119 protein-coding genes and 3 tRNA genes (1 of these 122 only partly in view) are annotated in these 108450 nt (G+C 66.4%); 48 read left to right on the plus strand and 74 right to left on the minus strand.

Annotated elements, in window-relative coordinates:
- From CAP37_RS17830 to trpE, 11 genes are all read right to left on the minus strand, one after another.
- Positions 1–481, minus strand: a 481-nt coding sequence (locus tag CAP37_RS17830) for a GTP-binding protein (RefSeq protein ID WP_143435977.1), incomplete at its 3' end; no start/stop codon positions are given.
- Between the two features lie 52 nt (positions 482–533).
- Positions 534–608: transfer RNA gene (locus tag CAP37_RS17835), tRNA-Thr, on the minus strand.
- Positions 609–687: 79 nt separating this feature from the next.
- Positions 688–761 (minus strand) — tRNA-Gly (locus CAP37_RS17840).
- A gap of 75 nt (positions 762–836) precedes the next feature.
- Positions 837–922: transfer RNA gene (locus tag CAP37_RS17845), tRNA-Tyr, on the minus strand.
- Positions 923–973: 51 nt separating this feature from the next.
- On the minus strand, positions 974–1639 hold the full coding sequence (locus CAP37_RS17850; protein WP_086125601.1) for a uracil-DNA glycosylase: 666 nt from the start codon (positions 1637–1639) through the stop codon (positions 974–976).
- A complete protein-coding gene (trpC, locus tag CAP37_RS17855; protein WP_086125602.1) occupies positions 1636–2436 on the minus strand; it encodes an indole-3-glycerol phosphate synthase TrpC in 801 nt (266 codons plus the stop codon). The genes CAP37_RS17850 and trpC overlap by 4 nt, the downstream gene beginning before the upstream one ends.
- Before the next feature lie 12 nt (positions 2437–2448).
- Positions 2449–3504 (minus strand): anthranilate phosphoribosyltransferase, encoded by a 1056-nt coding sequence (trpD, locus tag CAP37_RS17860; protein WP_086125603.1) that lies wholly within the window; start codon positions 3502–3504, stop codon positions 2449–2451.
- A gap of 14 nt (positions 3505–3518) precedes the next feature.
- The gene (locus CAP37_RS17865) at positions 3519–4166 is read right to left on the minus strand and encodes a LysE family translocator (RefSeq protein ID WP_086125604.1); all 648 of its coding nucleotides are present in this window, start codon (positions 4164–4166) and stop codon (positions 3519–3521) included.
- Between the two features lie 15 nt (positions 4167–4181).
- Entirely contained in the window at positions 4182–5249 is a 1068-nt protein-coding gene (ltaE, locus tag CAP37_RS17870; protein WP_086125605.1) for a low-specificity L-threonine aldolase, read from the minus strand.
- Positions 5246–5839 (minus strand): aminodeoxychorismate/anthranilate synthase component II, encoded by a 594-nt coding sequence (locus CAP37_RS17875; protein WP_086125606.1) that lies wholly within the window; start codon positions 5837–5839, stop codon positions 5246–5248. Before CAP37_RS17875 ends, ltaE begins: the two co-directional genes overlap by 4 nt.
- Complete coding sequence (gene trpE, locus CAP37_RS17880; protein ID WP_086125607.1) at positions 5836–7335, minus strand: anthranilate synthase component I; 1500 nt, start codon at positions 7333–7335, stop codon at positions 5836–5838. The genes CAP37_RS17875 and trpE overlap by 4 nt, the downstream gene beginning before the upstream one ends.
- Before the next feature lie 392 nt (positions 7336–7727).
- Here trpE and CAP37_RS17885 point away from each other — a divergent pair, with 392 nt between their 5' ends.
- The gene (locus tag CAP37_RS17885; protein ID WP_086125608.1) at positions 7728–8309 is read left to right on the plus strand and encodes a chalcone isomerase family protein; all 582 of its coding nucleotides are present in this window, start codon (positions 7728–7730) and stop codon (positions 8307–8309) included.
- Here CAP37_RS17885 and gph read toward each other — a convergent pair.
- Positions 8301–8957 carry a phosphoglycolate phosphatase gene (gene gph, locus CAP37_RS17890; RefSeq protein WP_086125609.1) on the minus strand — a complete coding sequence of 219 codons (657 nt, stop codon included), beginning with the start codon at positions 8955–8957 and terminating at the stop codon, positions 8301–8303. The genes CAP37_RS17885 and gph overlap by 9 nt on opposite strands.
- Positions 8957–9631, minus strand: a complete 675-nt coding sequence (rpe, locus tag CAP37_RS17895; RefSeq protein WP_086125610.1) for a ribulose-phosphate 3-epimerase — start codon at positions 9629–9631, stop codon at positions 8957–8959. Before rpe ends, gph begins: the two co-directional genes overlap by 1 nt.
- Before the next feature lie 83 nt (positions 9632–9714).
- Between rpe and apaG the strand changes: the two genes are divergently transcribed.
- The 3 genes from apaG to thiL are packed head-to-tail and all read left to right on the plus strand — an operon-like array spanning position 9715 to position 13148.
- Entirely contained in the window at positions 9715–10110 is a 396-nt protein-coding gene (gene apaG, locus CAP37_RS17900) for a Co2+/Mg2+ efflux protein ApaG (protein ID WP_086127062.1), read from the plus strand.
- 40 nt (positions 10111–10150) lie between these two features.
- Positions 10151–12181 (plus strand): site-specific recombinase, encoded by a 2031-nt coding sequence (locus CAP37_RS17905; RefSeq protein WP_086125611.1) that lies wholly within the window; start codon positions 10151–10153, stop codon positions 12179–12181.
- On the plus strand, positions 12174–13148 hold the full coding sequence (gene thiL, locus CAP37_RS17910) for a thiamine-phosphate kinase (protein WP_086125612.1): 975 nt from the start codon (positions 12174–12176) through the stop codon (positions 13146–13148). The genes CAP37_RS17905 and thiL overlap by 8 nt, the downstream gene beginning before the upstream one ends.
- On the opposite strand, the gene CAP37_RS17915 is transcribed toward thiL, so the two are convergent.
- Complete coding sequence (locus tag CAP37_RS17915) at positions 13107–14642, minus strand: hypothetical protein (protein ID WP_086125613.1); 1536 nt, start codon at positions 14640–14642, stop codon at positions 13107–13109. The two genes, thiL and CAP37_RS17915, sit on opposite strands and share 42 nt — an antisense overlap.
- 94 nt (positions 14643–14736) lie before the next feature.
- On the opposite strand from CAP37_RS17915, the gene CAP37_RS17920 reads away from it, so the two are divergent.
- Genes CAP37_RS17920 through CAP37_RS17930 form a run of 3 tightly spaced genes read left to right on the plus strand, consistent with a single transcriptional unit; the run spans position 14737 to position 16890 of the window.
- Positions 14737–15252, plus strand: a complete 516-nt coding sequence (locus CAP37_RS17920; protein ID WP_256927049.1) for a phosphatidylglycerophosphatase A — start codon at positions 14737–14739, stop codon at positions 15250–15252.
- Positions 15253–15255: 3 nt separating this feature from the next.
- Positions 15256–15741 carry a CinA family protein gene (locus tag CAP37_RS17925; protein WP_086125614.1) on the plus strand — a complete coding sequence of 162 codons (486 nt, stop codon included), beginning with the start codon at positions 15256–15258 and terminating at the stop codon, positions 15739–15741.
- A 6-nt stretch (positions 15742–15747) separates the two neighbouring features.
- On the plus strand, positions 15748–16890 hold the full coding sequence (locus CAP37_RS17930; RefSeq protein ID WP_086125615.1) for a DNA alkylation repair protein: 1143 nt from the start codon (positions 15748–15750) through the stop codon (positions 16888–16890).
- A 22-nt stretch (positions 16891–16912) separates the two neighbouring features.
- Here CAP37_RS17930 and CAP37_RS17935 read toward each other — a convergent pair whose 3' ends face one another.
- The 3 genes from CAP37_RS17935 to CAP37_RS17945 all read right to left on the minus strand — a co-directional run bounded on the left by CAP37_RS17935 (position 16913) and on the right by CAP37_RS17945 (position 19493).
- A complete protein-coding gene (locus tag CAP37_RS17935) occupies positions 16913–17809 on the minus strand; it encodes an alpha/beta fold hydrolase (RefSeq protein WP_086125616.1) in 897 nt (298 codons plus the stop codon).
- Between the two features lie 55 nt (positions 17810–17864).
- Positions 17865–18461, minus strand: a complete 597-nt coding sequence (locus CAP37_RS17940) for a glutathione S-transferase family protein (protein ID WP_086125617.1) — start codon at positions 18459–18461, stop codon at positions 17865–17867.
- 90 nt (positions 18462–18551) lie between these two features.
- Entirely contained in the window at positions 18552–19493 is a 942-nt protein-coding gene (locus CAP37_RS17945; RefSeq protein WP_086125618.1) for a GlxA family transcriptional regulator, read from the minus strand.
- A 294-nt stretch (positions 19494–19787) separates the two neighbouring features.
- Here CAP37_RS17945 and CAP37_RS17950 point away from each other — a divergent pair, with 294 nt between their 5' ends.
- Positions 19788–20273 (plus strand): hypothetical protein, encoded by a 486-nt coding sequence (locus CAP37_RS17950; protein ID WP_086127068.1) that lies wholly within the window; start codon positions 19788–19790, stop codon positions 20271–20273.
- Positions 20270–20761 (plus strand): hypothetical protein, encoded by a 492-nt coding sequence (locus CAP37_RS21595; protein ID WP_143435978.1) that lies wholly within the window; start codon positions 20270–20272, stop codon positions 20759–20761. The genes CAP37_RS17950 and CAP37_RS21595 overlap by 4 nt, the downstream gene beginning before the upstream one ends.
- A 62-nt stretch (positions 20762–20823) precedes the next feature.
- Here the strand turns inward: CAP37_RS21595 and CAP37_RS17955 are convergent, their stop codons facing one another.
- Together CAP37_RS17955 and CAP37_RS17960 are read right to left on the minus strand one after the other, a co-directional pair.
- Entirely contained in the window at positions 20824–21987 is a 1164-nt protein-coding gene (locus CAP37_RS17955) for a twin-arginine translocation pathway signal protein (RefSeq protein WP_086125619.1), read from the minus strand.
- Positions 21988–22017: 30 nt separating this feature from the next.
- Positions 22018–23064, minus strand: a complete 1047-nt coding sequence (locus CAP37_RS17960) for an NAD-dependent epimerase/dehydratase family protein (protein WP_086125620.1) — start codon at positions 23062–23064, stop codon at positions 22018–22020.
- 103 nt (positions 23065–23167) lie between these two features.
- Here CAP37_RS17960 and CAP37_RS17965 point away from each other — a divergent pair, with 103 nt between their 5' ends.
- Positions 23168–24058, plus strand: coding sequence for a LysR family transcriptional regulator (locus tag CAP37_RS17965; RefSeq protein WP_086127071.1), 891 nt, complete (start codon positions 23168–23170; stop codon positions 24056–24058).
- A 30-nt stretch (positions 24059–24088) separates the two neighbouring features.
- Positions 24089–24760, plus strand: a complete 672-nt coding sequence (locus CAP37_RS17970) for a glutathione S-transferase family protein (RefSeq protein WP_086125621.1) — start codon at positions 24089–24091, stop codon at positions 24758–24760.
- On the opposite strand, the gene CAP37_RS17975 is transcribed toward CAP37_RS17970, so the two are convergent.
- The 5 genes from CAP37_RS17975 to CAP37_RS17995 all read right to left on the minus strand — a co-directional run bounded on the left by CAP37_RS17975 (position 24757) and on the right by CAP37_RS17995 (position 30070).
- Positions 24757–27018 (minus strand): xanthine dehydrogenase family protein molybdopterin-binding subunit, encoded by a 2262-nt coding sequence (locus CAP37_RS17975; protein WP_086125622.1) that lies wholly within the window; start codon positions 27016–27018, stop codon positions 24757–24759. The genes CAP37_RS17970 and CAP37_RS17975 overlap by 4 nt on opposite strands.
- An 11-nt stretch (positions 27019–27029) precedes the next feature.
- Positions 27030–27491 carry a (2Fe-2S)-binding protein gene (locus CAP37_RS17980; protein WP_086125623.1) on the minus strand — a complete coding sequence of 154 codons (462 nt, stop codon included), beginning with the start codon at positions 27489–27491 and terminating at the stop codon, positions 27030–27032.
- A 98-nt stretch (positions 27492–27589) separates the two neighbouring features.
- The gene (locus CAP37_RS17985; RefSeq protein WP_086125624.1) at positions 27590–28162 is read right to left on the minus strand and encodes a TetR/AcrR family transcriptional regulator; all 573 of its coding nucleotides are present in this window, start codon (positions 28160–28162) and stop codon (positions 27590–27592) included.
- A gap of 114 nt (positions 28163–28276) precedes the next feature.
- Positions 28277–28735: a GNAT family N-acetyltransferase gene (locus CAP37_RS17990; protein WP_086125625.1), complete on the minus strand. Its 459-nt coding sequence runs from the start codon at positions 28733–28735 to the stop codon at positions 28277–28279.
- 543 nt (positions 28736–29278) lie between these two features.
- A complete protein-coding gene (locus tag CAP37_RS17995) occupies positions 29279–30070 on the minus strand; it encodes a YecA family protein (protein ID WP_086125626.1) in 792 nt (263 codons plus the stop codon).
- A gap of 58 nt (positions 30071–30128) precedes the next feature.
- Between CAP37_RS17995 and CAP37_RS18000 the strand changes: the two genes are divergently transcribed.
- A complete protein-coding gene (locus CAP37_RS18000) occupies positions 30129–31748 on the plus strand; it encodes an FMN-binding glutamate synthase family protein (protein ID WP_086127073.1) in 1620 nt (539 codons plus the stop codon).
- 12 nt (positions 31749–31760) lie between these two features.
- On the opposite strand, the gene CAP37_RS18005 is transcribed toward CAP37_RS18000, so the two are convergent.
- The 12 genes from CAP37_RS18005 to argP form a co-directional block, all read right to left on the minus strand.
- Positions 31761–32399, minus strand: a complete 639-nt coding sequence (locus CAP37_RS18005; RefSeq protein WP_086125627.1) for a LysE family translocator — start codon at positions 32397–32399, stop codon at positions 31761–31763.
- A 26-nt stretch (positions 32400–32425) separates the two neighbouring features.
- Positions 32426–32824 carry a DUF488 domain-containing protein gene (locus CAP37_RS18010; RefSeq protein ID WP_086125628.1) on the minus strand — a complete coding sequence of 133 codons (399 nt, stop codon included), beginning with the start codon at positions 32822–32824 and terminating at the stop codon, positions 32426–32428.
- 36 nt (positions 32825–32860) lie between these two features.
- Positions 32861–33982, minus strand: coding sequence for a toxin-antitoxin system YwqK family antitoxin (locus tag CAP37_RS18015; RefSeq protein ID WP_086125629.1), 1122 nt, complete (start codon positions 33980–33982; stop codon positions 32861–32863).
- Complete coding sequence (locus tag CAP37_RS18020) at positions 33975–34415, minus strand: putative toxin-antitoxin system toxin component, PIN family (protein WP_086125630.1); 441 nt, start codon at positions 34413–34415, stop codon at positions 33975–33977. Before CAP37_RS18020 ends, CAP37_RS18015 begins: the two co-directional genes overlap by 8 nt.
- A 2-nt stretch (positions 34416–34417) precedes the next feature.
- Positions 34418–35719, minus strand: coding sequence for a class I SAM-dependent RNA methyltransferase (locus CAP37_RS18025; protein ID WP_086125631.1), 1302 nt, complete (start codon positions 35717–35719; stop codon positions 34418–34420).
- 166 nt (positions 35720–35885) lie between these two features.
- The gene (gene rpoN / locus CAP37_RS18030; protein WP_086125632.1) at positions 35886–37514 is read right to left on the minus strand and encodes an RNA polymerase factor sigma-54; all 1629 of its coding nucleotides are present in this window, start codon (positions 37512–37514) and stop codon (positions 35886–35888) included.
- A gap of 5 nt (positions 37515–37519) precedes the next feature.
- A complete protein-coding gene (lptB, locus tag CAP37_RS18035; RefSeq protein ID WP_086125633.1) occupies positions 37520–38299 on the minus strand; it encodes an LPS export ABC transporter ATP-binding protein in 780 nt (259 codons plus the stop codon).
- Positions 38300–38304: 5 nt separating this feature from the next.
- Complete coding sequence (lptA, locus tag CAP37_RS18040; protein ID WP_086125634.1) at positions 38305–38976, minus strand: lipopolysaccharide transport periplasmic protein LptA; 672 nt, start codon at positions 38974–38976, stop codon at positions 38305–38307.
- 191 nt (positions 38977–39167) lie between these two features.
- Positions 39168–39812: a thiol:disulfide interchange protein DsbA/DsbL gene (locus tag CAP37_RS18045; protein WP_086125635.1), complete on the minus strand. Its 645-nt coding sequence runs from the start codon at positions 39810–39812 to the stop codon at positions 39168–39170.
- A gap of 69 nt (positions 39813–39881) precedes the next feature.
- Complete coding sequence (locus tag CAP37_RS18050; RefSeq protein WP_086127076.1) at positions 39882–40550, minus strand: SPOR domain-containing protein; 669 nt, start codon at positions 40548–40550, stop codon at positions 39882–39884.
- A gap of 14 nt (positions 40551–40564) precedes the next feature.
- Positions 40565–42238 (minus strand): arginine--tRNA ligase, encoded by a 1674-nt coding sequence (gene argS / locus CAP37_RS18055; protein ID WP_086125636.1) that lies wholly within the window; start codon positions 42236–42238, stop codon positions 40565–40567.
- Positions 42239–42250: 12 nt separating this feature from the next.
- Complete coding sequence (gene argP, locus CAP37_RS18060) at positions 42251–43177, minus strand: HTH-type transcriptional regulator ArgP (RefSeq protein ID WP_086125637.1); 927 nt, start codon at positions 43175–43177, stop codon at positions 42251–42253.
- A gap of 101 nt (positions 43178–43278) precedes the next feature.
- Here argP and CAP37_RS18065 point away from each other — a divergent pair, with 101 nt between their 5' ends.
- From CAP37_RS18065 to CAP37_RS18095, 7 genes are all read left to right on the plus strand, one after another.
- A complete protein-coding gene (locus CAP37_RS18065) occupies positions 43279–43908 on the plus strand; it encodes a LysE/ArgO family amino acid transporter (RefSeq protein WP_086125638.1) in 630 nt (209 codons plus the stop codon).
- Positions 43909–43998: 90 nt separating this feature from the next.
- A complete protein-coding gene (locus CAP37_RS18070; RefSeq protein ID WP_256927051.1) occupies positions 43999–44928 on the plus strand; it encodes a GSU2403 family nucleotidyltransferase fold protein in 930 nt (309 codons plus the stop codon).
- 255 nt (positions 44929–45183) lie between these two features.
- Positions 45184–46521, plus strand: coding sequence for an NAD(P)/FAD-dependent oxidoreductase (locus tag CAP37_RS18075; RefSeq protein ID WP_086125640.1), 1338 nt, complete (start codon positions 45184–45186; stop codon positions 46519–46521).
- On the plus strand, positions 46518–47540 hold the full coding sequence (locus CAP37_RS18080; RefSeq protein WP_256927052.1) for a hypothetical protein: 1023 nt from the start codon (positions 46518–46520) through the stop codon (positions 47538–47540). Before CAP37_RS18075 ends, CAP37_RS18080 begins: the two co-directional genes overlap by 4 nt.
- Positions 47537–48310, plus strand: a complete 774-nt coding sequence (locus CAP37_RS18085) for a 1-acyl-sn-glycerol-3-phosphate acyltransferase (protein WP_086125641.1) — start codon at positions 47537–47539, stop codon at positions 48308–48310. The genes CAP37_RS18080 and CAP37_RS18085 overlap by 4 nt, the downstream gene beginning before the upstream one ends.
- Positions 48307–49068, plus strand: a complete 762-nt coding sequence (locus CAP37_RS18090; protein WP_086125642.1) for a glycosyltransferase family 2 protein — start codon at positions 48307–48309, stop codon at positions 49066–49068. Before CAP37_RS18085 ends, CAP37_RS18090 begins: the two co-directional genes overlap by 4 nt.
- A gap of 5 nt (positions 49069–49073) precedes the next feature.
- On the plus strand, positions 49074–50288 hold the full coding sequence (locus tag CAP37_RS18095) for a cation:proton antiporter (RefSeq protein WP_086127082.1): 1215 nt from the start codon (positions 49074–49076) through the stop codon (positions 50286–50288).
- On the opposite strand, the gene fabG is transcribed toward CAP37_RS18095, so the two are convergent.
- The 16 genes from fabG to CAP37_RS18175 all read right to left on the minus strand — a co-directional run bounded on the left by fabG (position 50260) and on the right by CAP37_RS18175 (position 63624).
- Positions 50260–50982: a 3-oxoacyl-ACP reductase FabG gene (gene fabG, locus CAP37_RS18100; protein WP_086125643.1), complete on the minus strand. Its 723-nt coding sequence runs from the start codon at positions 50980–50982 to the stop codon at positions 50260–50262. The genes CAP37_RS18095 and fabG overlap by 29 nt on opposite strands.
- Positions 50979–51428 (minus strand): hotdog family protein, encoded by a 450-nt coding sequence (locus tag CAP37_RS18105; protein ID WP_373271104.1) that lies wholly within the window; start codon positions 51426–51428, stop codon positions 50979–50981. The genes fabG and CAP37_RS18105 overlap by 4 nt, the downstream gene beginning before the upstream one ends.
- A 5-nt stretch (positions 51429–51433) precedes the next feature.
- Positions 51434–52228, minus strand: a complete 795-nt coding sequence (locus tag CAP37_RS18110) for a beta-ketoacyl synthase chain length factor (protein ID WP_086125645.1) — start codon at positions 52226–52228, stop codon at positions 51434–51436.
- Positions 52225–53421 (minus strand): beta-ketoacyl-[acyl-carrier-protein] synthase family protein, encoded by a 1197-nt coding sequence (locus tag CAP37_RS18115; RefSeq protein ID WP_086127084.1) that lies wholly within the window; start codon positions 53419–53421, stop codon positions 52225–52227. Before CAP37_RS18115 ends, CAP37_RS18110 begins: the two co-directional genes overlap by 4 nt.
- A 62-nt stretch (positions 53422–53483) precedes the next feature.
- Positions 53484–54206 (minus strand): class I SAM-dependent methyltransferase, encoded by a 723-nt coding sequence (locus CAP37_RS18120; protein ID WP_086125646.1) that lies wholly within the window; start codon positions 54204–54206, stop codon positions 53484–53486.
- Positions 54203–55003 (minus strand): polysaccharide deacetylase family protein, encoded by an 801-nt coding sequence (locus CAP37_RS18125; protein WP_086125647.1) that lies wholly within the window; start codon positions 55001–55003, stop codon positions 54203–54205. Before CAP37_RS18125 ends, CAP37_RS18120 begins: the two co-directional genes overlap by 4 nt.
- A 1-nt stretch (position 55004) precedes the next feature.
- Positions 55005–55649: an alpha/beta hydrolase gene (locus CAP37_RS18130; protein WP_218776879.1), complete on the minus strand. Its 645-nt coding sequence runs from the start codon at positions 55647–55649 to the stop codon at positions 55005–55007.
- Positions 55646–57976, minus strand: coding sequence for an MMPL family transporter (locus CAP37_RS18135; RefSeq protein WP_086125648.1), 2331 nt, complete (start codon positions 57974–57976; stop codon positions 55646–55648). The genes CAP37_RS18130 and CAP37_RS18135 overlap by 4 nt, the downstream gene beginning before the upstream one ends.
- Positions 57973–58542, minus strand: a complete 570-nt coding sequence (locus CAP37_RS18140; RefSeq protein ID WP_086125649.1) for a LolA-related protein — start codon at positions 58540–58542, stop codon at positions 57973–57975. Before CAP37_RS18140 ends, CAP37_RS18135 begins: the two co-directional genes overlap by 4 nt.
- Positions 58539–59444 carry an acyl-CoA synthetase gene (locus CAP37_RS18145; protein ID WP_218776880.1) on the minus strand — a complete coding sequence of 302 codons (906 nt, stop codon included), beginning with the start codon at positions 59442–59444 and terminating at the stop codon, positions 58539–58541. The genes CAP37_RS18140 and CAP37_RS18145 overlap by 4 nt, the downstream gene beginning before the upstream one ends.
- Entirely contained in the window at positions 59441–59749 is a 309-nt protein-coding gene (locus tag CAP37_RS18150; RefSeq protein ID WP_086125651.1) for a hypothetical protein, read from the minus strand. The genes CAP37_RS18145 and CAP37_RS18150 overlap by 4 nt, the downstream gene beginning before the upstream one ends.
- Entirely contained in the window at positions 59736–61151 is a 1416-nt protein-coding gene (locus CAP37_RS18155; protein WP_086125652.1) for an AMP-binding protein, read from the minus strand. Before CAP37_RS18155 ends, CAP37_RS18150 begins: the two co-directional genes overlap by 14 nt.
- The gene (locus tag CAP37_RS18160; protein WP_086125653.1) at positions 61148–61810 is read right to left on the minus strand and encodes a hypothetical protein; all 663 of its coding nucleotides are present in this window, start codon (positions 61808–61810) and stop codon (positions 61148–61150) included. The genes CAP37_RS18155 and CAP37_RS18160 overlap by 4 nt, the downstream gene beginning before the upstream one ends.
- A complete protein-coding gene (locus CAP37_RS18165) occupies positions 61807–62091 on the minus strand; it encodes a phosphopantetheine-binding protein (RefSeq protein ID WP_086127091.1) in 285 nt (94 codons plus the stop codon). Before CAP37_RS18165 ends, CAP37_RS18160 begins: the two co-directional genes overlap by 4 nt.
- 27 nt (positions 62092–62118) lie before the next feature.
- Positions 62119–63381, minus strand: coding sequence for a beta-ketoacyl synthase (locus CAP37_RS18170; protein ID WP_086125654.1), 1263 nt, complete (start codon positions 63379–63381; stop codon positions 62119–62121).
- A 3-nt stretch (positions 63382–63384) separates the two neighbouring features.
- A complete protein-coding gene (locus CAP37_RS18175; RefSeq protein ID WP_086125655.1) occupies positions 63385–63624 on the minus strand; it encodes an acyl carrier protein in 240 nt (79 codons plus the stop codon).
- Between the two features lie 198 nt (positions 63625–63822).
- Between CAP37_RS18175 and CAP37_RS18180 the strand changes: the two genes are divergently transcribed.
- A complete protein-coding gene (locus CAP37_RS18180; protein ID WP_218776882.1) occupies positions 63823–64494 on the plus strand; it encodes a phosphatase PAP2 family protein in 672 nt (223 codons plus the stop codon).
- On the opposite strand, the gene CAP37_RS18185 is transcribed toward CAP37_RS18180, so the two are convergent.
- From CAP37_RS18185 to CAP37_RS18200, 4 genes are all read right to left on the minus strand, one after another.
- Entirely contained in the window at positions 64484–64981 is a 498-nt protein-coding gene (locus CAP37_RS18185) for a GNAT family N-acetyltransferase (protein ID WP_179190277.1), read from the minus strand. The two genes, CAP37_RS18180 and CAP37_RS18185, sit on opposite strands and share 11 nt — an antisense overlap.
- Before the next feature lie 33 nt (positions 64982–65014).
- A complete protein-coding gene (locus tag CAP37_RS18190; protein WP_086125657.1) occupies positions 65015–65947 on the minus strand; it encodes a LysR family transcriptional regulator in 933 nt (310 codons plus the stop codon).
- 63 nt (positions 65948–66010) lie between these two features.
- Complete coding sequence (locus CAP37_RS18195) at positions 66011–67201, minus strand: CaiB/BaiF CoA-transferase family protein (RefSeq protein ID WP_086125658.1); 1191 nt, start codon at positions 67199–67201, stop codon at positions 66011–66013.
- Positions 67198–68118 (minus strand): hydroxymethylglutaryl-CoA lyase, encoded by a 921-nt coding sequence (locus CAP37_RS18200; RefSeq protein ID WP_086125659.1) that lies wholly within the window; start codon positions 68116–68118, stop codon positions 67198–67200. The genes CAP37_RS18195 and CAP37_RS18200 overlap by 4 nt, the downstream gene beginning before the upstream one ends.
- A gap of 100 nt (positions 68119–68218) precedes the next feature.
- Between CAP37_RS18200 and CAP37_RS18205 the strand changes: the two genes are divergently transcribed.
- The 5 genes from CAP37_RS18205 (at position 68219) to CAP37_RS18225 (ending at position 74390) form a co-directional block, all read left to right on the plus strand.
- Complete coding sequence (locus tag CAP37_RS18205; RefSeq protein WP_086125660.1) at positions 68219–68965, plus strand: IclR family transcriptional regulator; 747 nt, start codon at positions 68219–68221, stop codon at positions 68963–68965.
- Between the two features lie 477 nt (positions 68966–69442).
- On the plus strand, positions 69443–71668 hold the full coding sequence (locus tag CAP37_RS18210; protein ID WP_086125661.1) for a malate synthase G: 2226 nt from the start codon (positions 69443–69445) through the stop codon (positions 71666–71668).
- Between the two features lie 281 nt (positions 71669–71949).
- A complete protein-coding gene (locus CAP37_RS18215) occupies positions 71950–72870 on the plus strand; it encodes a LysR family transcriptional regulator (protein ID WP_086125662.1) in 921 nt (306 codons plus the stop codon).
- The gene (locus CAP37_RS18220) at positions 72867–73163 is read left to right on the plus strand and encodes a hypothetical protein (protein ID WP_086125663.1); all 297 of its coding nucleotides are present in this window, start codon (positions 72867–72869) and stop codon (positions 73161–73163) included. The genes CAP37_RS18215 and CAP37_RS18220 overlap by 4 nt, the downstream gene beginning before the upstream one ends.
- Before the next feature lie 60 nt (positions 73164–73223).
- Positions 73224–74390, plus strand: coding sequence for an ATP-binding protein (locus tag CAP37_RS18225; protein ID WP_086125664.1), 1167 nt, complete (start codon positions 73224–73226; stop codon positions 74388–74390).
- A 5-nt stretch (positions 74391–74395) separates the two neighbouring features.
- On the opposite strand, the gene CAP37_RS18230 is transcribed toward CAP37_RS18225, so the two are convergent.
- The gene (locus CAP37_RS18230) at positions 74396–75145 is read right to left on the minus strand and encodes a M48 family metalloprotease (RefSeq protein WP_086125665.1); all 750 of its coding nucleotides are present in this window, start codon (positions 75143–75145) and stop codon (positions 74396–74398) included.
- A 144-nt stretch (positions 75146–75289) separates the two neighbouring features.
- On the opposite strand from CAP37_RS18230, the gene CAP37_RS18235 reads away from it, so the two are divergent.
- From CAP37_RS18235 to CAP37_RS18260, 6 genes are all read left to right on the plus strand, one after another.
- Positions 75290–75775 (plus strand): Lrp/AsnC family transcriptional regulator, encoded by a 486-nt coding sequence (locus tag CAP37_RS18235; RefSeq protein ID WP_086125666.1) that lies wholly within the window; start codon positions 75290–75292, stop codon positions 75773–75775.
- A gap of 352 nt (positions 75776–76127) precedes the next feature.
- On the plus strand, positions 76128–77216 hold the full coding sequence (locus CAP37_RS18240) for a TRAP transporter substrate-binding protein (RefSeq protein WP_086125667.1): 1089 nt from the start codon (positions 76128–76130) through the stop codon (positions 77214–77216).
- Positions 77217–77232: 16 nt separating this feature from the next.
- Positions 77233–77760, plus strand: coding sequence for a TRAP transporter small permease subunit (locus tag CAP37_RS18245; protein WP_179190278.1), 528 nt, complete (start codon positions 77233–77235; stop codon positions 77758–77760).
- On the plus strand, positions 77753–79078 hold the full coding sequence (locus CAP37_RS18250) for a TRAP transporter large permease subunit (RefSeq protein ID WP_086125668.1): 1326 nt from the start codon (positions 77753–77755) through the stop codon (positions 79076–79078). Before CAP37_RS18245 ends, CAP37_RS18250 begins: the two co-directional genes overlap by 8 nt.
- A gap of 4 nt (positions 79079–79082) precedes the next feature.
- Positions 79083–79919, plus strand: a complete 837-nt coding sequence (locus CAP37_RS18255; protein WP_086125669.1) for a sulfite exporter TauE/SafE family protein — start codon at positions 79083–79085, stop codon at positions 79917–79919.
- Between the two features lie 16 nt (positions 79920–79935).
- Complete coding sequence (locus tag CAP37_RS18260) at positions 79936–81522, plus strand: gamma-glutamyltransferase family protein (protein ID WP_086125670.1); 1587 nt, start codon at positions 79936–79938, stop codon at positions 81520–81522.
- Here CAP37_RS18260 and CAP37_RS18265 read toward each other — a convergent pair.
- Entirely contained in the window at positions 81519–82328 is an 810-nt protein-coding gene (locus tag CAP37_RS18265) for a crotonase/enoyl-CoA hydratase family protein (protein ID WP_086125671.1), read from the minus strand. The genes CAP37_RS18260 and CAP37_RS18265 overlap by 4 nt on opposite strands.
- Before the next feature lie 32 nt (positions 82329–82360).
- Between CAP37_RS18265 and CAP37_RS18270 the strand changes: the two genes are divergently transcribed.
- Positions 82361–83500: an acyltransferase gene (locus tag CAP37_RS18270; protein ID WP_086125672.1), complete on the plus strand. Its 1140-nt coding sequence runs from the start codon at positions 82361–82363 to the stop codon at positions 83498–83500.
- Here CAP37_RS18270 and CAP37_RS18275 read toward each other — a convergent pair.
- Positions 83445–84188 (minus strand): GDSL-type esterase/lipase family protein, encoded by a 744-nt coding sequence (locus tag CAP37_RS18275; RefSeq protein WP_086125673.1) that lies wholly within the window; start codon positions 84186–84188, stop codon positions 83445–83447. The two genes, CAP37_RS18270 and CAP37_RS18275, sit on opposite strands and share 56 nt — an antisense overlap.
- Before the next feature lie 56 nt (positions 84189–84244).
- Here CAP37_RS18275 and CAP37_RS18280 point away from each other — a divergent pair, with 56 nt between their 5' ends.
- From CAP37_RS18280 to CAP37_RS18305, 6 genes are all read left to right on the plus strand, one after another.
- Positions 84245–84478, plus strand: coding sequence for a cysteine-rich CWC family protein (locus tag CAP37_RS18280; RefSeq protein ID WP_086125674.1), 234 nt, complete (start codon positions 84245–84247; stop codon positions 84476–84478).
- Entirely contained in the window at positions 84471–85967 is a 1497-nt protein-coding gene (locus CAP37_RS18285) for a DHA2 family efflux MFS transporter permease subunit (protein WP_086125675.1), read from the plus strand. The genes CAP37_RS18280 and CAP37_RS18285 overlap by 8 nt, the downstream gene beginning before the upstream one ends.
- Before the next feature lie 5 nt (positions 85968–85972).
- The gene (locus CAP37_RS18290) at positions 85973–86737 is read left to right on the plus strand and encodes a class II glutamine amidotransferase (protein ID WP_086125676.1); all 765 of its coding nucleotides are present in this window, start codon (positions 85973–85975) and stop codon (positions 86735–86737) included.
- A gap of 124 nt (positions 86738–86861) precedes the next feature.
- Complete coding sequence (locus CAP37_RS18295) at positions 86862–87887, plus strand: ABC transporter substrate-binding protein (protein ID WP_086125677.1); 1026 nt, start codon at positions 86862–86864, stop codon at positions 87885–87887.
- A gap of 4 nt (positions 87888–87891) precedes the next feature.
- Positions 87892–88713, plus strand: a complete 822-nt coding sequence (locus CAP37_RS18300; protein WP_086125678.1) for an ABC transporter ATP-binding protein — start codon at positions 87892–87894, stop codon at positions 88711–88713.
- A 5-nt stretch (positions 88714–88718) separates the two neighbouring features.
- The gene (locus tag CAP37_RS18305; RefSeq protein WP_086125679.1) at positions 88719–89546 is read left to right on the plus strand and encodes an ABC transporter permease; all 828 of its coding nucleotides are present in this window, start codon (positions 88719–88721) and stop codon (positions 89544–89546) included.
- A 25-nt stretch (positions 89547–89571) separates the two neighbouring features.
- Here the strand turns inward: CAP37_RS18305 and CAP37_RS18310 are convergent, their stop codons facing one another.
- Positions 89572–89859 (minus strand): hypothetical protein, encoded by a 288-nt coding sequence (locus tag CAP37_RS18310; protein WP_086125680.1) that lies wholly within the window; start codon positions 89857–89859, stop codon positions 89572–89574.
- 179 nt (positions 89860–90038) lie between these two features.
- Here CAP37_RS18310 and CAP37_RS18315 point away from each other — a divergent pair, with 179 nt between their 5' ends.
- Positions 90039–90437, plus strand: a complete 399-nt coding sequence (locus CAP37_RS18315; protein ID WP_086125681.1) for a hypothetical protein — start codon at positions 90039–90041, stop codon at positions 90435–90437.
- 42 nt (positions 90438–90479) lie between these two features.
- Here the strand turns inward: CAP37_RS18315 and CAP37_RS18320 are convergent, their stop codons facing one another.
- Positions 90480–91376, minus strand: a complete 897-nt coding sequence (locus tag CAP37_RS18320) for an NmrA family NAD(P)-binding protein (RefSeq protein ID WP_179190279.1) — start codon at positions 91374–91376, stop codon at positions 90480–90482.
- Positions 91377–91482: 106 nt separating this feature from the next.
- Between CAP37_RS18320 and CAP37_RS18325 the strand changes: the two genes are divergently transcribed.
- Entirely contained in the window at positions 91483–92364 is an 882-nt protein-coding gene (locus CAP37_RS18325; protein WP_086125683.1) for a LysR family transcriptional regulator, read from the plus strand.
- Between the two features lie 392 nt (positions 92365–92756).
- On the opposite strand, the gene CAP37_RS18330 is transcribed toward CAP37_RS18325, so the two are convergent.
- Together CAP37_RS18330 and CAP37_RS18335 are read right to left on the minus strand one after the other, a co-directional pair.
- A complete protein-coding gene (locus CAP37_RS18330; RefSeq protein ID WP_086125684.1) occupies positions 92757–93362 on the minus strand; it encodes a hypothetical protein in 606 nt (201 codons plus the stop codon).
- Positions 93363–93485: 123 nt separating this feature from the next.
- Positions 93486–93785: a hypothetical protein gene (locus CAP37_RS18335; protein ID WP_086125685.1), complete on the minus strand. Its 300-nt coding sequence runs from the start codon at positions 93783–93785 to the stop codon at positions 93486–93488.
- 321 nt (positions 93786–94106) lie between these two features.
- On the opposite strand from CAP37_RS18335, the gene CAP37_RS18340 reads away from it, so the two are divergent.
- Positions 94107–94802 (plus strand): extensin family protein, encoded by a 696-nt coding sequence (locus CAP37_RS18340; protein ID WP_086125686.1) that lies wholly within the window; start codon positions 94107–94109, stop codon positions 94800–94802.
- A gap of 9 nt (positions 94803–94811) precedes the next feature.
- Here the strand turns inward: CAP37_RS18340 and CAP37_RS18345 are convergent, their stop codons facing one another.
- The 5 genes from CAP37_RS18345 to gshA form a co-directional block, all read right to left on the minus strand.
- Positions 94812–95069 (minus strand): VF530 family DNA-binding protein, encoded by a 258-nt coding sequence (locus CAP37_RS18345; RefSeq protein WP_086125687.1) that lies wholly within the window; start codon positions 95067–95069, stop codon positions 94812–94814.
- Complete coding sequence (gene gshB / locus CAP37_RS18350) at positions 95066–96013, minus strand: glutathione synthase (protein WP_086125688.1); 948 nt, start codon at positions 96011–96013, stop codon at positions 95066–95068. Before gshB ends, CAP37_RS18345 begins: the two co-directional genes overlap by 4 nt.
- A complete protein-coding gene (locus CAP37_RS18355; protein WP_086125689.1) occupies positions 96010–97200 on the minus strand; it encodes a benzoate/H(+) symporter BenE family transporter in 1191 nt (396 codons plus the stop codon). The genes gshB and CAP37_RS18355 overlap by 4 nt, the downstream gene beginning before the upstream one ends.
- Before the next feature lie 31 nt (positions 97201–97231).
- A complete protein-coding gene (locus CAP37_RS18360; protein ID WP_086125690.1) occupies positions 97232–99100 on the minus strand; it encodes a potassium transporter Kup in 1869 nt (622 codons plus the stop codon).
- Positions 99101–99232: 132 nt separating this feature from the next.
- The gene (gshA, locus tag CAP37_RS18365; protein ID WP_086125691.1) at positions 99233–100525 is read right to left on the minus strand and encodes a glutamate--cysteine ligase; all 1293 of its coding nucleotides are present in this window, start codon (positions 100523–100525) and stop codon (positions 99233–99235) included.
- Between the two features lie 119 nt (positions 100526–100644).
- Between gshA and CAP37_RS18370 the strand changes: the two genes are divergently transcribed.
- Positions 100645–100932 (plus strand): hypothetical protein, encoded by a 288-nt coding sequence (locus CAP37_RS18370; protein ID WP_086125692.1) that lies wholly within the window; start codon positions 100645–100647, stop codon positions 100930–100932.
- 3 nt (positions 100933–100935) lie between these two features.
- Here CAP37_RS18370 and CAP37_RS18375 read toward each other — a convergent pair whose 3' ends face one another.
- From CAP37_RS18375 to CAP37_RS18385, 3 genes are read right to left on the minus strand one after another with little or no spacing between them, the layout of a single operon-like run.
- Complete coding sequence (locus CAP37_RS18375; protein ID WP_086125693.1) at positions 100936–101211, minus strand: DUF2277 domain-containing protein; 276 nt, start codon at positions 101209–101211, stop codon at positions 100936–100938.
- Positions 101212–101235: 24 nt separating this feature from the next.
- Positions 101236–102516, minus strand: a complete 1281-nt coding sequence (locus tag CAP37_RS18380; RefSeq protein WP_086125694.1) for a glutamate-5-semialdehyde dehydrogenase — start codon at positions 102514–102516, stop codon at positions 101236–101238.
- A 21-nt stretch (positions 102517–102537) separates the two neighbouring features.
- The gene (locus CAP37_RS18385) at positions 102538–103014 is read right to left on the minus strand and encodes a hypothetical protein (RefSeq protein ID WP_086125695.1); all 477 of its coding nucleotides are present in this window, start codon (positions 103012–103014) and stop codon (positions 102538–102540) included.
- A 51-nt stretch (positions 103015–103065) separates the two neighbouring features.
- On the opposite strand from CAP37_RS18385, the gene CAP37_RS18390 reads away from it, so the two are divergent.
- Entirely contained in the window at positions 103066–103728 is a 663-nt protein-coding gene (locus CAP37_RS18390; protein WP_086125696.1) for a glutathione S-transferase, read from the plus strand.
- Here CAP37_RS18390 and CAP37_RS18395 read toward each other — a convergent pair.
- Positions 103706–104173 (minus strand): CreA family protein, encoded by a 468-nt coding sequence (locus CAP37_RS18395; RefSeq protein ID WP_086125697.1) that lies wholly within the window; start codon positions 104171–104173, stop codon positions 103706–103708. The genes CAP37_RS18390 and CAP37_RS18395 overlap by 23 nt on opposite strands.
- A gap of 177 nt (positions 104174–104350) precedes the next feature.
- Here CAP37_RS18395 and CAP37_RS18400 point away from each other — a divergent pair, with 177 nt between their 5' ends.
- Positions 104351–105697, plus strand: coding sequence for an esterase-like activity of phytase family protein (locus tag CAP37_RS18400; protein WP_086125698.1), 1347 nt, complete (start codon positions 104351–104353; stop codon positions 105695–105697).
- A gap of 34 nt (positions 105698–105731) precedes the next feature.
- Here CAP37_RS18400 and CAP37_RS18405 read toward each other — a convergent pair whose 3' ends face one another.
- A complete protein-coding gene (locus CAP37_RS18405; protein WP_086125699.1) occupies positions 105732–106622 on the minus strand; it encodes a class I SAM-dependent methyltransferase in 891 nt (296 codons plus the stop codon).
- A gap of 129 nt (positions 106623–106751) precedes the next feature.
- Between CAP37_RS18405 and CAP37_RS18410 the strand changes: the two genes are divergently transcribed.
- Genes CAP37_RS18410 through CAP37_RS18420 form a run of 3 tightly spaced genes read left to right on the plus strand, consistent with a single transcriptional unit; the run spans position 106752 to position 108093 of the window.
- Complete coding sequence (locus CAP37_RS18410; protein WP_086125700.1) at positions 106752–107441, plus strand: helix-turn-helix domain-containing protein; 690 nt, start codon at positions 106752–106754, stop codon at positions 107439–107441.
- Between the two features lie 50 nt (positions 107442–107491).
- Positions 107492–107785 (plus strand): type II toxin-antitoxin system RelE/ParE family toxin, encoded by a 294-nt coding sequence (locus CAP37_RS18415; RefSeq protein ID WP_086125701.1) that lies wholly within the window; start codon positions 107492–107494, stop codon positions 107783–107785.
- Positions 107786–107790: 5 nt separating this feature from the next.
- Positions 107791–108093: an addiction module antidote protein gene (locus CAP37_RS18420; RefSeq protein ID WP_086125702.1), complete on the plus strand. Its 303-nt coding sequence runs from the start codon at positions 107791–107793 to the stop codon at positions 108091–108093.
- 22 nt (positions 108094–108115) lie between these two features.
- On the opposite strand, the gene CAP37_RS18425 is transcribed toward CAP37_RS18420, so the two are convergent.
- Positions 108116–108388, minus strand: a complete 273-nt coding sequence (locus tag CAP37_RS18425) for a 2Fe-2S iron-sulfur cluster binding domain-containing protein (RefSeq protein WP_086125703.1) — start codon at positions 108386–108388, stop codon at positions 108116–108118.
- Positions 108389–108428: 40 nt separating this feature from the next.
- On the opposite strand from CAP37_RS18425, the gene CAP37_RS18430 reads away from it, so the two are divergent.
- Positions 108429–108450: the beginning of a hypothetical protein gene (locus CAP37_RS18430; RefSeq protein ID WP_086125704.1), read on the plus strand. It continues 326 nt past the right edge of the window; only the first 22 of its 348 coding nucleotides appear in the window; it begins with the start codon at positions 108429–108431; its stop codon lies off the right edge, out of view.

The raw sequence follows: 108450 nt of genomic DNA on the forward strand, positions 1-108450 counted from the left end.
ACTTGTCCAGCAGCTCGCGCACTTCCATCTCGACCAGCTCAAGCAGCTCGGCGTCGTCCACCATGTCGCACTTGTTCAGGAACACGATGATGTAGGGCACGCCCACCTGACGGGCCAGCAGAATGTGCTCGCGGGTCTGGGGCATGGGGCCGTCAGCGGCCGAGCACACCAGAATGGCGCCGTCCATCTGCGCAGCACCCGTGATCATGTTCTTCACATAGTCGGCGTGGCCAGGGCAGTCCACGTGGGCGTAATGGCGGTTGGCCGTTTCGTATTCCACGTGTGCGGTGTTGATGGTGATGCCGCGGGCCTTCTCTTCGGGTGCCGCATCGATCTGGTCGTAGGCCTTGGCCGCGCCGCCAAACTTGGCCGCCAGCACCGTCGTGATCGCCGCCGTCAGCGTGGTCTTGCCGTGGTCAACGTGACCAATGGTGCCCACGTTCACGTGCGGCTTGGTCCGCTCAAATTTCTCTTTTGCCATTTTTCAGCTCCAAAATCAAAACTGCCGAAACACCAGAACACATGAAAATAACTGGTGCCCTTGGCGGGAATCGGACCCGCGACCTCTCCCTTACCAAGGGAGTGCTCTACCACTGAGCCACAAGGGCGAAGGCACCCAACAAACCGGATGCCGTTCAAAACTTCATTTCACTCACAAAACCAGGCAAGCCCGGCCACCAACAGACATGGAGCGGGAGACGGGAATCGAACCCGCGTCATCAGCTTGGAAGGCTGGGGTTCTACCATTGAACTACTCCCGCCTGAACAAACCGGCACCACACGGCACCAACCCATCCGGGCGCGATTTCCCATCGCAAACACATCACATCGGTCACTGGTGGAGGAGGCTGGATTCGAACCAGCGTACGCATAAGCGGGCAGATTTACAGTCTGCTGCCTTTAACCACTCGGCCACCCCTCCATAGCGCAGCCCGCGATTATGCCATGGAATTCGGGGTGCTTGCACCCTCCTTCAGAGGGCCCACCAGTCGATGAGGTCGGCGGTGGCGAGGAAGTGGCTGCCTTCTGCCATGAAACCCCGGCTGAAGTCGTTGGACGGGTGACGCGTCTCCAGAACCCTGGGCGCAATGCCCTCAGGGCGCGCAGAAGAGAAAAAGGCTTGCGCCTTGCTGCCCCACAGCATGAACACAGGCGGTCGCTCAAGATGGCACAGCGTCTTGACAATATCGGAAGTGAGTGATTGCCAACCACACTCCAGGTGGCTCCCGATACGACCCACCTCGATCGTCAGGGTGGGATTGAGCAACAGGACGCCCTGGCGCGCCCAGCCGTCGAGGCGCCAGGTGGCTGGCGGCACCCAGCCGGGCCGATCTGCAGCCAGGACCTGGGAAATACGGCGCAGGGACGCCGGTTTGCCGTGGCCGGCAGAGAATGCCAGCCCGTCGGCATGTCCTGGCCTCGGGTAGGGATCCTGGCCGAACACCACCACCTTGACGTCTTCAGGTCCGCCGAAGCGCAGCGCCCTGAACGGGTCAACCGGGGCAATAGGGCGGTCGGCAGACACCTCCCGCACCCGGCGAATGACCTCAGCTTTCCGCTCATCCGTCCATCCCGGCAGTGCCGCAACCCATGCCGGCGGCAGGCTGGCAAACGCCGCAGGCAGATCGTCGGCGGTCATGAGAACAAGTCGGCGAGCGCCAGGCCGGGCTCGGGCGCCCGCATGAAAGCCTCCCCCACGAGGAAGGCGTTGACGCCGGCCGCGCGCATGGTCTGCACGTCGCCACGGGAAAGAATGCCCGATTCGGTGATCAGCAGACGGTCGGCCGGCACGTCGGGCAGCATGTCCAGCGTGGTCTGAAGCGAGACCTCGAAGGTGCGCAGGTTGCGGTTGTTGATGCCCACCAGCCGGGTCTTGAGCTTCAGGGCGCGCTGCAATTCGGCGCGGTCGTGCACCTCCACCAGCACCGCCATGTTCAGATCCATGGCCAGCGCCTCCAGCTCTGCCATGCGCGCGTCGTCCAGGCAGGCAGCGATCAGCAAAATGGCGTCGGCACCCATGACGCGGGCTTCGTACACCTGGTAGGGGTCGACCATGAAGTCCTTGCGCAGCACCGGCAGATCGCAGCTGGCGCGGGCCTGCTTGAGGAAATCGGGCTCTCCCAGGAAAAACTGCCGGTCGGTGAGCACCGAGAGGCAGGCCGCACTCACCACGCCGTTGCCTTCGGCGTAACTTTGCGCGATGTCGGCAGGGATGAAGTCTTCGCGAAGCACGCCCTTGCTCGGGCTGGCTTTTTTCACCTCGGCGATCACGGCCGCCTGCCCAGCGGCGATCCTGGCGCGCAGTGCGCCTTCGAAATCGCGCGTGAGCACACGGCCCTCGGCGTCGAAACGCACCGCATCCAGCGGCTTCTTGCGCAGCGCGGCGGCGATTTCCTCGTGCTTGACGGCCACGATCTTCTGCAGGATGTCGCTCATGAATGTTTCCGGTCAGGCCACAAAGGCCTTGAGTTGTTCGAGCTTGGCCAGTGCCGCGCCGCTGGCCAGCGTGCGGCGCGCGAGCGCGATGCCCGCGCCCATGTCGGGCACGACGTTGGCCGCGTAGAGCGCCACGCCCGCGTTGAGCGCCACGATTTCGCTCGCAGCCTTGAATGCCGGGTCGTCGCGATTCTCCAGCACGCCCATGAGCATCTGACGCGACGCCTCTGGCGTTTCCACGCGCAGCGCGCGGCTGCTGGCCATGGTGATGCCGAAGTCTTCGGGATGAATCTCGTACTCGGTGATCTCGCCGCCCTTGAGTTCACCCACCAGCGTGGCGGCACCGAGCGAGACCTCATCCATGCCGTCGCGCCCGTACACCACCACGGCATGTTCGGCGCCCAGGCGTTGCAGCGCGCGCACCTGGATGCCGACCAGATCGGGGTGGAACACACCCATGAGGATGTTGGGCGCAGAAGCCGGGTTGGTCAGCGGCCCCAGGATATTGAAGATGGTCTTGATGCCGAGCTCGCGGCGCACCGGCGCCACATTCTTCATGGCGGGGTGGTGGTTGGGCGCAAACATGAAACCCACGCCGACCTGCTCGATGCAGCGCGCGATGGCCTCGGGCGACAGGTTGATGTTGACCCCCAGGCTCTCCAGCACGTCGGCGCTGCCGCTCTTGCTGGAGACACTGCGCCCGCCGTGCTTGCTCACCCGTGCGCCGGCCGCGGCGGCCACAAACATGGAGCAGGTGGAGATGTTGAAGGTGTGAGAACCGTCGCCACCGGTGCCCACGATGTCGACCAGATGGGTCTTGTCGGCAACCACCACCTTGGTCGAAAACTCGCGCATCACCTGTGCGGCTGCGGTGATTTCGCCGATGGTTTCTTTCTTCACGCGCAGGCCGGTGATGAATGCCGCCATCATGACCTGCGACATCTCGCCGCTCATGATGAGTCGCATGAGGTGAAGCATTTCGTCGTGGAAGATTTCGCGGTGCTCGATGGTGCGTTGCAGGGCTTCCTGCGGTGTGATCTTGTGGACTTGGGCTTGCGTGTGTGGCATGGGTGTCTCCTATCTTATGGCTGGGCGGGATTGTCGGTCATGGCAAGCTTCAAGCCGAAGCCAATGAAGAGCGCACCGGCGGCCCGATCGAGCCAGCGCATGCCGCGCTGCACCACGTTCACACGGCGCGCGAACCAGGCGGCAAGCCATGCGTAGCCGAAGTTGATGGGCAGCGAATTGAGGTTGAAGATCAACCCGAGCAGCAGAAAGACCAGCGCTTTGTTGGTCGCGTCGGGCGCGATGAATTGCGGCACGAAGGCGAGAAAGAACAGCGCCACCTTGGGGTTGAGCACGTTGGTGAGGAAGCCCCGGCGGAACACGCGCCACAGGTCCACTTCGGGGGCGGCCGCCTCAGTGGGGATCACCAGTGGCGCGGATTGGGAGAACAGCATGCGAACGCCCATCCACAGCAGGTAGGCCGCGCCGACCCACTTGAGCGCGGTGAATGCAGCGGCCGAGGTGGTGAGCAAGGCGCTCACGCCCACCGCAGCGGCGAACACATGCACGAAGCAACCGCTGACGATTCCCAGCGCCGCGACCATGCCGGCGCGCGCACCGCTCTTGAGCGCGTTCGACACGATGTAGAGCACGTCCGGACCCGGTGTGAGGTTGAGCAGCCAGCCGGCCGCCATGAAAAGCAGGAGCTGTGGCAGGTCGGGCATGGAGCGCCTCCGGCTTCAGTACACCGCCGTACCGCTGGACCTTCCGGCCGACGCAGAACCGCTCTGCGCAAAGAAGGCTTTCACGCTGGCGATGGCGTGCTCGATGCCGGCAGCATCCACGTCGAGGTGGGTGACGAATCGCAAGCCAATGAGCCCCGTGGCGAGCACGCCATCGCGCTCAAGGTGGGCCAGCAGATCGGGGCCGCGTCCGTTCGCCACGTCCACGAAAACGATGTTGGTTTGTGCGGATCGCACACTCAGGCCTTCGATACCGGCGAGTCCCTGAGCCAGGCGTTGCGCGAGTGCATGGTCGTCGGCCAGGCGCTTCACGTGGTGGTCCAGCGCGTGGTGCGCCGCCGCCGCCAGCAAGCCCGACTGGCGCAGCCCGCCGCCGAGCATCTTGCGCCAGCGCAGCGCACGGCGAATCAGCTCGTTCGAGCCGCACAAGGCCGAGCCCACCGGCGCGCCAAGCCCTTTGCTGAAGCACACCGAGACACTGTCGAAACGATCGACGATGGCGCGAGCCGCGGCGTACGGATCGCCACCCGCTGCCACCGCAGCGTTGAACACGCGCGCGCCGTCCAGGTGCACCGCCAGTCCATGTTCTCGCGCAAGCGCGGTGGCCGAGTCAAGATACTCAGCAGGCATGGGATGGCCGTTCCAGGTGTTTTCCAGGCACAGCAGGCGCGTGCGCGCGAAATGCGGGTCGTCAGGCTTGATGGCAGCGGCGATGTCGGCCAGTGCCATCTGCCCACCAGCGTTTTGCACCAGCGGTTGCGGCTGGATGCTGCCCAGCACCGCCGCACCACCGCCTTCGTAGCGGTAGGTGTGCGCGTTCTGGCCCACGATGTATTCGTCACCCCGCTCGCAATGCGACAGCATGGCGCACAGGTTGCTCTGCGTGCCGCTGGCCATGAAAAGCGCCGCTTCCTTGCCGGTGATGGCGGCAATGCGCGCCTGCAAGGCGTGCACGCTCGGGTCGTCGCCGAACACGTCGTCGCCCAGTGGCGCGGCCATCATGGCCTCGCGCATCGCCGGCGTGGGTTGCGTGACGGTGTCGCTTCTCAGATCGACCTTGTTCATGCTTGCTCCAGAAAATTCCTGAGCATGGCGTGGCCGTGCTCGGTCAGGATGCTCTCGGGGTGGAACTGCACGCCTTCGATGGCGAGCGTCGTGTGCTTCACGCCCATGATCTCGCCGTCGGGCGTCCAGGCCGTGACCTCCAGGCAGTCCGGGCAGCTCGCGCGCTCGATGGCAAGCGAGTGGTAGCGGTTCACGGTGAACTGCTCGGGCAGGTTCGCAAACACGCCTTGCCGCGTGGTGCTGATGACGCTGGTCTTGCCATGCATCAGCTCCTGCGCGCGGATGATCTTGCCGCCGAATGCCGCGCCGATGCTCTGGTGCCCGAGACACACGCCGAGGATGGGCAGCTTGCCGGCGAAGTGCTGGATGGCCGCCACGGAAATGCCGGCCTCGGCGGGGGAACACGGGCCGGGGGAAATGACCAGACGATCCATGCGGCCCTCATCGAACCGCGCCTGCAGCTCGGCGACCGTGACCTCGTCGTTGCGCAACACGGTCACGTCGGCACCAAGCTCACCCAGGTACTGCACGATGTTGAAGGTGAAGCTGTCGTAGTTGTCCACCATGAGGACTTGCAGCGGCTTGCTCATTCCAGTCCCTCCTCGACCAGTTCGGCCGCCCGCAACAGCGCGCGCGCCTTGTGCTCGGTTTCCCTCCATTCCATCTCGGGCACCGAATCGGCCACCACGCCGGCCGCGGCCTGCACGTAGAGCGTCTGGTCCTTGATGATGCCGGTGCGGATGGCGATGGCCACGTCCATGTCGCCGGCATAGCTCAGGTAGCCGCAGGCCCCGCCGTAGATGCCGCGCTTGGTGGGCTCGAGCTGGTCGATCACTTCCATGGCGTGCACCTTGGGCGCGCCAGTGAGCGTGCCGGCCGGGAAGGTGGCCTTCAGCACATCCATGCTGGTCATGCCGTCTACCAGCATGCCTTCGACGTTGCTCACGATGTGCATCACGTGGCTGTAGCGCTCCACCGCGAAAGCCTCGGTCACCTTGACGGTGCCGGTCTTGGCAATGCGGCCGATGTCGTTGCGCGCCAGGTCGATCAGCATCACATGCTCGGCGCGCTCCTTGGGATCGTTGACCAGCTCCAGCTCGGTGGCTTTGTCCTGCTCGGGCGTGGCACCGCGCGGCCGCGTACCGGCCAGCGGGCGGATCGTGATCTTGGTGCCCTCAGCCGTGTTTTCCTGCCGCACCAGGATTTCGGGCGATGCCCCCACCACGTGGAAATCCCCGAAGTGGTAGTAGTACATGTAGGGAGAAGGATTGAGCGAGCGCAGCGCGCGGTACAGCGAGAGCGGCGACTCGGTGTAGCGCTTCTTGATGCGCTGGCCCACCTGCACCTGCATGAAATCGCCCGCGGCAATGAGCTCCTTGGCGCGGTTCACGGCGGCGAGGTAGTCGGCTTTGGCGAAATCGCGCTCGGCCGGATAGCCCTGGGTGGGCTTGACCACGGGCGCGCTCACCGAATACTTCAGCGATTCGCGCAATTCGCGCAGCCGCTTCTTGGCGTTGGCGTACGCCTCAGGCTGGGCCGGGTCGGCGTAGACGATCAGATACAGCTTGCCGGAGAGGTTGTCGATCACCGCCAGCTCTTCGCACTGCAGCAGCAGGATGTCGGGACAGCCCAGGGTGTCGGGCGGGCAGGTGTTTTCCAGCTTTTTTTCGATGTGCCGCACCGCGTCGTAGCCGAAGTAGCCCGCCAGGCCACCGCAGAAGCGCGGCAGACCCGGGCGCAGCGCCACCTTGAAGCGCTGCTGGTAGGCGGCAATGAAGTCCAGTGGGTTGCCATGGTGGGTTTCCACCACGGCACCGTCGCGCACCACCTCGGTTTTCGCCTCGACCCCAAAGCCGGTAGCGCGCAGCAAGGTGCGGGCGGGCAGGCCGATGAAGCTGTAGCGCCCGAAGCGCTCCCCGCCCACCACGGATTCGAGCAGAAAGCTGTGCTTGCCGTCACCCCGCCCGTGGGCGAGCTTGAGGTACAGCGAAAGGGGAGTTTCCAGATCCGCGAAGGCCTCTGCCATCAACGGGATGCGGTTGTAGCCCTGCTGGGTCAGGCTCTTGAATTCCAGTTCGGTGATCATGTTCGTTTCTTGCTTCGGCCGCGCCTGCGGTCCATCGACACATCGGGCGGGGCTGGGGTCCATGCCATCCGGTCAGGCGCGCTGCCGGGCGAGGGGTGGGCGATGTGGCAACCAGGCTGGCCGCGACAACCCCCGGGGAGGGTGCACGTTTACGCTGGCTTGCGCCAGGGCCAGGCTCCCCGGCCATTGCGGCTCGGCAGACCACCTGAGAAGGTTGTGCATGGGTTGAACATGGTGGGCCAGTGTAGCAAACACGTAACCTCATGTGTCCCAAATCACGGCGGCGCGCACTGCGCTGTCGCCAACAGGCCTGCCTTCGGCTGTGGCCGCCTGAAAATAGCACGGTTGTTCCTTTTGGGCCGCACGCCCTTCATCACGGAGACGTTACATCCATGAGACTCAAGCTCTTCATTGGCGCCGCCGCGCTCTGCCTACCGGCGCTGGCCCTGAGCGCGACCATCGACGTCTCGGGCGTCAAGCTCGAAGACCGCATCACCCTGGCCGACAAGCCGCTGGTGCTCAACGGCGCGGGCGTGCGCTACAAGGCGGTGTTCAAGGTCTACACCGCCGGCCTGTACCTGAGCCAGAAGGCCGATTCGCCCGAAGCGGTGCTGGCCACGCCAGGCCCCAAGCGGCTGACCATCACCATGCTGCGCGACATCGATTCGGCCGAACTGGGCAAGCTGTTCTCGCGCGGCATGGAAGACAACATGGAGCGCGCGGCTTTCTCCAAGCTCATTCCGGGCGTGCTGCGCATGAGCCAGATCTTCAGCAACCACAAGAAGCTGCTGGCCGGCGAGACCTTTCTGGTTGACTGGATTCCCGGTACCGGCACGTTGATCACGGTCAAGGGCAAGGTTGAGGGCGAGGCGTTCAAGGAGCCCGAGTTCTTCGATGCGCTCATGCGCATCTGGCTGGGGCAGAAACCGGCGGACTGGATGCTGAAAGACGCCCTGCTGGGCAAGTCAAAGTAGTTCGGCGAGGGAATCGATCAGGCGATCGTGCGGCGCTTGCGCGATCGGATCGCCATGGTTGTATCCGTAGGTGACCAGCACCACCGGGCAGCCGGCCGCGCGAGCGGCGATGCCGTCGTTTTGCGAATCGCCCACCATCAGCGTGTGCGCCGGCGCCGTGCCCAGAGCTTCGCAAGTCTTCAGCAGGGGCAATGGGTCGGGCTTGGTGCGCTCAAAGCTGTCGCCGCCAAACACCAGGGAAAAGAAACCGTCCAGCCCCTTGGCCTGCAGCAGCGGGCGGGCAAAACCGAGCGGCTTGTTGGTGAGGCAGGCCAGCGGCAGGCCACGCTCGCGCAATGCGATGAGGCCTTCGAGCACGCCGGGGTAGACCGCGCTGTGCTCGCCATTGATGGCGAGGTAGTGCGCCTGGTAGCGCGTCCATGCTTCGGCCTGCCGTGCCGCCGCCTCTTCCAGGCCCAGTCCGACATGCAGCAAGGCCGACCGGATCAGGTGCGCCGAACCCTTGCCCACCATGCGCTCGATGTCGGCGCGGGCAACGGCCGCGAGCTTCAGGTCTTTCAGCGTCTGGTTCAGGGCCACATCGAAGTCGCCCAGCGTGTCCACCATCGTGCCGTCCAGGTCCACGATGACGGCACGCACGCCCTCCATCACGCCAGCGCTGCCCGCATCTGGTCGATCACCGCCTTGTAGTCCGGCTTGCCGAAAATCGCGCTGCCGGCCACGAAGGTGTCGGCGCCCGCGTCGGCCACGCGGCGGATGTTGTCGGGCTTGATGCCGCCGTCCACCTCCAGCCGGATGTCCTTGCCGCTGGCCTCGATGCGCCGGCGCGCGTCCTCGATCTTGCGCAGGGCGGAGTCGATGAAGCTCTGGCCGCCGAAGCCGGGGTTCACGCTCATGATGAGGATGAGGTCGATGTCGTCGATCAGCCAGTCCAGCACGTCCAGCGGCTGGGCAGGGTTGAAGGTGAGGCCCGCCTTGGCACCTTTGGCCTTGATGGCCTGTACGCTGCGGTGCACGTGGGCGCTCGCATCGGGATGGAAACTCACCAGATCGGCGCCGGCGTCGATGAAGGCGCCGGCCAGCGCGTCCACCGGCTGCACCATCAGGTGCACGTCGATCGGCACCGGCGTTCCGTCGGGCTTCTTCGCGTGGGGCTTGAGGGCCTGGCAGATCATCGGCCCGAAGGTGAGGTTGGGCACGTAGTGGTTGTCCATCACGTCGAAATGGATCCAGTCGGAACCGGCGGCGATGACGTTCTTCACTTCCTCGCCCAGGCGGGCGAAGTCGGCGGACAGGATGGACGGGGCGATTCGGTACGTCATGGTCGGTGGCCGGCTGGAGGATGTGGAGGCCGTATTCTCGCAGGCGCCGAGGGGCTTCAGGGTGGCGGGGTAACATGCCGGCCATGCCCCGATACCTGTTCACCTGCGAGGTCGAGCCCCAGTACCTGAGCGAGCAATCCTCGCCCGAAGAAGAGCAGTTCGCCTTCGCGTACACCATCACCATCACCAACGCCGGTGAGGTCACGGCACAGCTGATCTCGCGGCACTGGATCATCGACGACGCGCGCGGCCACACCGAGCAGGTCAAGGGTCTGGGCGTGGTGGGGCATCAGCCCTTGCTGCGCCCGGGCGAGTCGTTCCAGTACACCAGCGGCACGCGGCTGGCGACGCCCAGTGGCCGCATGCGCGGGAGCTTTTTCTGCGTGGCCGAGGATGGCGAGCGCTTCGAAGCCGAGGTGCCCGAATTCACCCTGCGCGCGCCGGGCGCGGGCGAAGCGCCTGCCAGGGTGCTGCACTGAGCAGCGGTTTTCAGCCAGCGGCCCTTCTGCCCACGATCGCATGAACACCGCCACCCCACTCGACACGCTCGATCCCGACGCACCGCTGGCGAGCCGCCACCTCTGGCTCATTGACGCCCTGAAATGGGTGCGGGGTGACGCCAGCGATGTGCAGGCCAGTGTGGCCCGCGTGCAGGCGTTTCTGGACGCCGTGCAATCGCAGCCAGGCGCGCAGGCACGCTGGCGTCTGTGGTGGGGTCGTTTCGTCCGCACGGTGGACCTCACGCCGCTGCTGGCCGACCATGGCTTTGCGCCGCGCACCGCCTTTCTCAGCGAGTTCGGCAACCGCCTGCGCAAGAAGGTGCTGCCCGGCACGCCCGAGACCACCGACATGGCCGAGCTGTACGACCTGCTGCTGTCCAGCCGGTTCGACGTGCGCTGGCTCAAGGCGCTGGACAGCGCCACGCTCAAGCGCGTGCACGACCTGTTGATCGAAACCCCGACGGACGCCGCCCCAGCGTCGGCGCCCTCTGCCGCCGGCTTCTGGCAAAGCGCGCTGATGGACGCGCTGACCTTTTGCGTGAGCCAGGTCTGCGCCACAGGTTTTGCGTCCGAAATCCGCGTGCGCATGTCGCCCGAAGCCCAGGCCGCGAGGCCGTTTCACGAACTGCCCACCGATTTCGAGGCGCTGCGCCTGGCGGTGCGCTCGCACGGCACGCACAGCGCTGAAGCGTTGGCCGCCGCCGACGGCCTTCGCCTGCGGCTGGACGCTTGCCGGCACGCGGCCTACTCCGTCTATTCGCACCTGGAAGAACATGGCGTTTCGGTCGGCATCGTGTTCCGGCTGCGGCAGTTGCGCGAGCGCATTGTGCGCATCAAGGAACTGCTGGACTGCCTTCAGTCCGAAAAGCCCGAGCGCGCCACCGTCGCCCTGCTGGCCGACCTGGCGCAGGTCGGCATTGACAACCGGAGCGTGCGCTCGCTGATCGCCGCCAGTTCGCACCTCACGGCGGCCAAGGTGGCCGAACGCAGCGCCGAGAGCGGCGAGCACTACATCACCCGCAATGGTGCCGAGTACCGCGAGATGCTGCGCAAGGCAGCGGGCGGCGGCGCCATCGTCGGCTTGACGGTGTGGGTGAAGTTCCTGATGGTCGGCTTGGGTCTCACCGCATTCTGGGGTGGTTTCGCCAATGGCGTGAACTACGCGACCTCGTTCGTGGTGATCATGCTGCTGCACCTCACGCTGGCCACCAAGCAGCCGGCCGTGACGGCACCTGCCATGGTGGCCAAGCTGCGCGACATCAAGCAGCCGGGCGCGGTGCGCGTCTTCGTCGATGAAGTGGCCAACCTGTTCCGCTCGCAGATTGCTTCGATCGTGGGCAACATCGGGCTGGTGGTTCCGGTGGTGGTGCTGATCAGCCTGGCCATGATGCTCATCACCGGCGAAGCCATGGTGAACGAGGCCAAGGCCCATCAGGTGCTGAAAGACATCAGCATCCTCGGGCCGCTGGTGTTGTTCGCGGCCTTCACCGGCGTGCTGCTGTTCGTCTCCAGCATCATCGCCGGCTGGGTGGAGAACTGGTACGTGTTTCACAACCTGGACTCGGCCATGCAGCACAACCCCCGCTTCACTGCGGTGCTGGGGCGCGAGCGCGCCGCGCGCTGGGCAGAATTCATGCGCCGCAACATCTCGGGTCTGGCGGCCAACATCTCGCTGGGTTTCATGCTCGGGCTGGTGCCGGCCTTCATGGCCTTCTTCGGCATCGGGCTGGACGTGCGACACGTCACCCTGTCGGCCGGACAGGTCGCCGCGGCGGCCGTGGCGCTGGGCTGGGACGTGTTCCGCGAGTCCGAATTCTGGTGGGCCATTGCCGGCGTGCTGGTGATCGGACCGCTCAACCTGGGCGTGAGTTTCTACCTCGCCTTCCGGCTCGCGCTGCAAGCCCAGAGCGTGAGCGAGGTGAACCGCCAGTTGATCCGGTCGGCCATCAAGCGCCGCATTCGCGCCGCACCGCTGAGCTTCCTGCTGCCGCCGCGACACGCCCCCGTGATCGACGACGCGCCGCCCCCGCAGCCCAAGCCGCATGGGTGAGTTCGAGCTCATCCGTCAACACTTCCTGCGTCCCGGCGTAAAGCTGCCGGACGACGTGGTGCTGGGCGTGGGCGACGACGGCGCGGCGCTGCGGCCCGCGCCGGGTCACGAACTGGTCATCTCCACCGACATGCTGGTGCAGGGCCGGCACTTCTTCGCCACGGTGGACGCCGCCGCGCTGGGGCACAAGGCCCTGGCCGTCAACCTGAGCGACCTCGCCGCCATGGGCGCGCGGCCCCTGGGCTTCACGCTTGCGCTGGCGCTGCCCGAGGCCGACGAAGCCTGGCTTGCGGCTTTTGCCCAGGGCCTTTTCGCGCTGGCCGACGCCCACCACTGCCCGCTGGTGGGCGGCGACACCACGCGCGGCCCGCTCAACATCTGCATCACCGTGTTCGGTCAGGTGCCCGCCGGCCGGGCGCTGCGGCGCAGCGCCGCGCGCGCCGGCGACGACCTGTATGTGAGCGGGCGCACCGGCGAAGCACGCCTGGCGCTGGAACACCAGCGCGGCACCGCCTGGGCCGGGGCCGCCACCAGCGCAGCGCTGCGCGCCCGGCTTGAGCGGCCAACACCGCGCAACGCGCTGGGCGTGGCCCTGGCGGCGGTCGAGGGTGCGCATGCGGCGATCGATCTGAGCGATGGTCTGGTGGGCGATCTGGGCCACATCCTGACCGCCAGCGGCGTGGGCGCCGACATCGAACTCAGCGCTCTGCCGGTGGCGCCCGAGCTGGCGGCCCTGCCCGATGCCGAGCGGCTCGAATGCCTGCTGGCGGGTGGCGACGACTACGAGCTGCTGTTCACCGCCGATCCGGCGGCTCGCGACGGGGTGCAGTCGGCCAGCGTCCTCAGCGGCACGCCGGTCACCCGCATCGGCCGCATCACCAGCGGCAACGGCGTGCGCCTGCTCGACGCCCAAGGCCAACCGCAGTCAGTGCGCGTGCAGGGCTTCGATCACTTCGCCCAGGGTTAGCACCCACACAAAGCGCCCGGCCGGCGCGCCGGCCACATCTGCCTCGGCCACAGCGCGCTGGGTGGAACCATCGTGCAGCAGCACCACCCGATGCAGGTGGGTCGCCTCGGCCAGCACGCGCAGCTCGTGGCGACAACCCAGCTTTCCCGCGTGAAAGCCGCGCAGGTCCATCAGCACCACATCGGTCTGCTGCACCAGCGCGGCCAGGGCGGCTTTCCAGGTGCTGTCAAAGCAGTAACACTCGTTCACGCGGTAGCGCCCATCCGGGTCCGGCGCCAGATCGAAGCCGCGCAGGCGTTCAGCCACTTGCGCCTCGCTGCCAATGAAGCGCGTTGCGAGACGCCCGTTGAGAAAGGTGAACAGGTCGTCCGGGTCGAGCGTGCGGCTGAGCAGGTCGGTGCCGGCGATGAGCACGGTGTTGCCGGTGAGGCGCCAGCGCTCGATCACGCGGTCAAACAGGGTCTGCACCGTGGCGTCTTGCTGGAACACCCGCAGCACCAGCAGCGTGGGCGGTGCGCTGCGGGGTGCCAGCCAGCCGCGCAGCGCCCAGCTGGCCAGCGGAATCCACAGCCAGGGCAGCAGCTGGGTGAGTGCCACCAGGCCCACGCCCTGCAAGGCGGGCAACGCCGTGGCGGCCAGCACCACCAGCCAGTAGGCGGCGAGCAGGTACCAGAGATCGGAGAAGCGCTTGTCGCGGTAGGCGCGAGCCAGCGTTCGTGCGATGGCCCAGGCCGGCCACGCCAGCAGCAACCACGGCGCCAGCGCCAGCAGCACGATGGCCGGCCAGGCGCCGACAATGCCCACGAGCACCACCAGCCAGCGCGGCGGATAGTTCACGCCCAGCACCATCAACTGCAGCGCAATCACCGAGGAGCCCGCAAGCAGCAGGAAGATCGGCAGCAGATAAGGCGCCACCGCCCGGATGCGGCCGCTCGCACCGATCAGCAGCGTGACCGTGACCGGAATCAGCACCAGGCCGCCGAGCCATGCGAACGACTCGGTGAGCGGCCGGGGCGAGATGGAGCGCCAGCTCACCAGCGCGAACATCACCAGCAGGTAGGCCAGGATGGCGAGCAACGTGCGCCACCACGGCCAGCGCCGCATGAGACCCCAGGTGAGCGCCATGGGCCAGGCGTACACCGCGCCCAGCGTGAGCGCGCGCCCGAGGCTGAGCAGGTCGTCGCCATAAATGAAGAGCAGGGCCAGCACCGACTGCGTGACGCCGATCAGCAGCGAAAGACCGGTGAGCACCGCGAGGTGGCGCCATTGGGCATGGCGGCTGGCGCGGGGGTCGGGTCGCAGCGGCGTGCGGGCTCGGGCCGGCGCTGCGTCTGCGGTGGATTCGCCGGCATGGCTGGCGTCGGGTGGCGGCGCGCTGCCCATCAGCGCCAGCATGCGGCGGCGGTACAGGCTGCTGACGATCCACGCGGCCAGCGCGGTCAGCACCACGCCCAGCATCAACGCCGTGAGGATCGCCCCGGTGTTCATGGCCATGCCCGCTCCCCTCTGCCGGGCGTCTGCCCGGCGAAGGCGCAGTATCGCGCCGGGCGTGCCGGGGAACAAGCATGGCTCGCCCGATAATCCGCGCATGACCGACACCGCCACCGCCCCGATGGTCCGCCCGACCTGGGGTTTTCTGTTCTCCCATCCGGCGCACTTCATTGCCCTGGGTGCGGGTTCGGGCCTGAGCCGGTTCGCCCCGGGCACCGCCGGCACACTCTGGGCCTGGGTGGCGTTTCTGGTGCTCGAACCCTTGCTGTCACCGCTGGACTGGGGCCTGCTGATCCTGGCCGCCACACTGATCGGCTGGTGGGCATGCACGGTGACCGCGCAGCACATGCGCATCGCCGATTCGGGCCACATCGTGTGGGACGAGGTGGTCGCGTTCTGGCTGGTGCTGTGGCTGATCCAGCCTGGCGGCTTCTGGGACCAGCTCGCCGCCTTCCTGATCTTCCGCGTGTTCGACATGGTGAAGGTCGGCCCCATGGCCTGGGCCGACCAGACCTTCAAGGGCTTCGGCCCGCGTGGCGGCTTCGGCATCCTGCTCGACGACTTCGCCGCCGCCTTCTGCACCCTCATCGTCATCGCGCTCTGGCGCGTCTGAACCATGGAACACATCCCTGCCCTGGTGGAAGCGCTGGCCCGCGAACTCAAGGCGCGCGGCCTGATGATGGCCACCGCCGAGAGCTGCACTGGCGGGCTGATTGCGGGCGCCTGCACGGAGGTTTCGGGTTCGAGCGAGTGGTTCGAGCGCGGCTTCGTGACCTATTCCAACGCCGCCAAGAGCGAACTGCTGGGTGTGCCCATGGCCCTGATCGACCAGCACGGTGCGGTGAGCGAACCTGTGGCGCGCGCCATGGCCGCCGGCGCCATGGCGCATTCACCCGCACAGCTCGCGGTGGCCGTCACGGGCGTGGCCGGCCCCACGGGTGGCAGCGCAGAAAAACCGGTCGGCACGGTGTGGTTCGGCTGGGCCACACCCGCAGGTGTGTTTACCGAACACCAGCGCTTCGATGGCGATCGTGCAGCCGTGCGCCAGGCCACGGTGCAGCATGCGCTCTCCGGTCTGCTGCAACGCATTTCCTCCTCCTGAGTTGTCATGGAACCGTTCAAGAACCTGATCAACCGCGACACCGTGGCCACCACCGGCGCGCACCTGCGGCGCGCCTGGCCGAAGTTCGACCGCAAGCGCTTCGAAGCGCAGGCGACGCAAGGACTCGAAGCGCTGGAGTTCAAGGCGCGCGCCATGCAGATGGCCGACGCATTGCAGGCCACGCTGCCCGAGGATTTCACGCACGCCTGCGAGGTGGTTCAGACGAGTCTGGCGCCGCCACTCGCGCTGGACGCCAGAGGTGAACCGGTGTCGCACAGCGCGGCGGTGGCAGCTTCGGGTGTGGGCGGCTGGGCGGTGTGGTCCATGGGCGAGTTCGTGGCGCGGCAGGGTGTGAACGATGTGCCCACCGCCCTCGCCTGTCTGCACGCGCTCACGCAACGCTTCACGGCCGAATTCGCCATCCGTCCACTGATCCAGCAGCACCCGGTTCAGGTGCTCGACACGTTGAACCACTGGGTGCACGACCCAAGCCCGCATGTGCGGCGCCTGGTGAGCGAAGGCAGCCGCCCCCGCCTGCCCTGGGGCCTCCGGCTGCAGGCGCTGGTGGCGGACCCCTCGCCCACCCTGCCGCTGTTGCGCGCCCTGCAGGACGACGCCAGCAGCTACGTGCGCCGCAGCGTGGCCAACCACCTGAATGACATCGCGAAGGACCACCCGGATCTGGTGGCAGGCTGGGTGCGGGACCACCTGATCGACGCGCCGGGAGAGCGCAGCGCGCTGCTGCGCCACGCCAGCCGAGGTCTCATCAAGTCGGGCCATGCGCCAACGCTGGCGGCGTGGGGGCTGGCGAGTGGGTTGAAGGGCGAGGCTTCACTGAAGCTGTCGGCGGCGCGTGCTTCCGTCGGTGGCGAGATCGGGCTGAACGTGGTGTTGCGCTCGACCGCGCGCAAGCCGCAGCTGCTGGAAGTGGACTACGCGGTGCACCACGTGCGCGCCAACGGTGGTTCTTCGCCCAAGGTGTTCAAGGGCTGGAAGCTTTCACTGGCGGCGGGTGAGGAACGCGTGCTCTCCAAGCGCCACAGTTTGCGACCGGTCACCACACGGACCTTGTATCCAGGGCGGCATGTGGTGGAAGTGCGGGTGAACGGGGTTTCCCTGGCGGAGGCTTCTTTCCTCTTGTCCGTCTAGGGCGTGTCAACACCAATAGCGATCATGTGGTTTGCGCCGGCCAATTTCGGGCATGGAGATCACGCCCGCACCATTCGCCACCATTTGTGTGCAGGACGATTTCCTCGACCATCTGCAGCCAGTCGCTTGGATGAAGTTCATGCCCACCGCCTTCAATCGCCGTCAGTCGCGAGCCTGCCACGGTGTCTGCGATCCTGCGGCCGTGCTCGATGGGATAGATCGGGTCATGTGTGCCGTGCAGGACGAGCAGAGGCGCGCGCAGCTTAGAGAGATGCCCGTGCCAGTTCCCACGGCTTTCCACGGTGAAGTGGTTGGTCGCGCTGGCGAAGCGCCGGGCCCTCGCCACGTCGCGCTCGACCAGGGCGCGGGCGGCTGCCGGGTCATGGGAATGTGCGGTGCCCGCAATCATCCGCATGTCCTTGACGACATGCTCGATCACCTGGGCATCCTGGGTCCAGTCGACCTGTTCAGCATCGGCGCAGTGAGCCAGGTACGCGGGCGACATGTCTGGCAGGCCTGCGGTGTCAGCGCCCACGGGTGTGGTGCTGATCAGAGTCAGCGTGGCCACCCGTTCCGGGCGGCTAAACGCGGCGATCTGAGCGACCATGCCGCCAAGCGACATGCCGATGAGGTGGGCGCGCGCGACGCCGTGACCATCCAGGACTGCGATCGCGTCGTCGGCCATGTCCTCCATGGCGTAAGGCGCCTCACCCGGTTCGAACGTCGTTGAAAGGCCGGTGTCGCGGTGGTCGAAACGGATCACGAAGCGGCCTGACGAGGCCAGCATGCGGCAGAACGCATCCGGCCACCACAGCATGGAGGCCATCACCCCCATGACGAGCAGCAAGGGTGGGGAGGCGGGATCGCCAAAGGTTTCCGTGGCAATGTCCACGTTTCCATTACGTACGATTTTTTTCATTGCGTGCTCCTGGTTGCCGCAAAGGTGCAGCAGGGTCGCTGTTCCTGGACGAGGGTCAGGCGGCGAACAGCGGGGTTTCTTTTTCGATCGCCAGAACCGCCTGGACCGCGGTCCTGCTTTCGACTCTTCTTGCGAGCGCGGTCAGGCCCGTCGGGACTTCGATGCCGTGCGTGGCGGCCCAGCGCAGCATGCCGTAGGCGAACGCATCCACCGCGCTGAACTCCGCGCCCAGCATGTGCTCCCCCTGCTGCTGAAGGCCCAGCCAGCCGAAGCGCTGCACCAGCGACGTCCGCAGCTCCGCCCGTTCGCCTTCGTCCGCGGCGAAGAACAGGCGGACAAAGGGCTTGTGAACCTCGGTGGACAGAAAGGCAAGCAATTGCAGTTGCCGCGTCCGGCCCGCTTCATCCGCCGGCGACAGCCCCGCACGTGACGCAATCCAGTCGAGCAGGGCAACGTTCTCGGTGAGAAGGCGTCCATCTGGAAACACCAGCGCGGGCACATAGCCATTGGGATTGACCTGCGCGTAGGGCTGGCCGTCCTCCATGGTTCCGGTAAAGATGTCGACGTGGTGGGCGACATGCGCCAAGGCGGTCTCGTGGAGCAGGATGTGCGCCGCCTGGCTGCTGCTTGTGGGGAAATAGTAGAAGTCCATGTGCATCTCCTTGGTTTGCGGCCTCGATGCTGAAGCTCAAGGCGCAGCCGCGGTAGAGGTATTCGGACCAAATTCGGGGCAAACGTGCCACTACGGCACCAGACCCCGGACGCGCGTGCGCTGGCGGTACTGGGCGGGCGTCACGCCCGCCAGGCGCTTGAAAAGCTTCCTGAAAAAGGTTGGGTCTTCATAGCCGACTGCCACCGCAATGTCCTCGATGGACGCGCCTTCGGTTTCGAGCATCTGCTTGGCTTCTTCAATCCGCAGGGTCTGCACATACCCGACCGGTGTGTAGCCGGTAGCCACCTTGAAGCGCCGCTTGAGACTGCGCTCCGACAGGCCCGATTGTTGGACCATCGCCAGAACTGGGTTGGGCCTTGCATGGTTGTCTACCAGCCAGGCCTGTACGCGGGCAACGACCGCATCGCTGTGTTGGCGGGGCCGTGCCATCGAAGCGAACGGCAACTGCCCGAAACCCCTGTCGCCCAGCAGAAACAGTCGCGCAATGCGCGCCGCCTCTTGGGCGCCGCAGAAGCGGCCGATCAGGTAAAGCGCCAGGTCCTGCCAGGCCGAGGCGCCGCCGGTGGTGATGAGCCGGCCCGCGTGGCCACTGTCACACAGGATCCGTTCAGGCCGGAAACGCACCGCCGGGTAACGATCTCTGAACAGTTCGGCCATGGTCCAGTGCGACGCGGCGTCGTGTCCGTCCAGCAGGCCTGCCTCGGCCAGCAGCACGGCACCGCTGCAGGTCGAACATACCAGCGCGCCGTCGCGGAGGTGACGGCGTACCCAGGCGATCTCTTCCTGCCAACGGCCCTCCGGTGCTTCGTCTGGCAACAGATGGATATCGCACACGATGACGATGTCCGCAAGTGCTCCCGTGAGGTTCTGCTGCGGTGTCACGCACAAGCCGGTGCTGGCCGTGAACGGGCGCGCGTCGCGGGCCACCAGGGTCACCTCCAGCGCGCCTGTTGCAGGGCCTGCCCCGGCACCGGCGGCGCCCAGCACCTCATGCAGCCCGAAGGCCGCCATGGTCCCGCTCTCGGGCAGAGACAGGATGGATATACGTGTGGTTGGTGGGGCTTCCATCGACGGCTTCCTTGATTCCCGTAGGCACATACGAAGCACCGAGAGGGGCGTCTGCATTGTCCGCTGCAAAGCCTTGTGATCGATGTTGCGCCCGACGCATTCAGGTTCGACGCGTGAGCAGTTCAGGGCAGCGCGAGTATTACGCGTCAGGTAATTGACGGGGCTGAGCAGATCCCAACAATTCAGTTCATATATCTGCGCTGAATCCACATGACCCCTGACCAGAAACAGACACCCATGATTCTTGCCTTGTCGCTGCTTGCGCTGCTCCTGGTCGCCGTAACCATGGGCTTGTCTTTCGCACACGCGCTGGAGTTTCCTGGAAAGCTTCGACTTGACGAGAAGACCTACCGGGCAGTTCAAGCAATCTACTACCCGGGCTTCACGATCGGAGGGTTGATCGGTGAGTTCGGTTCCATGCTGGTGCTTTCCGCATTGCTGTTCTTGCTTTCTCCTGGGACTCCACGCTTCTGGTGGGTGGCCGGGACCTTAGGCCTCATGGTCGGAGTTCATGCCATTTACTGGGTTGTCACCCATCCCGTCAATTCTCACTGGCTAAAAGGAACAGATCTTGACGGAGTGAGCAGCATGTTTTTCGGATGGTTTGCCTCCCCAGATGCAACCTGGACGCACATGCGCAACGTTTGGGAGTGGTCTCATGTTGCGAGGGCCATCGTCAGCTTTCTGGGTTTCCTTTCGATGACGCTAAGCATTGCTCGTTGAACGCATACCGGCGCATTGACGCGCAAGGATCGCGGCTCATCACAGGGCACATTGCTGCAGCTCTGCAGCCTCGAAGAAGTTTGGCGAATCCCAATGCAACGACGTTCTACCAGGCACTGCAAAAATGCGCTGCACCGGCAATCTCAGGCATGGTTCTTGGCAGCCTCATTGCATCTCTGCTGTTGGACATCTTCATGCTTCCACACAGTTTGCCCCGAGATGCCGCAGGCACGCTCACACGTACTCTCGTGTTCTTCTATTCTTCACTTCTTGTTGCCGTTCCAATAACGCTTCTCTACGGCTGGACGATCTATTCGTTCTGCCTGTACAAAGGTTGGAATCTTCTCTTGCCAACGATAGCGCTCCCGCTGCTACCCGCACTACTTGTCTATCCGTACGCTGAGACGGTTGGCGGAATAGTTTTGCTTTACGGACTTTGCATCGCCCTGGTTGGACATATCGCTCAAAAACGTACGAACAAATGTTGAACTGCAGAGGCTGCGTCCGAGTTTTCGATCGGTTCTTCTGATCTGGGTTAGCAGGCCCTGGTTCAAGTCTTGACAATGTGCGAAGCCAACCCCCGCCGAGGTGAAGGTTCGATCACCGGCGCGTACCCCAGCCGCGCCCACATCTGCACCGTGAAACGCGGCGCAGGCGCATCGACGAGTTGATGGATCTCGGTGTAGGGCACCACCTGCTCCGGGTACTCCTGCAACGCCTGCGACAAGGGGTGCATCGACAGGCCGGCCGCCGTGGCCGCCAGTTGCGCACGCGCATAGGCGCGGCCCGAGTTGATCTGCGTGATCCGGTCGTTGCCTTCCGTCACCAGCCAGAAGAACGCGGGCGTGGTGTCGATCTTCACGTTGAACTCGTCGAGCTGGCTGGTGGTGGCGAAGTCGTCGGGCGCGGGGGCGACGCTGCGGTCGAACAGGCCCACCGCGTCGAGCGCGCGCACCATCGGGTCGTTGAGTGAAATGCCGTCGCGGTGCTGGGCGATTTCCTTCGGACCCACGCGCAGCACCTTGAACGACTCCATCACTGTGCGCGGCGTCACGAGCTCGATGCGCCAGGCTTCCTTCGCAATGCGCCGGTGCCGTTGCAGTGCCTCGGCCTGCGTGCTGCCGACAAAGCCCACGCGCACCGGGTGCGGCTGCACGCTGGCGGTGATGGCCTGCAGCGCCGCCGCCTCGGGCTCCCGCGCTTCATAGGCTTCGCGGTTGGTGCGGCGGCGCAGTATCTGCGCGAACAATGGGTCGGGCTTTACTGAGGCGTCAGCCACCAGGCGGATGCGCGCCGTGGGCCGTGCGTCCACCTTGGTCGGCGAGAACACCCCTTGCGGGAACAGCGCGATCTCCGCTCGCAACCCCTTCTGCTTCGCCGCCAGATCCAGCAGCTCCAGAAACGTGCCCTGGCTCATCATCATCTGCCGCGAGAACGGATCCGTCTCCGGCAGCAGCCGCTTCTGGTCGATGAACAGCGTGATCTCGTCGGGCACACTCAGGTCCACCAGCCACGACTGCAGGTTGTGCGAGTGGGGCGCGAGGATGGCGTGCGAAAGGATCCAGCGGCGCGCATCGGACTGCCCCTCTCCGGGTGCTTGCCAGGCGGCAATGGCTTCGGGTGGCATGGCGCTGCTGCAGCCAGCCAGTGTGGTGGCAGTGGCGGCGGCGACCACGCCACCACCGGCCAGGCGAATGAAAAGACGGCGTTGCATGTCGGGCTCCTTGAACGTTGAATGGTTGGGTCAGGCCTGCGCGACCATGGGCTCGGGTTGAGCCGACACGGCGGGCAACAGCTCGAGGTGTTGAAGCGTGCGGGCCAGGGCCAGCGGCCATGGCGTGTGCGGCTCATGACCGATGAAACCCAGCAGCCGGCGGTTGTCCAGTTGGTGCGGCTGCATCCAGAGGTAGCGCAGTGCGGCCAGTGCGCCCCAGCTCGGCACCAGCGGGCCCACCAGGCGCAGCAATGGCCAGGGCAGGCCCGCCACGCGCAGGTCCTGCTCCTCGCGCAGCCAGCCCTGCTGCCGGGCCACACGCTGCAGCTCGCGCACCCAGTCGTGCCCGGCCAGTGTGTGGCCACTGAAATGCAGAGACTCGAACGGCGCCATGTCGGCGCGCACGCGCGCCAGCTCCACGAAGGTCTGGGCCAGGTCGGGCAGGTAGGCCCAGGGCGTGGCCACGTCCAGCGGACCGGGAAACACCAGCTTGCCACGGCGAATGTCTTTCAGCATCGCCAGGTCCAGCCAGGTGCCTTGCCCTTGCCCGTAAAAGTTGCCGGCGCGCACGATCACCGCGCGCAGTTCGCCGCGCTGCGTGGCCTGTTCCAGCTGTTCTTCCATACCGCTGCGGATGCGGCCCATGGCCATGCTCGGCCGATAAGGTGCGCCTTCCATCAACGCCGCTGGCATCGATTGGCCGAAGTTGTAGACGTTGCCCGGCAGCATGAGCGTGGCACCCAACGCCTTGGCCACCGCCATACCCGACTGCAGCAGCGGCCAGTTTTCCCGCTCCCAGGCCTGGCGCGTGTACTGGCGCGGGTTGAGCGCATGCACCACCACCGAAGCGCCCCCGGCTTCTGCGATCAAGGCCTGCACGCCGGCTGGCCTGTCCACCGCGTGGGCCAGCCACTGCACGCCGCTCACCTTCGGCGTGCTGGCGCCCGGGCGAACTTGAGCGAACACGCGCCAGCCATTGCGCGCAAAGGCCTGAACTGCTGCAAGACCAAATCGACCGCGACCGCCGAGCACGAGCACCGTGCCAGGTGAATTCGAGGAAGTGAGATGGGACGTCATGGAAGAACTCCTTGGCGCACCGAACGCCGGTGCCATGGACTGCATTGTGGAAACAGCCGCGCTCATACACAATTGCTTCAGATCAAACAACAGCTATTCAGGAATGCATACCGGCGATTTCAACTGGACACTGATCCGCTCCTTCCTCGCCGCGCTGGACCGGGGCAGCCTCATGGGCGCGGCGCGTGCGCTTTCCACCAGCCAGCCCACGGTAGGCCGCCATATCGGCGAACTCGAAACGCAGCTCGGCGTGGTCCTGTTCGAACGCACCGGTCGTGGCCTGCTGCCCACGCCGCACGCGCAGCGCCTGGCCGATGCCGCGCGCGCCATGTCGGCCGCCGCCGATCAATTGGCGCGCCAGGCCACCGGTGCGCAGGCGCTGGCGCGTGGCACGGTGCGCATTAGCGCCAGCCAGCCGGTGACCTGCATGCTGCTGCCACCGCTGCTGCGCCAGATGCGCGAGCTGCATCCAGACATCCAGATCGAACTGGTGTCCAGCAACGCGGTGAGCAACCTGCTGCAACGCGAGGCCGACATCGCCCTGCGCATGGTGCGGCCCGACCAGAGTTCGCTGGTGGCCAAACGCGTCGGGCAAGTGGCCATTGGCACCTTTGCTCACCGCGACTACCTGCGCCGGCGCGGCACGCCCCGCGCGCCGGCCGACCTGCTCACGCACGACGTGATCGGCAACGACCGGAACACCGACATCTTGCGCGGATTCGCCGGCATGGGCATGCCGATGCAGCGCGAGGATTTCGCCGTGCGCACCGACGACCTCAACGCCTACCAGGCCGCCGTGAGCGCCGGGATGGGCGTGGGTTTTCTGGCGCGCTACGCGGCGCGGCAGAATCCGGATCTGGTGCCGCTGCTGCCCATGCTCGACATTCCCGCCCTCCCCATGTGGCTCGCGGTGCACCGCGAGATTCGAAGCAACCCGCGGATCCGCCGCGTGTGGGACTTTCTTTCACAGACCCTGCCGCCCGCGCTGGCCTGATCGCCATCCTTCCTCTAAAGAAAGACACCGATGCTCACCGTTCACCACCTCAACAACTCGCGCTCGCAGCGCGTGCTCTGGATGCTCGAAGAACTCGGCGTGCCCTACCAGATCGAGCGCTACGAACGCAACCCCAAGACCATGCTGGCGCCACCCGCGCTGCAGAAGGTGCACCCGCTGGGCAAGTCGCCGGTGGTCACCGACGGCAAGGCCACACTGGCCGAGTCGGGCGCCATCCTCGAGTACCTGGTGGAAACGTACGGCGAAGGCAAGTTCTCACCCGAGCGGGGAACGCCTTCGTTTCTGCGCTACCGCTACTGGCTGCACTACGCCGAAGGCTCGCTGGCCACCCCGCTGCTGCTACAGCTGGTGTTCGACCAGATCGAGCGCAAGGCCCCCTTCATCGTGCGGCCGGTGGCCAAGGCGATCTCCACGCAGGTCAAGGGCATGTTGGTCACGCCCAACCTCAAGCGCCACTTCGACTACCTCGAAGGCGAGCTCACCGAGCACGGCCCTTGGTTTGCCGGACGCTCATTCAGCGCCGCCGACGTGCAGATGAGTTTTGGCATTGAAGCCGCCGACGCGCGCGGCCTGCTCAAGAACCGGCCAAAGCTGGCCGACTGGCTGCGCCGCATTCACGAGCGGCCCGCCTACCAGCGTGCGCTGGCGCAGGGCGGGCCGTACGACCTGTCGTCGTTCTAGACTTTGAACGGCAGCTCGCGCAGCGGCTTACCGGTCAGTTGCGCAATGGCATTGGCGAACGCAGGCGCCAGCGGCGGGAGACCCGGCTCGCCCACGCCAGTGGGGGCATCCGCGCTGGGCACGATATGCACGGCGATGGCCGGCATGTCGGTGATGCGCGGCACCGCGAAATCGCCAAAGTTGCTCTGCTCGACCACACCGTCCTTCAAGGTGATGGCCGCACCTGGAATGCACATGGACAGGCCCATCAGCGCCCCTCCCTGGATCTGCGCTTCCACGCTCTTCGGGTTCACCGCCAGGTTGCAGTGCACGCCGGCCGTGACCTGGTGCAGCCTGGGTGCACCGTCGACGACCGAGGCCTCGACCACATAAGCCACCACCGAGTCGAACGACTCGTGCACCGCCACGCCCCAGGCGCGACCAGCGCTCAGGGTCTTCTTGCCATAGCCGCTCTTGTCCACCGCCAGTTGCAGGGCCGCGCGGTGGCGCACGGCCTTGGCGTCCATCAGTTTCATGCGGTAGGCCACCGGGTCCTGTTTTGTGGCTCGTGCGATGTCGTCGATGAGTGTTTCCATGACGTAGCCGGTGTGCGTGGAGCCCACGCTGCGCCACCACAGCACCGGCACGTTGTGCTTCGGGTGGTGCGCCGAAAGCCGCATCGGCAGCGTGTACGGCTTGCCCATGCCCTCGACCATGGTTTCGTCAACGCCGTTCTTCACCATCATGGGTTCGAAGAACGTGCCCGCCATGATGGACTGGCCGACGATGACGTGGTCCCAGGCGAGCACCTTGCCCTGCGCATCGAAACCGATCTCGGCGCGGTGCACGTGCATGGGCCGGTAGTAGCCGCCGCGCACGTCGTCCTCGCGGCTCCACACGGTGCGCACCGGCGCGCTGATGCCAGCGGCCTGCGTGGCTTTGGCGATGGTGCAGGCCTCCACCACGAAGTCGCTGGTGAGCAGGCCGCGCCGGCCGAAGCCGCCGCCCGCCATCTGCACGTTCATCGTCACCTGCTCGGGCTTGATGCCCAGCGTGCGCGCGGCGGCTGCCGTGTCCAGCCCGGGCATCTGGGTGCCGGTCCACACCGTGGCTTTCGCGGCGGCGCCGCTGCCACTGAGCTGCACGGTGCAGTTCAGTGGCTCCATGGGCGCGTGCGCGAGGTAAGGAAACACGAACTCGGCGCTGATTTTCTGTGGCGCGCTGGCCAGCGGCGCCATGTCGGCGTCGTGCTTGATGTTGCCGGTCTTCGCGGCCAGTTCGCGGTAGCTCGCGAGCTGCTTCGCGCTGTCCACCTTCTCGCGGCCGGTGTCGTTCCACTGCACCTTCAGCGCGTCGCGGCCCTGCTTCGCAGCCCAGTAGCCTTCGCCCACCACCGCCACGCCTTCGCCACCGTCGTGCAAAGGCACGCGCAGCACGGCCTTCACGCCCGGCACGGCGCGCGCGGCGGCGTCATCGACCGATGCCACCTTGCTGCCGAACACCGGTGGGTGCTGCAGCACGGCGGTGAGCATGCCGGGCAGGCGCACGTCCATGCCGAAGCTCTGCTGGCCGCTGGCCTTGGCCTTGGCGTCCAGCCGCGTCGTGGGCTGGCCGATGATCCTGAAGCGCGACGGGTCCTTGAGCGTGACCTGTGCCGGCACGGGTTGCTGCATGGCGGCGTCGGCCAGTGCGCCGTAGGTGAGCTTCTTGCCACCGGGGCCGATCACCACGCCGCGCTCTGTGGCCAGCGAACTGGCGGGCACGCCCCACTGCTTCGCGGCCGCCGCCAACAACATGGCCCGCGTGCGTGCACCGAGTTCGCGGTACTGGGTGTACGAGTGCTTCACGGCCGTGGAGCCGCCGGTGATCTGCATGCCGAAGGCGGGGTCGTTGTAGGCCGGGTCGGCGTTGCCGTGCACGGCCTGCACGCGGCTCCAGTCGGCGTCCAGCTCTTCGGCCAGCACCATGGCCAGGCCGGTGTGCGTGCCCTGGCCGAATTCCAGGCGGTTGATGGTGACGGTGACCGTGCCGTCGCGCGCGATCTTCACAAAGGCGGCGGGTTGCTGGTCGGGCTTGAGGCCCGTGGCCGCTTGCGCTGCGCCTTGCTGAGCGTTCGCCATCAAGGGATACGCGCCCAGCGCGAAACCCGAGGCGGTGGCGATCTTCAGGAAGCTGCGGCGCGCGATGCCTTCGAGCGCTTCGGCGTCGCCCAGGCGGTGCGCCAGCGCGGGTGGCAGGTGGGCGCGAATCTGATCAGCGGTGTGGTGTTGGAGGTGCATGACAGTTCCTTTCAGGCCAGCGAGCGGGCCGCATCCTTGATGGCAACGCGCACACGCGCATAGGTACCGCAGCGGCAGATGTTGCCGGCCATGGCGGTGTCGATGTCGGCGTCGGTCGGATTCCTGTTGGCCTTGAGCAGCGCGGTGGCGCTCATGATCTGGCCGCTCTGGCAGTAACCGCACTGCGCCACGTCGGCCTTGACCCAGGCCTGGTGCACCGCCTTGCCCACGCGGTCGGTTTCAAGCGCTTCGATGGTGGTGATCTTCTGCCCCACCACCGCCGAGATCGGCGTGACGCAGGAGCGCGTGGCCGTGCCGTTGACGTGCACGGTGCAGGCACCGCAGAGCGCGGCGCCGCAGCCAAACTTGGTGCCGGTCATGCCCAGCGTGTCGCGCAGGGCCCAGAGGATGGGGGTAGAAGCGTCGGCGTCGACTCGCACGTCTTTGCCATTGATGTTGAGCGTGGTGGGCATCGTGGTTTTCTCCTGAGGGGTGTGAGGAAATCGGGGGGGTTATGAATGAATGTTCATTCGCTTTTAATGGGTGATTCAGGGATGGATGAACATGGCTTTCAGGCCTTGATGCCGTCCCAGCACATCGAGAATGCCTGCGCCAGCGCGGCTTCGGTATCGGGCAGGTCGCCGCTGCGCATCAGGCTGGCGGTGTCGCGAACGGAGCCAAAAAAATGCGCCGCCAGCATCATCGTCGGCACGTTCTTTACGATTTGCTGTTCCCGCGCTTCATCAAAAAAGCGCAGGCATCCGGCCGCGAACCGCGCCGAGAACTGGCGCGATGCCTCGCTGAACCAGGGTGAGTTGTAGTACTGGTCCATGAACACAGCCTCCGGGCCATGCGCCAGCCGGTGCCTCAGCAGCCGTGTCCAGTTCATCTGAAAGCGGGAGCGAAACGGGGTGCTGGGGTCGATGTCGACATCGATCAGCCCCACCAGTGCCCCCTTGACCTGCTCATACAGCACGTTGAGCAGTTCTTCCTTGGAGCGGTGGTACACATACAGCGTGCCGGTCGCCAGGCCAGCCTCGCGCGCAATGCCCGCCATGGTCAACCCGCTCAGGCCCACGCGCTCCACCAGCGCCAGGGTGGCGCGGGCAATGGCCTGCTGTTTGTCGTCGTCCTTGGGTTTCATGGCGACGCGATCTTAAGCGAATGAATATTCAGCCGTCAATCAAGAAATGTAAAAAATGTAGGAGCGCAATGGCAGGGCAAAACACCCGCGAGGCGGCGCTGGTGAAGCACGCGGTCAAGCTCCCACAGTCTTGCTGTAGGCATAGAAGATGTTGTCGCGGACCCACCCGAGCGATTCGTATGCGGCTTGCGCGGGCTTGTTGGTCTTGGCCGTGGTGAGGTCCAGTCTCGCCTTTCCCGTTTCCGCCGCAAGCTTCTCGGCCGCCCGCAGCAGCACCGTGCCAGCACCTGACCGGCGCGCTGCGGGGACAACGAACAAGTCGTAGAGCGTGTAGGTCGGCTTTGCTTCAACCGAGCAAAAGGTGGGGTAGAGCTGGCAGAAGCCCACGATGTGCCGCGCTCCGTTGAAGGCCAGGAGAACAACGGACTCGCTGTTTTTGAGACGCTCGCCGATGAACGCCCTGGCCATTGCAAGGTCGGGCGCTTGCTCATAGAACTGCCGATAGGCATCGAAAAGCGGAGCGATGCTGTCCAAGTCGGCAATCGTTGCGATGCGGGTTTGAATGGTGTTCATTTGCTCAGATATTCGAAGCTAAAGGCCAAGCGACTACGCTATTTCTCGCAAGGTTCCGATAGGCTCTGCACGTCAACTGCCCGCCAGCCGGAACGACCCAGTTTCGGCTGGCAATAGATGACTCTTCTTGCCATCGCGCTCCACCAGCGCGAATCCGCCAGCAGACTTGACGACTCGTCCAGCGTTCGCCCCACCTCGGGTCGTCGTGTTTTGTGAGTCGCAGTTGGGGCAGAGCAAACGGAGGTTTGACGTCCTGTTGTCCGTGTTGACGCCGTTCGCATGCTCAAGAATCAATTCCAGAGGGGACCCGTTCCAGATCAGAGGCTCCGAGAAAAAGCGACAGGCACGGTTATCGCAGCGCTCCGGTATCGGTGGCTGCTGCGCGCCTCGCCAGGCAAGGTATTGCCTTTTGGCGACGCCATTGTTCCGCGTGCCTCCGTGGTAACGGAGGGCGTAGAACTGGGCTTTCTGTTGACGGCGCTTTGTCATGACCGGGCCTAGCCACTCAAGTTGCGCAGGTTGTGCTGCGCTTGTTGGCGTACATCACTCCCCATGGCACTTCTTGTACTTCTTGCCGCTGCCGCAAGGGCAGGGGTCGTTGCGGCCTGGCGTGGGTGCCTTGCGCACCGGCTCCACCCGCGGCCCGAGGCTGCGGCCGATCTGGCACAGGTCGTACACCGCCCAGATGGAGGCGCCGAAATCGTTCAGGCGCTCGTCGCTCACGCTCGGCGGGCCTTCCTCGTCGTGCATGTTCACCGTGGGCTTGCCGGTGTCGTCTTCGGTCAGCGCCACGATGCGGTCCAGCGCCTCGTCGATCCATGCGGCGGTGTCTTTGTCGCGCGGCGGTGCCCAGTCGTCCGACCAGTTCTCCACCACGAACATGAAGCCGAGCGCCCACACCTGGGCGTAGGCGGGCAGGTCCTGGTCCTTGAACTCGGCGCGCTCGGCCTCAGGCAACGCGCCCACCGCGCCGCGCACGTCCATCAGTTCCGGGTGGTAGCTGCGCTCGTCTTCCAGCGTCTCCACCGGAGCGACAAGCGACGCGGCCACCTCGGCACTGCGCCGCGACCACAACGCCATGAAGCGTTCGTACTGCGCGGTGTTGGCAAAGTGCGTGCCCTCGTCCTGCGGTGCGGTGGGCAAGGGGCCGGTGCCGAGCAGCACGGGGAGCCATTCGGCTGGCTCGATGGGGCGGCGCGTGCACAGCAATGCGGCCATGGCGCCTTCGCAAAATTCCCATTGAGGCACCTCTTCATCGCGCGTGCGCAGGTCGTCAAGAATCTCGTCGAGGGCGTGGTAATCGGTGTGTTCCAGGGGTTCGGGCGAGGTGTTCATGGTCGGCGTCTTTATGATGGCCGCCAGTGTAGCCCTGCCCTCCACCGAGAAAGCCCGCATGCTCGAACGCCTCAACGCTCTCTATCCGGTTCGCTACACCGCCTTCGGCCTGTGCGTGCTGATCGCGCTGCTGAGCCTCTTCACCCTGGTCGGGTTCGGGGTGGGCGGCTGGACCCTGCTGGTGTTCGCAGCACTCTCGGCCGTGGGCCTGTGGGACCTGCGCCAGACCAAGAGTTCGGTGCTGCGCAACTACCCGGTCATCGGCCACCTGCGCTTCATGCTGGAGAAGATCCGCCCCGAGATGCGGCAGTACTTTCTGGAGAGCGACAACGAGGCCACGCCGTTCTCGCGCAGCCAGCGCAGCCTGGCCTACTCGCGCGCCAAGGGCGAGACCGACAAGCGCCCGTTCGGCACCCAGCACGACCAGAACGCCAACGGCCACGAGTGGTTGAACCACTCGCTGCAACCGAGCCACATCGCCACGCACGATTTCCGCCTCACCATCGGTGGTGCCGAGTGCACCCAGCCTTACGAGGCCAGCGTGTTCAACATCTCGGCCATGAGCTTCGGGTCGCTTTCGGCCAACGCGATACAGGCGCTGAACGCTGGCGCCAAGCGCGGCGGCTTCGCGCACGATACCGGCGAGGGATCCATCTCCGCCTACCACCGGCTGCACGGCGGCGACCTCATCTGGGAAGTGGCTTCGGGCTATTTCGGTTGCCGCGACGACGCAGGCCGCTTCAGCCCCGAGCGCTTCAAGGCCAACGCCACGGACCCGCAGGTGAAGATGATCGAGATCAAGCTCAGCCAGGGCGCCAAACCCGGTGTGGGCGGCATCCTGCCGGGCGCCAAGGTGACGCCCGAGATTGCCGCTGCGCGCGGCATCGCGGTGGGCATCGACTGCATCTCGCCGGCTTCGCACAGCGCGTTCTCCACGCCGGTGGAGCTGATGCATTTCATCGTGCAGCTGCGCGAACTCTCCGGCGGCAAACCGGTGGGCTTCAAGCTCTGCATCGGGCACCCGTGGGAATGGTTCGCCATGGTCAAGGCCATGCTGCAGACCGGCATCACGCCCGACTTCATCGTGGTCGACGGCTCCGAGGGCGGCACCGGCGCGGCGCCCCTGGAGTTCACCGATCACGTGGGCGCGCCGCTGCAGGAAGGCCTGCGCGTGGTGCACAACACGCTGATGGGCGTGAACCTGCGCGACCGCATCAAGATTGGCTGCGCGGGCAAGGTGATCAGCGCGTTCGACATCGTGCGCGCCATGGCCATCGGCGCGGACTGGTGCAACAGCGCGCGCGGCTTCATGTTTGCGCTGGGCTGCATTCAGGCGCAAAGCTGCCACACCGGCACCTGCCCCACCGGCGTGACCACACAGGACCCGGTGCGCCAGCAGGCGCTGGTGGTGCCCGACAAGGCCGACCGCGTGTACCACTTTCACCAGAACACGCTCAAGGCCCTGAAGGAACTGGTGCAGGCCGCCGGCCTGCAGCACCCGAGCGAGATCACCGCCCACCACCTGGTGCGCCGCGTGAGCGAGAACGAGGTGCGGCTGCTCGCCAATTTGCTGCCCAGCACGCCGGCCGGCGCGCTGCTGACCGACGTGGCCGCCCAGCACGCGGTGTTCACCACCTATTGGGATCGCTCGAGTGCGGAGCGTTTCAGCCTGGGCTGAGGCGATCGGTTTTCAGAGGCCTTTGCGCGGCTCCATGGCCAGGCGCACCGCCAGCGCGGCCAGCACGAACCCCATGACGTAGCGCTGCGCCGCCATCCAGCGCGGGTGGTGCACGAACCACGTGGCCAAGGTGCCCGCGAACAGCGCAATGGTCAGATTGATGGTGAAGCTCACGGCAATCTGCGTGAAGCCCAGCACCATGCTCTGCAGGAAGACCGAACCGTGTTCGGGCGAGACGAACTGCGGAAAAATTGCCAGGTAGAAGACGGCGATCTTGGGGTTCAGCAGGTTCGTGAGGAAACCCATGAAAAAGAGCCTGCGCGGCGAATCCACCGGCAGCTGGCGGGCCTCGAACGGAGAGCTGGCGCCCGGCCTCACCGCCTGCCAGGCCATGTAGAGCAGGTAGGCCGCCCCAGCCCACTTGAGCAGTTCGTACGCCAGGGGCACCGCCATGAAGAGCGCGGTGAGCCCCAGCGCAGCAGCGAACATGTGAACCAGAAAACCCGCCATGACGCCAAGCAACGAGATCACCCCCGCCTTGCGCCCCTGACAGATCGAGCGCGAGATCACGTAGATCATGTTGGGCCCGGGCGTGAGCACGATCAGCAGCGCGGCGCCGACGAACAGCAGCCAGTCATTGAAAGGAACCATTCAGGTGTCTCCGTGGTGGGGGGTGGTCAGCTGGCCACTGGCTCCACCCGCGCGCCCTTCTCCAGCAGGAGTTCGCGGAGGATGGAGCGGTGGCAACGGGATTCTTCCTCGCAATAACAGCCCACCGAGAAGTTGCTCTGATGGGAGAGGCCTGCCAGCAGCTCGATGCTGCGCACGTGATCGGGGTGGGCCATTTCAGCGCGGTATTTGCGCGAGAAGCCCAGCCACTGGGCCGGCGTGCGCGCTTCCTGGCCGAGCTTCATGGTCTCCATGCTGGGCGAGAGGTTGGGGTACCACACGTCGTACCAGTTGCCCGACGCAAACTCAGTCTTGGGAACGCCCCGGGGAGGCCGCCTCACGGTGCCGATGCGCACGCCCTCCTGCTCGACTCTTTTGCTGCCCAGTCGCACGACGCGAATGACCATGTCCGTTCTCCTTGAATGTTGAATCCGCGGCAGCGCTCAGATGCGCGAGCCGTCTTCCAGAAAACGTTCCTCGCGCTCCAGACCGCCCTTGGCATCGTAGTGCCTTCGCCGCTGCAGCACACCACGCTCGCCGTGTTCGTCTTCGCGCATCAGCACGCCTTCTTCGCTGAAGTATTTCTGCCAGCCCCACAAGCGCCCATTCCGCTCCTCGTTCACCGCGGCGGGTTTGCCGTTGTCCCAGAAACTCTCGGTGGTGCGCTCCTGGTTTCGGCCTTCGCGGCGAATCTGCTGGCGGGCCTTTTGCCTGCCGTTCAGGTACCACTGTTCGATGCGCTGCTCGTAGCCGCCCGCCCAGGTGGTCACCTGCGTGAGCTGGCCGCTCTCGGCCCATTCGCGAGCCGTGCCCTCACGGCCTTCGCTGCTGTTGGGATCGCGCTCGATGAAGTCGGTCTCCGAGCGCGGTTGCCCCGACGCATAGAACACGCGCTTGATGCGTCGGCCCTCTTTGAGTTCTTCGCTGCGCACAAGCCGGCCTTCGCGGTCCAGCAGGGTCTGGCGCTGCATCTGACCCTTCAGGTAGCTCACGGTGCCGGAAGGTTTGCCGGCTTCGCGGTACAGCGTGACTTCGCTGGCACGCCCCCCGTGGCCACAGACGTCTCGATCTTGCGGCACCAGCGTCACCGGTGCGCAGCGCAGTTCTTTGAGCGTGCCATCGGCCAAGTAGCCGATGGTGAGCACAGTGCGCCGGCCCAGCGCAAAGTGCAGTTCCTGCAGGTGGCCGGCCTCTGCGAAATTCCTCTGCACGCCCACCGCCGTGCCGTCTTCCAGGTTTTCTTCCTTGCGCAGCGTGCCCTTGCCGTCAAAGGTGCGCGCCACGCCATCGCGGTTGCCACGTTCGTTGATGCTGTACTCGCGGCGTTCGCCGTCGGCGAGCACCATGAGCACCGGCCCTACGGTGCGGCCATCGCGCAGCGTCTGGTCGAGCCGGCGCACCTGGCCGTCTTCGTCGGTGCAGCGCATGAGGCCGCTCTTGCCGGCGGTGGTGTTGCCGTCGGATCGGCTCACGCTCTCGCCGTTGAGCTCGCAGCGTTGAATGGCGTGCGCGTTCAGGCTCAGCAGGGCGAGCAGCAAGGTGGCGAGTGTCAGGCGTTCAGACATGCGCGGGACTCCATTCACGGCAGACGTTCACACCGACACGCGCGAGACGCCGTGCCATGCAGAGCACCGCGTCGTCCTTGCTCACCAGGGTGGCGCGGTGTTGCACGGCAAGGTCGATGAACTTCTGGTCGTCGGCGTCCTTGCAGGTGTAGGCGGCCTTGGGGGCATCGGGCACGAGTCGGACGCAGCGGTCAAAAACATCGAGCACGTTCTGCGCAGGTTGCGCCTGCGCGCTCAGCCGGCGGGCGATCTGCGGGTAACCCAGCACACGGGCGAGCTCTTCGCGCATGGCCTGGGTGGCGAGCCAGCTGACGCCAGTGCCGTCCAGCCATTCGCGCAATGGGGCGATGGCGGGGTCTCGGAAGACAAAGAGATCGAGCGCAATGTTGGTGTCGAGCACCAGCACATCGGTGGGGTCACCCGGCGCCACCATGTTCAGGACTCGGTGATGGGCCGGGCCTTGCGGGCCAGCAGATCGAAGCGGAACAGCCGACATTCGATCGGGCCGTTCCACAGCGGCACGCGGCGCGATTCCTTGAAACGCATCTTGCCCGGCAGCTTCAGATCGGGTGTGAGCAGCCATGCACTCCAGCCGGCATAGTGGCTCTTCCAGTGCGCGGCGAGCTGATTGAAGAATTCGCTGCCATCGCCGCCGTCGGCCATCTGCGCGCTCTCGCGACCCTGCCCCTGGCCCACGGTGAAGGTGCGCGGCTCCCTGCGCTGGGCGCGCGCGCTCGCATTCTCACCCGCCACGCCGGCGGCGGCGATGCGCTCGCCGTACGGTGGGTTGAGCAGCAGCACGCCGGGTCGATCGCTCGGCGGCATGCGTTGCAGGGCGTCGCCGCCGCGCAGTTCCACTGCATGCGCCACGCCCGCGCGTTCGGCGTTGCGCTGAGCGAAGTCGACCATGCGAAACGACACGTCGCTGCCGAACACGATGGGGGCGTGCCCGGTGGGCCATTCGCGTTGCTGCTTGACGGCGTCTTCCTTGATGGCCTGCCACACGTGCGGCTGGAACGGCAGCAGTTTCTCGAAGCCGAAACGCCTCAGCTGACCCGGCGCAATGCGCAGCGCGATCTGCGCCGCTTCAATCACCACCGTGCCGCTGCCGCAGCAAGGGTCGTACAGCGGTGCGATGTCGTCCAGCGGCTGGTCGGCAGAGGCTTCCCAGCCGGTGGCCGCAATCATGGCAGCGGCCAGGGTTTCCTTCAGCGGCGCATCGCCCTTGTCCTCGCGCCAGCCGCGCTTGAACAGCGGTTCGCCCGAGGTGTCGATGTACAGGCTCACGGTGTCGGTGGTCAGGTGCACGTGGATGCGCACGTCGGGCCAGGTGGTGTCGACGCTGGGGCGCTCGCCGCGCTTCTCGCGGAAGCGGTCGCACACGGCGTCCTTCACCTTGAGCGCGGCAAAATTCAGCGAAGTCAGTGGGCTGTGCTGCGCGGTGATTTCGACCTTGATGGTCTGCGCCGGCGTGAACCAGATCTCCCACGCCACATCGCTGGCGGCACGGTAAAGGTCTGCCTCGCTGCGGTACTCACCGTGCCAGAGCTGCACCAGCACGCGCTGTGCCAGACGGCAATGCAGGTTCAGGCGCATGGCGTCGCGCCACGAGGCGTTCACCGCCACACCGCCGCGCGCCTTGAAGGGCGCGGCCTCGCCGGTGATGCGGCTCACCTCGGCGGCGAGCATGTCCTCTACGCCGGCGGCGCAGGGAAGGAAAATTTGCAGTTGGTTCATAAGAGAGCGTTTCGCCGCCGGGCCGCCCCAAGGCGAAACAACCCCCTCGGGGGGCAGCGACCCGCGAAGCGGTGGAGCGTGGGGGTAAGGTTTCGCCGCCGGGCCGCCCCAAGGCGAAACAGCCCCTTTGGGGGGCAGCGACCCGCGAAGCGGCGGAGCGTGGGGGTCATAGCGCTTTTCTTAGGTTCGCGGGCGCAATGCGGAGTGCCTCGCGGTACTTGGCCACCGTGCGCCGCGCGCACTCGATGCCCTGTTCGCGCAGCAGGTCGGAGAGCTGGTTGTCCGACAGCGGCTTGGCCGGCTCCTCGGCAGCGATGAATTGCTTGAGCAGTGCGCGCACGGCGGTGCTCGACGCGTTGCCACCGGTCTCGGTGCCCAGCGAGGAACCGAAGAAGTACTTCAGCTCGTAGGTGCCGAAGGGCGTGGACATGTATTTGGCGGTGGTCACGCGGCTGATGGTGGATTCGTGCAGGCCGAGTTCGTCGGCGATTTCGCGCAGCACCAGCGGGCGCATGGCGAGCTCGCCATGCATGAAGAAATTGCGCTGGCGCTCCACGATGGCGCTGGAGACACGAAGGATGGTGTCGAAGCGCTGCTGAATGTTCTTGATGAACCAGCGCGCTTCCTGCAGCCGCTGCTGCATGGCGGCGTGACCGGCTTCGCCGCCGTTGTCGCGCCCGCCACGGTTCTGCCGCATGGCGTTGGCGTACACGTCGTGCACGCGCAGGCGTGGCATCACGTCGGGATTGAGGATGACCTTGAAACCGCGACCGGCGCGTGTGACGATGACGTCGGGCACGACCACGTTGCGCTCCACGTCGACGAAGCGCCGCCCGGGTTTGGGCTCCAGGCGTGCAATGAGTCCCAGCGCGGCGCGCACGGTTTCGTCGTCGATGCCGCACAGGTTGCACAGGCGCTTCACATCGCGCTTGGCCATGAGCTCCAGCGGCTGGCCACAGATGGCCAGTGCGGCGCGCGCTTCGGGCGTGTTGCGCAGCTCCAGAATCTGCAGACGCAGGCATTCTCCGAGGTCGCGCGCGCCCACACCCGAGGGCTCCATGTGCTGCAGCAGCTGCAGGGCCACGCCCAGGCGTTGCTCCAGTGCCTCGCGCTCCTCCTGCACCGCAGGGTCGTTCTCGACCAGTGTCGCCACTGCCGAGAGGTGCAGCCAGGCGCCCGCCAGACCGGCGAGGCTTTCCTCGAGGTAGCCGTCATCGTTCAGGGACTCGATCAGGAAGTACAGCGCCGCGCGGTCTTCATCAGACAGGCGCAGGCAGCGCGCCTGGTCGTGCAGGTGATCCTGAAGGCTGACCGGCGCGCGCGCGAGGTCGGCGGCGCTGGCGGTTTCCTCGCCATCGCCCGAGCCGCTGTTGCGTGCGGGGGCGTCCCCACCCCACTCGCTGTCGTCCGGTGCCATCTCCACCGTGCCGTCGCCTTCCCAGCTTTCTTCCACCGGGCTGGCGCCATCGAGCTTGCCTTCCAGACCGTCAGCGTCGGGGCCATCGCTGCTTGAACCCGTGCTTTCGGTGGGGGACAGCAGAGGGGCTGGCGAATCGGGCACCGAAGCTTCGGCGATCTGCTCGCCCGCGCTCACCGGCGCATCGAGCTGCTCCAGCCCAAAGGCCTCGCGCTCCGCGATTTCTTCGGTGCGTTCGAGAAAAGGGTTTTCGTCAAGCATCTGCTCGACCTCCTGCGCCATCTCCAGCGTGGACAGTTGCAGCAGGCGGATCGACTGCTGCAACTGGGGCGTGAGCGCCAGGTGCTGCGAGACGCGGAGTGACAGGCCCTGCTTCATGCGGCCTACATACGAAAATGTTCGCCGAGATACACCCGGCGCACGTCGGCGTTTTCGACGATTTCAGACGGCGTGCCGCTGGTGAGCACGTGGCCGTCGTTGATGATGTAGGCGCGGTCGCAGATGCCCAGTGTCTCGCGCACGTTGTGGTCGGTGATGAGCACCCCGATGCCGCGCGACTTGAGGAAGCCGATGATGCGCTGGATTTCGATCACGGCGATCGGGTCGATGCCGGCAAAGGGCTCGTCGAGCAGGATGAAGCGCGGGTCGGTGGCGAGCGCACGGGCGATCTCGACGCGGCGGCGTTCGCCACCGGAGAGTGCGGGCGCAGGCGAGTCGCGCAGGTGCTCCACGTGCAGGTCCTTCAGCAGGTCATCGAGCCGGCGCTCCACCGCCTCGCTGCTCAGGGCCTTGCCTTTGTCATCCACCTGCAGTTCCAGCACGGCGCGCACGTTTTCAGCCACATTGAGCTTGCGGAAGATCGAAGCCTCCTGAGGCAGATAGCCCAGCCCCAGGCGCGCACGGCGGTGAATTGGCAAACCCTCGATGGACTGACCATCGAGCAGGATCTGCCCGGCGTCCGAGCGCAGCAGGCCGACCAACATATAGAAAGACGTGGTCTTGCCCGCGCCATTGGGGCCGAGCAGCCCCACCACTTCGCCCTTGAAAACGGCGAGCGACACGTCCTTGACCACCTTTCGGCTGCCGTAGGCTTTCTGCAGGCCGCGCGCTTCCAGCCGGCTGGCTGCGGGTCCGCTGACGCGCCCCGCCTGGTCGGCGCGCATCGCCGTCACTGGCGTCCCTCTTCGATCCGGGAACTGGGCCGCAGCGTGGCCGGCGGTGTGGGCTGAGGTGCCGAACCCGGCGCCGCCTCCTTGGGCACCGGCGTGAGCATGGCGCGCACGCGGCCGGTGGGGTTGGAAGCGGTGCGGTTGGCGTTGCCGCCATCGACGGTGAACACGTCGGTGCTGTTGTTGTAGACGATCACGCTGCCGGTGGTTTCGTCGCTCAGCTGGGTGCCCTTGAAGCGTTTCATGACCGCGTTGCCGATGAAGCGAACGGTGTCCGCCCGGCTGTCGTACTCGATGCGCTGGCCCGTGCCTTCGATGAACTCATCCACCCCATCGCGCTTTTGCCGGAAAAAGGCCGGGTTCGCGGTGCTGCCGGTGACGATGCCGAACTGGTTGCCCTGGGGATCCTGCCGAACCTCCACCACCGCACCCCGGATCAGGATGGTGCCCTTGGTAATGACCACGTTGCCCGTGAAGACACTGGTCTGGCGGGCGTCGTCGTAACGCAGCGAATCGGCTTCGGCGTTGAGCGGCTGGTTGCGGTCGGCCTTTTCAGCCAGCGCCGGGCCGCTCCACCAAAGCCCCAGCGTCAGGCAGGCAACGGAGGAAACAGCTCGAAACAAATGAGGGAATGCAGGCATGGGGTATGAGGGCACGAAACTTGCATTCATTGTAGCGGCGCAGACACCGCCAGATGGGTTGCGAAACCGCTTTGTGCAAGCGATTCGGCATTCCGTGCAAATGTGCCGTAAGCGAGGCGCCTGATCCAGAGACACCGAGGAACCGGCTCTGCCGGGCCTCAGGTGTCGCCCCCTCGAGGGGGTCGCGCAGAGCGCGGCGGGGGGGCCACCCTGTCCTGGCGTCAGCCCTTCCTGACTTCAGCGATCAGCGCATCCGCCACCACCAGCGTGCGCGGCCCCTGCCCACTGAGATAGTAGCGACCCGCCACACCCAGGGCGGGCGTGCCCTCCACACCGTACTCGTCCTGCAGCTTGGCGGCTCGGGCGGCCTTCTCGCTGGTCGGACCGCTGTTGAAGACCTCGGTAAAGCGGGCACGGTCCACGCCCTGCTTCGCCACCCAGTCGACGATCGCCGCCGGGGTGGTCAGGGCCAGGCGCTCTTCGTGGATGGCGGCGAACACCTTGGCGTGCAGCTTCTCCACCAGGTTCATGGACTCCAGCGAGTAATACAGGCGCTGCATGGGCACGAAGGCGGGGCTGAAAGCCACGGGCGTTCGGCGCACCACCACCTGCGCAGGCTGCTTCTTGATCCAGGCGTCGAAGATCGGCTCGAAGTTGTGGCAGTGGATGCAGGTGTAGGCGAAGAACTCCACCACCTCCACCTGGCCCGCTGTGCTTTGAACCGGTGCGGGACGCGGCAGCCGCACGAAGTCCACACCCTCCTTGGGGGCGACGCGCTGGGCCAGAGCGGGATTGAGCGTCAGGCCGCCGACGGCGCCAAGCGCGGAGCCGGCCAGCAAGGACCGGGAAAAGACGCGACGTTGCATGAAATCAGACTCCTTGACTGCGCCCGATGCGCAGGCCCCGTTGGGCCGGACGCTTCGGCAAAAGTTCCCTCAGCGCTGGACGCGCACGAGGGCCGCTTCGACGCCATTGACCTGCAGTTGCTCCTGCGTGAGATCGGCCAGCGCCTTCTGATTGAAGGGCCCGACCCGCACGCGGTACACGGTGCGACCGGATTGCTCGCGCTCGGTGATGGCGGCGTCGATGCCGAGCATGGCGAGCTTGGCGCGCTGCGCTTCGGCATCGTCCTGCGAGCGGAAGGCGCCGGCCTGCACGAAGTAGGTGAACGGATCCACGCCGGCCGGCGCGGGTGCGGAAGCAGCGGGGGCGGGCGCGGCCTGCCCTATGCGGGACTTCGCCAGATCGCCCAGCGGATCGGCCGCTGGTGCGGGCAAGGGGCGGCCATCGGCCGGTGGCACCACGATGGCGCCATCCTGACCTGCGGGCGGTACCGCCGCCGCGGGCGCGGGAACGGCGGGTGCGCCGACCGCCGGTGGCGTGCGGCCGAGCGTGCTGTTGGGATTCCAGCCCTTGTTGCGCTCGGCCTCGAGCGCGTCGAGGTCGGAGTTGCGTGAAACGCCCCGGTCGACGAAGGGAATCGGCACGCGCGTGACGTAGACCGCCACGGCCAGCGCCACACCGAGTCCCACGAGCAGACCGACCACGAAGCCGATGAGCGTGCCGCCGAACGTGTTGCGCGCCTGAGGGGATTTCTTTTTCATTGCGGGGTTCACCATCACATCTTCTGCGGGGCACCGACGCCCAGCACAGCGAGGCCATTGTGCAACACCTGCGCAGTGGCAGCGACCAGCGCCAGCCGCGCGGTTTTCACCCGCTCGTCGTCGACCAGGATGCGCTCGGCGTCGTAGTAGCTGTGGTAGCTGGCCGCAAGTTCGCGCAGGTAGAAGGTCACGTCGTGTGGCGCGAAGTCGCGCGCCGCATCGGTCAGCATGGCGGGGTACTTTGCCAGCAGCAGCATGAGGGCCTGTGCTGGTGCGCTGTCGAGCGCCGACAGGTCCGCTGCGTGGAGCCTGGCCAGGTCGCCGCCCCACGAGGCCAGCACCGAGCAGATGCGGGCATGCGCGTACTGCACGTAATACACCGGGTTGTCGTTGTTCTTCTGCACCGCCAGGTCGACGTCGAAGGTGTATTCGGTGTCGGGCTTGCGGCTGAGCAGGAAGAAGCGCACCGCGTCCTTGCTGGTCCATTCGATCAGGTCGCGCAGCGTCACGTAACTGCCGGCGCGCTTGCTGATCTTGACCTCTTCGCCACCGCGCACCACGCGCACCATGGTGTGCAGCACGTAGTCGGGGTACCCGGGCGGGATGCCCACGCCCGCCGCCTGCAGCCCGGCACGCACCCGCGCGATGGTGCCGTGGTGGTCGGTGCCCTGGATGTTGATGACCTTGGTGAAACCGCGTTCCCACTTGGCAATGTGGTAGGCCACGTCGGGCACAAAGTAAGTGAACGATCCGTCCGACTTGCGCATCACGCGGTCCTTGTCGTCGCCGTAGTCGGTGGACTTCAGCCACAGCGCGCCGTCCAGTTCGTAGGTCTTGCCGGCATCGATGAGTTTCTGCACCGTGGCCGCCACGCGCCCGCTGGTGTACAGGCTGGACTCCAGGTAGTAGTGGTCGAACTTCACCGCGAAGGCCTGCAGGTCCAGGTCCTGCTCATGGCGCAGGTAAGCCACGGCGAACTGGCGCATGCCGTCGAGGTCGTTCAAGTCACCGCTGGCGGTGAACTCGCGGTCGTCGGACTTCACGGTCTTTTTCGCCAGAAAGTCGTTGGCGATGTCCTGGATGTACTCGCCGTTGTAGGCCGCCTCGGGCCACTCGGCGTCACCAGGCTTCTTGCCCTGTGCGCGCAATTGCGTGGAGGTGGCCAGCGTGCCGATCTGCACGCCCGCGTCGTTGTAATAGAACTCGCGGTGCACCTGCCAGCCCTGCGTCTGGTAGAGGCTGCAGATGGCGTCGCCCAGCGCGGCCTGGCGGCCGTGGCCCACGTGCAGCGGTCCGGTGGGGTTGGCCGAAACGAACTCGACCATCAGGCGCTGGCCGTTGGACGGCTGCGTGCCAAAGGCGGCGCCCGCTTGCAGCACCTCGCGCACGATCTGCTGCTTGGCAGACGGTTTGAGGCGGATGTTGATGAAACCCGGGCCGGCAATGTCGATATCGGACACCCACTGTTCGTATTCCACACGGGCGCGCAACGCACCGCGCAGGGTCTCGGCCAGCTGGCGCGGGACGAGATTGAGCGGCTTGGCCAGCTGCATGGCCGCCGTGCTGGCGAAATCGCCGTGGGCCGCCACCTTGGGCGATTCGAACGCCGCCTTGGCGCCCGCACCGGGTGACAGCGTTTCCAGCTCGGCGGCGAGGCCGTCGAGCAATTCCTGTTTGATCTTGAGCATAGGGACGCGATTTTAGGCGGGGGGCACCGCAGGGGCGGTTTGCATCGGCCGCAGGTGCTCGCGCGCCGCGGTCTTCACCGCCGCCGTGAGGCGCTGGGCAGACACCGACTCGTGCGCCCAGTGCTGCCAGTAGAGCACCACGTCCACCGACGCGCCGGGCAACACCTCCTGCAGGCCGACGCGCCGGGTCAGGTGCTGTTCGGGCACCATGCCCCAGCCCAGGCCGAGTTCGAGGGCGGTCTCGAAGGCCTCCACCGCAGGCGCGAAGTGGCGCGGGTAGTGGGGCTGGCGCAGGCCGAAGTGCTGTTCCAGGAAGGCGTCCTGCAGCGCGTCCTTGCGGTTGAAGATCACCGCCGGTTGGGCCAGCAGCTTGTGCGGCGACACCGCGCCGCGCGGGGTGCGGCAGCGCTTCAGCAGATCGGGCGCGCCCACGCACAGGTAGCGCATCGCCCCCAGTGGCTCGGCCACGCAGCCGCGCATGGCGCTGGCCAGTGTGGTCACGCAGCCCATCACGTCGCCACTTTTCAGTGCATCGTGGGTGTGGTCCTGGTCGTCGATCACGATCTCCAGCAGCAGGTGGTGGCGGCGCAGCAGCGGCGCCACGCCAGGCAGGAACCAGCTCGCCACGGAGTCGGCGTTGATCGCCACCGACAGGTTCTGCCAGCGCACACCATCGCCCGGGGAGCCGCCCTGCAAGCCATTGAGCACATCGGCCTCCATCAGCCGCACCTGCTTGACATGGCCCAGCAGCGCCTGCCCCGCCGGCGTGGCGCGCACCTGCTTGCCACGCACCAGCAGGCGCTGACCCAGCGTGTCCTCCAGCGACTTGATGCGCAGCGACACGGCGGCCAGCGTGAGCGAAAGGGCTTTGGCAGCCGGCCCGAACCCACCGTGTTCGACCACGGCGGCAAGTGCTTCAAGTTGACGGGCGTCCAGCATGGTTTGATCAATTGGTTTTTAATCAATCAGAGTTTAAGTTAACTTGGTTTAATTTGTATGCAATCAGGAGCAGACTCCTCCCATTCGTATTGGAGTTCGTCATGGCCCTCGCCTTCCCCACCTTTACCGCCGGCATGCTGCTCAGCATGTCGCTGATCATGGCCATCGGCCCCCAGAACGCCCACGTGCTGCGCGCGGGGCTGCAGCGCCAGCACCTGTGGCTCACCGTGCTGGTCTGCGCGCTGGCCGACGTGGTGTTGATTGGCCTGGGCGTGCTCGGCCTGGCGCAACTCGGCGGTCTGTCCGACAAGCTGCACGGTGCGCTGATCGGCGCCGGCATGCTGTTCCTGGCGGTGTATGGCTGGCAGGCGTTTCAGCGTTTCCTGCACCCCCCGGCGATGGCACACGAAGGTTCGGCGCCGGTGGCAGCAGAACCCGTCTCACGCCGCCAGGCAGTGCTCTCTGCGCTCGCCTTCTCCTGGCTCAATCCCCACGCCTGGCTCGACACCGCCGTGCTCATCGGCACCGCTTCGCTGGCCTATGGCCAGGGCAGCAAGGTGTTTGGCCTGGGCGCGGCCACTGGCTCGCTGGTGTGGTTCGTGGTGCTCGGCACGGCCGCCTTCTGGCTGGGCCGCCGGCTCAACTCGCTGAAGGTATGGCGTGCGCTGGATGGCCTGGTGGCGCTGATGATGTGGGGCACCGCGCTCTGGCTGCTCTCCAGCCTGTTCTAGATCTTGCCGATGCGACACCCTTGACCGACTGCTTTTCGCACAAGAAAATAGATTTTCTAAAAAATCTTGTGCGAAATGAATTTCACTCCCTTGTCTGAAGACCAGCTCCGTCAGTACATTGACGCCGAATCGAGCTACACCGCCATGGAACAGGCTCGACAGGCGGCCAGCGAGATGCGCGGGACCCTGTTCTGGCGTGAGGACCGAGGCCACAGCTACCTGGTTCGCGCCAACACAGCGGCAAAACAAACCCGCCTGGGGCCAAAAAGCGTGGAAACCGAGGCCATGTACCTTCGTTTCCACGAACGCAAGGCACTGTTGAGCGAGCGACTGACACGCCTGAAAGAAGCGGTGACGAGGCATGAAAGGCTGAACCGCGCGCTTCGCGTGGGACGTTGTCCCAACATCCTGATCGCGATCCTTCAGCGCTTCGAGCAGTACGGGTTGTCGCCCCACCTGCTGACGGTTGGCACCCACGCCCTCTACGCCTACGAGGCAGCTGCGGGTGTGCGCATTGCACCGCAAGCTCTCGCCACGCAAGACGTGGACGTGTTGTTCGACACTCGAAAGCGAATCACCTTTTTTTCGCGTCTGCAGGAGGCCGATCTCTCTTTCCTCGACGTTTTGCGCAAAGCCGACAAGACCTTCGAGGTCCGCGACGATCAACTGCAGACCGCCGTCAACGCCCATGGGTTCGAAGTGGACGTGATACGGCGGGAGGCCGGGGATGTTGATCCACATCCTCTTCGAATGAGCCACAAGGACGTCGATCTATGGGCTGTGCAGGTGAGCAGCGGCTCTCGCATGCTTGGAGCGAAACGGTTCTCACAAGTGGTCGTCGCCAGCAATGGAACCATGGCCCGCATGCACACGTTTGCGCCCGATGCTTTCATCAAAATCAAGCGCGCGCTCTCCACAAGCCGCTCACGTGACCCGCTGAAAAAACCCAAAGACGCGCTGCAAGCGAACATCGTTGACGAACTGGTTCGCGAGTTCCTCATCGGCGCGTCAGGAAGCTGACCCTCGACCGACCTCCGGCCTCCCTGGCCACTGCTGTCCGCCTTCATGCTAGCCAGCCTGGCGCTGGGCAACTTCGGCAACGCGGTGGGCGCGACGCTCGGGCTGGCCGCACTCGCCGGCCGCCGTGGCTCGACACCTTGACGGCTGTGCCGCCGCACGCTCTGACTTCGTTCGATGGACGGCCGGTACAATTTCCGGCTGTCCACTGCCCCGGCACCGCAGGCCTGCCCGACACGGCACTGCCGGTGCGTCCAAATGAACCAAGACCACCAGGGACCCGAACGTCAGACTTGCGACGTTCTCGTGATCGGCGGGGGGCCTGCCGGCTCCACCGTCTCGCCGCTGCTGGCGGCCAAAGGTCACCGTGTCGTGCTGCTGGAGAAGGCACACCACCCGCGTTTCCATATAGGTGAGTCGCTGCTGCCAGCCAACCTGCCCCTGCTGGAGCGCCTGGGTGTGGCCGATGCGGTGCGCGCCATCGGGCAACACAAGCCCGGCGCCGAATTCGTTTCGCCGAACCACGCGCAAAGCCAGACCTTCGAGTTCGCCGATGCATGGGACAAATCCATGCCCTACGCGTACCAGGTCAAGCGCGCCGAGTTCGATGAGATCCTTATCCGCAACGCACAGCGCAAAGGCGTGGAGGTGCACGAAGGCTGCAAGGCGCGATCGGTCGAGTTCCTGCCCGACCGCACCGTGCGCGTGCACGCCGAGCACGACGACGGCCGCGCCACGGTGTGGGACGCGAAGTTCCTGGTGGACGCGTCGGGCCGCGACACCTTTCTGGCGTCGCGCTTCAAGATCAAGGAACGCAACCCGCGCCACAACAGCGCGGCGGTGTATGGCCACTTTGCCAACGCGCGCCGCAACGAAGGCGAGGCCGAGGGCAACATCACCATCTTCTGGTTCGACCATGGCTGGTTCTGGTTCATCCCGCTCACGGGTGGTGTCACCAGCGTGGGCATGGTGACCTGGCCGTACCACATGAAGACGCGCGGCGGGCGCAGTGTGGAGCAGTTCCTGATGGACAACGTCGCCACCTGCCAGGGGTTGGCCGAGCGGCTGAAGGATGCCCATCTGGCTGCCCCGGTCGAGGCCACGGGCAATTTCTCTTACGCCGCGCAGCGCAACCATGGCGACAACTACCTGATGCTGGGCGACGCCTACACCTTCATCGACCCGGTGTTTTCGTCGGGTGTGTGGCTGGCCATGAACGGTGGTGAACTGGGCGCCGAAACCATCGACACCTGCCTGCGCCAGCCGGCCAAAGCACGCGCTGCGCTCAGGCACTTCGATCGCCAGAGCCGCCGTGGCCCGAAGGCCTTCTCGTGGTTCATCTACCGCGTCACCAACCCCATCATGCGGGACTTCTTCATGGGGCCGCGCAACGTCTTCCGCGTGAAGGAAGCCCTGTTGTCGACGCTGGCGGGAGACGTCTATGGCGGCGCGCCGATCGGGCGTTCGATGCTGGCGTTCAAGGCGCTCTACTTCGCCGCCAACCTGTTCCAGCCCCGGCGCGCTTTCGCGGCCTGGCGCCAGCGCCGCCACAACATCCGCCCGGCCGACGAGACCGCGCTGGCGCATCCGTCGTGAGCCTGCGGCACACCCTTGCGCAGGCCCTGAGCGACGGTGTCCGGGTCGATTCCCGGCACCAGGTGCTGGGCGGCGCCAGCATCGGCACCTCTGCTGCGCAGGCGGCTGTGGCGTGGCCGCGCCAGCTTCTGCGGGCTCCATTGCTGGCAGATGCCTGTGTGCATCGGCACGACATCTGGCACGCCGACGGCGCGCTTCAGCAGGGCCATGGCGATGGCATCCATTGGCGACGCAACGCCGAAATGCTCTATGGCGTGATCGAGCTTGAAGAGGACGACATCACCGCGCCAGACGGCGGAGTGTCTGCGCTGCAGGCAGTGAGCCAGCTGGCTTACGAGCGTGTGTTCTGCCTGCTGCGCCAGCAGGGTGTGCCGCACCTGTGGCGGGTGTGGAACTACCTGGGTCGCATCAACGGCGAATCGCACGGGCTGGAGCGCTACCGGCAGTTCAACCTGGGACGCTACGAGGCGTTTGTGCAGGCCCACCGCGAAACCGGCGGTCAGGTGCCTGCGGCCTGCGCCATCGGTTTTCACGGCGGTCCCTTGTCCGTGGCCTTTCTCGCTGGCACCAGCCCGGTGGTGCCGGTGGAGAATCCGCGCCAGGTGAGTGCGTGGCGCTACCCATCGCAATACGGGCCGCGTGCACCCACCTTCTCTCGCGCCGCGCTGGCCTACCCGAAAGGCCAGGAGGCGCTGTTCGTTTCTGGCACAGCCAGCATCGTGGGGCACGAGACCCTGCACCCGGGCGACGTGGCCGCGCAATGCCGCGAGACCGTGCGCAACCTCGAATGCGTGGTGCAGGAGGCCAATCGCCTGGCTCGCTCACGCCCGCTTTTTGCACTGGCCAGCATGACCCACCGCGCCTACGTGCGACACGCCAGCGACGCCGATGCCGTGCAGCGCACGCTGCAGGCGCTGCTGGGTGGCGCACCGCTGGTCTGCGTGCAGGCCGACATCTGCCGCAGCGACCTGCTGGTGGAGGTCGAATCCCAGGCCATTCAGGCGCTGCCATCCCCATGAGCGCCCGCATCCGGCCGTCGTCCCTTCCGTGGAGTGTCTATGAACACTTCGCGATGGTGGTGGGCCTGTGCGCGCTCGCTCTCATCTGTCTGGCGTGGTTGCCGCTCGCGTGCGCGCTGCGCCCCGTGTTGAAGCGCTCGAACAGCCACTGGCTGGGGCGCCAGATGGTCATGCGCGGCTTCCAGCTCTACATCGGCGTGCTCCGGCTGCTGTGCGCCTGCCGCTTCGACATCGAGGCGATCGACGCGCTGCGCGACCAGGGACCCATGGTCATCGCTGCCAACCACCCGTCCTTGCTCGACGCGGTGCTGATCACTTCCCGACTGCCCAACGCGGTCTGCGTGATGAAGGCGGACGTGATGAACAACCCCCTGTTCGGCGCGGGCGCCCGCATGGCGGGCTATGTGCGAAACGACCCACCGCTGCACATGGTGCTGCGCTGCCGCGAAGCACTGCGTCAGGGCGCGCAGTTGCTGATCTTTCCCGAAAGCACGCGCACGCCGGGCTACCCCGCCAACCCGGTCAATCCACTGTCTCGCACTGCCGCCATCATTGCCGCGCGCGCCGGTGTGCCGGTGCAGACGCTGATCGTCGAGTTCTCCAGCCCCTACCTCGGCAAGGGCTGGGCACTGCACAAGGCGCCCCGTCTGCCGCTGCACTGCCGCATCCGGCTCGGCCGGCGCTTCGACCCCCCGCGCGATCCCCGTGCCTTCACCATCGAGCTCGAAGCACACCTGCGCGCCGAGCTCGCCGGACCCACGACACCATGACGCCGACGCACAGCACCACCCACCTGGTCCTCATTCCCAGCTACAACCCCGGCCGCAAAGTGCTCGCCACCGTGCGCGCCGCGCGCGCGCAATGGACACCGGTGTGGGTGGTGGTCGACGGCAGCACCGACGGCTCCGGTGATCTCTTGCGCGAGGAAGCAGCGACCGACCCCGGCCTGCGCGTGCTGGTGTTGCCGAAGAACAGCGGTAAAGGCTCGGCCGTGCTGGAGGGCGTCACGCGCGCTGCGCAGGCCGGCTTCACGCACGCACTGACCATGGACTCCGACGGTCAGCATCCCGAGACACTGATCCCGCACTTCATGGCCACCTCGCAGGCCGCACCCGATGCCATGGTGCTGGGCAAGCCGGTGTTCGGGCCAGAGGCGCCCGCGCTGCGCGTGAACGGGCGCAAGGTGTCCAACGCCTGGGCCAACCTGGAAACGCTGGGCATGGGCATTGGCGACTCGCTTTACGGCTTTCGCGTCTACCCGATCGCGCCGCTGGTGCGCGTGATGCGCAGCACCCGTTTCATGCGCCGTTTCGATTTCGACCCCGAAGCCGTGGTGCGGCTGTGCTGGGCCGGCGTGCGGCCGATCAATGTGGACGCGCCGGTGCGTTACTTCACGCCGCAGGAAGGCGGCGTGTCGCACTTCAATTACCTGCGCGACAACCTGCTGCTGAGCTGGATGCACACGCGCCTGTTCGCCGGGTTCGTGCTGCGCCTGCCCTTGCTGGTGTGGCGGCGCGTCACCCGCTGAACGGCATGAACACCACAGAAATCTTCCTGATCGCGATGGCGATCATCTTCACCGTGCCCTGGCTGATCTGGCGCGTGCTGCGAACCGACTACTGGGCGCCGCTGGTGGTGGTGCAGATCGTCACCGGCATCCTGCTCGGTCCCGGCGTGCTGGGCAAGGCTTTCCCTGAATACCACTCCTTCGTGTTCAACCCGGCGGTGATCCAGTCGCTCAACGGCATTGCCTGGTGGGCGGTGATGCTGTTCGTGATGATCGCCGGCGTGGAGCTGGACTTGCGCCAGGCCTGGAAGCACCGGCGCGACAGCGGCATCACCGCCGGGCTGGCGCTGGGCGTTCCGATGCTGGCGGGCTGCGCGGCGGCCGTGCTGTTGCTGGGCCAGGTCGGCTGGATCGGCGCCTCCGCACAACCCTGGCAATTCGTGCTGGGCGTGGGCATGGCGTGCGCGGTCACCGCGCTGCCCATCCTCATACTTCTGATGGAGAAGCTTCAGGTGCTGCGCCAGCCGCTGGGCCAGCGCATCTTGCGCTACGCCAGCCTGGACGACATCGCCATCTGGGGCGTGCTGGCGCTGATCCTCATGGACTGGCAGCGCGTGGGCAAGCAGGTGGTGTTCGTGCTGGCATTCGCCACACTCGCCTGGGCCTTCCGGCGCCTGATGCGCTGGCTGCCCGAACCCGACCGCTGGTATGTCAGCCTGATCTGGCTGGCGGTGTGTGCCTTCGGCGCCGACTGGTGCGGCCTGCACTACATGGTGGGGGCCTTCCTCGCCGGGGTGGTGATGGACGCCGAATGGTTCGATCAGGAAAAACTCGATCAGCTGCGCCACCATGTGCTGCTGGTGATCATGCCGGTGTTCTTTCTCTCCACCGGCCTGCGCACCGACTGGGCCGTGGGCGGTGCAGCGGTGTTCGGCGCGGCCGCGATGCTGCTGGTGGCTTCGGTCGGTGGCAAGCTCCTGGGCGTTCACGCCGCCGGTCGCTGGCTCGGGTGGCCCGCCGGCGAGGCCTCCACCATCGGCTGGCTGCTGCAGACCAAGGCCTTGATCATGATCATCTTTTCCAACGTGCTGCTGGACCGCCAGGTCATCACCAGCGAGACCTTCACCGCGCTGCTGCTGATGGCGGTGGCCAGCACCATGCTGACGGTGCCGGTGGTGGCGCCGAGGCTGCTGCGCGCAGCGCCTGCCGCAATCAGGCCATCGCTCCGTTCACAGAGATGACCTGGCCGCTGATGTAGGCGGCCTTGTCGGAGGCGAGGAACGCCACCAGCTCGGCCACCTCGTCGACCCGCCCCGCGCGCTGCATGGGCACCAGGCGTTTGATGGCTTCCTTGTCGAAGGCGCCTTCGATCATGTCGGTTTCGATGATGCCGGGCGCCACCGCGTTGACGGTGATGCCCCGGCTGGCGAGTTCGAGCGCCAGCGCCTTGCTGGCCGAATGCAGCGCGCCTTTGGCCGCCGCATAGTTCACCTGCCCGCGGTTGCCCATGATCGCGGCCACCGAAGAAATGCTGATGATGCGGCCCCAACGCGTGCGGATCATGGGCATCGCGAGCGGCTGGGTCACGTTGTAGAAACCATTGAGCGAGACGTCCAGCACCCGGTCCCACTGATCGCCGCTCATGCCGGGGAACACCGCGTCGTCGTGGATGCCGGCGTTGTTCACCAGGATCTGGATCGCGCCGGCTTCGCCCAAAGCGGCCAGCGCGCTGGCACAGGCGGAGCGGTCGGTCACATCGAAGGCCACGGCCTCGGCGCTGCCACCGCTGGCGCGAATGGCATCGGCCGTGGCGTCGGCCTTGTCCAGCGCGCGGTGCGCGTGCACGATGACGTGGTGCCCTTCGGCGGCCAGGCGTTGGCAGATCGCCGCACCAATGCCGCCGCTGCCGCCGGTGACCAGGGCCCGTTTGTTCATTCGCGTGTCCCTGATTCGAGTTGTTCGGCGTCGAGCACCACCGCGGCACGCCCTTCGAGCAGGCAGCGCTCGCCGTGGTGCAGGCTGAAGCGGTAGAGCACCTGGTTGCTGTCGCCAGAGAGGCGCTCGGCGCGCACGCGCAGCGGGCCTTCCAGGTCGTCCAGACGCTCGACATGCAGGGTGACGCTGCGCACGCTGGTGAGGTAGCCCTGGCGCGGTGCGCCCTCTTTTCCAGCGGCGAGTGCGCCGTGCACCGCCATGGCCTGCGCCGCGTATTCGATGCCGTTCGCCGCGCCCAGGCGCCCCGCCGCTCGAAGCGGATGCGCCAGATCGGTGTGACCGGTGGCGAGGCATTCGATGTGGTCGGCACTCCACGCACCCACTTCGTCGAGCAGGCACATGTCGCCCTGGTGGGGAATGCGCTCTGCGATCCAATTGCGGTCCATGCGGTTCATGCGGCCTCGATCCGCACCGCGAGCTGCAAGCCGGGGAGGTAATCAAGAACGCACTCACCCCACTGCGACCGCGCGAGGCGCTCCAGCATGGGCAGGCCTCGCAGCGCCGGCACGCTGGCGCGCAGGGGCTCCAGCGGCGCGTGCTGCCACGGCGTGGCGCTCGTGTCGGTGGTCCAGGCCGAGATGCGGGCGATCGAGCGTGGCGTGGCGACCGGCTCCAGCAGCAGCGCCACCCCGGCGCAGTCGGGCAGCGGCCGCACGCGGTGCAAGGGCTCGGGATACTCGCTGTCGTAGGCCATCAGCAAGGTGGACTGCTGGTCCAGCACCACCTGGCCGAGCGCGTCGAGAAGGCCGGCGCCAAAGCTGCCGTCGTAGGCGCAAAGCACCTGGCAGGGCGCCATGGATTTGGTGGCGATGCCCCAGTAGCCGGCGGGCGCGTTGTGCACCGAGTTGTGGAAGCGCGTCGGCGAGATGTGGCGGTCGTCGGTGGCCAGTTGTTCGCACATGGCGTGGCAGTTGTGGCCATCAGAGCCCGACGCGGTGAACACGGTGGCCAGGCGAGACACATCGTCGCCCGCCGCGGCCTCCAGGCCGAGGCCCAGCGCGAGCTTGATGACACGGCTGGCGCGACGGCGTTCGGCCGGCGGCAGCAGGGCCGGCGCCGGCAGCACCGAGGGCGCTCGCAGCCAGGCCTGCTCGCCCCTCAACACGGCGCGCGCGGCCGGCCAGTCGGGCAGACCCGGCGCGATCAGGCCCACGCCGTTGATCCAGGCGGTCAGGGCGGCGGTCATGCGCGGCTCCTGCGGCCAAACAACAAACTGCAGTTGCTGCCACCGAAACCGAACGAGTTGGTGAGCGCATGGCGCAGCGGTGCGCTCGCGCCCTGCAGCTGGTACCGAATGGGAATGGCGGGATCGAGGGCGCGCGTGCCCGGGCTGCCCGGCACGAACTGGTCGATCAGCGCGAGCGCGCACAGGACGGATTCGACCGCACCGGCCGCGCCGAGTGTGTGGCCGGTGGCCCCTTTGGTGGACGAGCAGACCACGCCTTCGCCGAACACCGCCGCCACGGCTTTGCCTTCGGACACGTCGTTGGCGGGTGTGGCCGTGCCGTGCAGATTGATGTAGTGAATGTCGCTGGCCCGCAGCCCGGAGGAGCGAAGCGCAGCCTGCATGGCCATGCGCGCCCCCAGACCCTCAGGGTGGGGTGCCGACATGTGGTGTGCATCGCTGGACTCTCCAGCACCCAGCAGCCACACGGCCACCTCTCGGGTGGGTTCTGCGCGCTCCAGCAGGGCGTAGGCGGCGCCCTCGCCGATGGAAATACCATCGCGGCCAGCGTCGCAGGGGCGGCAAGGCTCGCGGGAGGTGAGTTCCAGCGAAGCAAAACCGTACAGCGTGGTCAGGCACAGGGAGTCCACGCCGCCCACCAGCGCCGCGTCGATGGTGCCCAGCTCGATCTGGCGCGCGGCGGCGGCAAACACCTTGGCGCTGGACGAGCACGCGGTGGAAATGGTGGTCGACTGGCCGGTGATGCCGAGGTGCTGGCGCAGAAACTCGGCCAGCGCGTAAGGGTTGTGGGTGCCGGCGTAGCTGAAGTCGGGCGGCAGCGCGCCGGTAACAGGATCTCGGCGGCGGTAGGCGAGTTCGGTTTGCAAAATGCCGGAGGTGCTGGTGCCCATGAACACGCCGACACGGCTCGCGCCATGGCGCGCCACGGCTTCGCGCATCCGGGTTTCAAAACCATCGGCCTGCAAAGCCAGCAGGGCCAGCCGGTGGTTGCGGCAGTTGTAGCTGGCCAGCGCTTCGGGCAGCACCACATCGTCGACACCGGCCACCTCGCCCACCCAGGTGGGCACATCCACGGTTTCAAAAGTGCAGGGTGCGAGACCACTGCGGCCCTCGCGAACGGCCGCGCGGTGCGCGTTCAGTCCCACACCGAGACAGGTGGTGGCGGTGTAGGCGGACAGCAGCAGGGGCTTCACGGGCACAGTCGGAAAAAGGGGTCGGGCATTGTCTCAGATGGTGGCATGGGCACGCCCGCCACTCAGTGCGGAACCCGACAAACCAGCATCACATTGGCAAAGGGCTTGTGCCCGTTCATGGGCTGGGTCTCCACCACAAAACCCAGGCGCTGGAGTTCGGCCACCCAGTCGGCCAGCGTGCGGCAGTAGAGCCTGGGCAGGCGATGGCCACGCGCGTAGGTCACCAGGCGGTCCACGCCATTGCAGATGCGGTGGCGCAAGCCGGCACCGGCGTCGCCAATGCGGGTGAGGAACACGCCACCGGGCGGCAGCGCCTGCCGGATGCGCGCCAGCACCTCGCGTTGCTGCGCATGGCTGAAGTAGTGCAGCGCGTCCAGGATGATGATGGCGTCGGGCCGACCGAAGTCCACCGCGTTCATGTCGCCCTGCTCCACGCGCACCACCGGGTGCTGCGGGCCAAAGGCGCGCGCGGCGCGTTCCACATCTTTCTGCATCAGCTCCACCCCACGCAGCTGGCGTGGCTGCGGTGGCGGTGCCCAGCCGGCGGGCCATTGGCCCTGCTCGTGCAGCCGCCGCGCCGCCAGCAGCCAGGCGAACAGGCTGCCCTGGCCACAGCCGAGGTCGAGGTAGCGCCCCCCCTCGGGCAGCAGGCCCAGGCGCAACATCTCGTGAAAGATGGTGTCGTTGCCCAATTTGCCGCGCGCGTAGTGGTGCGCAAAGTGCCCACTGGGGCGAAAGGTCTGGCTGGCTTCGGCCACCAGCCGGTTGAGGAAGGGACGGTTCATGAAAGGGATCGGACCAGGGTAACGGGATGGAGCTCGCGCTCGGCGATGGTGCGCAGCAGGCGCGGCAGCACGGCGAGGATCACCGGCTGGCCTTCGGGCGTTCGAGCGCTGTGGCCGTCGTGCATCAGCACGATGTCGCCGGCCACCAGGCGGGTGGCCAGGCGCTGGTACACGCGCTCGGGGTCACCGGTGCGGGTGTCGTAAGCGCGGCGCGTCCAGGTGGCCAGCGAGAGGCCGAGGCCCTGCAACACCGGGTCGAGGAAAGGGTTGCGCAGGCCGGCGGTGGCGCGAAAGAAGTGCGGCGCCTGCCCGGTGATGTCGGTGAGCGTAGCCTGCGCCCGTGCAATGTCGCGCCGCATGCGGCCGGGACCGAACAGGGAGAAGGCGTTGCTGTGTGCATGGCCGTGGTTTTCCACGCGGTGGCCGCGCCGCACGATCTCGCGGCACACCTCGGGATGCCGCTGCGCGAGGTGGCCGATGCAGAAGAAACTGGCCTTCACGTTCGCGGCATCAAGCAGATCGAGCACGCGCGGCGTGACCTCGGGGTCCGGGCCATCGTCGATGGTGAGTGCGATCTCGCGCCGCTGGGCGGCGGCTTCGGTCAGGCGGATCAGGTTGGGGCCGAGCAGGCGTGAACTCGGCCACAACCCGGCTCCCGCCAGCAGCGCGTGGTTGGCCACCAGCGCGCCCACCGCCCACGGCCACGCGGCGGGCACGGCCACCGCGCCCAGCACGGCCGCGGCGTGCACGGCTGCGCTCGCCGAGAGAAAGGGAGAGGGTGTCCAGCGCGCGGGCATTTCAGCGACCGAAATGGCCCACGTCGAGGAAGCGCTCCCACAGCGGCAACCAGGCCGCCCAGTCGTGCCCACCGCTGACGATGTGGCGCGAGGTCGGCGGGAAACGCTCCGCCACTTGCTGGATGCGCTCGGCGAAGCGGTCGTCGCTGCCGTGGCCGATGAACACCGGCAGGTCGACCGGCGGGCGCTGCAGCCACTGCCAGACGCGCAGCTCGGGGTCGCGCAGGTCGGCCTCGGTGGGTCGCCAGCGGTCGGGGCCACCGGCCCGCTCGATCACATTGGTGCTGGGCCGGCTGCCCGGGTAGGGCGCCAGCAGGCACAGGCCCGCCGCCACGCCCGGCCGAGCCGCCACGTGCGCCATGGCCACCATGCCGCCGAGCGAGATGCCGCCGAGCCACACGCGAGCGCCACGCGCCTGCGCTGGCTCGATGATTTCGCGCTGCAGACGCTCCCATCGGTCGACCGCACCGAGCCCCACGCCATCGATGTCCACGCAAATCAGATCCAGGGGCAGCGCCCGGCGTTCGATGGCGCTGGCAAAGCCGGCCTCGAACACCGCTTCAGGGCGCATGGCCGCACCGGGCAGCATCACCATCAGGTGCGGTGCCGAGCCGGACGTGCCCACGGTGCGCAGTGCGGTGGTCACGGCGCCCGCTTTCTGACGGCGAACGCTGCCGACAGAACCAGCGCGAGCACGGCACCCGGTCCCACGGTGACACCCAGGGCCTTGAGCACCGGCACCGACGACCAAGCCAGCACGCCGAAGCCGATGGCGGTGGTGGTGCTGGCCACGCCGATGGACAGCAGGGTTTCGTCGTCCAGCGTTTCGCCCAGCGCCAGCCGGTCGAAAAACAGCGAGTAGTTGGACCCAACCGCCACGGTGAGCAGCAAGCCCACCAGGTGCAGCAGGTGCAGCCGCACGCCGCTGGCATGAAGCCCCGCCACCACCAGCATCACCGCCATCACCAGCGGCAACATCACCCCCAGCAGGCGCGCCGGGCTTCGCAGCACGAAAGCGAGCACCACGACGATGGCGGCAAACCCCGCCAGCGACAGCAGGATGGCCTCGTTGATGTAGTCGCCGTAGAGCGTGTCGAACTCGCCCTTGAGGTCGACGAACAGCGCGCCGCTGCCGGCCAGCGCCATGCGCACTTCGTCCACCGGGATGTCTGCGCCGGGCGTGGGGCGCAGCGGCAACAACACGCTCCAGCCCTGCGGACGCTGCAGCAGCAAGGCGTCCACCGCCAGCCCGAGGCCGGTGCCATTCAGGTCCTGCCGCGTGAGGTTGGCAGACGCCTTTGCGGCGCGCACATCGTCCAGAAAAGGTTGCAGCCGATCGGCAGAAATCGGCGCGTCGACCAGCGCCACCCGCAGGCGCGCGGCGAGCTCCTCCGGGGTCGGCAGGCTGGCGCGGCGTGCGTTCTGCATGGCCTCGCTTGGCAGGAAGCGCGCCGGCGTATCGAAGCCGCCGATACGGCCTTCTTCCACCAGCCGGCGCAGCGGCGCGCCCGCCCGCTCGGCCGCCTGCAAGGCACTCTCGCGATCGGGCGCGGTGATCACCGCCATGTAGCGCGCATCGGGCGCACCCAGGTCACCCCGCAGGCGGGCGTCGAGTTCGCCCTCGGCCTCGGTCACCGTCGAAAGCGCCGAGAGGTTGGGGTACCAGAGTTCGTTGCGGTTCTGCGCCAGGTAAACGCCCGCCACCAGCACCGCCGCAAGCAATGGCCAGCGAAGCACGCCTGCGCGCTCCACCAGCGGGCGCAACACGCGGCCCTGGCGCGCGCCGTCGTGCAGGTGCACGCCGGGGCCCGCGAGGTGGGGCAACAGGTAGCGTGTGACGAGCGCGGCCGTGAGCACCCCGGTGATGGCGTACAGGCCCAGCTGTGCCAGCCCCGGGAAGCCAGAGAACAGCAGCGCGCCAAAACCCAGCAGCGAGGTGAGCACGCCCAGCCGAATGGTGGGCCAGTACTGTTCGCGCCAGGAGCCCACGCCCATGCGGCCGGACTGCACGAAGTAATAGATGGCGTAGTCGACCGCTTCGCCAATGAGCGCCGCGCCGAAACCCACGGTGATGCCGAACACGGTGCCGTGCACCAGCCCCACCATGACAATGGCCGCCAGCGTGCCGCTGAGCACAGGCACCAGCGTGAGCAGCAGCAGGCGTGCGCGGCGGTACACGAAGCCCAGGAGGATCGCGAGGATCACCGAACTCATGATCGACAGCCGCGTCACCTCTTCCTGGATGGTGGCGCGCGCGCGCACCGCAAACAGGCCCGGCCCGGACATCTCCAGCGTGAGGGCTTCGAGCCCGCTCTGGCGCGTGGTTTGCGCAAAACGTTCCCGGATCAGCTCGACAGCCGCGGCCTGGCCGTCGGTATCGGAGCCCAGCGCGTGGGTCTGCATGAGCATCATGGCGCGCTCGCCATCGCGCGAGGCCCACACACCCTCAACCTCATTGGGCTGCACGCCGGAGCCCAGGCCCGACACCAGTTCGACCAGTTCACCGGTGGGGTCCCGCGCCAGAAAGGGTTTGAACAGCAGACCGGCCGAGGAGCTGAGCAGGTCGATGCTGGCGTTCACCGCGTTGCGCAGGCCTTCCACACTGAAGCGCTCAGGCGCCACCGCGCTGCTGAGCAGGTAGCGCCGATCCAGCAGGAAATCGCGCGCGGCGTCCTGCGCTTCGGGCTCACCGTTCTGCACCGTGGCAAAGGCCTCATCGCCAGCCAGCGAAGCACGCAGCGCGCGCGAGGCATCGGCGCGCTGCTTTGCGTCGCCACCGGAGATCGACAGCATCAGCAACCGCGACACAGCGCCCTCGCGCAACTGGTCGACCATCACCGACTGTTCGGCGGTGGGGCGCGACGGCAGGAAGAAAGAGATGTCGGCCGAGAAACGGGTGTTCAGGAGCAAGACGACGCCCAGCGCCATCGCCGAGAGCCAGATGAACAGCGCGCGCAGCGCAGGACGCGTCATTTGACGATCACCGGCTCAATGCTCATTTCGGTGCGGTCACCATCGGCTTGCAGGTATTCGATGCCCAGCACCTGCTCACGCACGCCGCTGAGCGTGATGCGCTGCAGCAGCTTGGCGATGCGGGCGTCGGTGGGCACCAGCGTGAGCACCCAGGCATCCAGCTGGCCGGTGAGGGCGAGCTGGTAGCTGCGCTCCAGCGATGCGCGGTTGCCCGAGAGCGTGCTGCGGATGCTCTCCACGAACGCCGCCACCTCCGGCCGCTGGCCAAGCTGGATCGACATCCTGCGCCGATCGCGTTCCAGGCTGAGCGTGTCCTTGTCGAGCACCATGGTCTCGGGCTTGGGTGTGAGGGTGCGCTTTTCCAGCCGGTCGGGCGCGGTGTAGGTCATTTCGCCCGTGGCGACCACAGGCTTGTCGAGCAGCGCCAGGTGGCGCTTCTCGACAAACTTCGCCTGGCCCCCGGGGTTGCGGGCGAGCTCGGTCATGAGCTGGTCGATGTCGAAAGCCGCATGCGCCAGGGCGGTGAAGCCCAGCAGCAGGAGACCAGTGAAAAGGCGTCGGATCATGAGCGGTCCCAGAAATCGAAGAAATTGAACCAGTTGTAGGGCGCGCGGCGGCAGAACTCGCCGAGCCGGTCGGCGTAGGCCTGCATGGCTGCGGTCATCGCGGCGTCGCGCTCGCCTCGCTCCGTGGTCGAAAAATCGGCCAGCGGCTGAAAGTGCAGTTCGTAGCGGTTGCCACCGAGGTACAGGCCGGCCATGAAGAACACCGGCCGGCGCAGCATGGCCGCCATGCGCCAAGGTCCGACCGGAAAGCGCGCTGGCGCCCCCAGAAACAGGCATTCTGCCGTGGAGTCGTTCGCCAGCGAGCGATCGGCCAGCATGCCCACAAGACTGCCCGCCTCCAGCCGGTCGCGCGCCTTCAGCATGGAATCGGGATGGCCGAGTGCGACCACATCGTGCCGCGCTGCCGGGTTGATGGCGTGCAGGATGGCGTTGATCTTGCGCGCGTTCTCTTCGTACATGAGCATGGCCACCGGCGCCTGGGCGTGCGTGTGGCCCACGGCGCGCAACACCTCGAAGCTGCCCAGGTGTGCGCCCATCAGCAGCGCGCCGGGCTGGCGCTGCAGCGCCTCGCTCACCAGCTCGCCGCCGACGATGCGAATGTCGAACAGGTCGAAGCGGTCGTTGAGCAGGTACACGCGGTCGTGCACGGTGCTGGCGAAGCTGAACACGTGGCGGTAGCCATCGGCCCAGGTGGGTGTGCGGCCCAGCGCGCGTTCGAGGTAGGCGCGGCCATTGCGGCGGGCCTTCGGCGAAAACAGCACGAAATACAGGGCGATGCCGCGCAGCACGAGGCGGCCGACCGGGCGGCCCAGGCGCAACGAGATCCACACCATGAGGCGCAGCGCACCGAGGTGGCTACGCTCCTGCTCGCGCATCCATTCAGGCGTGGGCCCGTGGGTCATGGCGCGAGCGGCACCAGGTTGCCGCTGGCCACATCGCGGCCGTCGCAGATCACGCGAAAGCCAATGGCGCCGCGCGGCGTGACCTGCAAGGCGAAGCGCAGCACGGCGCCCGGCCCCACCGGCACGAAGAACTTGGCCTGCGCGACCTGCCACCCGGCGGTGGCCGGCACACCGTGCAGGCGCGCCGCCAACACCAGCGCCTGGTCGAGCAGCACGACGCCGGGCACGATGGGACGCGCCGGGAAGTGCCCGGCGAAGGCCGGGTGTTCGACCGGCACGACCCAGGTGAACTCAGCGCTGTCCATCACCCACCTGCTGGTCGTAGAGCGTCTGCAGCGCCTGCCGCGTGAGCTTGCCGGTGCTGTTGCGCGGCAGGGCTTCCACCAGCACGAGCGGGCGCGGAAGAAAGATGGCGTCCAGCCGGGGGCGCAGGCCGGCCATGAGGGTGCGCGCATCGAGCGTGGGGGCCACCACGAAAGCCACCAGGCGCATCACGGCCTCTTCACCTTCGGGCGCATCGGGCAGGAAGAAGGCCGCATCGATCACCCCGGGCAGGGCCCCGAGCTGGTGATTGAGGTAAGCCAGCGAGGTGCGCTTGCCAGCGATGTTGATGAGGTCGGCGTGGCGGCCGTGCAGCAGGAACCGGCCGTCGGCGCAGGTTTCGATGATGTCGCCCAGCGGAACGCGGCCTTCGACGTGGCCACCGCTGGCGTGGGTGGTGTCGCCTTCCTGCTCCAGCCGCACCGCCTGCATCGGCTGCCAGGCCGCGCCGTCCAGCGTGCGCCGGCTGGCCAGTGCCGACGACTCGGTGGAACCGTAAATTTCGTGCACCGGGGCACCGCAGCGCTCTTCGGTGCGGCGCGCGAGATCGAGGCTGAGCGGCGCCGTGGCCGACAGCACCAGATCGAGCGGCGGCACCGGCAGATTGGAGGCAAGCAACGTGGCGAGGTGAAAGGGCGTGGTGACCAGCATGCGCGGGCGCGGCGCGGCCTGCAGCGCGTCCACGATGTCCTGCGGGTAGAACGGCTTCCCGCTCGAGAACTGGCAGCCACCGTGCAGGGCGATGAGCAAGGTGGATTCGAAGCCGTAGCTGTGCTGCACCGGCACCGTGCCCACGATGGTCTGCGGTTGCTTGAGCAACCCAAGCGCCTCGGCTTCGGCCCGGCCATTGCGCACCAGCTTGCCCCAGGTCTTGCGGTGCGGCTGCGGCAGGCCCGTGGAGCCCGAGGTGAACAGGATGGCCACCAGGCGCTGATCGTCGATCTGCGGCATCTCGTGCACGACCGTGCGCGGCAGCGCGGCCAGATCGGGAAACCGGCAGCCCGGCAGACCGGGCACCGCATCGGGTTGTTCGCTGAGCCAGCAGGAGCCCTTGTAGTCGGCCGCCAGACGTTGCAGCGTCTCCGGCGACTGCGACGAAGGCTGCAGGCTGACCTTGCCCGCCAGCAGGCCGGCGGCAAACCCGACTGCGAAGTGGTAACGGTCTTCACACAGGTTGAGCAGCCAGCCGCCCGCAGGCAGGTGGTTCGCCAGCGCCTGCGCATCTTCGAGGAACTCGCGCACGCGCACGGGCCGCCAGGCACGCCAGGCCAGCACGTCGTCCAGTTGCCGGTCGCTGATCAGCGCGGAAGCCGCGCTCACTGGGGTACCTTCGCCCTGCGGGCTGCGGGGCGAGCTTGCCTGGGAACGGCCCGGCGCGGCGCTCATGCCGTGGGCGGCGGCGTGGTGCGCGCCGAGCGTTGCACCGATTCGCGCCGGTAGGCCTGCACGATGTCGGCGATGCCCGGGCGTTCGTGCGGTGGCAGCACGCACAGGCGCCACAGGTGCTCGACCAGAAACATCACGCCGAGCAGCGGGCCGGTGAGCAGGTTGGCGTGCACCGACCAGATGGCCGGAGGCGCGAAGATGAACAACAGGGTGGACACCAGCGCGTTGGCAAAGAAGAACACCGTCCAGGCCAGTGTGACGTTGCGCGTGTAGCGCACCTTGCGATCGGAGAGCTCGTGGCCGAAGATGCGCCGCGCCATGCGCGTGATCAGCGCGTCACCGGGGCCTAGCAGCGACCTCCCAAAGAACACGCCGAGCGCCACATGGATGCCCAGGTGCTGCAGGTAGTAGAGCAAGGGCACGTTGTGGCGCAACTTCGGCCAGAACCAGGCCAGCATCCCGAGCACGGCCAGCGCACCGACCACCCGCCAGGCCCACTGGGGCAGGCGCCACAACGCCATGAAGAGTGCGGCGATCACCGGCAGCACGGCCACCGCGGTGTTGAAATCGGCATTACCCCAACCCGCACTCCCCACATGCGCCGCCACCACCCAGGCCGCCATCAGCAGCAGCACGCCCAGGTTGCGCAGAAGCGTCATTGCGTGCGCTGGCTGGCGATGTGAGCCGCCAAGGCACGCGGCGAAGCAAAGATCTTCTCGTTGTCTTCGTTGTCCGACCGCATCTGGAAGCCATATCGCTTGGAGATGACGAGCGAGATTTCGAGCATGTCGATGGAATCGAGGCCCATGCCGTCGCCGTACAGCGGGCCGTCGGGTTCGACCTCGCCGGGTGCGATGTCCATGTTGAGGGCTTCGATGATCAGGGCCACGACCTCAGGCCAAAGGGCGTCGACGGCTTCAGGGGAAACAGGTTGGGTCATGGAAGTCATTCAGGTTCAAAAGAAGCGTCAACGCGGCGGAGCACGAAAGGCCAGCACGGCGTTGCTGCCGCCGAAGGCAAAGGAACTGGAAAGAGCGGCCTGCATGGGCACACCACGGCGACCCTCGAGCACGTGGTCGACGCCCTCGCAGGCCGGATCGATGCGGCCTGCCAGATGAGCGGTGGGTGGCACGGCCTGCTCGCGCAGCGCCAGCGCGGTCACCACGGCCTCGATGGCACCGGCGGCGCCGAGCAGGTGGCCGTGCATGGATTTTGTGGCGCTCACAGGCAGCCCGGGCGCCAGCTCGCCGAACACCTCGCGCAGGGCGGCGATTTCCACCGGGTCGCCCTCGGCCGTGGCGGTGCCATGCGCGTTGACGTAGTGAATGTCTGCCGGGGTGAGGCCACCGTCGGCGAGCGCGGAGCGCATGGCTCGAACCTGGCCTTCACGCTGCGGACGCACCAGGTGGCTGTGGTCACAACTGGTGCCATAGCCGATGATTTCTCCATGGATGCGGGCACCGCGCGCCACGGCGTGATCCCACGCCTCCAGCACCAGCGCCGCAGCGCCCTCGCCCAGCACCAGGCCGCTCCGGTCGGCGGCAAAGGGTCGGCAGGCGGTGGCCGAGGTGTCCGCACCGCCCGGCGCCATCACGCGCATGGCTTCCCAGGCGCGCACCACATGGTAGGTCTGGCACACGTCGGAGCCGCCGGCGAGCATCACATCGGCGTCGCCGCTGCGCACGCGCCGGAACGCCTCGCCGATGGCGATGCCGGAAGACGCACAGGCCGCTGTGTGGCTGGTGCTGATGCCGCCCAGCCCGAGCTGGATGGACACATGGGCGTTGACCGCGTTGTTCATGCCCTGTACGACCGAAAGCGGCGACAGACGTTCGCGGCCCTTTTGCCAGAAGTCTCGGCTGCCGCGTTCAAAGGCGGCCAGGCCCCCCAGCGCGGTGCCCCAGATGCAGCCCCAGTGCTCGCGGCTTTCGCCGCTGGCCTCTTCGGGCTGGCGCGGCAGCCCGGCATGTTCCCAGGCCAGATACGTTGCCGCCATGCCGAGCTGGGCAAAGCGCTCCATCGTGACGACCAGCGGCTTGCTCAGCGCGGCTTCGGCGTCGAAGCCCGGGCAGTTCACGAAAGGAATGGAAAGGGGACGCGGCAGGTCGTCGGTCAGGAGGTGGCGCGACGCCGACTCTCCAGCGACCAGACGCTCGAAGAAGTCGGTGATGTCGCCACCGTAGGGGCTGATCACCCCGAGGCCGGTGATCGCGACGCGGCGGGCCTGCATGGGTCAGCCGCTCTTTGCGGCGGTCAGCGTGTCAAGCGTGGCCTGCATGTCGGCCACGGTGCTGGGCAGCGGAAGGTCGGACGGGATCTGGATGCCCAGCCGGTCTTCTGCCTCGAACAGGAGTTCGGCCAGCATCAGCGAATCCACACCGAGATCGGCGAGCAGCGACGCCGGCTGCACCTGGTCCGGCTCGACGCCCAGGCGATCAACAAGAAAGGTGCGAATCAGATCGGCAGAGCTCATTTGATGGGTCCGAGTGGTGACCGGCAATTTGTAACCAGAGCAAAAGCCCGGGCATGTGAACGAATGCGGGGGGAATTCCCGGGAAGCAGCCGCCTTCTTGTTGTTGTGAGGCCTGTTGCCGGCACCACCCCGCGCGTGCTTCCAAGGGCTACGGATTATATTAGCCCCCCTCCACCGCCGATCGAGCCCCCGCACACCATGACACCCCCCCCCGATCGCGCCTGGCCCGGGCAGCTGCTGGCCCGATTCGTGACGCTCTGGTACCTCAAGGCGGTCGGCACCACCGTTTTCATGGTGCTGTTCTTCCAGGGCTATTTCTGGGTGCTGCACCATCCCACGCGCGAACCCTGGCCGGTACCGACCCTGGCCATCGACGACTGGGTGCCCTTCACGCCCGCCGGATTCGCCGCCTATGTGTCGCTCTGGGTCTACGTGTCGCTGCCTTCTGCCCTGCTGCCCAATTTTCGGGAGCTGCTGCGCTACGGCCTGTGGACGGCGGCGCTGTGCGCGTCCTGCCTGCTGGTGTTCTGGCTGCTTCCCACGCAGGCACCGGTGCCCGACATCGACTGGTCGCTGCACCCTCAGCTGGCCTTCATGAAGGGGCTGGACGCCTCGGGCAATGCCTGTCCTTCATTGCACGTGGCGTCGGCCGTGTACACCGCGTTCTGGTTGCGCCGCATTTTTTCCGAGGTGGGCGCACCCGCCACGCTGCATGTGCTGAGCGTGCTGCAATGCGTGGTGATTGTCTGGTCCACCATGGCGATCCGCCAGCACGTGTTCCTGGACGTGCTGGCCGGTGCGCTGGTGGGCTGTCTGTTTGCCTGGCTTTCGCTGCGACGCCCGGCGGCTGCCCGGGGCTTCATGCGCTGAACGAAAGACGCCAGTGCCGGCGCACCGTGGCCGGGTCTTCGTCGGGTGGTGCAGGGGGCAACAAGGCAAAGCCCAGCCTGGCCAGCAGTGCCTGGGAGGCGTCATTTTCCGCGTGCGTGTAGGCGTGCATCTCGCGCAGCTTCAACTGGCGATCGCCATAGTTCATCCAGGCCAGCGCGGCCTCGCGCATCAGGCCCTGGCCACGCGCTTCGGGCAGCAGCGCGTAACCCAGCTCCACGTCGGGTGAACCTTCCCTGACGAGCAAACCACACAGGCCCACCGGGCGCGGCTCGGGCGCCTTCAGGTCCATGGCGCACAGCCCGATGCCGAGCGCGGCGTACATGGCGATGGGGCCTTCGCGCAGGTAACGCAGGGCGTCCTCCAGCGAGTGCACCGACTTGTCGCCGATGTAGGCGAGCCAGTCGGCGTCGTTCACGAGCTTGAGGATGAAGGGCGCATCGGCCTCGGTGAGAGGTCGCAATCGCAACCGGGAGGTTTCCAGCGCCGGCGGCATGGCGGTTCAGCGTGCGCCGGCGCCGGCCCAGAATTCCGGCCGCGCGTACTCGTGCTTCAGAAAATCGATCCACAACCGCACCCGCAGCGCCAGGTGCTTGCGCTGCGGAAACAGCGCAAAAATGCCGTTGGGCGGCGCGGCGAAATCGTCGAGCACGCTCTCCAGCCGGCCAGCGGCAATGTCGGCCTCCACCTCCCAGGTGCTGCGCCAGGCAATGCCGTAGCCCGCGAGGCACCATTCGCGCAACACCTGGCCGTCGGTGCAGTCCAGCGGGCCACCGGGGCGCAAATGAACGATGGTCTTGTCGCCGCCATCGGTGGGCACGGCGAAGGCCCAGCCCCGGGTCTGCGAGGCGTCGCTGGACAGCGTGAGGCAGTCGAAACGCGCCAGATCGGCCGGTGTTTGCGGGCTTCCGTGCTGTCGCAGGTAGCGCGGCGTGGCCACGCACAGCCGGCGGTTGTCGGCCAGGCGTACGCTCACCAGCGATGAATCGGGCAGATCGCCCACGCGAACGGCGCAGTCGTAAGCCTCGCCGGCCACGTCCACCACGCGGTCGCTGAGGTTGAGCGAGATCGTCACCTCCGGGTGCAGTTCGCGAAAGCGCGGCACCAGCGGTGCCACATGCCGCCGCCCGAAGCCGGCTGGCGCGGTGATGCGCAGGTGGCCACTGGCCTTGACGCCACCAGCGCTCACGCTGGCCTCGGCGTTCGCCATGTCCACCAGCAGGCGCTGGCAGTCCTCCAGAAAGGCGCTGCCTTCATGGGTGAGGGTGATGCGGCGCGTGGTGCGCACCATGAGCTTCACGCCCAGCCGGGCCTCCAGGGCATCGAGCCGGCGTCCGATGATGGCCGGGGCCACGCCCTCGGCTTTGGCGGCCGCGGTCAGGCTGCCGCGCGTGGCCACGGCCACGAAGGTTTCGAGTTGTTTGAGTTTGTCCACCGGGGCAGATTACCCCACTCTGACGCACGGACGCATGACAGATCTGACAGGATTGATGACTTTTCAGTCTGCTTTGAGCACCGTGCGGCTGAGTTGGGCCGCCTGTTCGCTCGAATAGCCCAGAGAGGTCAGCAGTTCGTCGCTGTGTTCGCCGAGCCGGGGTGGGCTGCGGCGCACGCCCAGGCGTTCGCCGTCGAGCGCCAGCGGCAGCAGCACGGTCTGGGCGGTTTCGCCGGCGCGCTGGCCATCGGGCAGGGTGATGGGTGCGAGCCCGCCGGTGGCGCACAGGTGCGGGTCGTCCAGCAGCTCATGGGGTTTGGTGATGGGCGCAAAGGGCAGGCCGTGGCGTTCGAACAGCGCGGCCAGTTCGGCCGCCTTCTGCAGCGCAAGGCGTTCGCGCAGCAGGGGAATGAGCCAGTCTCGCGCGCGCACCCGGTTGTTGTTGCCCATCAGGCGCGCATCGGCTTTCAGGTCCTGGTAGCCGAAGGCTTCGCAGAAGATCGCCCACTGCGTGTCGCTCACCACAGCCAGAAAAATCTGTTCACCGCCGGCCACCTGAAACACGTCGTAGATGCCCCAGGACGAAATGCGGTCGGGCATGGGCGCGGCGGGCTGGCCGGTCACGGCAAACTGCATCATGTGCTGCGCGACGAGGAACACGTTGTTCTCGAACAGCGAGCTCTGCACCTCGCAGCCTTCGCCAGTTTTCTCGCGCGCGCTCAGAGCGGCCATGACGCCGATGGCGCCGAACAGGCCGCCCATGATGTCGTTCACCGACGAACCGGCACGCAGCGGATCGCCAGGACGCCCGGTCATGTAGGCCAGGCCGCCCATCATCTGCACCACTTCATCGAGCGCGGTGCGGTGGTCGTACGGCCCAGGCAGGAAACCCTTGTGGCTCACATGAATCAGGCGCGGGTTGAGTTTTTTCAGGCTCTCGTAGTCCAGCCCCAGCTTCTTCATGGTGCCGGGCTTGAAGTTCTCGCTGACCACATCGGCGGTGGCAATCAGCTTCAGCACGGCCTCCTGGCCTTCGGGCGACTGCAGGTCGAGCACCAGGCTTTTCTTGTTGCGGTTGAACAGCGGGTAAAAACCCGCGCCCGAGCCGAGCAGGCGGCGCGTGTTGTCGCCAGTGGGTGGCTCGACCTTGATGACCTCGGCACCCAGATCGGCCAGCACCATGCCGCAGGTGGGCCCCATGACCATGTGGGTGAATTCAACGACGCGCAGACCTTCAAAGGGGAGTTTTTTCATGGGTAGAAATTCTTGGGCAGACCGGCTTCAGGCGTCATGCCGTACACGGGCTCACCGGGCAGGCCAGCTTTGAGCGGCTCGCGCGCGGCGATGAGTCTGGAGATGTCGACGCCGGTGCGCACGCCCATGGCCTCGAACATGAAGACCAGGTCTTCGGTGACCACGTTGCCGGAAGCGCCGGGCGCATAGGGGCAGCCGCCCAGGCCGCCCAGCGAGGCATCAAACGTGCGCACGCCCACATCGAACGCCGCCAGGCAGTTGGCGAGGCCGAGGCCGCGCGTGTTGTGCATGTGGGCGGCGCCCGCGCGTTCGCCGAGCTCGGCGCGCAAGCGGGTGAACAGGCGGCGCACCTGCGCCGGGTTGGCCATGCCGGTGGTGTCGGACAGGCCCACTTCGTCGGCACCCGCATGCACGCAGGCCACGGCCAGCCGGATCACGTCGTCTTCAGCCACCGAGCCCTGCAGGGTGCAGCCGAACGCGGTGGACAGGCCGACCTCCATGGCCACATCGGGCGCCGTGTCCCGCCGCTGCGCGTGCACTTCGCGCAGTTCAACCAGCATCTGCTCGCGCGTCTTGCGCACGTTGGCCAGCGAATGCGCCTCGCTCGCCGACACCGGCAGGGTGATCTTGTGCACGCCGCCGGCCAGCGCAGCCTCGGCGCCGCGCCGGTTGGGTACCAGCGCCATCACGGTGAGGCCGTCGTGCCGCAGCGCATGGCGAACCACATCCGCCACATCCGCCATCTGCGGCAGCAGCTTGACCGGCACGAACGAGCCCACCTCGATCTCGCGCAGACCGGCCGCCACGAGCGCGTCGATCCAGCGCAGTTTGTCGGCTGTGGGCATGGTGGCCCGGACGGACTGGAGCCCATCGCGAGGACCGACTTCGCTGATGAGGACTTCGGGGGTGGGAGACATGAAAAGGAGTGGAAGGCTTGCGTTTCGTTAGACAGAACGATATTCTCTCTGATGAAAGAATGGCAGATCATCCCGACGCTGTCAACCTGAGCCGATCTCCATGCCCCGCAAAGCGCAGACCCCATCCGTTGCCGACGCGCACGCCGCCACGGGCGGCACCGCCGCGGTGGACCGCGCGCTCTCGCTGCTTGGCGCGTTCCGCCCGGGCGACGCAGCCCTGTCGCTGGCCGAGCTGGCCGAACGCACCCGGCTCTACAAGAGCACGGTGCTGCGCCTGCTCGCGTCGCTCGAACACGCGCACCTGCTGCAACGGCTGGACGATGGGCGCTATGCCCTCGGCGGCGAGGTGGCGCGGCTGCACGGCATTTACGCGGCGTCGTTTTCGCTCGATCGCGTGGTGATGCCCGTGCTTCGCCAGCTGGTGGCCGCTACCGGCGAAAGCGCCGCGTACCACGTGCGCCAGGGCCAGGCGCCCAACCAGACGCGCCTGTGCCTCTACCGCGTGGATTCACCGCACCCGGTGCGCGACCACATTCGCGCAGGCGATGTGCTGCCGTTGCACCAGGGCACGGGTGGGCGTGTGCTGTCGGCCTATGGCGCGGGAGACGACAGCCGTAAGGCCACCCAGGCCGAGAAGCGTCTGCACGCCCGCATTCGGGCCGATGGTTTCATGACCGCCGTGGGCGACCGCCTGGCGGAAGTGGCCGGCATCTCGGCGCCGGTGTTTCATGTGGACGGATCGATTGCGGCTTCGCTCACGCTGACCATGCCGGCGCATCGCTTTGACGAGCGGCATGTGACGCGGGTGCTGACGGCGGCACGTCAGTTGAGTGGTCGGGTGGGGTAGACGCTGCCTCAGCGTTGAGGCCAGTCGCCAGCTCGATGCGCGCTTGCGCCACGCTGGCAATGGGAAAGGGGCACTCGTCTGCCCAAAGCTCGGGGTGTCGTTCCAGCTCCGGCACACAACTTTGAAACTGCAGCCCCTCACGAGAGCCGCGCAGCACCCCGAAGATCATGTAGGTGAACATTGAATAGCCTCCTTGGCCCCTTCGCCGAAACTGACCGGGCGTTGTTTGAGCCTGCGTTCATGCTGCCACAGGCGCATGACAGCGGAAATGCAGTCTGGTCAGCGCTGGGCATATGACGTGAGATTCTTCTCGCGATCAGGCATCTGCTGAGGCCCGGCTCATTACCATCGCCGAAGTCACAGATCAGTCGCAAAAAAGCTCTTCAATGCGCGCCCAGGTGTGGAATACAGTCCATCCATGCACGAGCCTGCCGTTCCTGCCCTCGTCTTCTGTTCACTCATCCGCTGGAGCCCCCCATGACACAACGCACTGCCATCCACGGCCTTCAGGTCGCCACCGAACTGTTCGACTTCATCAACCAGCAGGTGCTGCCTGGCACGGGTGTGGAGCAGGAGAAATTCTGGAAGGGCTTTGACGCCATCGTGGCCGACCTGGCGCCCAAGAACGCCGCGCTGCTCGGCGAGCGCGACCGGCTGCAGGCCGAGCTGGACACCTGGCACGCGGCCAACCCGGGCCCGATTCGCGACATGGCGGGTTACCGCAAGTTTCTGGAGACCATCGGCTATCTGGTGCCAGAGCCGAAAAACGCCAAGGCCACGACCAAGAACGTGGACGACGAGCTGGCGGTGCAAGCTGGCCCGCAACTGGTGGTGCCGATCCTGAACGCACGCTATGCGCTCAACGCAGCGAATGCGCGCTGGGGCTCGTTGTACGACGCGCTGTACGGCACCGACGTGATCTCCGAAGACAAGGGCTGCGGCAAGGCCGGCCCCAAGGGCGGCTACAACCCCAAACGCGGCGCCAAAGTGATTGAATACGCGCGCCACGTGCTGGACCGCACCGCGCCACTGAAGAAGGGCTCACACGTGGGCTCCACGGGTTACCGCATCAACAAGGACGGTGATCTGGTGGTCGCACTCGCCGATGGCGGCACGAGCAAGCTGGCCGACAAGTCGCAACTGGTGGGCTACCAGGGCGAAGCGAAGAACCCGAGCGCCGTGCTGCTCCAGCACAACGGCCTGCACCTGGACATCCAGATCGATCGCAACACGCCCATCGGCAAGAGCGATGCGGCCGGCGTGAGTGACCTCGTGGTGGAAGCCGCGCTCTCCACCATCCTCGATCTGGAAGACTCGATTGCCGCCGTGGACGCCGAAGACAAGGTGCTGGCTTACCGCAACTGGCTGGGCATTCTGCAGGGCACGCTGACCGAATCGGTGAGCAAGGGTGGCAAGACCTTCACGCGCGGCCTGAATGCCGACCGCGAGTACACGGCGCCCAACGGCAAGAAGAACGCGGTGCGCCTGCACGGCCGCTCGCTCATGTTCCTGCGCAACGTCGGCCACCTCATGACCAACCCCGCGATCCTCTGGGGCGCCGAGGGCAAGGAAATTCCCGAAGGCATCATGGACGCGGTGGTCACCACCACCATCGCCCTGCACGACCTGAAGCGCTCGAAGAAGGATGCGATCCGCAACTCGCGCAAGGGCTCGGTCTACATCGTCAAGCCCAAGATGCACGGCCCGCGCGAGGTGGCATTTGCCGCCGAACTGTTCGGCCGCGTGGAACAGTTGCTCGGCCTCAAGGACAGCACGGTCAAGCTCGGCATCATGGACGAGGAACGCCGCACGTCGGTCAACCTCAAGGCCTGCATCGCCGCCGCCGCCAGCCGCGTGGCCTTCATCAACACCGGCTTCCTCGACCGCACCGGCGACGAGATGCACACCGCCATGCTGGCCGGCCCCATGGTGCGCAAGGGCGACATGAAGGCCAGCGCCTGGATCCAGAGCTACGAAAAGAACAACGTGATCGTGGGCCTGAGCTGCGGCCTGCGCGGCAAGGCGCAGATCGGCAAAGGCATGTGGGCCATGCCCGACCTCATGAAGGCCATGCTCGAACAGAAAATTGCCCACCCCAAAGCCGGCGCCAACACCGCGTGGGTGCCCAGCCCCACGGGCGCCACCTTGCACGCCCTGCACTACCACCAGGTGCTGGTGAGCGAGGTGCAGAAGGGCCTGGAGAAAGCAGCCGCTCAATCCGACCCGGTGCGCGATCGCGACAACCTGCTGACTGGCCTGCTCACCATTCCCGTGAGCAGCAACCCGAACTGGAGCGACGCCGAGAAGCAGCAGGAACTGGACAACAACGCGCAGGGCATCCTGGGCTATGTGGTGCGCTGGATCGACCAGGGCGTGGGCTGCTCCAAGGTGCCTGACATCCACAACGTCGGCCTGATGGAAGATCGCGCCACGCTGCGCATCTCCAGCCAGCACATGGCCAACTGGCTGCACCACGGCATCGTGACCGAAGCGCAGGTGATCAAGACCTTCGAGCGCATGGCCGCTGTGGTGGACCAGCAGAACGCCGGCGACCCGTTGTACAAGAAGATGGCCGGCAACTTCAAGACCAGCATGGCCTACCAGGCCGCACTGGACCTGGTGTTCAAGGGCAAGGCGCAGCCGAGCGGCTACACCGAGCCGCTGCTGCATGCCTGGCGGTTGAAGGTGAAGGCCGCGAGCTGATCAGCCTTCTACTCTTCAGCGCCCGCCGCAGCCAGTTCAACACAGCAGAACCGCAGGCCCGAATCGCAACTCGGCGCTCGCGCTCAGCTTGACGGCGAACGCCGTCGATCAGGGCTGCGTAGGCTTCGGGTGACAGGGTGGCGTAAAGGTTTTCCGGGTTCATGCTGCGCTCCTTCAAGGGGGTGGCTGCACTCTAGGCATCCAACCACCGAGCGGAAACGCCGCGCGGTTCACAACGGTTTTGCATCCCGTGCAAGGCAGAAGTCCCTACCATCGCACGCATGGACAACCTGGCCTTCGACGACCTGAAACTCTTCGCCCGTGTGGCGGCGCTGGGCAGCCTGTCTGCGGCGGCGCGCGAGCGTGATGTGCCGGTGAGTCAGGTGTCGCGCGCGCTCGTCCGCATCGAGAAAACCTCTGGCGTGCGCCTGGTGCACCGGTCCACGCACGGGCTGTCGCTCACCGCCGAAGGCGAAACCTTTCTGAGCTATTGCCAGCGCATCACCGGCGCGCTCGACGAGCTCCAGGGTGAGTTCGCGCAGCAGACGGGTGGCGCCAGCGGCCTGGTGCGCGTAGCGGCCAGCACCGTGATCGCGCAGTATTTTCTGCTGCCGAGCCTCGCTGAGCTGAACCGACGGCATCCTCTGCTGCGGGTGGATCTGGAGGTAAACGACCGGCTGACGGACCTGGTGCGCGATGGCGTCGACATGGCGATCCGCAGCGGATCGTCGTTGCCCGACACGCAGGTGGCGCGTGCCCTTGGTCACCTGGGCCGCGCCCTCTACGCAGCACCCGCTTACGCCGAACGCGCCGGCCTGCCACAACACCCTTCCGAGCTTCACCGGCACCGGCTCATCACCAACACCGCTGCCCCGCACCTCAACCAGTGGCCCTTCATTGTGGACGGGCACGCGTTGAAGTGGCCGGTGGAAGGCTACTGGCGCACCAACAGCACTGGCATGGCCGCGAGCATGGTGATGCAGGGCCTGGGCATCGGCCGGCTCGCCACGCTGGCGGCCGAACCCCTGGTGCGGCAAAGGCTGTTGGTGCCGGTGCTGGCCGATTTCGTGGATGACCAGCCCGTGCCTCTGTACGCCGTCACTTCCACGGCGCGCCAGCGGCTGCCCAAGATTCAGGCCTGCATCGATTTCTGGGTGGAGTGGATTGCGCAGGGACACCAGCCCTCGGTGACGACCCCATGACCGGGTCCCTGCACTACCTGATCTTCGACGCCAGCGACGACGGGGAAGGCACCGGCACCTGGGACGCCATGGCCAGCGTGCGCGCCGCACAGCTGCCCGAGGCAATGAAGGAGGTGCAGGCCGTGCTGGCCTGGGCCGAGGCCCACAGCCCCGGCCCGCGCGGCCCACTGGACGAAGGTGGTGCGTGGGACGCCGACCAGTTGATGCAGACCGAAGGCGACTGGACGACGATCACGCTGACGATCAGCGGGCCTTGGGAATGGGGTGAGGCGATGCTGGCGGCGTTGGCTTGAGCCCACCACTGACTCCAAGCATCCTTGCAAAACATGGAATTAAACTCCATAATTGCAAGGATGTTTGATCGCCAAGCCACTCCCCAGCTGCTCGAAGAACTGGCCCACATGCCCGCCGTGGCACTGTTGGGGCCAAGGCAGGTGGGCAAGACCACGCTTGCGCTGGAAGTCGCGCAACAGCGCCCAAGCCTCTATCTGGATCTGGAGTCGGAACGCGACCGTGCACGTCTGTCGGAGCCGGAGCTGTACCTGTCACAGCACCAGGACAAGCTCGTCATATTCGACGAAGTGCATCGCACACCCGCGTTGTTCCCAGTGCTGCGCGGCCTGATCGACCAGGCGAGACGCGATGGTCGGCGCCAGGGGCTCTACCTGCTGCTGGGCTCTGCGTCGCTCGACCTGCTGCAGCAATCGGGCGAGACGCTCGCAGGCCGTATCGCCTACCTGGAGCTGGGTCCTCTGACCACCATGGAAACCGGCGCAGAGGCCGCCGACGCGCTGTGGCTGCGTGGTGGCTTTCCGGACAGCTTCACCGCGGCCGACGACGCGCGCAGCCTGCGCTGGCGGCAAAACTTTATCCGCACCTACCTCGAGCGCGACATCCCGCAACTCGGACCACGCATCGCAGCAGAAACCTTGCGGCGCTTCTGGACCATGCTGGCCCATCAACAGGGCGGCCTGCTCAACGTAGCCCAGCTTGCGCGCAACCTCGGCGTAGACGCCAAGACCGCTCACAGCTACATCGATCTGCTGTGTGACCTGCTGCTGGTGCGCCGCCTGCAGCCCTGGCACGCCAATGTGGGAAAGCGCCTGGTCAAGTCGCCCAAGGTCTATGTGCGCGACAGCGGTCTGGTGCACGCGCTGCTGGACATCGGTTCCATGGAGGGGGTGCTGTCGCATCCAGTGGTGGGGGCCAGTTGGGAAGGCATGGTGGTGGAAAACCTGCTGACCTGCGCCGCGCCCGGCGTGCAAGGCCACTTCTACCGCACCAGTGGCGGAGCGGAGATCGACCTGCTGCTAAGCCAGCAGGACGGCACGCTGTGGGCGGTCGAAGTCAAACGCAGCCTGCGCCCCAAGGTGGAGCGCGGTTTCCATTCCGCCTGTGAAGACCTGAATCCGCAGCACAAAGTGGTGGTGTATCCGGGAAAGGAGATCTACCCGCTGGGACATGGCATAGAGGCGATGCCTCTTGGTGAACTTTGCCGACGTCTGTCAACAAGTCGATAGCCTGTTCATTTGCGCCCAGCGCCCAGCGCAGCGTCCCGCGCCTTCCACAGCCGCTCCTTCACATCCGGGTGCGACGATCCCATCAGCAGATTCAGCCCCGTGGCTTCCGTGCCGTGGATCTTGGCGAGCACGCTCACCATGGCCGCCGGATCACGACCCACCAGGCGCAGCAGCTCGATGCCGCGCACATCGGCGGCGTGTTCCTGCGCATGCAGTTCTTCGCGGGCCGCGCGGGCGGCGGGTGAGCGGGGGTTGAACATTTCCAGCGCCATGCGGTCGCGGGCGTCTTCGATGCGCAGGTCGGCTAGCCCCAGCCGCTCCAGATTTGTGCAGGCCTCCACCAGCGAATCCCGGCCTTCGATGTGGGCGAGTTCGTGGGCGATGACGGCCGCAATTTCGTCATCAGACAGCGCCTGCTTCTCGCTCCACATGGCGCTGGTGAGGATGACCAGGCCGTGGTCGGCGGCGTAGGCGTTGAGCTCGCGGTCTTCGTAGGCGAGCAGGTGGATGCTGGGGCCGGCGCGCAAGCGGGGCGAGGCGGCGATCAGGCTGGCCATGATGCGGTGCAGCTTCTGCGGCGCGGCGACCACGGGGTGCTGGTCCATCAGGTCGATGACCTGGGCCTCGTCGAGCACACGCAGTTCGTGGGCGCGGGCGGGGTCGTCCAGGCAGGCGCTGTGGGCCGCCAGCGGTGCCATCAGACACACCAGCAGCCGGCGCGAGGCGCAAAGGAAAAAACGAGCTATACCGTTCATACCGTTTCCTGAGCCCCGTTGTACGCCTCTGCGCGGCTCACCACCAGCCCTCGGGGTCTCGCAAGAGTCACCTGCGCGATGAACGGCAGTGGGCGGGTGCCCTGCGGCGCACGGGCCTGGCCCGCCTGTTGCTTCGTCTCCTCCATGACCCAGAATCCCCCCCACCAGGCCGCCGACGTCGCCCTGAGCAAACTCGACAGCGCGCTGCTCAACATACTGGTGAAAGACGGCCGTGCCTCGTTCGCCGACATCGCACGCCAGCTCGGCATTTCGCGTGCGCACGCCCGGGCCCGCGTGCAGACCCTGCAGGCCAACGGCGTGATCGAGCTGTTTGCGGCGGTGATCAACCCCGAGAAGCTGGGGCAGGTGAACTCGACGTTTCTCGATATCCAGGTGGCGCCAGCGGCCATCGAGCGCATCGCGCAGGAGCTGGCCGACTGCGCCGAGGTGGTGAGCCTCTACATCATGAGCGACCTCAAAAGCCTGCATGTGCACGCACTCACCGAGAGCCCCGAAACCTTCGAGGCCTTCGTGCGCCGCCACATCTTCAACCGCCCGGAGATCCTGTCGGTGGATTGCAAGACCCTGCTCACGCGGGTCAAGAACCGGCGCGGCGGCGCGCGCCTGTAGAACGCGCCCGGATTGGTGCGCGCGCACCGGCAGCGTGCGAAACGACCGTTTGTGCACCCGGTGTCCGCCAGAGGGCGGGCATGGTTTCCATGCGTGGCCCGTTCCCTCCTTTCACTTGACAAACGGCACCCCGATGGCGAATCACTGAACATTCGGCACGGGGCACCGGGTCGGCCAGCCCTCCGCACGTGCACCAAGTCGGAAGCCTTGCAGCCGAAGCGGCGGGAAATGCTGGCAAATCAAGGACTTGGCCGTGCGAAACGCATGGCATGGCGCTTGCGAAGAGGGGTGGATGTCGCTTTACAAACGGCAGCGTTTTTCCACCCAACCCGCCATCCACAGGAGTGCCGCCATGTCCCTGATCCGCCGCCAGTTCCTTTCACGCGCCGCCCTCGCCACGAGCGTGCTCGGTGCCCCCGCGCTCGCACAGGCCCAGTCGGCCACCAAATTCAACTGGAAGATGACGAGCGCCTACGGCAAGGGCTCGCCGTTCTATATGGACGGCCCGGGCAGCGCGACCGATCTCGCCAAACGCATCCGCGAGATGTCCGACGGGCGCCTGAACATCCAGGTGTTCGGCGCGGGCGAGCTCATTCCCGCTTTCGAGGGCTTCGATGCCGTGCGCGCGGGCACGGTGGAGATGAACCACGCCAACGCCTACTTCTGGACCGGCAAGACCGCCGCCGCGCAGTACTTCACCGCCGTGCCCTTCGGCATGAACTTCCAGGGCATGAACGGCTGGCTGTACGACGGCGGCGGCATCGACCTCTGGAACGAGGTCTACGCACCTTTCGGCATGGTGGCCCTGCCCTGCGGCAACACCGGCGTGCAGATGACGGGCTGGTTCAAGAAAGAGATCAAGACCGTGGCCGACCTGAAAGGACTGAAGATGCGCATCCCCGGCCTGGCCGGCAAGGTGTACGCCAACCTGGGTGTGGACGTGAAGGTGCTGCCGGGCGGCGAGATTTTCCCTGCGCTGGAGCGCGGCGTGATCGACGCGGCCGAGTTCGTGGGCCCGTTCCAGGACCGTCGCCTGGGCCTGCAGAAAGCCGCCAAGTATTACTACACCACCGGCTGGCACGAGTCGTCCACGGTGTCCGAACTGCTGATCAACAAGGCCGCGTGGGACAAGCTGCCCGCCGACCTGAAGGCCATCGTGACCAACGCCTCGGCAGCGTGCAACGTGATCAGCGAGGGCTGGTGCCAGAAGGCCAACTCCGAAGCGATGGAAGACCTGATCAAGAACCAGGGCGTGATCGCGCGGCCGCTGCCGGACGACGTGGTCAAGGCGCTGAAGGTGGAGACCGACAAGGTGCTGGCCGATGCCATCAAGGACCCGCTGACGAAGAAGGTGCACGACTCCTACTTCGCCTTCAAGGCCAAGTACGACCGATGGAGCGAGATCAGCGAAGAGGCCTACCACCTCAAGGTTCGCGGCTGAAGCGGAGCGCAGAAACATGCTGAAGGCACTGCGGCCGCTGGCCACGCTTGTTGAAGGGGCCATCGACCGCATCGGCGGGCTCACCGCCTGGATCGCGCTGGTGATGATCGGCCTCGTCGCCACCAATGTGATCCTGCGTTACAGCTTCAGTTTCGGATCGGTGTGGGCGCAGGAACTCGAGTGGCACCTGCTGGCCGCCCTGATCCTGCTGGGCATGGCCCACGCGCTGCAGCGCGGCGAGAACGTCCGCGTGGACCTGTTCTACACGCGCTACTCGCCCCGCACCAAGCGCGTGGTCGATGTGATCTCCGCGCTGCTGCTCATCACCGTGAGCTTGCTGTTCATCTGGCTCTCGCTGGGCTATGTGGAGCAGTCGCGCTCGATCAGCGAGGCATCGCCGGACCCCGGCGGCATTCCCCTGCGCTGGCTGGTGAAATCGCTCATTCCGCTGGGCTACGGCCTGCTGGTGCTGCAACAGCTCGCGCAGCTGGTGCGCCTGCTCGACGCACCGCTTGAAACGCCCGGGGAGTCGACCCATGTTTGAGATGTCGACCTACGCGGTCCTCATGCTGGTCGGTTTCTTCGCGATGCTGATGATCGGCATCCCGGTCGCCATCAGCCTGGCCGTCAGCGGTTTCGTGTTCGGCTGGCTGGGTTTTGGCGAGACGCTGTTCAACCTGATTCCCGCGCGCTTCTACGGCATTGTCAGTGGCTACCAGTGGATGGCGATTCCGCTGTTCGTCTTCATGGGGGTGATGCTGGAAAAATCGCGCCTGGCCGACGACCTGCTGGACGTGATGGGTCACATCGCCGGCGGGCTCAAGGGCGGCATGGCCATCGGCATCGTGCTGTTCGGCGTGCTCATGGGGGCCACCACTGGCATCGTGGGCGCGACCATCATCACGCTCGGGCTGCTCACGCTGCCCACCCTGATCCGGCGCGGTTACGACAAGAGCGTGGCCTGCGGCGTGATCTGCGCTTCCGGCACGCTGGGCCAGATCATTCCACCCAGCCTCATCCTGATCCTGCTCTCGGACATCATGCAGCTCTCGGTGGGCACGCTGTTCGCCGCCGCCGTGGGCCCGGGCATGCTGCTGGCGGGTGTGTACATCGTCTATCTGGTGATCATGGGCTGGCTGCGCCCGGGCACCATGCCGCCGATTCCCATCGCCGAGCGCGACGCGGTGTCGCGCCGCCAGCTCTGGGTGCGCTTCTTCAAGGTGCTGGTGCCGCCGGTGATGCTGGTGGTGGCCGTGCTGGGCTCCATTGTCGGCGGCATCGCCGCCCCCACGGAGGCCGCCAGCATGGGCGCGGTGGGCGCGGTGGTCATCACCGCGCTCTCGGGCCGCTTCACCTGGAAGACGCTGAAAGACACCGCGCTGGACACCAGCAAGATCACCGCCATCATGATGTTCATCCTCATGACCGCGCAGGTGTTCGCGCTCTCGTTCCGGGGCCTGCACGGCGAAGACCTGATCGCCGGGATGTTCGAGGCGTTGCCAGGCGGCGTGAACACCGCCATCTGGTTCATGATGCTCATCATCTTCGTGCTCGGCTTCTTCGTCGAGTGGATCGAGATCAGCTACATCGCGGTGCCGCTGTTCCTGCCCATCCTCATCAACCTCGGCGTGGACCCGGTGTGGCTGGCGATGCTGATCACGGTGAACCTGCAGTCGAGCTTCCTCACGCCGCCGTTTGGCTGGGCGCTGTTCTACCTCAAGGGCGTGGCGCCGCCCGAGGTGAACATCAAGGACATCTACAAGGGCGTGGTGCCTTTCATCGGCCTGCAGTTCGTCGCGCTCGTGCTGCTGTTCCAGTTCCCGCAGATCGCGCTCTGGCTGCCCAAGGCGATCGGCTGGTAGCACCATGGAGATCTTTCAACAGCACAGCACCGTCTGGCTGCTGGGCCTGGCGCTCGCCCTGCTCGCCACCGGGCTGGTGGCGGGCGTGCTGGCCGGCCTGCTCGGTGTGGGCGGTGGCATCGTCATCGTGCCGGTCCTCTACCACCTGTTCACGCTGCTGGGCATCGACGAATCGGTGCGCATGCATGTGACCGTGGGCACCTCGCTCGCCACCATCGTGCCCACTTCCATCATGTCCAGCCGAGCACACCGCCAACGCGGCAGCCTGGACATGTCGCTCATTCGCCGGCTGATGCCCTGGGTGGTCATCGGCGTGCTGGTGGGTTCGGTGGCCAGCCGCTTCCTCAGTGGCCTGTCGCTCACGGCCGTGTTCGCTTCGGTGGCGCTGGTGGTGGCCATCAACATGGCGTTCAAGCGCGACGGCTTTGCGCTGCGTGACGGCCTGCCCGGCACGCTGGGCACGGCCGCCATCGGCAGCGGCATCGGCGGCGTATCCACGCTGATGGGCATCGGCGGCGGCACGCTCAGTGTGCCGATTCTCAACGCCCTGCGCGTACCCATGCACACCGCGGTGGGCACCGGCGCCATGCTGGGCATGGTCATCAGCATTCCAGGCGCCGTGGCTTTTTTGCTCAACGGGCTCGACGTGCCGCTGCGCCCGCCCTTCAGCCTGGGCTATGTGAACCTGCTCGGCATGGCGATCATCGTGCCGGCCACCCTGCTCACCACCGGCTGGGGTGCGAAACTGGCGCACCGCATCGATGCCCGGCGTCTGCGGCAGGTGTTCGCGGCGTTCCTGGCGCTCACCGCCATCCGCATGTTCTACGGACTGCTCACATGAAGAAGAGACCCTCACCATGATCCATACCCTCAAAGCCCTGGGCGGCATGCTGGTTGCCCCGCATCACCTGGCCGCGCAGGCCGGGCGGGATGTGCTGCGCGACGGCGGCAACGCGGTGGAGGCCATGGTGGCAGCGGCGGCCGCGATTGCGGTGGTCTACCCGCACATGAACGCCATTGGCGGCGACGGCTTCTGGCTGATCCACGAACCCGGCAAGCCCATGGTGGCCATCGACGCCTGCGGCCCGGCCGCCGCGCTCGCCTCGCGCGATTTTTACGCCGGGCTCGATGCGATTCCCGCGCGCGGCCCCACCGCCGCGCTCACCGTGGCCGGCACCATTGGCGGCTGGGCGAAAGCGCTGGAGGTGGCAGCTCCGTGGGGCTCGGCCCTGCCACTTTCCCGCCTGCTGGCCGATGGCATCCGCCACGCCCACCATGGCGTGGTGGTGACCAACAGCCAGGCCCAGCTCACGCGCGACAAACTCGCCGGCCTGAAGGACGCGCCCGGTTTCGCACACACCTACCTGGTCAATGGTGCGCCTCCCGAGGCGGGCCACCTGCTGAAGCAAGCCGCGCTGGGCCAGACGCTGGCCACGCTGGCCGAGCGCGGGCTTGACGACTTCTACCGGGGCGAACTGGGCGCACGCATCGGTGCCGAGCTAGAACGCGTGGGAAGCCCGCTGCGCACCAGCGACCTCGCGGCGTACGCGGCGCAACTCGTCGAACCCCTCGCCGTGCAGCTGAAAGACAGCACCGTCTACAACCTGCCGCCGCCCACACAAGGCCTGGCGGCGCTCATGATCATTGGCCTGTTCGAGCGACTGGGCGTGACCGAGGGTGAAGGCTTTGCTCACCTGCACGGCCTGGTGGAAGCCACCAAGCGCGCTTTCCGGGTGCGCGAGCGCGTGGTGACCGATCGCAGCCGCCTGCCGGCCGATCCACAGTCCTTGCTGGAGGCCGCCGCACTCGATGCCCTGGCCGCACAGATCGATTCAAAGAAAGCCCTGCCCTGGCCCGACCCCGCCGCACCGGGCGACACGATCTGGATGGGTGCGATCGACGCGCAAGGCCGCGCGGTGAGTTTCATTCAGAGCGTGTACTGGGAGTTCGGCTCGGGCACCGTGCTGCAGGACACCGGCATCTGCTGGCAGAACCGCGGCACCAGTTTCTCGCTGGACCCGAAAGCGCTCAACAACCTGCAACCCGGGCTCAAACCCTTCCACACGCTCAACCCTTCGCTGGCGGTGTTCCACGACGGCCGCGTCATGCCCTTCGGCACCATGGGCGGCGAAGGCCAGCCGCAAACCCAGGCCGCCGTGTTCACGCGCTACGCCCGCTTCGGGCAGCCCCTGCAGCAAGCCGTGAGCGCGCCGCGCTGGCTGCTGGGCCGCACCTGGGGCGATGAGAGCACCACGCTCAAGCTGGAGAACCGCTTCGACCCCGCGCTGGTGGCCCAACTGCGCACAGCCGGCCATGTGGTGGATGTGCTGCCCGAGGCTTTCAGCGACACCATGGGCCACGCGGGAGCGCTGGTGAGGCACGCCAGCGGCGTGATCGAAGGCGCGGCCGATCCGCGCAGCGATGGGCTGGTGGCGGGCGTTTAACGGCCCTGAAACCGCGCCGCGCGCCGCTCCCTGAACGCCAGCACACCCTCGCGCGCGTCCTCACTCTGCGAGAGCCGCTGCTGCGTAGGCTCAAATTCGGCCGCCGCAGCCAGCGGCCCTTCTTCCACCGCCTTGCGCGCGTTCAGGCGCGTAGCCACCACGGCGAGCGGCGCCTGCAGCGCGATCTGGCCCGCGATGCGCAGGGCTTCGTCAAGCTCGCTGCCGGCGGGCACCACACGCTGCACAAAGTTCAGGCGCAGGGCCTCGGCGCTGTCGAACACATCGGCCGTGAGCAGGTGCAGCATCGCGTTGCCCAGGCCCGAGCGCTCGGCCATGCGCAGCGTGGCGCCGCCTGTGGCCATGATGCCGCGCTGCACTTCGAGCTGCGAGAAGCGGCCATCGTCCGCCGCCACCACGATGTCGGCCGCGAGCATGAGCTCGATGCCGATGGTGTAGGTGATGCCCTTGACCGCCACCACCACCGGCTTGTCGCGCCGCCGGTATCCGGCACGCCCCACGTCGGTCGGGTCGACGAGGCCTGGCGTGATGGCGCGCTCGCCGCGCTGCATCAGCGGTGCGAAGGCCGGCAGGTCGAGCCCGGCGGTGAAGTGATCGCCCATGGCGTGCAGCACGCCCACGCGCAGGGCCGGGTCGTCGTCCAGCTGCGTGTAAGCCTCAGCCAGCGCCTGCAGCATGGCGGGTGTGAAGCCGTTGCGCTTGGCTGGTCGGTCAATGCCCATCAGCAGAATTTGATCGCGCACCTCGGTGACGATGCGGCCTTCGGGGGGCGTGGTGGTGGTGTTCATGCCGCTACCATAACGCGTACCCACAGGCGCCCATGTCCCCCACTTTGCCTCTCAGCCCACCCGAAGGCGCGCCCCAGCGCCTGATGCTGATCGACGCCTTCAAGGCCGTGGCATCGCAGCTCATCGTGCTGCACCACCTGGCCTTTTACGGCCCCATGTCCGACTGGACGCACCGCGTGCTGCCCGACCTGGTGGCCTGGTTCAGCCAGGACGCGCGCATGGCGGTGCAGGTGTTCCTGGTGGTGGCGGGTTTCCTGGCGGCGCGCAGCCTGGCGCCCGCGGGCGCGCTGGCTCCCACGCAATCCCCCGGCCGTCTGCTGTGGCAGCGGTATGTGCGCATCGCCCTGCCCTACACGGCGGCGCTGGTCGTGGCGGTGGTGTGCACCGAGCTGGCCCGGCAGTGGATGGCGCACGACTCCTTGCCCGAGCGAGCGGAATTCTGGCAGTTCGTGTGGCATGCGCTGCTGCTGCACACCTTGCTGGATGTGGACTCGCTCTCGGCCGGCGTGTGGTACGTGGCGATCGACTTCCAGCTCTACGCCTTGCTGCTTGGCCTGCTGTGGATCTCGCGCGGCGTGCGTGGGCCCTGGCCACAGGTGCTGGTGGCGGTGGGGGTGCTGGTCTCGCTGTTTCATTTCAACCTCGATGCCGACTGGGACGCCTGGGCGCTGTATTTCTTCGGCGCCTACGGCATGGGCGTGCTCACCGGGTGGGCCACGCGCAACCCGGCCGCTTGGCGCGAGGGCCGCTGGCCCATGGCCGCGCTGCTGGCGCTGGTGTTCCTGGCCCTGGCGCTGGATTTTCGTGCGCGCATTGCGCTGGCGCTGGTGGTCAGCGCGGTGCTGGCGGCGGCGCAGTTGCACGGCTGGCTCACCACCTGGCCCCGCAGCCGCGCGGTGGGCTATCTGGGGCGCATTTCCTACTCGGTGTTTCTGCTCAATTTTCCGGTGGCGCTGGTGGTCAATGCGCTCTTCACGCGCTACGGCAGCGCCGACCCACTGGTGCAGACGCTGGGCGTGCTGCTGGCCTGGCTGGCCTGCAACCTGGCCGGTGCCGCCTTTCACCACGCGGTGGAGCAACCGCTCGGTCGCCTGGGCCGCGCGCGTCAAACACCGGTCAACGCGCCGGCGCCAGCACCGGCGCCAGTGCCGCCTGGCTCATCAACTCCGTGAACCACACGCGGTAACCTGCATCGCTCGGGTGCAGGCCGTCCACCGCATTCAGCCCGGGCTGCTGCACAAACGGATCGCTGGCCTTGTCCTTGTACAGGTTCACGTACACGGCGCCATGACGCTGCGTGGCTTCTCGCACCAGGCCGTGCAACGTGCTGGCGCGCGAACTCATGAACCACGAGACCGGCGGGTAGAAGAACGGCGCGTTGCCCACGTTGCCGGCCGGCATGAGGATCACGCGGTCGGCGCGCGCCTTCGCCAGTGTGAGCACGCGGTCGATGTCGGCGCCCACGGTGTCCATGTTGCGCAGGCGAATCACGTCGTTGCCGCCGGCCTGAATCAAGACCAGGTCGTAGCGATCGGCGCCACCGAGCTGGTTCGCCACGTCGTCGAATTTTGCGCCGTCGCGAGCGCGGTTGTCGATGCGCAGGCGCGGGTATTCGCGCGCCAGCAGGCCGGCCAGGCTGGTCTGCGGCGAACTCGCGCCGGTGCCCACGGCCGTGCTGTCGCCCACGATCAGCAGGCGCAGCGCCGGGCTGGCCGGGCTGTGCTGCAGCGGCTCGCTGCGCCGCGCCAGATCGCCCGCCTGGCCGATGCGCCACACCGTGCAGCCCGACACCGTGAGCAGCGCCAGCACCACGAGGCCGGCGAGCAGCAGGGTCCAGGGCCAGGAAGAAGGGGTGGTCATGGGGCGCAAACTAACATAGCCTTCAGCGTGCGCCTGCCCACGCCCGAAAAGCCCCCATGCCCACCACCCCGTCCGCCTTCGACCCCACGCGCTGCCCGCTCTGCGGCAACGACAACCGCTGCGCCATGGAAATCGAGCGCGAGACCGGCGAGGCCCAGCCCCCCTGCTGGTGCGTGAGCGCGAGCTTTCCGCCGGGCCTGCTGGACACCCTGCCCGAGGCCGCGCGTGGCCAGGCCTGCCTGTGCCCGGGCTGCGTGGCGGCGGCCGCACAGAAGGCCGGCGGTGGCTGAGGAGCGCGACAACTCCCTGCCCGCGCTGCAGGCGCGCCACGGGCCACGCTACCGCTGGCTGCTGCTGTTCGTGGTGATGGTGGGCACGGTTGCGTCCATCATGTCCTCGACCATCATCAACGTGGCCATCCCCGACCTGAGCCAGCACTTTGCGCTCGGGCAGGAGCGCGCGCAGTGGGTGTCTTCAGGCTTCATGGCGGCCATGACGGTTTCCATGCTCACCACGCCCTGGCTGCTCTCGCGCTACGGCTACCGCCGCACCTACATGGGCTGCATGTGGATGCTGCTGATCGGTGGCGTGGTGGGCGGCTTTGCCAACCACTACCCGCTGGTGCTGACCGCGCGCGTGGTCGAAGGCCTGGCGGCGGGCGTGGTGCAGCCGATTCCGGCCATCATCATCCTGCGCGCGTTCGAATCGAACGAGCAGGGCCGCGCCAGTGGCGTCTTCGGCATGGGCGTGGTGCTCGCACCCGCGCTCGGCCCCAGCATCGGCGGCCTGCTGGTAGACGGCTTCGGCTGGCGCTCGATCTTCTTCATGGTGGTGCCGTTCTGCATCGTTTCGCTGTGGCTGGCGCAGCGCTATGTGCCCACCTCCGCGCCGGGTGGCGTGGCGGCCAACCGCACCGGCGCCGCGCTGGACTGGCGCGGTCTGCTGCTGGCCACGGCCGGCACGCTGTGCCTGCTGAATGGCCTGGTGGAACTGCACGGCGGCACCGCGCTGGCTGCCGGCTCGCTGCTGGGTGCGGCGGCGGTGCTGCTGCTGGTGTTTGTGTGGCTGCAACGCCGCACGCTCAAGAAGCGCAGCCACGGCCACGGCATCGACCCACTGATGAACCTTTCGTTGTTCACCGACCGGCGCTTCGCCATGGGCAGCATCGTGGCCTTCATCTACGGCATCGCGCTGTTCGGCTCCACCTACCTGCTGCCGGTGTACATGCAGATGGGGCTGGGCCTTTCGCCCTCTTACGTGGGCACCATCCTGCTGCCGGCGGGCATCGTGCTCGCGCTGTGCATTGCGATGGTGGGCCGTCTGGCCGACCGGCAACCCACGCACCGTCTGGTGACCATCGGCCTGGTGCTGCTGACGGCGTCGTTCGCGCTCATGATCACCGTGAACCCGGAGCGCCCCACACAAGTGATTCCGCTGCTGGTGATCTGGGCGGTGCTCGGGCGCATCGGGCTCGGCTTCATATTGCCTTCGCTCAACATCGGCGCCATGCGCGGTCTGGACCGCATGCACATTCCGCAGGGCGCGAGCGTCATCAACTTCTTGCGCATGCTCGGCGGCGCCGCCGGCGTGAGCCTGTGCGGCATCGTGCTCGAATGGCGGTTGGCCGCGCATGGAGCGCAGCTCGAATCCGGGGCCACCGGCGCCGAACGCATGGACGCGTTCAACGAGACTTTTCTCATGCTGGCCGCGATTTGTGCGCTGGCGATCGTGGCGGCGCTCAAGCTGCGGGCAGCGCCTTCCACTGAAGGGGCAAAATAGCCTTCATGTGTCAGCTCCTTGGCCTCAACTGCGCCACCCCCACCGACGCTTCGTTCAGCTTCACCGGCTTCTGCCAGCGCGGGGGCAATACCGACCACCACGCCGATGGCTGGGGCATCGCCTTTTTCGAGGGCAAGGGCCTGCGCCTGTTCGTGGACCACGCGAGCGCCGCCAATTCGCCCATGGCGGAGTTCCTGCAGGGCTACCCGCTCAAGAGCCGCAACATCATTGCCCACGTGCGCAAGGCCACCATCGGTGAAGTGGCGCTGGAGAACGCGCACCCCTTCGTGCGCCAGCTCTGGGGACGGCAATGGGTGTTTGCCCACAACGGCGATCTGAAGGACTACCACCCGCCCCTTCACAGCCTGTTTCGCCCGGTGGGCACCACCGACAGCGAGCGAGCCTTCTGCTGGCTGATGCAGGAGCTGGCGAAATCGCACGCCAGCCTGCCCGATGTGAACGAGCTCACGCTGACGCTGCAGGAACTGCTGCCGCAAGTGCGCCGCTTCGGCACCTTCAACTTTCTGCTCTCCAACGGCGAAGCCCTGTGGGCGCACTGCAGCACCAGGCTGCACTGGCTGGTGCGCCAGCATCCCTTTGCGCAAGCCACGCTGATGGACCGCGACTGGACCGTGAACTTCGCCGACCTGAACCAGCCCGGCGACCGCGCCGCCGTGGTGGTGACCACGCCGCTCACCAGCAACGAGCAGTGGACCGCCTTCGAGCCCGACGAGCTCAAGGTGTTCGTGGACGGCCTGCCGCTGGCCTGAGCGGGTTTCTCGGGGATGTCCCGGGTGGCAATCGGATGCAAGTCAAGGCCTACTATCATGGCCCGCGCATGTGCCACCGAAGCGCCGCGCCCAAGCTCCCCCTCTCACCTCAGGAGACAACACCGTGCAAAGACGACACCTCATCGCAGGCGGCCTGGCCGCTGCCACCCTGCCCAGCTTCACGTTCGCACAGACGCTGGAAAAGCCCAAGGCCACCATTGCGGTGGGCGGCAAGAACCTGCTGTATTACCTGCCGCTCACCGTGGCCGAACAACTGGGCTATTTCAAGGCCGAAGGCCTGGACCTCACCATCGTGGACTTCGCCGGTGGCTCGCGCGCCCTGGCCGCGGTGGTGGGTGGCAGCGCCGATGTGGTGTCGGGCGCTTTCGAGCACACGGTGAACATGCAGTTCAAGGGTCAGCCCATGCGCGCCTTTGCGCTGCAGGGCCTGGCGCCGCAGATCGTGCTGGGCGTGAACCCCAAGACCATGCCGAACTTTAAGACCGTGGCCGACCTCAAGGGCAAGAAGATCGGCGTGACCGCGCCGGGCAGTTCCACCAACGTGATGGTGAACTTTGTGCTGGCCAAGGCGGGCCTGAAGCCCAGCGACGTGAGCATTGTGGGCGTGGGCGCGGGCAACGGTGCCGTGGCCGCCATGCGCGCGGGCCAGATCGACGCCATCAGCAACCTCGACCCCGTCATCACCCTGCTCACGCGCTCGGGCGACCTGAAGATCGTCACCGACACGCGCATCGTGAGCGAGGCCGAGAAGGTGTTCGGTGGCCCCATGCCCGCCGGCTGCCTGTATGCGCCGCAGCCCTTCCTGGACAAAAACCCCAACACCGCGCAAGCCATGGCCAACGCCATCGTGCGGGCCAACAAGTGGATTCAGGCCGCTGGCCCGGGCGACATCATCAAGGCCGTGCCCGAGAGCTACCTGCTGGGCGACCGCGCGGTTTACATCGACGCCTTCATGGCCGCCAAGGGCGCACTCTCCAAGGATGGCAGCTTCCCCGCCAAGGGCTCGGACACCGCCTACAAGGCGCTGGCCAGCGTGGACGCCGAAATTGCCAAGGCCAAGCTCGACCTGAACGCCGTGTACACCAACGCTTTCGTGCAGAAGGCCAACGCCAAGTACCCGAAGGGCTGAACACGTGAGTTCGACGAGCCCCGCGATCGACCTGCAGGGTGTTGCCTGCACATTCATCAGCAAGGACGACCCCGGTCAGCGCTACACCGCCGTGAGCAACGTGACGCTGACCGTGGGCGCGGGCGAGTTCGTGAGCGTGGTGGGCCCCACCGGCTGCGGCAAGAGCACGCTGCTGAACGTGTCCGCCGGCCTGCTGGCGCCCAGCACCGGCACGGTGAAGGTGTTCGGCGAAACGCTGAATGGCATCAACACCCGCGCCGGCTACATGTTTCAAACCGAGAGCCTCATGCCCTGGCGCACCGCGCTGGGCAACGTGATGGCGGGCTTGTCGTTCCGGGGCGTGGCCGAGGCCGAGGCGAAAGCGCAGGCCGAGGAATGGCTGCGCCGCGTGGGCCTGGGCGGTTTTGGCGACCGCTACCCGCACCAGATGAGCGGCGGCATGCGCAAGCGCGCCAGCCTGGCGCAGACGCTGGTGCTCGACCCCGACATCATCCTGATGGACGAGCCCTTCTCCGCACTCGACATCCAGACACGCCAGTTGATGGAGAACGAAGTGCTGGACCTGTGGGCCGCCAAGAAAAAGGCGGTGCTGTTCATCACGCACGACCTGGATGAAGCCATCGCCATGAGCGACCGCGTGATCATCCTGAGTGCCGGCCCGGCCAGCCACCCGATCGGTGAATTCATCATCGACATTCCGCGCCCGCGCGACGTGGCCGAGATCAAGACCACCCGGCGCTTCGTCGAACTGCACGCCGCCATCTGGTCCGTGATGCGGGAAGAAGTGCTCAAGGGTTACCAGCAGCAACTGCAGAAAGCGGCCTGAACGAGATGTGGAAGCTGATCAAACCGCAGCCCAGCACGCTGCGCCTGTGGCAAGTGGGCCTGCTGGTGGCGCTGATTGCGTTCTGGTACGTGATGACCACGCCGGGGCTCATCACGCCCTTCATGTTCGACAACGACCGCCAGGCCGCCTTCTTCTTCGGCGAACCGGTGCGCGTGGCGGAGCGCATCTGGACCTGGTTCGTCACCGACGCCGACATCTACCAGCACCTGGGCGTGACGCTCACGGAGACGCTGCTCGCCTTTGCCATTGGTGCCATCGGTGGCCTGCTGGGTGGCCTGTGGCTCGCGCTCAGCCCCATGGCGTCGGCGATTCTGGAGCCCTACATCAAGGCCATGAACTCCATGCCGCGCATCATCCTGGCGCCGATCTTCGCCGTGTGGTTCGGCCTGGGCATAGCGAGCAAGGTGGCGCTGGGCGTGACGCTGGTGTTCTTCATCGTGTTCTTCAACGTCTACCAGGGCGTGAAGGAAGTGAGCCCCGTGATTCTGGCCAACGCCCGCATGCTCGGCGCCAGCCAGCGCCAGCTGCTGCGCCATGTGTATCTGCCCAGCGCCACGAGCTGGGTCTTCAGCTCCCTGCACACCAGCGTGGGCCTGGCCTTTGTGGGCGCGGTGGTGGGCGAATACCTCGGCTCGAGCCAGGGTGTGGGCTACCTCATCCTGCAGGCCGAAGGCAGCTTCGACATCAACACCGTCATGGCCGGCATCGTGGTGCTCACGCTGTTTGCGCTGGTGCTCGATGCGGTGGTGGGCAAGATCGAGAAGCGGCTGATGAAGTGGCAACCGAAGGTCGGGGAGACCGAGAAGTTGTGAGGCTCGCCTGACGTTCAGGCGCGGTTCACGACACCCAGCGGTCTGGGTCCGGCTGTGGCGGAGGTGTGCTCTGCACAATGCGAAGCCGGTCGGTTGCAGCCAGCCGCTCCACGATCCAGGCACTCTCGCTCATGATCTCTTCAAACAGCAATCGAACGCGCAGCCGCGCCGCTCTCAACGCCGCAAGTTGCTTCGTCACCCTTTCGCGGTCGGTTGCAGAAAGGTCTGCAGACATGGCTCGGAATGCACGCTCGATGTCCGCCAGCTCAGCCTCGGCCTTCTGCCAGGCGTGAATGTTCGGTGGAATGTCCATGCCCTAGGTTGCATTGAGCACGGGCATGATGCTGTAGGACAACGGAGCGTCTGGGGGTCGAGGATTTTGGGTGGCGAGCGCTACGCTTTGTCCTACAAGGCCCGACGCGTTTTTCCTACGAAACCGCCACCGCAGCGGGCTGAAGATGTGGGCTCTCGAAACCACCTGGAGTCAACACCATGTACATGAAGACCCTGACTGCCGTCGCACTCTGCGCCGCATCCGCTTTTGCATCCGCACAGTCGATGACCAAAGCCGAATACGACGCGGCCAAAGAGCGCACGGAGATGAACTACAAGACTGCCAAGAAGTCTTGCGACGACCTGAAGGCCAACGCCAAGGACGTGTGCGAGGAAGAGGCCGAGGGCAAGGAAAAGGTGGAGAAGGCCGAGCTGGAGAACAAGTACAAGCCCACCGCCGACAATGCCCGCAAGGTCGAGGAAATCAAGGCGGACGCCGCCTACGACGTCGCCAAGGAAAAATGCGAAGACCAGAAGGGCGATGCCGAGAAGGTGTGCAAGGCCGATGCAAAGGCCACCCATGACCGCGCCATCAAGACCATCCGCGCCAAGACCTGACGCGCCCTCCCTCTTGAAAAACCGCCCCTCGGGGCGGTTTTTTCATGCCTGCAACACGGGTGTTCTGATGGCGTTGCAGGCTGGGGCAAAGGTGTCGCGCGCAAACATCTCCAGCGTGGTGGGCTGAACTTCGACCGGTGCAGCGGACACCGAAGCCAGTGGGGAAGTCGAGAGCCAGCGGGCCAGCGCTTCCAGCTGGTCGGCCGCATCGCTGGAAAAGCCCTGTGCCAGCAGCACGGCCTTCATTTCTTCTGCGGAAGTCTGCACATAGGGCATGCCGGGTTGGCCGATGGCCTCGCCCAGCACCGCCGCCACCTTTCGGGGTGTAGCGTGTTGTGGCGCGTGAAGAATCAGCACACCGTTTCGCTGGGGTTGCGTGAGCTCGCGCGCCGCCACTGCGGCGATGTCGCGCGTGGCCACCAGGGGAACGGTGGCGTCTGCCGTCTCCAGCCCGGGCAGCACACCCGCCGCCACGACCGGGTGCAACGCGGCCAGGTAGTTTTCCATGAACGACCCCGGCCTCAGGTGCAGCACCTCGCTCATGCCGGCCAGACGCTGCTCTTGCGCATGCAGGCCGGCGATGGGCCCGGTGCCTTCGGCCAGTTCGGCCCCCACGCTGGAGAGGTTGACCACACGGGGGACGCGCGCCTTGCGCAGCGCTTCTGCAATGGCCGACCCGACGCGGTCCTGCGCAGCGCGCATGTCGGGCTCCGAGTAGCAGGGTGGGGTCATGGTGTAGGCGGCGGTGGCGCCGGTGAACGCGCGCTCCAGGAACGCGGCGTCGCCGGGGTCGCCCACGGCGAGTTGCGCACCGGCCTTCTCAAGCGCGGTCAGCGCGTTTCGGTTGCGGCCGACGATGCGCACGTCGTGCCCTGCGCCGAGAAGCCGGTGTGCAAGCTGGGTGGTGATCTGGCCGCTGGAGCCGAGGAGAACGTACATGGTGAGTTCCTTCCGATGAAAGTGATGAGGTGCCCGCATCGTGCCCCTGTTCCCTGTTCGGAAAAACCACCTTTACGAAAATTGATTGTTCAGTGAAACTGGACAAATGAAACTGACCCACCTCGAAGCTTTTGTGGCTGTGTGCACCACCGGCAGCTTCACGCGCGCCGCCGAGCATCTGGCCATCACGAAATCGGCCGCGAGCCAGCATGTGGCCGCGCTGGAGCGCGAACTGGGCGTGCAGCTGTTGCACCGGTCCACGCGGCGGCAGACGCTCACCGAGAGCGGAGAAGCGCTGCTGGCAGACGCGCGCGCCCTGCTGGACCAGGCTCAGCGTGTGGCGGAGAAGACCCGTGGGCAGGCGGCCCAGTTGACCGGCGTGCTGCGCCTCACGTCTTCCGACATCACAGCAACCTGGGTGGCGCCGGTGATCGCGGAATACGTGCGGTTGCACCCGGGCATGCAGGTTGAATACCGCCCAAGCGACCATCTGGTGGATCTGGTGGCCGAGGGGATGGACCTGAGTGTGCGCGCCACTGGCCGGCGCGATTCCAGTCTGCGCGCGGCACCGCTGGCCACCTTCGATGTGTGGTGTGTGGCTTCGCCAGACTATGTGAAGGAACGTGGAATGCCGAAGCAGCTGGCGGGGCTGGCCTCGCATGCGTGGATAGCGTTCACGCCCATTCCGCAGCCTTGGCTGGTGCGCACGCGCGATGGCAAGCAGTCGGTGCAGCTGAAACGGTTTTTGAGCACATCAAGCACGGCCGGTGGGCGCGCACTGGCTCTTGCAGGAGCCGGTGTGTTTGGTGCGCCCAGCCTGGTGGTGGAACACGAAGTGGCCACGGGTCAACTGGTGCGGCTGTTGCCCAACGTGAAGCTGCCGCAGGTCTTTCTCTATGCGGCGTGGCCCGGCAAGCACGAACCGCCCATGAAAACCCGTGCGTTCATCGAACTGGCCAAGGCGCGCCTGCGCGCCGGGCCACGATGAACGATGGAAACGAGGTTCAGCGAAGGCCGAAGAAGCTCAGAATGAAACCCACGACGACGATCAGACCCACGATGTAAATGACGGTGTTCATGAAATGCTCCTGGTGATTTGCTGACGGTGTCATCGTAGGGGACGTGTTTGCTGGCACACGTCAGCCGCCGCGCCAGCTCTGTGTAGGACGGAGACGACGCCGCATCCCACTGGGCATGCTGATTGCCCCAATTCAGTCCTTATCGTTCAACCCGGCAGCAAGCCTGCCTGAAAGGAGCTTCCATGGACTCAATCTTCTCAACCGGCGCGCTCATTCCTGCCTGGATTCTGGGCGCGGGCCTGGTGGCGGGCGTGATTGCGCTGGTCCTCTCGCCGTCTCCGAATCACCGTCCCTGAACCACCTACCTGGCCATGGCCGCTGGCGCGGGCGGCATGGTGCCAGGTGGATCGAGCGGGTCCAGCAGACCCTTGGGCGGGTTTCTTTTCATCTCATCGGCCAGGGTCAGCTGTTCGGGGCTCATGCATTCATCGGCCACCCGAGCGCCCAGCTTCTGGCTCATGAGCATCGACTTGTTGCCCAGCTGCAGCCAGAGCGCGCCGCGCTTGGGGTCTTCCAGACGGATGGCGCCAGTGCGGCTTTCCACCGGGTGCATGTAGTAGCGGGCGTTGCGCACACTCTTGACCTGCACCAGAAAAAATCCCTGCCGTTTGGCGGGGGTTATCTCCACGGATGCGCCCAGCTCACAGGGAATGCTCCCCACGTAAACCCGCTGGGCCACGGCGAGATCCGCTTCCGTGAGCATCACGTCCGAATGCTCATCGATCGGCGTCATTTCTTCCACGGCTTTGGCCGCAGAGCGAGCCAGCGGTGCGCGTTTTGCCGCAGGCTTTGCTGCAGGCTTGGAAGCGGGTTTGGCGGTCGGCTGGGAGGCAGGCGCCTGTGCCACGGCGGCCATGGGGGCGAACGCCACGGCGCTGAGCGTGAAAACGAGGGGAAGGAAATTCATGAAACTACCTGGTTGGGCGAGCAACTCGCTGTCGAAAAACGGAACGGCGCCCAGTCTGCACCATCGACGCTGAAATAGTGTTTTCAGATGTTTCGGAGGGTCAAACTCCCGCGCCGCTCTTTGTCACCACGGCGTGCCTTCTGACACCGCACGACCAGGCGCTACCCATTCGAATTTTCCGGCCGGATCGAACAGGAGGTACCCATGTTGCTCGAGCAGGGCACGTGCGTGGATCGACCGTTGGGGATCCCAAAGGTCGTCTTCCTCCAGAAGCAGATCGCGCTCTGCCGGATCGATGGGGCACCAGTACTGCCAGTGCTCGTCCTGCACCAGCGATGCGTAGAACAGGAAGATGCCGCTGCAGGCCTTGCACCTGGCCAGTGACACCGTTTCATGGTCGTACGGCCCCGTCAGCCGTGTCATCTCTTCAAACGGCGTCTCTCGCACCGGCGCAGACGAGGGCTGACACACACAACGGGCTGCGGCGCTGTCTTCTGCAGCAGCGCTTTGGGTTCTTCTGAAGAGCGTAAATATCGACAAGGTGGTGCAGCGCCAGCGTGGATGCCGGTGGGCGACGGATTGTCGCCAGCGCAACCGACCCTGCATGAGAAGAGGTTCGCATGCGCAGTTTGTGGAAACGAACGTCCGTCCAGCGTGCACCACCCGGCGCGCTCAGAGCGCGCGAAAGAGCGGAAGGCCTCGATCGCATTGAACTAACCAATGCGCACCGCCCTCCACCCATGAATGATTCGCTACCTGCTGGCCCTACTCCTATTCGCCGCAGGCATCGCAATCTGGGCTGTGCACAGCGGCCGCATCGTGGTGCCACCGCACTGGAACCCGTGGGCCGCGCTGGATGTGGCCGAGCCACCGAACTGGCTCACCCGCTACAAGCTGGATCGCACCGCCGCCGACCCGGCGCTGTGCAGCGCTGCATTGGTCGGGTCGACGTTGAAACACACGCCCGCGCCCGACAACGACACGGGTGATGGCTGTGGCTGGGAGGATGCCGTTCGCGTGGACGATGCGCGCTTCACCCCGGCGTTCACGCTCACCTGCGGCGCGGCTTTGTCGCTGAAGATGTGGGAGCGGCATGCGCTGCAGCCCGCAGCGCAAACGCACTTTGGCCAGCCGGTGGCGCGTGTCGAGCACTTCGGCAGCTACGCGTGCCGCAATGTGCGTGGTGCGCGAGGCGAAGGCGAGCGGCGCAGCCAGCACGCCAGCGCCAATGCGTTCGACGTGGCGGGCTTCCGGCTGCGCGACGGGCGCCAGATCAGCCTGGTGAACCACTGGGAGGGCGAGGGGCCGGAAGCCGCTTTCCTGCGCAACGTGCGCGACGGCGCCTGCCAGTTTTTCAAGGGAACGCTGGGGCCAGACTACAACGCGGCGCACCGCGACCACTTTCACCTGGACCAGGGGCCCTACCGCATCTGCCGCTGACGCGGCGGCTCACCCCCGCCCCGCGCGCCGCTCCTCACGCAGCATGAACAGGTACAAGCCCTCTACCTTCTCGCGTGCCCACGGCGTCTTGCGCAGAAACCGCAGGCTGGACGCGATGCTGGGATCGAGGTTGAAGCAGCGCACCGGGATGCGCTCACCCAGCCCGTCCCAGCCGTAGTGATCAACCAGCGCCGCGACGATGGACTCCAGGGTCTTGCCGTGGAGCGGGTTGCGCGGTTGCTCGACCGGCGGCACGGCGTCGGTCATGCGAGCGCCTTCTCCAGCGCATCGACAAACATGGCCGGCACGTCGAAGCCGGTCTGCTGCTGAATCTCCTGGAAGCAGGTCGGGCTGGTCACGTTGATCTCGGTCACCTTGTCGCCGATCACGTCGAGCCCCACGAGCAGCAGACCGCGCTCGGCCAGCTTGGGGCCGATGGCTTTGGCAATCGCCCAGTCGCCCTCGGAGAGCGGCAAGGCCACGCCCTTGCCGCCAGCGGCCAGGTTGCCGCGGATTTCGTTGCCTTGCGGAATGCGCGCCAGGCAGAAAGGCGCGGCGACACCGCCAATCACGAGAAGGCGTTTGTCGCCGTCCACGATCTGCGGCAGGTAGCGCTGCACCATCACGCTGGTGCTGCCGCCCTGGTTCAGCGTCTCGATGATGGAGCCGAGGTTCATGCCATCCGCGCCCACGCGGAAGATGCCCATGCCACCCATGCCGTCGAGTGGCTTCAAGATGATGTCCTTGTGTTCGGCGTGGAAGGCGCGGATGGCGGCTGGCAGGCGCGTCACCAGCGTGGGCGGCGCGAAGGCGGCGAACTCCATGAGCGCGAGTTTTTCCGGGTGATCGCGCAGTGCGCGGGGGCTGTTGAACACGCGCGCGCCCTCGCGCTCGGCCTGTTCCAGCAGGTGGGTGGCGTAGAAGAATTCGCTGTCGAAGGGGGGGTCCTTGCGCATGAGCACGGCGTCGAAGCTGTGCAGCGGGTCGCGCACTTCTGCGGTGGTTTTGAACCAGGCGTGGGCATCGCCCGTGAGGGTCACATGCCGCACCAGCGCGGTAACCGGGTGGCCGCTTTGCCACTGCATCTGCTCGGGCTCGCAGGTGGCCAGCGCGTGGCCGCGCTTCTGCAGCTCGCGCATCATGGCGAAGGTGGTGTCCTTGTAAATCTTGAAGGACTCGAGCGGGTCGGCGACGATGAGGATCTTTTTCATTCGGATGGCTTCGAGGATTTGAGCCCGTACTGTTGCACAAACAGCGCAACCGCGCCGGCCACCACGCCCCAGAAGGCCGAGCCGATGCCGGCAATGACCACGCCGCTGAGCGTGACGAGAAAGGTGATGAGCGCGGCCTCGCGGTGCGCTTCGTCTTTCAGCGCGGCGTGCAGACCGCCACCGATGCTGCCCAGCAAGGCGATGCCGGCAATGGCCATGACGAGTTCACGCGGGAAGGCGATCAGCAGCCCGGTGATGGCGGCGCCGAACAGGCCGATGAGCACATACAAGGCGCCACACACCACGGCGGCGGTGTAGCGCTTGTCGCGGTCGGCGTGGGCCTCCGGGCCCATGCAGATGGCGGCGGTGATGGCGCTGAGGTTGAGCGCGAATGCGCCGAAGGGCGCGAGCACCAGGGTCGCCACGCCGCTCAGGGTGATGATGCGAGAGATCGGCATGTCGTAGCCCGCCGCGCGGATGGCCGCCACACCGGGCAAGTTCTGCGAAGCCATGGTGACCACGAACAGCGGCAGTGCCAGGCTGGTGAAGGCGGCCAGGCTGAAGGCAGGCAGGGTGAACACCGGCATGGCCAGCTCGAACGACACGGCCGCCGCATTGAACTGGCCATGCGCCACCACCCAGACCACGCCCACCAGCAGCGTGATGGGCACCGCATAACGCGGCAGCACGCGCCGGCCGAGCAGGTAGGCGAGCAGCATCAGCACCACCAGGGCGAGCTCGGTTTTCGCCGCGTCGAAAGCCTGCAGGCCGAAGCGCGCCAGCACACCGGCCAGCAGGGCGGCCGCAATGGCCATGGGTATGCGGTTCATCACGCGCTCGAACCAGCCGGTGGCGCCCACCAGCACGATCAGCGCGGCACTGATGAGGAAGGCACCCACCGCATCGGCCATGGTGAAACCACCCGCCAGCCCCGCCGTGGCCAGAACCGCCGCGCCCGGCGTGCTCCAGGCCACCATGACCGGCTGGCGCAGGATCAGCGAGGGAACCGCCGAGCACAGGCCCATGCCCAGCCCCAGCGCCCACATCCACGAAGTGATCTGCGCCGGGGTGGCGCCAAAAGCCTGCGCGGCCTGGAAGACGATGGCCACCGAACTGGTGAAGCCCACCAGCACGGCCACGAAACCGGCGGTGGCGGCGGAGAGGTTGACATCTCGAAAAAACGACATCGCGCGATTGTGCCCGGCGACGCGCCTTCCTTCAGATCTCGACTTTCGACCCCAGCTCGATCACCGCATTGCTCGGCAAGTTCAAGAATTCAGCCGCGCCGCTCGCGTTGTGGTGCATCTGCGCGAACAGCTTTTCCCGCCAGGGCGCCATGCCGCTGCCGATGGTGGGCACCACCACATCGCGGGAGAGGAAGTAGCTGGTGGTCATGGGGCCGACTTCGCAGCCGCGACCGCGCAAGGCTTCCAGTGCCTCGGGCAGATCCAGGTCGTTCTTGAAGCCGTAGTTCACCACCACCTGCCAGCAGTCGTGCCCCAGCGGCTCGATCTGCAGGCGTTTCTCCAGCCCGATCCACGGCACTTCGTGGCTGCGCACGGTCACAAACAGGTTCTGCTCGTGCAGCACCTTGTTGTGCTTGAGGTTGTGCAGCATGGCGTTGGGCACGGTGCCCAGTTCGGCGGTCAGAAACACGGCCGTGCCTTCCACCCGAACAGGCGGCGCAACGAACAAGGCATCGAGAAAACTGGCGAGTTCGATCGACTCGCTGTGCTGCTTCTCGGCCATGAGCGCGCGGCCGCGCTTCCAGGTCATCATGAGTGTGAACACCGCGCCACCAATCAGCAGCGGGAACCAACCGCCCGCGAAAAGCTTGAGCAGGTTGGAGCTGAAGAACGCCAGGTCGACCATGAAGAAGAAGCCAGTGGCGGCCAGGCACATCCACAGCGGGTACCTCCAGCTGTAGCGGATCACGTAGAACGTGAGCACCGTGGTGATGAGCATGTCCAGCGTGACCGCGATGCCGTAGGCGGCCGCGAGGTTGGTGGAGGACTTGAACATGACGACGGCGAGCACGATGGCAACGAACAGCCCCCAGTTCACGAACGGGATGTAGATCTGGCCGGTGTGCCGCACGCTGGTGTGCTGCACCTTGAGGCGCGGCAGATAGCCGAGCTGGATGGCTTGTTTGGTGACGCTGAATGCGCCGGTGATCAAGGCCTGCGAGGCGATCACCGTGGCCATGGTGGCCAGGATCACGAGCGGCAGCAGCATCCACTCGGGCGCCATGTTGAAGAACGGGTTCTTCACCGCCTCGGGCCGTGCCAGCAGCAGCGCGCCCTGGCCAAAATAATTCAGCGTGAGGCAAGGCATGACCACCAGGAACCACGCCAGGCGGATCGGCCGCTTGCCGAAGTGGCCCAGGTCGGCGTAGAGCGCTTCGGCGCCAGTGACGCACAGCACCACCGCGCCCAGAATGATGAAGGTGGTGCCGGGCTGTTCCCACATGAATCGCAGCGCGTGCAGCGGGCTGAGCGCGCCCAGGATTTCGGGGTGGTCGATGATCTGCACCACGCCGAGCACCGCGATGGTGAGGAACCAGACGAGGGTGATGGGGCCGAAGAAGCGGCCAATGCCGGTGGTGCCGCGTTTCTGCACCGCAAACAGGGCGAACAGCACCACCAGCGTGATGGGCACCACGTAGTGCTTGAAATGCGGCGAGATCACCTCCAGACCTTCCACCGCGGAAAGCACCGAGATGGCCGGCGTGATGACGCCATCGCCATAAAACAGCGCAGTGCCGAAGATGCCCACGGCCAGCAGGCCCTGGCGCAGCGCAGGGCGGTCTTTCACGGCGATGGAGGCGAGTGCCAGCATGGCAATAAGCCCGCCTTCGCCGTTGTTGTCGGCGCGCAGCACGAGCGAGACGTACTTGAGCGAGACGATGACGGTGAGCGTCCAGAACAGGATCGAGAGGATCCCGTAGACGTTGGCGTGGGTGAACGGCACGTGGCCAGAGCCAAACACCTCTTTGACGGCGTACAGCACGCTGGTGCCGATATCGCCATACACCACGCCAATGGCGCCCAGGGTGAGCGCAGCTAGTGACGACTTGGAAACTGACACAAAACAACCCCGGCCTGTCGGCACGGGGTTCGGTTGTCGGGGGAACGCGATTTTGCGCCCGGCCACCGGGCTTGTCTGTGGGCTCAGCGGTCTAAACCAGCGCGCTCACAGAAAATGTTGCGCTGCAGCAACTTACTCGTAAACCTCGGCGTCGGGGTCGGTGGCTTCCAGCTCGTAGCTGGCGGCCAGCATGGCCAGGCGGCCGATCACGCCATACATATAGAAGCGGTTCGGCACGCTGGCACCGGGCTTCACACCGGGTTGCGGCAGCTGCGCGCTCTGCTCGAAAGCCAGCGGCACATAGCTGGAACCGGGGGCGTTCAGGTTTTCGTCCACGCCACGGTCGGCATGCACGCGGTAGAAGCCGCCGACCACATACCGATCCATCATGTAGACGACCGGCTCGGCCACCGCGCTGTTGATGCGCTCGTTGGTCAGCACGCCTTCCTGAATGATGACCTCGTGCACTTCCTGGCCGCCCTTGGTCTCGGCCATGCGGGCCTTGGTCCTGGCGGAGAGGTTGTCGATGTCCTTGGCGTCGCGCACGGTCAGGATGCCCATGCCACCCGTGCCGTTGTCGGCCTTGACCACCACGAACGGCTTCTCGTTGATGCCGTATTCCTTGTACTTGCGGCGAATCTTGCCGAGCAGCGCATCGGTGTTGGTGCGCAGGCAATCCAGCCCGGCGTCGGTGTTGAAGTCGACCTGGCCGCACTGGTTGAACATGGGGTTGATGAGCCAGTGGTCCATGCCGAGCAGCTTGCCGAAGCGCTTGGACACTTCTTCGTAAGCCTTGAAGTGATGGCTCTTGCGCCGCGTGCCCCAGCCACCATGCAGCGGCGGCAGCAGGTACTGCTCGTGCAGGTCTTCCAGAATGCCGGGCACGCCGGCGCTCAGATCGTTGTTGAGCAGGATGGTGCAGGGGTCGAAGTTCTTCAGACCAAGGCGGCGCTTGCTGCGGATCAGCGGCTCCAGCACCACCTTTTCGCCACCGGGCAGCTCAATGGTGGTGGGCGCCTTGATGTCGTTGGAGATGGAACCCAGGCGCACATTGAGCCCGGCCATGTAGAAGATGCGCTGCAGCTGCGCCAGGTTGCTCAGGTAGAAGATGTCCTTGGTGTTCTCGGGCACCAGCAGCAGGTTCTTGGCCTCGGGGCAGATCTTCTCGATGGCGGCCATGGCCGCCTGCACCGCCAGCGGCAGCATTTCGGGCGTGAGGTGGTTCCAGCCACCGGGGTACAGATTGGTGTCGACCGGCGCCAGCTTGAAGCCGGCGTTTCGCACGTCCACCGAGCTGTAGAACGGCGGCGTGTGCTCCATCCACTCCAGCCGGAACCAGCGCTCGATCACCGGCGTGGACTCGAGGATTCGCTGCTCGAGCTCGTTGATGGGGCCAGTCAAGGCGGTGACGAGGTGCGGAACCATAGGAGGGTGGGGTACGACTGGTGGGGGAGGCAGTCAGTGTAATGGGGCCGGATGACGGCCATTTCAAGGCGGTCCGGAGCGCATTTCACCCACAATCAGGCCACCCCGGAGCCTTGAACATGACTTTTCTCGCCTTCATCACCGCGCTGGCCGCCTGGGCCAGCGTGCTGCGCCCACCCGAGAGCACCGGCCTGCGGGTGCTGCTGATGGTCGTGTTCCTGCTGCTGGGCGCCCTGTTCACCCTGGCCGGCGGTTTTGCCTGGTGGTGGGATGGAGGCATGCGGCCCACGCGGGCGAGTCCGTGGCCCATGATCTGGGGCCTGCTCGCCTTGGCATCTCAGGCTGGCAATCTGCTGCGTGCGGTGTTCGAGGGCGAGGGCGGCACCGAGTGGCCGGGCCGCCGCTGATCGTCAGCCCGGCGTGCCGAATCGGGCCGCTGATCGGGCCCGGGCCTTGGCCGCTTCCACGTCGCGGTTGCGCGGCTCGGCTGTGGTGCGCAGCGAGGCCATCAGCTCCCGCGCCGTCGCAGCCACCTGTTCCACCGCGCGGTCAAATGCAGCCTCGTTCGCCTGAGAAGGCACATTGAAGCCGCTCAACTTGCGCACGAACTGAAGCGAGGCATCGCGGATCTCCAGCTCGGTGGCAGGCGGCTCGAAGTTGAACAGGGTTTTGATGTTCCGGCACATGGCCAAGCTCCTCCAGATGTGAAGTCAGCCGCGCACTTCGCCCTCGCCCAGCACCACGTACTTCAGCGAAGTCAGGCCCTCCACGCCGACCGGCCCACGGGCGTGGAACTTGTCGGTGGAAATGCCGATTTCGGCGCCCAGGCCGAATTCAAAACCATCTGCGAAGCGGGTGCTCGCATTCACCATCACACTGGCCGAATCTACCTCGCGCAGGAAGCGCTGGGCGTGAATGTGGTCGGTGGTAAGGATGGCGTCGGTGTGGTGGCTGCTGTAGTGGTTGATGTGGCGAATCGCTTCGTCCACGTCCTCCACCACCTTGATGCTGATGACCGGTGCCAGGTATTCCTCGGACCAGTCCGCTTCGGTAGCGTCCTTCAGGTTGGCACCTGTCAGTCCCGCCAGCAGCGCGCGCGAGGCGGCGCACACCCGCATTTCCACGCCCTTGGCCGCATAAATGGCGCCGATCTTCGGCAGGAAATCAGCCGCCACACCGCGCGCCACCAGCAGGCTCTCGGTGGCGTTGCAAGGGCTGTACTTCTGCGTCTTGGCGTTGTCGGCCACCTTCACCGCCATGGCGATGTCGCAGGGGTCGTCCACGTAGGTGTGGCAGTTGCCGTCCAGGTGCTTGATGACCGGCACCTTGGCCTCGGCGCTGATGCGCTCGATGAGGCCCTTGCCACCGCGCGGGATGATCACGTCCACATACTGCGGCATGGTGATGAGCTGACCCACGGCGGCGCGGTCGGTGGTGGGCACGAGCTGCACCGCATCGGCCGGCAGGCCGGCATCGGTGAGCGCGCGTTGCACCAGCGCGGCCAGCGCGCGGTTGGATTCGATGGCTTCCGAGCCGCCGCGCAGGATGGCGGCGTTGCCGCTCTTGATGGACAGCGACGCGGCTTCGATGGTGACGTTGGGCCGGCTCTCGTAGACCATACCGAACACGCCGATGGGCACGCGCATCTGGCCCACGCGAATGCCGCTGGGCATCTGCTTCATGCCGGTGATGTCGCCAATGATGTCGGGCATGGCCGCGAGCTGCTCGCAGCCCTGCGCGCAGGTCTCGATGACCTTGGGCGTGAGCTTGAGGCGGTCGACCATGGGCTCACTCAGGCCATTGGCGCGGGCGCGCTCCAGATCTTTCGCGTTGTCCACCTGCAGGGCATCCACGTTTGCGCGCAGCAGGGCGGCCAGGCCGCGCAGCGCCGCCAGCTTGGTGGCCGCGCTGGCCTTGGCCATGAGCGCCGACGCCGCCTTGGCCTGCTGGCCGAGCGTGTGCATGAGTTCGGTGGTGTTGGTCGCGTTCATGCCGGGGATTTTCGCAGAGGTTCAGCGCGGGCGCTCAAAGCCGGCAGCGATCCAGGCCTGCGCGCTGTCCACCGTCAGCTTGAAGGTGGGCGGCACCGGCACGCGGGCCAGCTCGGCATCGAATTCGTCGTGCGCGCTCAGGGTGGCGGTGGCGCCCTCTTCGTCGGGCACGATGGCCATGACGACCCGGATGCGGCGGCCGTCCATCGTGACGGTGAGGTTCTTGTTCAGCTGCGCATGCAGCTGCTGCTCGGAACGCCGGATCACTTCCTTGGCGGTTTTCACCAGCGTGTTGAAGGCCGCCGTGTCCAGCGGCTTGGGGTTCTTCTTGTCGCGGCCCATGGTCCAGGGCCCCACCAGCGCCGGCTCGGTCGCGCCGTCCAGGTGCATGGCCACGGCCCAGCCGTCGTCGTCTTCGTTCTTGATGACGCGGGCGGTCCAGGGGCCATCGCTCCAGAGACGGTCTTCGTGAATGGGTTCTTGGGTGTCAGATGTCATGGGGGTCGAGGTTACAGGCAGAACGGCACCATTGCGATGTAATGACAGGTCATGACCTCGCTCACCGCACCCCTGCTCTACAGCTACCGTCGCTGCCCGTACGCCATGCGCGCGCGCATGGCGTTGCTGGCGGCGGGCATCGAATTCGACGCGCATGAAATTGTCTTGCGCGACAAGCCGGCGGCCATGCTTGCGCTGTCGCCCAAGGGCACGGTGCCCGTGCTTGCCCTCGCCGATGGCGGCGTGATCGATCAAAGCCTGGACATCATGCAATGGGCGTTCGGCGTGAACGACCCCGAAGGCCGGTGGCAGCGGTCGCAGACCACGGCCAACATCGAACTGCTCGGCGTTTGTGATGGCCGCTTCAAGCTCGACCTGGACCGCTACAAATACCCCGAGCGCTTCGACGAAACAGACCGGGCGCTGCACCGCGATGCGGCGGTGCAAGCCCTCCTGATCCCACTTGAAGCGCGGTTGCAAGTCTCGCCCCAGCTGGGCGGCGAAATCCCTTGCGCCACGGACATCGCCGTCTTCCCGTTCGTGCGCCAGTTCGCGGCGGTAGAGCCCGCCTGGTTTGGCGCACTGCCGTTGCCAGCCCTGAGGACCTGGCTTTCAGACTGGCTGTCTCAGCCTTTGTTTGAAGCGGCCATGACCCGTCTGCCCGCCGGCCAGGCCACGAGGTTTCCGCGCTTCAACGCAGCGGAATCGGCGTAGCGCGATCCACCGGCACGGCCGTCACCGAGTTCTGCGGCGAACCTTCAATCACCCGGTCGGAATACGTGAGGTAGACCAGCGTGTGGCGTTTTGCATCGACCATGCGCACGATGCGCAGCCGCTTGAAGATCAGGCTGGTGCGCTCGCTGAAGATTTCTTCCTGTTCCTTGACCGGTTTGGCGATGGCAATGGGGCCGACCTGCCGGCAGGCAATGGACGCTTCCGATTTGTCTTCGGCCAGGCCGAACGCGCCCTTGATGCCACCGGTCTTGGCGCGCGAGATGTAGCAGGTGACACCGGTCACACCCGGATCGTCGTAGGCCTCGACCACGATCTTGTGGTCCGGGCCGATGAACTTGAAGACGGTGTCGACGGAGCCGATTTCTTCCGCCACGACAGCAGAAGCGGCGAGCAACAGGAGGGCGGGGAGCACGAAGCGGCGCATGGTGGGCCTTTGTCAGAGTTGGTGAGAGTTTGCGAATGGTCGCACGGTAGCAGGGCGTCAACCCTTCGTCATGAAAGTGTCGCGTCGTCGTCATGGCAAGCGGACAAGCTGGGCAACTGGCCCGCGTCGCCCGCTGAGCGTGGCGCACGTCTTCTGACACCTACGAAAGCACCCCTTATGAAGCACACCTCTGCCCTGCTCGCCCTGGCCGCTGCCAGCGTGGGCTTTGCCGCCCAGGCCCAGACCGCCCACCCGGCCACGCTCGCCGGTCACGCCTTGCTGCCCGCGCAAACCGTGATTGCCGCGCCCAAGGACGCTCCGGCCGACCTGCAGGTCAGCGGCAAGTTCACCACCGGCAAACTGGTCGAGAAGATCGGCAGTGTCGAAGGCATGTCGGGTGGCCGCCCCACGGGCGTTTCGCTGCCGTTCAAAGGCCAGCCTGTTCAGGGCCACTCGGGCATCAAGAAAATGCCCGATGGCACGTTCTGGATCCTCACCGACAACGGCGCCGGCTCCAAGGCCAACTCGCCCGATTTCGGGCTCTACCTCAACCACTACAAGGTCGACTTCAAGAGCGGCCAGTTCACGCGCCTGAAAACCGTTTTCTTGCACGACCCGGACAAGAAGGTGCCCTTCCGCGTGGTGCACGAAGGCAGCAAGAAGCGCTACCTGACCGGCTCCGACTTCGACCTGGAAAGCTTTCAGTTTGCCGGTGGATCGATCTGGATCGGCGAAGAATTCGGCCCCTATCTCATCAAGGCCGGCATGAACGGCAAGGTGCAGGCCGTGTTCGAGACGCAGGTGGACGGCAAGGCGGTTCGCTCGCCCGACCACCCGGCCGTGACCACACCCGGCGCCCCGGGCGGCGAAGTGAAGTTCCAGGTGCGTCGCTCCAAGGGTTACGAGGGCATGGCCGCATCGAAAGACGGCAGCAAGCTCTATGCGCTGCTCGAAGGCGCGCTCTACGACGAGGCGACCAAGGGCGCCGAAGCCGTGGACGGCAAGCACTACCTGCGCGTGCTGGAGTTTGATGTGAAGACCGAACAATGGACGGGCCGCCACTGGAAATACGTGCTGGAAGCCAACCACCACGCCATTGGCGACTTCAACATGATCAGCCCGACCGAGGGCCTGATCATCGAGCGCGACAACGGCGAAGGCACGGCCGAGAAGGCCTGCCCGGAAGCCACCAAGCGCGCCGATTGTTTCCACGACCTCGCCAAATTCAAGCGCGTCTACAAGGTGGAGCTGAGCGAAGCCAACGTGGGCGGCCCGGTGCGCAAGATCGGCTACATCGACCTCATGAACATCAGCGACCCCAACAAGCTGGCCCGCAAGCCGCTGAACAACGGCGTGCTGACCTTCCCCTTCTTCACCATCGAGAACGTCGACATGGTCGATGAGCGGCACATCGTGGTGGGCAACGATAACAACCTGCCGTTCTCCAGCAGCCGCGAGCCCAACAAGGCCGATGACAACGAGCTGGTGCTGCTGGAAGTGGCCGACTTCCTGTCGGCCCGCTGAGCGTCAAGGCATTGCACCCGGCGGGGCCGCCCTCTCAGCGCGTCCCCGCCCCCACCAGCATCTCGCACGGCCCCACGAAACCATTTGCCGGTGTTTCAAAGCGGGCCAGCGCCTGCTCGATCTCTGCCCACGTTTCGGCGCGTTCGTCCTCGCTCAGGCCGGCCATCATCTGGTGCAGGGCACCAAAGGACTCGCGCTCGAAGCGCACACACTCGGCGGCCGTGGGCAGGCGAACGGGCGAATCGACCTTGCGCACCTCGACATCCCGGAAGCCGGCTTGCTCCAGCGCCTTCGCCAGCACGCCCTCGCCGCCCAGGGAGAACGGCCCGGGTTGTCCCGGCAACGGCGGCGGCAACTGCGCGCGCCGCCGGATGATGCCCACCGGCAAGGCAAAGAACGGATTGCGCTCGGCGGTGGAATACACCACGGCGGCGAAACGCCCGCCAGGCTTCAGCGCATGGCGAATGCCGGCCAGCGCGCGTTGCTGGTCCGGAAAATAGATCAGGCCCACCCGCGACACCGCGGCATCGAAGGAAGCGCCGGGCAGCAGGTCGTGGCGCTCGCCATCGAGCTCCATGGTCTCCACGTTCGCAAGCCCCGCCTGCTCGGCCGCCGCATTCGCATGGCGAAGAATCGTGGGCGAGATGTCGGTGGCCAGCACATGGCCGCGCGCACCCGCCCGGCGCGCCGCCACGAGGGTTTGCTCGCCGGCGCCGGCCGCCACATCGAGCACGCGCGAACCGGGGCCCACAGCCGCCATGTCCAGCATGGCCTCGGTGGCCGGGCCGAGCCAGCGGGCCAGCAAGGGCCCCCATCGGTTCCAGGCCTCGGCGGTGTTCTCCCACTGCGCACGCGTGGTCTGGCGAAACTTCTCGGCGTCAAAGACAGCCGGGGCGGCAGGGGCGGAAACAAGGGTCTCGGTCATGGCGTTGCTCCTTGGGTTTTGACCGGTGCGACATGCACGGTCGGTCGTCAAGGTAAGTGCGATGCGGGGTGCCCTCAAGTCCAGAATCTGGAGTAGGCGATCCGCCGGCACACGACTAGACTGGCCCGCATGATCGACTACATGCAGTTCTGTACGGTTGCTCGGGGCGCCGAGGTGCTGGGTGAACTGTGGACGCCGCTGGTGGTGCGCGAACTGCTGTGCGGCAGCCACCGCTTCAACGACATCCACCGCGGCGTGCCGCGCATGTCGGCCACGCTGCTGACGCAGCGCCTGCGCAAGCTGGAAGAAATCGGCGTGGTGGATCGGCGCCGTGTCGAGAAGAACTGGGAATACCACCTGACGCCCGCGGGCGAGGAGCTGCGGCCGATCGTGGTGGGCATCGGCCACTGGGGCGCGCGCTGGATCGGCAGCCGGCTGCGGCCCGAGCAGCTCGACGCGGGTTTTCTGATGTGGGACATCCGCCGCTTCGCGCACCTTGATGAGTTCCCCGACGGCGAACGCACCGTGGTGCACTTCCGCTTCAGCGATGGCCCCGCAACCGAACGGCTCTGGTGGCTGGTGGTGGAAAACCACGTGGCCGACCTGTGCCGCGACGACCCGGGCCACGATGTCAGCGTGCTGGTCGACTCCACCGTGCGCGCGCTCACCGAAATCTGGACTGGCGACAGCGCCCCGGAGCGCGAGATGCAGTCGGGGGACCTGAAGGTGCAGGGCGCGGGGCGCAATGGGCAGCGGCTCTGGCGCTGGCTCGGGCGCAGCGTGTTCGCGCCGACGCGCATGGCGCAGCAGCCGCGCTGAGCCGGCGGGGGTAGCATTGACACGTGTAGCTCACAGGCTACAATCGCGTGATGCGTATCGAGCAGACCGATGACTACCGCCGATGGATCAATGGCCTGCGAGACCCCATGGCGCGTGCCCGCATTCTGGTCCGTGTCGATCGACTGATTCATGGCAACCCAGGCGTGCACCGGAACCTCACCGACGGCGTGTCGGAACTGAAGATCGACGCTGGCCCCGGCTACCGGGTGTACTACATGCAGCGAGGCAACGTGCTGCTGCTGTTGCTGGTCGGTGGCGACAAGTCCACCCAGACCAAAGACATTGTCAAAGCCATCGCCCTGGCACAGGGCTACCAGGAGTGACCACCATGCCCAAGACCGCCACCACCAAGACCACCCCCTACGACGTGACCGAATACCTGCGCACGCCCGAGGACATGGCCGCTTACCTGGACGCCTGGCTCACCGACGCACCCGATGACGCGGCGGGCATTGCCCGTGCACTGGGTGATATCGCCCGCGCCAAAGGCATGACGCAGGTGGCCAAGGACGCAGGACTCAGCCGTGAAAGTCTCTATCGCGCGCTGAGCCCGGAGGGAAACCCGAGCTTTGCGACCGTGCTCAAGGTGGCGCGGGCTTTGGGGGTGAGGTTGCATGTGGAAGCGGCTTAAGGGTTCGTGCTTCGCCCGATTCTCAAGCAGGGGCGATGACCACATCCGCCATGGGCCGGGCAACGCAGGGCAGGCAATAGCCCTCCAACTTTTCCTCAGCGCTCAGGCCCGGCCACGGAATTTCGTAGCGCACCTGGCCCTGCAGCAAGCGAGCCAGGCACGTGCGACAGGTGCCGTTGCGACAGGACACCGGCCATGCCATTCCCGCCCGCGTCATCGCAGCGAACAAACTGGTCTCGCTGTCGGCTTCCACTTCAGCCGCCTGGCCATCAATCCGGATACGGAAGGTTTTCATGCGCGTTGGAAGCGGGATGCTGTGGCCTTAGACTTTTCGCATGACTCTGGAATATTGGAAGT

The organism is Hydrogenophaga sp. IBVHS1 (genome assembly GCF_002127265.1).
GTDB lineage: Bacteria > Pseudomonadota > Gammaproteobacteria > Burkholderiales > Burkholderiaceae_C > Hydrogenophaga.

Coding starts and splice junctions, on each gene's coding strand:
- CAP37_RS18345 (WP_086125687.1), bottom strand. CDS start 95,069: ATGACCGACGCCGTGCCGCCGGTCGAGCAACCGCGCAACCCGCTCCAC.
- CAP37_RS18085 (WP_086125641.1), top strand. CDS start 47,537: ATGAGCGCCCGCATCCGGCCGTCGTCCCTTCCGTGGAGTGTCTATGAA.
- lptB (WP_086125633.1), bottom strand. CDS start 38,299: ATGCGCGCCGACCAGGCGGGGCGCGTCAGCGGACCCGCAGCCAGCCGG.
- CAP37_RS17985 (WP_086125624.1), bottom strand. CDS start 28,162: ATGAAACCCAAGGACGACGACAAACAGCAGGCCATTGCCCGCGCCACC.
- CAP37_RS17905 (WP_086125611.1), top strand. CDS start 10,151: ATGAACACCGCCACCCCACTCGACACGCTCGATCCCGACGCACCGCTG.
- CAP37_RS17850 (WP_086125601.1), bottom strand. CDS start 1,639: ATGACCGCCGACGATCTGCCTGCGGCGTTTGCCAGCCTGCCGCCGGCA.
- CAP37_RS18425 (WP_086125703.1), bottom strand. CDS start 108,388: ATGAAAACCTTCCGTATCCGGATTGATGGCCAGGCGGCTGAAGTGGAA.
- trpE (WP_086125607.1), bottom strand. CDS start 7,335: ATGATCACCGAACTGGAATTCAAGAGCCTGACCCAGCAGGGCTACAAC.
- CAP37_RS17925 (WP_086125614.1), top strand. CDS start 15,256: ATGGAACACATCCCTGCCCTGGTGGAAGCGCTGGCCCGCGAACTCAAG.
- CAP37_RS18305 (WP_086125679.1), top strand. CDS start 88,719: ATGTGGAAGCTGATCAAACCGCAGCCCAGCACGCTGCGCCTGTGGCAA.
- CAP37_RS18395 (WP_086125697.1), bottom strand. CDS start 104,173: ATGCGCCGCTTCGTGCTCCCCGCCCTCCTGTTGCTCGCCGCTTCTGCT.
- apaG (WP_086127062.1), top strand. CDS start 9,715: ATGCCCCGATACCTGTTCACCTGCGAGGTCGAGCCCCAGTACCTGAGC.
- CAP37_RS18410 (WP_086125700.1), top strand. CDS start 106,752: ATGATCGACTACATGCAGTTCTGTACGGTTGCTCGGGGCGCCGAGGTG.
- trpD (WP_086125603.1), bottom strand. CDS start 3,504: ATGCCACACACGCAAGCCCAAGTCCACAAGATCACACCGCAGGAAGCC.
- CAP37_RS17875 (WP_086125606.1), bottom strand. CDS start 5,839: ATGAGCAAGCCGCTGCAAGTCCTCATGGTGGACAACTACGACAGCTTC.
- rpe (WP_086125610.1), bottom strand. CDS start 9,631: ATGACGTACCGAATCGCCCCGTCCATCCTGTCCGCCGACTTCGCCCGC.
- gshB (WP_086125688.1), bottom strand. CDS start 96,013: ATGAAAAAGATCCTCATCGTCGCCGACCCGCTCGAGTCCTTCAAGATT.
- CAP37_RS18160 (WP_086125653.1), bottom strand. CDS start 61,810: ATGACGCTTCTGCGCAACCTGGGCGTGCTGCTGCTGATGGCGGCCTGG.
- CAP37_RS18065 (WP_086125638.1), top strand. CDS start 43,279: ATGGCCCTCGCCTTCCCCACCTTTACCGCCGGCATGCTGCTCAGCATG.
- CAP37_RS18415 (WP_086125701.1), top strand. CDS start 107,492: ATGCGTATCGAGCAGACCGATGACTACCGCCGATGGATCAATGGCCTG.
- CAP37_RS18025 (WP_086125631.1), bottom strand. CDS start 35,719: ATGAACCAACTGCAAATTTTCCTTCCCTGCGCCGCCGGCGTAGAGGAC.
- CAP37_RS18315 (WP_086125681.1), top strand. CDS start 90,039: ATGTACATGAAGACCCTGACTGCCGTCGCACTCTGCGCCGCATCCGCT.
- CAP37_RS18050 (WP_086127076.1), bottom strand. CDS start 40,550: ATGAAAAAGAAATCCCCTCAGGCGCGCAACACGTTCGGCGGCACGCTC.
- CAP37_RS17970 (WP_086125621.1), top strand. CDS start 24,089: ATGCTCACCGTTCACCACCTCAACAACTCGCGCTCGCAGCGCGTGCTC.
- CAP37_RS18170 (WP_086125654.1), bottom strand. CDS start 63,381: ATGCAGGCCCGCCGCGTCGCGATCACCGGCCTCGGGGTGATCAGCCCC.
- CAP37_RS18180 (WP_218776882.1), top strand. CDS start 63,823: ATGACACCCCCCCCCGATCGCGCCTGGCCCGGGCAGCTGCTGGCCCGA.
- argS (WP_086125636.1), bottom strand. CDS start 42,238: ATGCTCAAGATCAAACAGGAATTGCTCGACGGCCTCGCCGCCGAGCTG.
- CAP37_RS18380 (WP_086125694.1), bottom strand. CDS start 102,516: ATGAACGCGACCAACACCACCGAACTCATGCACACGCTCGGCCAGCAG.
- thiL (WP_086125612.1), top strand. CDS start 12,174: ATGGGTGAGTTCGAGCTCATCCGTCAACACTTCCTGCGTCCCGGCGTA.
- CAP37_RS17965 (WP_086127071.1), top strand. CDS start 23,168: ATGCATACCGGCGATTTCAACTGGACACTGATCCGCTCCTTCCTCGCC.
- CAP37_RS17995 (WP_086125626.1), bottom strand. CDS start 30,070: ATGAACACCTCGCCCGAACCCCTGGAACACACCGATTACCACGCCCTC.
- CAP37_RS18310 (WP_086125680.1), bottom strand. CDS start 89,859: ATGGACATTCCACCGAACATTCACGCCTGGCAGAAGGCCGAGGCTGAG.
- CAP37_RS18230 (WP_086125665.1), bottom strand. CDS start 75,145: ATGAACGGTATAGCTCGTTTTTTCCTTTGCGCCTCGCGCCGGCTGCTG.
- CAP37_RS18110 (WP_086125645.1), bottom strand. CDS start 52,228: ATGACCGCCGCCCTGACCGCCTGGATCAACGGCGTGGGCCTGATCGCG.
- CAP37_RS18325 (WP_086125683.1), top strand. CDS start 91,483: ATGAAACTGACCCACCTCGAAGCTTTTGTGGCTGTGTGCACCACCGGC.
- CAP37_RS18245 (WP_179190278.1), top strand. CDS start 77,233: ATGCTGAAGGCACTGCGGCCGCTGGCCACGCTTGTTGAAGGGGCCATC.
- gph (WP_086125609.1), bottom strand. CDS start 8,957: ATGGAGGGCGTGCGTGCCGTCATCGTGGACCTGGACGGCACGATGGTG.
- argP (WP_086125637.1), bottom strand. CDS start 43,177: ATGCTGGACGCCCGTCAACTTGAAGCACTTGCCGCCGTGGTCGAACAC.
- trpC (WP_086125602.1), bottom strand. CDS start 2,436: ATGAGCGACATCCTGCAGAAGATCGTGGCCGTCAAGCACGAGGAAATC.
- CAP37_RS18045 (WP_086125635.1), bottom strand. CDS start 39,812: ATGCAACGTCGCGTCTTTTCCCGGTCCTTGCTGGCCGGCTCCGCGCTT.
- fabG (WP_086125643.1), bottom strand. CDS start 50,982: ATGAACAAACGGGCCCTGGTCACCGGCGGCAGCGGCGGCATTGGTGCG.
- CAP37_RS17945 (WP_086125618.1), bottom strand. CDS start 19,493: ATGGCGGCCTTCGGGCTGCATGAGGTGCTGGGCGCCGCCGGTGCCGGG.
- CAP37_RS18005 (WP_086125627.1), bottom strand. CDS start 32,399: ATGGTTCCTTTCAATGACTGGCTGCTGTTCGTCGGCGCCGCGCTGCTG.
- ltaE (WP_086125605.1), bottom strand. CDS start 5,249: ATGAACAAGGTCGATCTGAGAAGCGACACCGTCACGCAACCCACGCCG.
- CAP37_RS18150 (WP_086125651.1), bottom strand. CDS start 59,749: ATGGACAGCGCTGAGTTCACCTGGGTCGTGCCGGTCGAACACCCGGCC.
- gshA (WP_086125691.1), bottom strand. CDS start 100,525: ATGGTTCCGCACCTCGTCACCGCCTTGACTGGCCCCATCAACGAGCTC.
- CAP37_RS18290 (WP_086125676.1), top strand. CDS start 85,973: ATGTGTCAGCTCCTTGGCCTCAACTGCGCCACCCCCACCGACGCTTCG.
- CAP37_RS18280 (WP_086125674.1), top strand. CDS start 84,245: ATGCCCACCACCCCGTCCGCCTTCGACCCCACGCGCTGCCCGCTCTGC.
- CAP37_RS18095 (WP_086127082.1), top strand. CDS start 49,074: ATGAACACCACAGAAATCTTCCTGATCGCGATGGCGATCATCTTCACC.
- CAP37_RS18255 (WP_086125669.1), top strand. CDS start 79,083: ATGGAGATCTTTCAACAGCACAGCACCGTCTGGCTGCTGGGCCTGGCG.
- CAP37_RS18370 (WP_086125692.1), top strand. CDS start 100,645: ATGACTTTTCTCGCCTTCATCACCGCGCTGGCCGCCTGGGCCAGCGTG.
- CAP37_RS18320 (WP_179190279.1), bottom strand. CDS start 91,376: ATGTACGTTCTCCTCGGCTCCAGCGGCCAGATCACCACCCAGCTTGCA.
- CAP37_RS18260 (WP_086125670.1), top strand. CDS start 79,936: ATGATCCATACCCTCAAAGCCCTGGGCGGCATGCTGGTTGCCCCGCAT.
- CAP37_RS17915 (WP_086125613.1), bottom strand. CDS start 14,642: ATGGCCATGAACACCGGGGCGATCCTCACGGCGTTGATGCTGGGCGTG.
- CAP37_RS18010 (WP_086125628.1), bottom strand. CDS start 32,824: ATGGTCATTCGCGTCGTGCGACTGGGCAGCAAAAGAGTCGAGCAGGAG.
- CAP37_RS18400 (WP_086125698.1), top strand. CDS start 104,351: ATGAAGCACACCTCTGCCCTGCTCGCCCTGGCCGCTGCCAGCGTGGGC.
- CAP37_RS18385 (WP_086125695.1), bottom strand. CDS start 103,014: ATGACATCTGACACCCAAGAACCCATTCACGAAGACCGTCTCTGGAGC.
- CAP37_RS17940 (WP_086125617.1), bottom strand. CDS start 18,461: ATGGACTTCTACTATTTCCCCACAAGCAGCAGCCAGGCGGCGCACATC.
- CAP37_RS18220 (WP_086125663.1), top strand. CDS start 72,867: ATGACCGGGTCCCTGCACTACCTGATCTTCGACGCCAGCGACGACGGG.
- CAP37_RS18075 (WP_086125640.1), top strand. CDS start 45,184: ATGAACCAAGACCACCAGGGACCCGAACGTCAGACTTGCGACGTTCTC.
- CAP37_RS18390 (WP_086125696.1), top strand. CDS start 103,066: ATGACCTCGCTCACCGCACCCCTGCTCTACAGCTACCGTCGCTGCCCG.
- CAP37_RS18250 (WP_086125668.1), top strand. CDS start 77,753: ATGTTTGAGATGTCGACCTACGCGGTCCTCATGCTGGTCGGTTTCTTC.
- CAP37_RS18195 (WP_086125658.1), bottom strand. CDS start 67,201: ATGAAAAAACTCCCCTTTGAAGGTCTGCGCGTCGTTGAATTCACCCAC.
- CAP37_RS17920 (WP_256927049.1), top strand. CDS start 14,737: ATGACCGACACCGCCACCGCCCCGATGGTCCGCCCGACCTGGGGTTTT.
- CAP37_RS18215 (WP_086125662.1), top strand. CDS start 71,950: ATGGACAACCTGGCCTTCGACGACCTGAAACTCTTCGCCCGTGTGGCG.
- CAP37_RS17990 (WP_086125625.1), bottom strand. CDS start 28,735: ATGAACACCATTCAAACCCGCATCGCAACGATTGCCGACTTGGACAGC.
- CAP37_RS18120 (WP_086125646.1), bottom strand. CDS start 54,206: ATGAACCGTCCCTTCCTCAACCGGCTGGTGGCCGAAGCCAGCCAGACC.
- CAP37_RS18335 (WP_086125685.1), bottom strand. CDS start 93,785: ATGACACGGCTGACGGGGCCGTACGACCATGAAACGGTGTCACTGGCC.
- CAP37_RS18015 (WP_086125629.1), bottom strand. CDS start 33,982: ATGTCTGAACGCCTGACACTCGCCACCTTGCTGCTCGCCCTGCTGAGC.
- CAP37_RS18105 (WP_373271104.1), bottom strand. CDS start 51,428: ATGGACCGCAATTGGATCGCAGAGCGCATTCCCCACCAGGGCGACATG.
- CAP37_RS18000 (WP_086127073.1), top strand. CDS start 30,129: ATGCTCGAACGCCTCAACGCTCTCTATCCGGTTCGCTACACCGCCTTC.
- CAP37_RS17950 (WP_086127068.1), top strand. CDS start 19,788: ATGATTCTTGCCTTGTCGCTGCTTGCGCTGCTCCTGGTCGCCGTAACC.
- CAP37_RS18340 (WP_086125686.1), top strand. CDS start 94,107: ATGATTCGCTACCTGCTGGCCCTACTCCTATTCGCCGCAGGCATCGCA.
- CAP37_RS18145 (WP_218776880.1), bottom strand. CDS start 59,444: ATGACCCACGGGCCCACGCCTGAATGGATGCGCGAGCAGGAGCGTAGC.
- CAP37_RS17955 (WP_086125619.1), bottom strand. CDS start 21,987: ATGCAACGCCGTCTTTTCATTCGCCTGGCCGGTGGTGGCGTGGTCGCC.
- CAP37_RS18355 (WP_086125689.1), bottom strand. CDS start 97,200: ATGTCGTTTTTTCGAGATGTCAACCTCTCCGCCGCCACCGCCGGTTTC.
- CAP37_RS17980 (WP_086125623.1), bottom strand. CDS start 27,491: ATGCCCACCACGCTCAACATCAATGGCAAAGACGTGCGAGTCGACGCC.
- CAP37_RS18375 (WP_086125693.1), bottom strand. CDS start 101,211: ATGTGCCGGAACATCAAAACCCTGTTCAACTTCGAGCCGCCTGCCACC.
- CAP37_RS18090 (WP_086125642.1), top strand. CDS start 48,307: ATGACGCCGACGCACAGCACCACCCACCTGGTCCTCATTCCCAGCTAC.
- CAP37_RS18205 (WP_086125660.1), top strand. CDS start 68,219: ATGCCCCGCAAAGCGCAGACCCCATCCGTTGCCGACGCGCACGCCGCC.
- rpoN (WP_086125632.1), bottom strand. CDS start 37,514: ATGAAGCAGGGCCTGTCACTCCGCGTCTCGCAGCACCTGGCGCTCACG.
- lptA (WP_086125634.1), bottom strand. CDS start 38,976: ATGAATGCAAGTTTCGTGCCCTCATACCCCATGCCTGCATTCCCTCAT.
- CAP37_RS18240 (WP_086125667.1), top strand. CDS start 76,128: ATGTCCCTGATCCGCCGCCAGTTCCTTTCACGCGCCGCCCTCGCCACG.
- CAP37_RS18175 (WP_086125655.1), bottom strand. CDS start 63,624: ATGAGCTCTGCCGATCTGATTCGCACCTTTCTTGTTGATCGCCTGGGC.
- CAP37_RS18235 (WP_086125666.1), top strand. CDS start 75,290: ATGACCCAGAATCCCCCCCACCAGGCCGCCGACGTCGCCCTGAGCAAA.
- CAP37_RS18225 (WP_086125664.1), top strand. CDS start 73,224: ATGTTTGATCGCCAAGCCACTCCCCAGCTGCTCGAAGAACTGGCCCAC.
- CAP37_RS18330 (WP_086125684.1), bottom strand. CDS start 93,362: ATGAATTTCCTTCCCCTCGTTTTCACGCTCAGCGCCGTGGCGTTCGCC.
- CAP37_RS17930 (WP_086125615.1), top strand. CDS start 15,748: ATGGAACCGTTCAAGAACCTGATCAACCGCGACACCGTGGCCACCACC.
- CAP37_RS17865 (WP_086125604.1), bottom strand. CDS start 4,166: ATGCCCGACCTGCCACAGCTCCTGCTTTTCATGGCGGCCGGCTGGCTG.
- CAP37_RS18275 (WP_086125673.1), bottom strand. CDS start 84,188: ATGACCACCCCTTCTTCCTGGCCCTGGACCCTGCTGCTCGCCGGCCTC.
- CAP37_RS18155 (WP_086125652.1), bottom strand. CDS start 61,151: ATGAGCGCCGCGCCGGGCCGTTCCCAGGCAAGCTCGCCCCGCAGCCCG.
- CAP37_RS18420 (WP_086125702.1), top strand. CDS start 107,791: ATGCCCAAGACCGCCACCACCAAGACCACCCCCTACGACGTGACCGAA.
- CAP37_RS18265 (WP_086125671.1), bottom strand. CDS start 82,328: ATGAACACCACCACCACGCCCCCCGAAGGCCGCATCGTCACCGAGGTG.
- CAP37_RS18405 (WP_086125699.1), bottom strand. CDS start 106,622: ATGACCGAGACCCTTGTTTCCGCCCCTGCCGCCCCGGCTGTCTTTGAC.
- CAP37_RS17975 (WP_086125622.1), bottom strand. CDS start 27,018: ATGCACCTCCAACACCACACCGCTGATCAGATTCGCGCCCACCTGCCA.
- CAP37_RS18210 (WP_086125661.1), top strand. CDS start 69,443: ATGACACAACGCACTGCCATCCACGGCCTTCAGGTCGCCACCGAACTG.
- CAP37_RS18165 (WP_086127091.1), bottom strand. CDS start 62,091: ATGACCCAACCTGTTTCCCCTGAAGCCGTCGACGCCCTTTGGCCTGAG.
- CAP37_RS18140 (WP_086125649.1), bottom strand. CDS start 58,542: ATGATCCGACGCCTTTTCACTGGTCTCCTGCTGCTGGGCTTCACCGCC.
- CAP37_RS18020 (WP_086125630.1), bottom strand. CDS start 34,415: ATGGTGGCGCCGGGTGACCCCACCGATGTGCTGGTGCTCGACACCAAC.
- CAP37_RS17885 (WP_086125608.1), top strand. CDS start 7,728: ATGAGACTCAAGCTCTTCATTGGCGCCGCCGCGCTCTGCCTACCGGCG.
- CAP37_RS18135 (WP_086125648.1), bottom strand. CDS start 57,976: ATGACGCGTCCTGCGCTGCGCGCGCTGTTCATCTGGCTCTCGGCGATG.
- CAP37_RS17935 (WP_086125616.1), bottom strand. CDS start 17,809: ATGAAAAAAATCGTACGTAATGGAAACGTGGACATTGCCACGGAAACC.
- CAP37_RS17960 (WP_086125620.1), bottom strand. CDS start 23,064: ATGACGTCCCATCTCACTTCCTCGAATTCACCTGGCACGGTGCTCGTG.
- CAP37_RS18125 (WP_086125647.1), bottom strand. CDS start 55,003: ATGCCCGCGCGCTGGACACCCTCTCCCTTTCTCTCGGCGAGCGCAGCC.
- CAP37_RS18200 (WP_086125659.1), bottom strand. CDS start 68,118: ATGTCTCCCACCCCCGAAGTCCTCATCAGCGAAGTCGGTCCTCGCGAT.
- CAP37_RS18270 (WP_086125672.1), top strand. CDS start 82,361: ATGTCCCCCACTTTGCCTCTCAGCCCACCCGAAGGCGCGCCCCAGCGC.